The sequence below is a fragment of the Methylocystis sp. Uni0008 genome (assembly GCF_056838045.1).
In genome coordinates this window covers 1434256-1545658 of sequence record NZ_CM166370.1, presented here as the reverse complement: position 1 = coordinate 1545658, position 111403 = coordinate 1434256, and the positions used below count along the sequence as shown (strand labels likewise).

111 protein-coding genes, 2 tRNA genes and 4 pseudogenes (2 of these 117 running past the window's edge) are annotated in these 111403 nt (G+C 62.8%); 45 read left to right on the top strand and 72 right to left on the bottom strand.

The annotated features are described in order from the left end of the window. The 3 genes in view from AC0X69_RS07575 to AC0X69_RS07565 are tightly spaced (at most 38 nt apart) and all read left to right on the top strand, a layout consistent with a single transcriptional unit that may run on beyond the window. On the top strand, positions 1–289 hold the final stretch of the coding sequence (locus AC0X69_RS07575; protein WP_482612857.1) for a sigma-54-dependent transcriptional regulator. 1211 nt of this gene lie to the left of the window's left edge; the window shows 289 of its 1500 coding nt (coding positions 1212–1500); its start codon lies off the left edge, out of view; the stop codon is at positions 287–289. A gap of 38 nt (positions 290–327) precedes the next feature. Next, positions 328–804 carry a glutathione peroxidase gene (locus tag AC0X69_RS07570; RefSeq protein WP_482612855.1) on the top strand — a complete coding sequence of 159 codons (477 nt, stop codon included), beginning with the start codon at positions 328–330 and terminating at the stop codon, positions 802–804. Beyond that, a complete protein-coding gene (locus AC0X69_RS07565) occupies positions 801–1082 on the top strand; it encodes a hypothetical protein (RefSeq protein ID WP_482612853.1) in 282 nt (93 codons plus the stop codon). The genes AC0X69_RS07570 and AC0X69_RS07565 overlap by 4 nt, the downstream gene beginning before the upstream one ends. A 179-nt stretch (positions 1083–1261) precedes the next feature. Here AC0X69_RS07565 and AC0X69_RS07560 read toward each other — a convergent pair whose 3' ends face one another. Further along, complete coding sequence (locus AC0X69_RS07560) at positions 1262–3457, bottom strand: carbohydrate porin (RefSeq protein ID WP_482612851.1); 2196 nt, start codon at positions 3455–3457, stop codon at positions 1262–1264. 217 nt (positions 3458–3674) lie between these two features. On the opposite strand from AC0X69_RS07560, the gene AC0X69_RS07555 reads away from it, so the two are divergent. The 3 genes from AC0X69_RS07555 to AC0X69_RS07545 all read left to right on the top strand — a co-directional run bounded on the left by AC0X69_RS07555 (position 3675) and on the right by AC0X69_RS07545 (position 6996). Continuing rightward, positions 3675–5135: a circularly permuted type 2 ATP-grasp protein gene (locus tag AC0X69_RS07555; RefSeq protein WP_482612849.1), complete on the top strand. Its 1461-nt coding sequence runs from the start codon at positions 3675–3677 to the stop codon at positions 5133–5135. A gap of 66 nt (positions 5136–5201) precedes the next feature. After that, positions 5202–6149 (top strand): alpha-E domain-containing protein, encoded by a 948-nt coding sequence (locus tag AC0X69_RS07550; RefSeq protein WP_482612847.1) that lies wholly within the window; start codon positions 5202–5204, stop codon positions 6147–6149. Between the two features lie 10 nt (positions 6150–6159). Further along, on the top strand, positions 6160–6996 hold the full coding sequence (locus tag AC0X69_RS07545; RefSeq protein ID WP_482612845.1) for a transglutaminase family protein: 837 nt from the start codon (positions 6160–6162) through the stop codon (positions 6994–6996). Between the two features lie 6 nt (positions 6997–7002). Here AC0X69_RS07545 and AC0X69_RS07540 read toward each other — a convergent pair whose 3' ends face one another. Continuing rightward, positions 7003–7461, bottom strand: a complete 459-nt coding sequence (locus AC0X69_RS07540) for a transposase (RefSeq protein ID WP_482612843.1) — start codon at positions 7459–7461, stop codon at positions 7003–7005. A gap of 180 nt (positions 7462–7641) precedes the next feature. Here AC0X69_RS07540 and AC0X69_RS07535 point away from each other — a divergent pair. Next, positions 7642–7716, top strand: a tRNA-Thr gene (locus tag AC0X69_RS07535). Between the two features lie 184 nt (positions 7717–7900). On the opposite strand, the gene AC0X69_RS07530 is transcribed toward AC0X69_RS07535, so the two are convergent. Next, on the bottom strand, positions 7901–8152 hold the full coding sequence (locus tag AC0X69_RS07530) for a CsbD family protein (RefSeq protein ID WP_482612841.1): 252 nt from the start codon (positions 8150–8152) through the stop codon (positions 7901–7903). 555 nt (positions 8153–8707) lie between these two features. Then, on the bottom strand, positions 8708–8929 hold the full coding sequence (locus tag AC0X69_RS07525; protein ID WP_482612839.1) for a hypothetical protein: 222 nt from the start codon (positions 8927–8929) through the stop codon (positions 8708–8710). A 192-nt stretch (positions 8930–9121) separates the two neighbouring features. Between AC0X69_RS07525 and AC0X69_RS07520 the strand changes: the two genes are divergently transcribed. Next, complete coding sequence (locus AC0X69_RS07520) at positions 9122–9379, top strand: hypothetical protein (protein ID WP_482612837.1); 258 nt, start codon at positions 9122–9124, stop codon at positions 9377–9379. Positions 9380–9757: 378 nt separating this feature from the next. Here the strand turns inward: AC0X69_RS07520 and AC0X69_RS07515 are convergent, their stop codons facing one another. Continuing rightward, a complete protein-coding gene (locus tag AC0X69_RS07515; RefSeq protein WP_482612835.1) occupies positions 9758–10048 on the bottom strand; it encodes a YMGG-like glycine zipper-containing protein in 291 nt (96 codons plus the stop codon). 342 nt (positions 10049–10390) lie between these two features. Here AC0X69_RS07515 and AC0X69_RS07510 point away from each other — a divergent pair, with 342 nt between their 5' ends. From AC0X69_RS07510 to AC0X69_RS07490, 5 genes are all read left to right on the top strand, one after another. Further along, positions 10391–11323 carry a polyprenyl synthetase family protein gene (locus AC0X69_RS07510; protein ID WP_482612833.1) on the top strand — a complete coding sequence of 311 codons (933 nt, stop codon included), beginning with the start codon at positions 10391–10393 and terminating at the stop codon, positions 11321–11323. Between the two features lie 11 nt (positions 11324–11334). Further along, complete coding sequence (locus AC0X69_RS07505; RefSeq protein WP_482612831.1) at positions 11335–12051, top strand: DUF1345 domain-containing protein; 717 nt, start codon at positions 11335–11337, stop codon at positions 12049–12051. Between the two features lie 7 nt (positions 12052–12058). After that, positions 12059–13357, top strand: coding sequence for an MFS transporter (locus AC0X69_RS07500; protein ID WP_482612829.1), 1299 nt, complete (start codon positions 12059–12061; stop codon positions 13355–13357). A gap of 81 nt (positions 13358–13438) precedes the next feature. Next, positions 13439–14893, top strand: a complete 1455-nt coding sequence (locus AC0X69_RS07495) for a S8 family serine peptidase (RefSeq protein ID WP_482612827.1) — start codon at positions 13439–13441, stop codon at positions 14891–14893. Positions 14894–14897: 4 nt separating this feature from the next. Next, positions 14898–15113: a hypothetical protein gene (locus tag AC0X69_RS07490; RefSeq protein WP_482612825.1), complete on the top strand. Its 216-nt coding sequence runs from the start codon at positions 14898–14900 to the stop codon at positions 15111–15113. 4 nt (positions 15114–15117) lie between these two features. Here AC0X69_RS07490 and rpoD read toward each other — a convergent pair whose 3' ends face one another. From rpoD to nikR, 6 genes are all read right to left on the bottom strand, one after another. Beyond that, entirely contained in the window at positions 15118–17133 is a 2016-nt protein-coding gene (rpoD, locus tag AC0X69_RS07485; RefSeq protein WP_482612823.1) for an RNA polymerase sigma factor RpoD, read from the bottom strand. A gap of 207 nt (positions 17134–17340) precedes the next feature. Next, a complete protein-coding gene (gene dnaG, locus AC0X69_RS07480) occupies positions 17341–19245 on the bottom strand; it encodes a DNA primase (protein ID WP_482612821.1) in 1905 nt (634 codons plus the stop codon). Between the two features lie 98 nt (positions 19246–19343). Beyond that, positions 19344–19895 carry an RES family NAD+ phosphorylase gene (locus tag AC0X69_RS07475; protein WP_482612819.1) on the bottom strand — a complete coding sequence of 184 codons (552 nt, stop codon included), beginning with the start codon at positions 19893–19895 and terminating at the stop codon, positions 19344–19346. Next, positions 19896–20234, bottom strand: a complete 339-nt coding sequence (locus AC0X69_RS07470) for a hypothetical protein (RefSeq protein WP_482612817.1) — start codon at positions 20232–20234, stop codon at positions 19896–19898. A 105-nt stretch (positions 20235–20339) separates the two neighbouring features. Further along, positions 20340–22763: a TonB-dependent receptor gene (locus AC0X69_RS07465; RefSeq protein ID WP_482612815.1), complete on the bottom strand. Its 2424-nt coding sequence runs from the start codon at positions 22761–22763 to the stop codon at positions 20340–20342. 122 nt (positions 22764–22885) lie between these two features. Next, positions 22886–23353, bottom strand: coding sequence for a nickel-responsive transcriptional regulator NikR (gene nikR / locus AC0X69_RS07460; protein ID WP_482612813.1), 468 nt, complete (start codon positions 23351–23353; stop codon positions 22886–22888). 505 nt (positions 23354–23858) lie between these two features. Here nikR and AC0X69_RS07455 point away from each other — a divergent pair. The 4 genes from AC0X69_RS07455 (at position 23859) to AC0X69_RS07440 (ending at position 26691) form a co-directional block, all read left to right on the top strand. Then, positions 23859–24521 carry a methyltransferase domain-containing protein gene (locus AC0X69_RS07455; protein WP_482612811.1) on the top strand — a complete coding sequence of 221 codons (663 nt, stop codon included), beginning with the start codon at positions 23859–23861 and terminating at the stop codon, positions 24519–24521. Positions 24522–24636: 115 nt separating this feature from the next. After that, a complete protein-coding gene (locus AC0X69_RS07450; protein WP_482612809.1) occupies positions 24637–25773 on the top strand; it encodes an NAD(P)/FAD-dependent oxidoreductase in 1137 nt (378 codons plus the stop codon). A gap of 207 nt (positions 25774–25980) precedes the next feature. Further along, positions 25981–26346: a hypothetical protein gene (locus tag AC0X69_RS07445; protein ID WP_482612807.1), complete on the top strand. Its 366-nt coding sequence runs from the start codon at positions 25981–25983 to the stop codon at positions 26344–26346. Positions 26347–26373: 27 nt separating this feature from the next. After that, positions 26374–26691, top strand: a complete 318-nt coding sequence (locus tag AC0X69_RS07440; RefSeq protein ID WP_482612805.1) for a hypothetical protein — start codon at positions 26374–26376, stop codon at positions 26689–26691. Positions 26692–26751: 60 nt separating this feature from the next. Here the strand turns inward: AC0X69_RS07440 and AC0X69_RS07435 are convergent, their stop codons facing one another. Continuing rightward, positions 26752–28800 (bottom strand): heavy metal translocating P-type ATPase, encoded by a 2049-nt coding sequence (locus tag AC0X69_RS07435; protein WP_482612803.1) that lies wholly within the window; start codon positions 28798–28800, stop codon positions 26752–26754. A 235-nt stretch (positions 28801–29035) separates the two neighbouring features. Continuing rightward, positions 29036–30076, bottom strand: coding sequence for a substrate-binding domain-containing protein (locus AC0X69_RS07430; protein WP_482612801.1), 1041 nt, complete (start codon positions 30074–30076; stop codon positions 29036–29038). Positions 30077–30150: 74 nt separating this feature from the next. Between AC0X69_RS07430 and modA the strand changes: the two genes are divergently transcribed. From modA to AC0X69_RS07390, 8 genes are all read left to right on the top strand, one after another. After that, positions 30151–30957, top strand: a complete 807-nt coding sequence (modA, locus tag AC0X69_RS07425) for a molybdate ABC transporter substrate-binding protein (protein WP_482612799.1) — start codon at positions 30151–30153, stop codon at positions 30955–30957. A 298-nt stretch (positions 30958–31255) separates the two neighbouring features. Then, positions 31256–33799 (top strand): alginate export family protein, encoded by a 2544-nt coding sequence (locus tag AC0X69_RS07420; RefSeq protein WP_482612797.1) that lies wholly within the window; start codon positions 31256–31258, stop codon positions 33797–33799. A gap of 307 nt (positions 33800–34106) precedes the next feature. After that, entirely contained in the window at positions 34107–34313 is a 207-nt protein-coding gene (locus tag AC0X69_RS07415) for a TOBE domain-containing protein (RefSeq protein ID WP_482612795.1), read from the top strand. 288 nt (positions 34314–34601) lie between these two features. Next, positions 34602–35321: a molybdate ABC transporter permease subunit gene (modB, locus tag AC0X69_RS07410; protein ID WP_482612793.1), complete on the top strand. Its 720-nt coding sequence runs from the start codon at positions 34602–34604 to the stop codon at positions 35319–35321. Next, positions 35318–36421, top strand: a complete 1104-nt coding sequence (modC, locus tag AC0X69_RS07405) for a molybdenum ABC transporter ATP-binding protein (protein ID WP_482612791.1) — start codon at positions 35318–35320, stop codon at positions 36419–36421. Before modB ends, modC begins: the two co-directional genes overlap by 4 nt. Before the next feature lie 179 nt (positions 36422–36600). Then, positions 36601–37470: a xanthine dehydrogenase gene (locus tag AC0X69_RS07400; RefSeq protein WP_482612789.1), complete on the top strand. Its 870-nt coding sequence runs from the start codon at positions 36601–36603 to the stop codon at positions 37468–37470. A 17-nt stretch (positions 37471–37487) separates the two neighbouring features. Next, complete coding sequence (locus AC0X69_RS07395) at positions 37488–38024, top strand: DUF2478 domain-containing protein (RefSeq protein WP_482612787.1); 537 nt, start codon at positions 37488–37490, stop codon at positions 38022–38024. 48 nt (positions 38025–38072) lie between these two features. After that, positions 38073–38807 carry a YkgJ family cysteine cluster protein gene (locus AC0X69_RS07390; protein ID WP_482612785.1) on the top strand — a complete coding sequence of 245 codons (735 nt, stop codon included), beginning with the start codon at positions 38073–38075 and terminating at the stop codon, positions 38805–38807. A 201-nt stretch (positions 38808–39008) separates the two neighbouring features. Here AC0X69_RS07390 and AC0X69_RS07385 read toward each other — a convergent pair whose 3' ends face one another. From AC0X69_RS07385 to AC0X69_RS07350, 8 genes are all read right to left on the bottom strand, one after another. Beyond that, positions 39009–40760 (bottom strand): porin, encoded by a 1752-nt coding sequence (locus AC0X69_RS07385; RefSeq protein WP_482612783.1) that lies wholly within the window; start codon positions 40758–40760, stop codon positions 39009–39011. A gap of 251 nt (positions 40761–41011) precedes the next feature. Next, positions 41012–41527, bottom strand: coding sequence for an NADH-quinone oxidoreductase subunit B family protein (locus tag AC0X69_RS07380; RefSeq protein ID WP_482612781.1), 516 nt, complete (start codon positions 41525–41527; stop codon positions 41012–41014). Positions 41528–41535: 8 nt separating this feature from the next. Continuing rightward, positions 41536–43053 carry a hydrogenase large subunit gene (locus AC0X69_RS07375; protein ID WP_482612779.1) on the bottom strand — a complete coding sequence of 506 codons (1518 nt, stop codon included), beginning with the start codon at positions 43051–43053 and terminating at the stop codon, positions 41536–41538. Positions 43054–43070: 17 nt separating this feature from the next. Next, the gene (locus AC0X69_RS07370) at positions 43071–44519 is read right to left on the bottom strand and encodes a hydrogenase 4 subunit F (protein WP_482612777.1); all 1449 of its coding nucleotides are present in this window, start codon (positions 44517–44519) and stop codon (positions 43071–43073) included. Next, complete coding sequence (locus tag AC0X69_RS07365) at positions 44519–45178, bottom strand: hydrogenase-4 component E (protein WP_482612775.1); 660 nt, start codon at positions 45176–45178, stop codon at positions 44519–44521. The genes AC0X69_RS07370 and AC0X69_RS07365 overlap by 1 nt, the downstream gene beginning before the upstream one ends. After that, positions 45178–46131, bottom strand: coding sequence for a respiratory chain complex I subunit 1 family protein (locus tag AC0X69_RS07360; protein WP_482612773.1), 954 nt, complete (start codon positions 46129–46131; stop codon positions 45178–45180). The genes AC0X69_RS07365 and AC0X69_RS07360 overlap by 1 nt, the downstream gene beginning before the upstream one ends. Beyond that, positions 46128–48125, bottom strand: a complete 1998-nt coding sequence (hyfB, locus tag AC0X69_RS07355; protein WP_482612771.1) for a hydrogenase 4 subunit B — start codon at positions 48123–48125, stop codon at positions 46128–46130. Before hyfB ends, AC0X69_RS07360 begins: the two co-directional genes overlap by 4 nt. Before the next feature lie 60 nt (positions 48126–48185). After that, positions 48186–49847, bottom strand: a complete 1662-nt coding sequence (locus tag AC0X69_RS07350; RefSeq protein ID WP_482612769.1) for a SulP family inorganic anion transporter — start codon at positions 49845–49847, stop codon at positions 48186–48188. Positions 49848–50301: 454 nt separating this feature from the next. Between AC0X69_RS07350 and AC0X69_RS07345 the strand changes: the two genes are divergently transcribed. Both AC0X69_RS07345 and AC0X69_RS07340 read left to right on the top strand, forming a co-directional pair. Further along, positions 50302–51021 carry a response regulator gene (locus AC0X69_RS07345; protein ID WP_482612767.1) on the top strand — a complete coding sequence of 240 codons (720 nt, stop codon included), beginning with the start codon at positions 50302–50304 and terminating at the stop codon, positions 51019–51021. Continuing rightward, positions 51018–52454: an ATP-binding protein gene (locus AC0X69_RS07340; protein ID WP_482612765.1), complete on the top strand. Its 1437-nt coding sequence runs from the start codon at positions 51018–51020 to the stop codon at positions 52452–52454. Before AC0X69_RS07345 ends, AC0X69_RS07340 begins: the two co-directional genes overlap by 4 nt. Before the next feature lie 105 nt (positions 52455–52559). Here the strand turns inward: AC0X69_RS07340 and AC0X69_RS07335 are convergent, their stop codons facing one another. Continuing rightward, positions 52560–53108, bottom strand: a complete 549-nt coding sequence (locus AC0X69_RS07335; RefSeq protein ID WP_482612763.1) for a sensor histidine kinase — start codon at positions 53106–53108, stop codon at positions 52560–52562. Between the two features lie 510 nt (positions 53109–53618). Then, positions 53619–54746 carry an IS630 family transposase gene (locus tag AC0X69_RS07330; RefSeq protein WP_482607591.1) on the bottom strand — a complete coding sequence of 376 codons (1128 nt, stop codon included), beginning with the start codon at positions 54744–54746 and terminating at the stop codon, positions 53619–53621. A 116-nt stretch (positions 54747–54862) separates the two neighbouring features. On the opposite strand from AC0X69_RS07330, the gene AC0X69_RS07325 reads away from it, so the two are divergent. From AC0X69_RS07325 to AC0X69_RS07305, 5 genes are read left to right on the top strand one after another with little or no spacing between them, the layout of a single operon-like run. Further along, the gene (locus AC0X69_RS07325) at positions 54863–56665 is read left to right on the top strand and encodes a hypothetical protein (RefSeq protein WP_482612761.1); all 1803 of its coding nucleotides are present in this window, start codon (positions 54863–54865) and stop codon (positions 56663–56665) included. Between the two features lie 12 nt (positions 56666–56677). Then, the gene (locus AC0X69_RS07320; protein ID WP_482612759.1) at positions 56678–57970 is read left to right on the top strand and encodes an ABC transporter permease; all 1293 of its coding nucleotides are present in this window, start codon (positions 56678–56680) and stop codon (positions 57968–57970) included. A 6-nt stretch (positions 57971–57976) separates the two neighbouring features. Continuing rightward, the gene (locus AC0X69_RS07315; RefSeq protein WP_482612757.1) at positions 57977–58639 is read left to right on the top strand and encodes an ABC transporter ATP-binding protein; all 663 of its coding nucleotides are present in this window, start codon (positions 57977–57979) and stop codon (positions 58637–58639) included. Continuing rightward, positions 58639–59229 (top strand): hypothetical protein, encoded by a 591-nt coding sequence (locus AC0X69_RS07310; RefSeq protein WP_482612755.1) that lies wholly within the window; start codon positions 58639–58641, stop codon positions 59227–59229. The genes AC0X69_RS07315 and AC0X69_RS07310 overlap by 1 nt, the downstream gene beginning before the upstream one ends. After that, the gene (locus tag AC0X69_RS07305) at positions 59196–59486 is read left to right on the top strand and encodes a hypothetical protein (protein WP_482612753.1); all 291 of its coding nucleotides are present in this window, start codon (positions 59196–59198) and stop codon (positions 59484–59486) included. The genes AC0X69_RS07310 and AC0X69_RS07305 overlap by 34 nt, the downstream gene beginning before the upstream one ends. A 214-nt stretch (positions 59487–59700) precedes the next feature. Here AC0X69_RS07305 and AC0X69_RS07300 read toward each other — a convergent pair whose 3' ends face one another. Beyond that, the gene (locus tag AC0X69_RS07300; RefSeq protein ID WP_482612751.1) at positions 59701–59865 is read right to left on the bottom strand and encodes a hypothetical protein; all 165 of its coding nucleotides are present in this window, start codon (positions 59863–59865) and stop codon (positions 59701–59703) included. Positions 59866–60314: 449 nt separating this feature from the next. On the opposite strand from AC0X69_RS07300, the gene AC0X69_RS07295 reads away from it, so the two are divergent. From AC0X69_RS07295 to AC0X69_RS07285, 3 genes are all read left to right on the top strand, one after another. Next, on the top strand, positions 60315–61175 hold the full coding sequence (locus AC0X69_RS07295; RefSeq protein ID WP_482612749.1) for a universal stress protein: 861 nt from the start codon (positions 60315–60317) through the stop codon (positions 61173–61175). 84 nt (positions 61176–61259) lie between these two features. Continuing rightward, positions 61260–63566 carry a nitric-oxide reductase large subunit gene (locus AC0X69_RS07290; protein WP_482612747.1) on the top strand — a complete coding sequence of 769 codons (2307 nt, stop codon included), beginning with the start codon at positions 61260–61262 and terminating at the stop codon, positions 63564–63566. 12 nt (positions 63567–63578) lie between these two features. Beyond that, complete coding sequence (locus tag AC0X69_RS07285) at positions 63579–63977, top strand: SirB2 family protein (RefSeq protein WP_482612745.1); 399 nt, start codon at positions 63579–63581, stop codon at positions 63975–63977. 41 nt (positions 63978–64018) lie between these two features. Here the strand turns inward: AC0X69_RS07285 and AC0X69_RS07280 are convergent, their stop codons facing one another. The 5 genes from AC0X69_RS07280 to AC0X69_RS07260 all read right to left on the bottom strand — a co-directional run bounded on the left by AC0X69_RS07280 (position 64019) and on the right by AC0X69_RS07260 (position 71830). Beyond that, a complete protein-coding gene (locus AC0X69_RS07280) occupies positions 64019–65227 on the bottom strand; it encodes an NnrS family protein (protein WP_482612743.1) in 1209 nt (402 codons plus the stop codon). Between the two features lie 351 nt (positions 65228–65578). Then, on the bottom strand, positions 65579–67231 hold the full coding sequence (locus AC0X69_RS07275; protein ID WP_482612741.1) for an adenylate/guanylate cyclase domain-containing protein: 1653 nt from the start codon (positions 67229–67231) through the stop codon (positions 65579–65581). Positions 67232–67391: 160 nt separating this feature from the next. Further along, positions 67392–67763, bottom strand: a complete 372-nt coding sequence (locus AC0X69_RS07270; RefSeq protein ID WP_175094698.1) for a response regulator — start codon at positions 67761–67763, stop codon at positions 67392–67394. A 17-nt stretch (positions 67764–67780) separates the two neighbouring features. Then, positions 67781–70549, bottom strand: coding sequence for a response regulator (locus tag AC0X69_RS07265; protein ID WP_482612739.1), 2769 nt, complete (start codon positions 70547–70549; stop codon positions 67781–67783). A gap of 3 nt (positions 70550–70552) precedes the next feature. Further along, positions 70553–71830, bottom strand: coding sequence for an urea ABC transporter substrate-binding protein (locus tag AC0X69_RS07260; RefSeq protein WP_482612737.1), 1278 nt, complete (start codon positions 71828–71830; stop codon positions 70553–70555). Positions 71831–72237: 407 nt separating this feature from the next. Between AC0X69_RS07260 and AC0X69_RS07255 the strand changes: the two genes are divergently transcribed. Next, complete coding sequence (locus AC0X69_RS07255) at positions 72238–72450, top strand: hypothetical protein (RefSeq protein WP_482612735.1); 213 nt, start codon at positions 72238–72240, stop codon at positions 72448–72450. Here the strand turns inward: AC0X69_RS07255 and AC0X69_RS07250 are convergent. The 3 genes from AC0X69_RS07250 to AC0X69_RS07240 form a co-directional block, all read right to left on the bottom strand. Then, on the bottom strand, positions 72437–72634 hold the full coding sequence (locus AC0X69_RS07250; RefSeq protein ID WP_482612733.1) for a hypothetical protein: 198 nt from the start codon (positions 72632–72634) through the stop codon (positions 72437–72439). The two genes, AC0X69_RS07255 and AC0X69_RS07250, sit on opposite strands and share 14 nt — an antisense overlap. A 373-nt stretch (positions 72635–73007) precedes the next feature. Continuing rightward, positions 73008–73083: transfer RNA gene (locus AC0X69_RS07245), tRNA-Lys, on the bottom strand. Between the two features lie 111 nt (positions 73084–73194). After that, complete coding sequence (locus AC0X69_RS07240; protein WP_482612731.1) at positions 73195–73740, bottom strand: hypothetical protein; 546 nt, start codon at positions 73738–73740, stop codon at positions 73195–73197. A 241-nt stretch (positions 73741–73981) separates the two neighbouring features. Between AC0X69_RS07240 and mdh the strand changes: the two genes are divergently transcribed. Both mdh and AC0X69_RS07230 read left to right on the top strand, forming a co-directional pair. Further along, a complete protein-coding gene (gene mdh / locus AC0X69_RS07235; protein WP_482612729.1) occupies positions 73982–74944 on the top strand; it encodes a malate dehydrogenase in 963 nt (320 codons plus the stop codon). 172 nt (positions 74945–75116) lie between these two features. Beyond that, positions 75117–75242 carry a hypothetical protein gene (locus tag AC0X69_RS07230; RefSeq protein WP_482612727.1) on the top strand — a complete coding sequence of 42 codons (126 nt, stop codon included), beginning with the start codon at positions 75117–75119 and terminating at the stop codon, positions 75240–75242. A gap of 75 nt (positions 75243–75317) precedes the next feature. On the opposite strand, the gene AC0X69_RS07225 is transcribed toward AC0X69_RS07230, so the two are convergent. The 6 genes from AC0X69_RS07225 to AC0X69_RS07200 all read right to left on the bottom strand — a co-directional run bounded on the left by AC0X69_RS07225 (position 75318) and on the right by AC0X69_RS07200 (position 80763). After that, positions 75318–76859, bottom strand: a complete 1542-nt coding sequence (locus tag AC0X69_RS07225) for a peptidoglycan L,D-endopeptidase MepK (protein ID WP_482612725.1) — start codon at positions 76857–76859, stop codon at positions 75318–75320. A gap of 253 nt (positions 76860–77112) precedes the next feature. Further along, positions 77113–77880 (bottom strand): hypothetical protein, encoded by a 768-nt coding sequence (locus AC0X69_RS07220; RefSeq protein ID WP_482612723.1) that lies wholly within the window; start codon positions 77878–77880, stop codon positions 77113–77115. Positions 77881–77964: 84 nt separating this feature from the next. Then, positions 77965–78993, bottom strand: a complete 1029-nt coding sequence (locus AC0X69_RS07215; RefSeq protein WP_482612721.1) for an NUDIX hydrolase — start codon at positions 78991–78993, stop codon at positions 77965–77967. Beyond that, the gene (locus AC0X69_RS07210) at positions 78953–79477 is read right to left on the bottom strand and encodes a tyrosine phosphatase family protein (RefSeq protein WP_482612719.1); all 525 of its coding nucleotides are present in this window, start codon (positions 79475–79477) and stop codon (positions 78953–78955) included. The genes AC0X69_RS07215 and AC0X69_RS07210 overlap by 41 nt, the downstream gene beginning before the upstream one ends. Positions 79478–79499: 22 nt before the next feature. Next, positions 79500–80132: an HD domain-containing protein gene (locus tag AC0X69_RS07205; RefSeq protein WP_482612717.1), complete on the bottom strand. Its 633-nt coding sequence runs from the start codon at positions 80130–80132 to the stop codon at positions 79500–79502. A gap of 4 nt (positions 80133–80136) precedes the next feature. Then, positions 80137–80763 carry a DNA-3-methyladenine glycosylase I gene (locus AC0X69_RS07200; RefSeq protein ID WP_482612715.1) on the bottom strand — a complete coding sequence of 209 codons (627 nt, stop codon included), beginning with the start codon at positions 80761–80763 and terminating at the stop codon, positions 80137–80139. A gap of 185 nt (positions 80764–80948) precedes the next feature. On the opposite strand from AC0X69_RS07200, the gene AC0X69_RS07195 reads away from it, so the two are divergent. Then, the gene (locus AC0X69_RS07195; protein ID WP_482612713.1) at positions 80949–81476 is read left to right on the top strand and encodes a hypothetical protein; all 528 of its coding nucleotides are present in this window, start codon (positions 80949–80951) and stop codon (positions 81474–81476) included. A 119-nt stretch (positions 81477–81595) separates the two neighbouring features. Further along, positions 81596–81991 carry a DUF3126 family protein gene (locus AC0X69_RS07190; RefSeq protein ID WP_482612711.1) on the top strand — a complete coding sequence of 132 codons (396 nt, stop codon included), beginning with the start codon at positions 81596–81598 and terminating at the stop codon, positions 81989–81991. Positions 81992–82049: 58 nt separating this feature from the next. Here AC0X69_RS07190 and AC0X69_RS07185 read toward each other — a convergent pair whose 3' ends face one another. The 28 genes and pseudogenes from AC0X69_RS07185 to AC0X69_RS07050 all read right to left on the bottom strand — a co-directional run bounded on the left by AC0X69_RS07185 (position 82050) and on the right by AC0X69_RS07050 (position 102332). Then, entirely contained in the window at positions 82050–83438 is a 1389-nt protein-coding gene (locus tag AC0X69_RS07185) for an ATP-binding protein (RefSeq protein ID WP_482612709.1), read from the bottom strand. A gap of 4 nt (positions 83439–83442) precedes the next feature. Beyond that, positions 83443–84126 (bottom strand): response regulator transcription factor, encoded by a 684-nt coding sequence (locus AC0X69_RS07180; RefSeq protein ID WP_482612707.1) that lies wholly within the window; start codon positions 84124–84126, stop codon positions 83443–83445. 24 nt (positions 84127–84150) lie between these two features. Further along, the gene (locus AC0X69_RS07175; protein ID WP_482612705.1) at positions 84151–84519 is read right to left on the bottom strand and encodes a PepSY domain-containing protein; all 369 of its coding nucleotides are present in this window, start codon (positions 84517–84519) and stop codon (positions 84151–84153) included. Positions 84520–84595: 76 nt separating this feature from the next. Next, on the bottom strand, positions 84596–84811 hold the full coding sequence (locus tag AC0X69_RS07170) for a hypothetical protein (RefSeq protein WP_482612703.1): 216 nt from the start codon (positions 84809–84811) through the stop codon (positions 84596–84598). After that, positions 84777–84998, bottom strand: a complete 222-nt coding sequence (locus tag AC0X69_RS07165; RefSeq protein ID WP_482612701.1) for a hypothetical protein — start codon at positions 84996–84998, stop codon at positions 84777–84779. Before AC0X69_RS07165 ends, AC0X69_RS07170 begins: the two co-directional genes overlap by 35 nt. A gap of 1 nt (position 84999) precedes the next feature. Then, positions 85000–85176: a hypothetical protein gene (locus AC0X69_RS07160; RefSeq protein ID WP_482612699.1), complete on the bottom strand. Its 177-nt coding sequence runs from the start codon at positions 85174–85176 to the stop codon at positions 85000–85002. A gap of 41 nt (positions 85177–85217) precedes the next feature. After that, a complete protein-coding gene (locus tag AC0X69_RS07155; protein ID WP_482612697.1) occupies positions 85218–85829 on the bottom strand; it encodes an N-acetylmuramoyl-L-alanine amidase in 612 nt (203 codons plus the stop codon). Between the two features lie 112 nt (positions 85830–85941). After that, positions 85942–87531, bottom strand: a complete 1590-nt coding sequence (locus AC0X69_RS07150) for a DUF2793 domain-containing protein (protein ID WP_482612695.1) — start codon at positions 87529–87531, stop codon at positions 85942–85944. 8 nt (positions 87532–87539) lie between these two features. Then, the gene (locus AC0X69_RS07145) at positions 87540–91418 is read right to left on the bottom strand and encodes a baseplate multidomain protein megatron (RefSeq protein WP_482612693.1); all 3879 of its coding nucleotides are present in this window, start codon (positions 91416–91418) and stop codon (positions 87540–87542) included. A 142-nt stretch (positions 91419–91560) separates the two neighbouring features. After that, positions 91561–91990, bottom strand: a pseudogene (locus AC0X69_RS07140) (NlpC/P60 family protein). Continuing rightward, a complete protein-coding gene (locus tag AC0X69_RS07135; RefSeq protein ID WP_482612691.1) occupies positions 91987–92877 on the bottom strand; it encodes a phage/gene transfer agent baseplate hub protein in 891 nt (296 codons plus the stop codon). Before AC0X69_RS07135 ends, AC0X69_RS07140 begins: the two are co-directional and overlap by 4 nt. A 60-nt stretch (positions 92878–92937) precedes the next feature. Beyond that, positions 92938–93576: a phage distal tail protein, Rcc01695 family gene (locus tag AC0X69_RS07130; RefSeq protein ID WP_482612689.1), complete on the bottom strand. Its 639-nt coding sequence runs from the start codon at positions 93574–93576 to the stop codon at positions 92938–92940. A 15-nt stretch (positions 93577–93591) separates the two neighbouring features. Next, positions 93592–94185, bottom strand: a complete 594-nt coding sequence (locus AC0X69_RS07125; RefSeq protein WP_482612687.1) for a phage tail tape measure protein — start codon at positions 94183–94185, stop codon at positions 93592–93594. Beyond that, entirely contained in the window at positions 94182–94355 is a 174-nt protein-coding gene (locus tag AC0X69_RS07120) for a rcc01693 family protein (RefSeq protein WP_482612685.1), read from the bottom strand. The genes AC0X69_RS07125 and AC0X69_RS07120 overlap by 4 nt, the downstream gene beginning before the upstream one ends. A gap of 62 nt (positions 94356–94417) precedes the next feature. Beyond that, entirely contained in the window at positions 94418–94774 is a 357-nt protein-coding gene (locus tag AC0X69_RS07115) for a gene transfer agent family protein (RefSeq protein ID WP_482612683.1), read from the bottom strand. A 160-nt stretch (positions 94775–94934) separates the two neighbouring features. Beyond that, complete coding sequence (locus AC0X69_RS07110) at positions 94935–95342, bottom strand: phage major tail protein, TP901-1 family (RefSeq protein ID WP_482612681.1); 408 nt, start codon at positions 95340–95342, stop codon at positions 94935–94937. 11 nt (positions 95343–95353) lie between these two features. Continuing rightward, positions 95354–95761 carry a DUF3168 domain-containing protein gene (locus AC0X69_RS07105; protein ID WP_482612679.1) on the bottom strand — a complete coding sequence of 136 codons (408 nt, stop codon included), beginning with the start codon at positions 95759–95761 and terminating at the stop codon, positions 95354–95356. 10 nt (positions 95762–95771) lie between these two features. Beyond that, the gene (locus AC0X69_RS07100; protein WP_482612677.1) at positions 95772–96101 is read right to left on the bottom strand and encodes a phage head closure protein; all 330 of its coding nucleotides are present in this window, start codon (positions 96099–96101) and stop codon (positions 95772–95774) included. Further along, complete coding sequence (locus AC0X69_RS07095; RefSeq protein WP_482612675.1) at positions 96098–96673, bottom strand: head-tail connector protein; 576 nt, start codon at positions 96671–96673, stop codon at positions 96098–96100. Before AC0X69_RS07095 ends, AC0X69_RS07100 begins: the two co-directional genes overlap by 4 nt. Positions 96674–96735: 62 nt before the next feature. Then, on the bottom strand, positions 96736–97962 hold the full coding sequence (locus AC0X69_RS07090; RefSeq protein WP_482612673.1) for a phage major capsid protein: 1227 nt from the start codon (positions 97960–97962) through the stop codon (positions 96736–96738). Positions 97963–98104: 142 nt separating this feature from the next. Continuing rightward, a complete protein-coding gene (locus AC0X69_RS07085; RefSeq protein ID WP_482612671.1) occupies positions 98105–98704 on the bottom strand; it encodes an HK97 family phage prohead protease in 600 nt (199 codons plus the stop codon). Further along, entirely contained in the window at positions 98704–98880 is a 177-nt protein-coding gene (locus AC0X69_RS07080) for a histidine kinase (RefSeq protein ID WP_482612669.1), read from the bottom strand. The genes AC0X69_RS07085 and AC0X69_RS07080 overlap by 1 nt, the downstream gene beginning before the upstream one ends. Then, positions 98877–99065 (bottom strand): hypothetical protein, encoded by a 189-nt coding sequence (locus AC0X69_RS07075; RefSeq protein WP_482612667.1) that lies wholly within the window; start codon positions 99063–99065, stop codon positions 98877–98879. The genes AC0X69_RS07080 and AC0X69_RS07075 overlap by 4 nt, the downstream gene beginning before the upstream one ends. A gap of 67 nt (positions 99066–99132) precedes the next feature. Further along, positions 99133–99427: pseudogene (locus AC0X69_RS07070) on the bottom strand (phage portal protein); the annotation flags it as partial. A 2-nt stretch (positions 99428–99429) separates the two neighbouring features. Beyond that, positions 99430–99723, bottom strand: a complete 294-nt coding sequence (locus AC0X69_RS07065) for a hypothetical protein (protein WP_482612665.1) — start codon at positions 99721–99723, stop codon at positions 99430–99432. A gap of 19 nt (positions 99724–99742) precedes the next feature. Beyond that, on the bottom strand, positions 99743–100291 hold the full coding sequence (locus tag AC0X69_RS07060) for a phage portal protein (RefSeq protein ID WP_482612663.1): 549 nt from the start codon (positions 100289–100291) through the stop codon (positions 99743–99745). 225 nt (positions 100292–100516) lie between these two features. Then, entirely contained in the window at positions 100517–101788 is a 1272-nt protein-coding gene (locus AC0X69_RS07055; protein ID WP_482613322.1) for a DNA-packaging protein, read from the bottom strand. A gap of 13 nt (positions 101789–101801) precedes the next feature. Further along, positions 101802–102332, bottom strand: a complete 531-nt coding sequence (locus AC0X69_RS07050; RefSeq protein WP_482612661.1) for a hypothetical protein — start codon at positions 102330–102332, stop codon at positions 101802–101804. A gap of 358 nt (positions 102333–102690) precedes the next feature. On the opposite strand from AC0X69_RS07050, the pseudogene AC0X69_RS07045 reads away from it, so the two are divergent. Next, a pseudogene (locus AC0X69_RS07045) lies at positions 102691–102983 on the top strand (GIY-YIG nuclease family protein). A gap of 877 nt (positions 102984–103860) precedes the next feature. Here the strand turns inward: AC0X69_RS07045 and AC0X69_RS07040 are convergent. Then, complete coding sequence (locus AC0X69_RS07040) at positions 103861–104367, bottom strand: YcgN family cysteine cluster protein (RefSeq protein WP_482612659.1); 507 nt, start codon at positions 104365–104367, stop codon at positions 103861–103863. Between the two features lie 141 nt (positions 104368–104508). Here AC0X69_RS07040 and AC0X69_RS07035 point away from each other — a divergent pair, with 141 nt between their 5' ends. The 3 genes from AC0X69_RS07035 to AC0X69_RS07025 are packed head-to-tail and all read left to right on the top strand — an operon-like array spanning position 104509 to position 107946. Next, positions 104509–106746 (top strand): transglycosylase domain-containing protein, encoded by a 2238-nt coding sequence (locus AC0X69_RS07035; protein ID WP_482612657.1) that lies wholly within the window; start codon positions 104509–104511, stop codon positions 106744–106746. 16 nt (positions 106747–106762) lie between these two features. Then, positions 106763–107353 carry a DUF1214 domain-containing protein gene (locus AC0X69_RS07030; protein ID WP_482612655.1) on the top strand — a complete coding sequence of 197 codons (591 nt, stop codon included), beginning with the start codon at positions 106763–106765 and terminating at the stop codon, positions 107351–107353. After that, entirely contained in the window at positions 107344–107946 is a 603-nt protein-coding gene (locus AC0X69_RS07025; protein WP_482612653.1) for a DUF1254 domain-containing protein, read from the top strand. Before AC0X69_RS07030 ends, AC0X69_RS07025 begins: the two co-directional genes overlap by 10 nt. 361 nt (positions 107947–108307) lie before the next feature. Here the strand turns inward: AC0X69_RS07025 and AC0X69_RS07020 are convergent, their stop codons facing one another. The 5 genes and pseudogenes from AC0X69_RS07020 to AC0X69_RS07000 all read right to left on the bottom strand — a co-directional run bounded on the left by AC0X69_RS07020 (position 108308) and on the right by AC0X69_RS07000 (position 110955). Next, positions 108308–108661 (bottom strand): hypothetical protein, encoded by a 354-nt coding sequence (locus AC0X69_RS07020; protein WP_482612651.1) that lies wholly within the window; start codon positions 108659–108661, stop codon positions 108308–108310. A gap of 406 nt (positions 108662–109067) precedes the next feature. Next, positions 109068–109439, bottom strand: a pseudogene (locus AC0X69_RS07015) (NAD(P)/FAD-dependent oxidoreductase); the annotation flags it as partial. Between the two features lie 44 nt (positions 109440–109483). Beyond that, entirely contained in the window at positions 109484–109897 is a 414-nt protein-coding gene (locus tag AC0X69_RS07010; protein ID WP_482612649.1) for a DUF1178 family protein, read from the bottom strand. Continuing rightward, a complete protein-coding gene (gene grxC / locus AC0X69_RS07005; protein WP_482612647.1) occupies positions 109894–110166 on the bottom strand; it encodes a glutaredoxin 3 in 273 nt (90 codons plus the stop codon). Before grxC ends, AC0X69_RS07010 begins: the two co-directional genes overlap by 4 nt. A gap of 21 nt (positions 110167–110187) precedes the next feature. Next, on the bottom strand, positions 110188–110955 hold the full coding sequence (locus tag AC0X69_RS07000) for a ComF family protein (RefSeq protein WP_482612645.1): 768 nt from the start codon (positions 110953–110955) through the stop codon (positions 110188–110190). 162 nt (positions 110956–111117) lie between these two features. Between AC0X69_RS07000 and AC0X69_RS06995 the strand changes: the two genes are divergently transcribed. Beyond that, a protein-coding gene (locus tag AC0X69_RS06995) for a cation:proton antiporter (RefSeq protein WP_482612643.1) crosses the window boundary here: on the top strand, positions 111118–111403 show its 5' portion. Its footprint extends 1031 nt past the window's final position; 286 of the gene's 1317 nt are visible here — the first part of the coding sequence; the start codon lies at positions 111118–111120; its stop codon lies off the right edge, out of view.

The window sequence follows — 111403 nt, the reverse complement described above, 5'->3', positions numbered from 1 at the left end:
CGCGCCGGGCGCCGCCGGAGCCGCGCCGCGCGATCGCGAGATCGTGCGGGTTGAAATCCGCGATCCCAATGTGATGCCGCTGCTCGCGGCGAACGGCGAAATGCGCACGCTGGAAGACCTCGAGGCCGCGACGATCCGCTTCGCCCTGACGCATTACCGCGGCCAAATGTCGGAGATCGCGCGTCGGCTCGGGATCGGCCGCTCGACGCTTTATCGCAAGATGAAGGAATACGGGCTCGAGGAAGAGTCCGAGAGCGAACCTGAGCCTTCCGGAACGCTGGTCGCTTAGCGGGGAGCTAACGCGCCTCTATCCTGTGCGAGGGCTTCATGACTTTGTTCGACATTGAAGCGACGACGATCGACGGCGCCAAGAAGAAGATCGGCGATTACGCCGGCAACGTCATGTTGATCGTCAATGTCGCCAGCCGATGCGGCTTCACGCCGCAATATGCTGGTCTCGAAGCGCTCCATCGCAGATTCGCCGATCGAAATTTCGTCGTTCTGGGGTTTCCCTGCAATCAGTTCGGCGCGCAGGAGCCGGGCTCCGAGAAGGAGATCGCCGCCTTCTGTTCAGCGAATTACGGCGTCACCTTTCCGATGTTCGCCAAGATCGACGTCAATGGCGAGAACGCGCATCCGCTCTATCGCCTGCTCAAGCGGGAGGCGCCCGGAATCCTCGGATCTGAAGCGATCAAGTGGAATTTCACCAAGTTCCTCGTCGACCGCGAGGGACATGTCGTGAAGCGCTATGCGCCGACCGACACGCCGGATGAGATCGGCAAAGACGTCGAGGCGCTGTTGTGACCGCCATCGATGTGCGCAGGATCGACGACGGCGATCCGCTCGTCTTCAAAGTGACGGTGCGCGATCAGGGAAGCGAGACGCAGCATCGCGTCACGCTCTCACGAAAGGATCTACAGCGCCTCAGCGGCGGCGTTGACTCTGAAAGCTTAATCGATGCGGCCTTTCGCTTTCTTCTCGAGCGCGAACCGAAGGAGAGCATTCTCGCGCGCTTCGACGTCAGCGTCATCACCCGCTATTTTCCCGATTTCGAGCGGAAGCTGCCGCGCTATCTCTCGTGAAGGGCGCAATGTCATTCCCCACAGGCGAAAGGCCTGATCGGGAATCCAGAGCAACAGCACGCATGCAGAATTGCCGCTAGTAGATTCCCCATCGCTTCGCTTTAGGCGAAGCGTCGGGAATGACAGTTGGTGCGAACTCCGCCCTTCGTGCGCGTCGTGAATAAGGGGGAAAGCTTTACTCAGAACGCGGCGCGGAGTCTCAGGCCGAAGACGTTGATCGGCCCGCGGGCGCTGTTATGCGCGGGATTGACCAGCAGCTGATAGTCGAACGTCGCGTCAATATTCTTGCCGAAACCGATCTTGTAATAGGCTTCCATATTCTTCTCGCCGGCATAGGACAGCGCGCCGTCGCCGATGTAGACGCTGGTTCCGCCGAGTCCGAAATAGCGCACGCGGTCGCCATGCAGGCCGCTCAAGGCGCCGGCGAGTCCGATCTCGTCGTCGTCGCGTCCCCACCAGGCTCCGCCGGCGACGACGCCCATCGAAAGCTGCCGATCGATGTCCGTGTAATCGACGGTTTCATAGCGTCCGTCGGCCATGCTGGCGCGCAGGAAGAAGCCGAGATGCGGCGCAAGCTGCTGCCGGATGTTTATGCCGCCGCCTGTCTTCACGGCGCGACCCCGCGCAGTATCGACGCGCGGCGGGAATTCGCCGCTGAGATAGGCGCAACGGATCACGTCGTCGATCTTGCTAATGCGACCATTATCGCCATAAGCGAGGAATTTGACCGCGCCAGGCTGATCGAAGAGATCATAGCGCGCCTCAAATTCGGCGACGCTCATGAACTGGCGAAACAGCTGCGGTTCGATTTCGAGACCATTCGGAACCGTGGAGAGCTGAAACACGCCGCCGCGCGCCGTCCACCAGTCCTGCTTCCACTCGACGGCAAGTCCGTAGGTATAGCCCCAGGCGTCCGCCGCATAGTCGAAGGCGCCCATGTCGTTGAAGGCGAAATTGAGAAAGCCGGTGGTCGGATCATGCGCATAGACGTTGTCGTCAAAGACGTCGGGCACGGCGAATTTTCCCAGCGTAATGACGACGCGGTCCTTGTCGACCCTGCCTGAAATCTGATTTTGCGTCGATTCCAGCACCTCGCTGCGAGAGCCAATGTCAGGATCTCCCCGTCGCTCGCCGCCGTTCAAACCGATGATCTGGCGCAGGAAGTAACGCTGGAAGCGCATATAGGGGGCCGTCCGGCCAACTTTGGCGACGGCGGCGTTCACATAAGCGCCGGCGCCGACGGAATTGGCGAGTCCATAGCCGGCGTCGATCTCGGGGTTGAGATAGACGGCGCCTCCCTCCCATAAGCGCAGGCCTAGAAAAAAATCCGTGGTGGAGCCGACATTAGCCTTGCTGCCGGACGGAAAGCTGTTCGCCCCGTTATAGAGCGCGCGAAACCGCGGATAGGCCTGAACGACATTGGTCGTCTGCGCGTGAACGCTGTAGCGTTCAGGCGCATCATGCGCGCCATTGTTTGCGTGATTTGCGGAATTCTGGCCATTGCCATGCGAATGCTGGCCATAGTGCAATTCGCCGGGAATTTCGTTCATCTCGCCAAAATGATAGTTCAAGCCAAAGCGTATGAGATGGTTCTCGTTGCGTGTGCGCGACGCATAAAGAAAGCCCGCGCCATTATCGAAAGCCTGAGTGTTCAGCGATTGATTGAGAAAGAGATATTCCGCCTTCGCCGACCAATTGTCGGCGAAGGCGTATTCGAAGCCCGCGCCGATCGCGTATTTCATTCGCGAGGATTGCGACCAGGGCGCATAGAAAATCGCGTTGGGTCCGCCGACGCCGAGCGTCAGAGTCGCCGGACCCCTTGCGCCGCCTGCCGCGACGCCGCCCGTCAGGTAGAAAAGCGCGCGCGCCCATGCGTAGCCGACGCGCCCGCGAATGCTCGCGAAGAAATTGGCGCTCGAATTCGACACAAGCGCAAAGACTGGCGGCGCCGGATAGGCGGGCGAAGCCAGATAGGCGCCCGTCGGTCCGCGCCTTCCGTCGAGAAGACTCAGGTCCGTCTCGAACCCCCAGACCCACGGCCCTTTTTGCCAATTGTAGCCGGCCTGCATGCCGACCGTGACGCCTGGGCGCGTCACGCCATTGGGATAAAGATCGAAGGCGGGCGAACCAAAGCCGCTCGTCGCTTGAAGCCGTTCGCCGGGGTGCAGCGGCATGCCGCCGCCGAGACTCGCGCCCAGATACAAGCCGGCCCAGTTGAACATCGGCGGCGACGCGTCCTCCGCCGCCCCGGTCGACGTCAGCGCGCAGAAGGCGAAGCCAAGAAGGAAGACGGAATAAGCGCGTGCGCCGCCGACCGTCGGCGCGCTATGACGGGCGGCGACGCTCGAACGCGGGCAGGATCGAGGCCTCTGCATGCGCGCACTCAGAACCTCGTGGCTGCGTTTCCGTTGAATAGACGATAGGCTTCGCCAAAACATCTCATAGGCCGCGCGAATCAACGCACGGCCAATAGTAAAACTCTGTGACAGATTTTCGCAGCGCTATTGGCGCAGTCCTTGCTACGAACTGGGAAAAAAGGGGCCGGCAGCCGCGGAAAACAAGCGGCGGCGCCGCTAAGAGGGAGTTCTCGCAATGGACTCACGCATGACGCAGTTCGATGAACTGGCTGGAGCGGACGGCCGCACCCGCGCCCCTTATCGAAAGCTTTCCCAATGGCTCGCGGAAACGCCGCCCGAACTCCTGGCCTCTCGGCGAGAGCAGGCGGAGCTGCTGTTTCGGCGCATCGGCATCACTTTCGCGGTCTACGGCGCGCAGGAGGCGACCGAGCGGCTGATTCCCTTTGACATCCTGCCGCGCATACTCGCGCGCAGCGAATGGGCCACGCTCGAAAGGGGGCTGATTCAGCGCGTCGCTGCGCTCAACGCCTTTCTTGCCGACATCTACGGCGCCGGCGAGATCTTGAAGGCCGGAGTCGTTCCCGCCGATCTCGTCTATCACAACCCCGCCTATTGCCCCGATATGGCCGGGCGGCGCGTGCCCTACGACATCTTCGTGCATATCGCCGGCGTTGATATCGTGCGCACCGACGATCAGGGCTTCTTCGTTCTCGAAGACAATGCGCGCACGCCCTCCGGCGTCTCCTATATGCTCGAAAACCGCGAAGTGATGATGCGGCTTTTCCCGGAACTGTTCGCGCTGCATCGCGTCGCGCCGATCGAGAACTATCCCGACGAACTGCTTGCGACCTTGCGCTCCGTCGCGCCGCCGCGCGCCAATGGCGATCCGACGATCGTCTTGATGACGCCCGGCCAGTATAATTCGGCCTTCTATGAACACTCGTTCCTCGCAGACAAGCTCGGCGTCGAACTCGTCGAAGGGCGCGATCTCTTCGTGCGCGACGACGTCGTATATATGCGCACGACCGAAGGCCCGCGCCGGGTCGACGTGATCTATCGGCGCATCGACGACGACTTCCTCGATCCGCTGTGCTTCCGGCCGGATTCGGCGCTTGGCGTCGCCGGACTGATGGGCGCCTATCATGCAGGCAATGTGACGCTGGCGAATGCAGTGGGCGCGGGCGCCGCCGACGACAAGGCGATGTATACCTACATGCCTGAGATCATTCAGTTTTACCTCGGAGAAGCGCCGATCTTGCAGAATGTTCCGACCTTCCGCTGCCGCGAGCAGGACGCGCTTGCCTATGTCCTCGATCGCCTCGAGGACCTGGTCGTCAAGGAAGTGAATGGCTCCGGCGGCTACGGCATGCTCGTCGGACCGCATGCGAGCAAAGCGCAGATCGAGGAATTTCGCGCGAAGCTCAAGGCGCACCCGCAAAACTTCATCGCTCAGCCGACGCTGGCGCTCTCGACATGCCCGATCGCCCTCGCGAGCGGCGTCGCGCCTCGCCACGTCGATCTGCGGCCCTTCGTGCTGCAAGGCGCGAATGGCGCGCGCGTCGTGCCGGGCGGCCTGACCCGTGTCGCCATGACCGAGAAATCGCTCGTCGTGAATTCGAGCCAGGGCGGCGGCACCAAGGACACCTGGGTGATCGACGACGCGTGGGGCGCCGAAGAGGCGATGGGGCAAGCGTGACAAGACGCTCGCAAACGCCGCGATGAACATCGATGATCCCCAAGCGAATTATAAACGGACGTGCTGATGCTTTCGCGCACCGCCGACAATCTGTACTGGCTCGCCCGCTACATGGAGCGCGCCGATTTCCTGGCGCGCGCCATTCAGGCGTCCCGGCGACTCGCCGCGCTGCCGAAAGCCTATGGCGGCGACGAAACCGAGTGGGAAAGCGTGCTGCTGTCGTCGGGCGCGGCGCTCGCCTTCGAAAACTCCCGACGGCCGGTCGATGAAGCCAATGTCATCGAATTCCTCACCTTCGCCCCGGAGAACCCGGGATCGATCCGCAACTGCCTCGAACAGGCCCGCGCCAATGCGCGCGCCGTCCGCACGGCGCTGACCATCGAAATGTGGGAGTCGATCAACGACGCCTATCTTGAGATGCGCGCGCTCGAGTCGCGCGGCGTCGTTCCCTGCGCGCAGGAATTGGCGCGCTTTCTCGAAGTCATCAAGCTGACCTCGCTGACCTATGACGGCGGCGCCTATCGCACCATGCTGCGCAATGACGCCTATTGGTTCTCGCGCGTCGGACTTTTCATCGAACGCGCCGACAACACGGCGCGCCTGCTCGACGTCAAATACCACGTGCTGCTGCCGGAAAAGGAAGTGGTTGGCGGTTCTCTCGATTATTTCCAGTGGTCGGCCATTCTGCGCGCGGTATCGGCGCATACCGCCTATCACTGGGTTTATCGCACCAGCATGAAGCCCTGGCTCGTCGCCGATCTGTTGATCCTCAGGCCGGAAATGCCGCGATCGCTCATTTCCTGCTACGAATCGATCGTGCGCAACCTCGACAATCTCGCCCGTGCGCATGGGCGTCAGGGCGCGGCGCAGCGCCACGCCCGCGGCGTTTACGGCAAACTCGAAAAGCTGAATATGGAGAGCGTCTTCCAGGGCGGACTGCACGAATTCGTGCAGGGCTTCATCGCCGAGAACAACCGGTTGGGCGCGCTCATTTCCGAGCAATATCTCTTCTGAGCGGAAACTGATGCGCATTCGCATACGGCATGAGACGACCTATCGCTATGCGGAGCCGGCGCGAACCGCCGTGCAGCATCTTCGCCTGACGCCGCGCAATCACGACGGGCAGCATGTCGTCAGCTGGCGCATCGACGTCGATCGCGATTGCCGGCTGGTTCAGTCGGAAGACGCCTTCGGCAATATGCTGCACCGCTTTTCGGTCGATGGGCCGATCGAGTCCATCTCGACGGTGGTCGAGGGGGAGGTCACGACCTTCGACATGTCCGGAGTCGTGTCAGGCGCCGTCGAGCGCTTTCCGCCGCTCCTCTACATGCGCGAGACGCCGCTGACGGCGCCGAGCGCCGCGATCCGCGCTTTCGCCCGCGAAACCACGTCGAAGGACAGCGGGACGCTCGCCAGGCTCCACGCGCTTCTTGGCGCGCTCTACGAGTCCTTCACATTCGACGCCGACGCCACCCATGCGGCGACGACGGCGGCGGAATGTTTCGAGCAGCGCAGGGGCGTGTGCCAGGATTTCGCGCATCTCTTCATCGCCTGCGCGCGCGAAATCGGGGCGCCGGCGCGCTATGTGAGCGGCTATTTCCTGCGCAACGACAGCGACGATCAGGTCGCCGGACATGCGTGGGCCGAGGCCTATGTCGAGGACCTCGGCTGGGTGGGCTTCGATCCCACGCATGGCGTCGCGCCGCACGAAAATCATGTGCGCGTCGCCGTGGCGCTCGACTATCTGGGCGCGGCGCCGATCCGTGGCGCGCACTCGGGCGGCTCGGGCGAAACGCTGGAGGTCAAAGTGCGCGTCGCGCAGGCGGCGGCTTTCAGCCAGTCGCAATCGCAGTCGCAATAATTGACCTCAAAGGCCGATCGATTGACCAAGCGCCGCGCTTTCGCGCGCATCGACATCGCTTCGCGCGCGCTCTCGTAAGCCCGTTCCGTCGCACGGCGCGAAGCGCAACCCGGATTGATCGTATTGGAAATCGCACTCGCCGTTCTGACCGAGCGCGGCGATGACGTTTTCCCAGACGCCTTTCCTGTCCCAGCGATGATAGCGGGTATAGGCGGTGTACCATTTGCCGAACTGAGGCGGCAGACTGCGCCAGGGCGAACCGGTGCGGATGACCCAGAACACCGCTTCGAGAAAGAGCCGATTGTCCCGCCCGCTGCAGCCGGGGTCGCCGGCTTTTCCGGGAAGAACCGGAGCGACGGCCTGCCAATGTTCTTCGGAAAGGTACTGCTCAATCAATTGATCCTCCGTCGCGGCGCGCGCGACGCCGACCCGGTCGCAGGCGCCTTTGACGTGAAAGGCCGACAAATGACTCTACCTCAGGTTGTAAATTATGGCAATACAACCTAGCTGGAGCGCGAGCCGCGGCCATGCGATATGTTGGACCCGGGTGGTTGCGAAACGCGCGCGCTTGCGACTTGCGCGCCCCTGTGGCACACAGTCGCCGAACGCGCCGTCGCCGCTTCTAGGCGTTTCGGGCGATCAAGCGCTGCAGTAGCTCAGTGGTAGAGCACTCCCTTGGTAAGGGAGAGGTCGAGAGTTCAATCCTCTCTTGCAGCACCATTGAATCTCATCGAGGCGTGGCGCGCGCGAAGCGGTCAATGTAAGGCCGGCGCCGAAGCCATCAACCTCAAACAATCTCTATTCAGCGCTCACGCCTTGCGCCGCGCGAGCCTACGCTCGTCTCACAGAAAACATGTATTGTAGAGAGGGCGCTCCCCCTCTCGACGAGGGGGAGCGAAATCTCTTATTCGGTCGCGCGGTGAATGGCGTCCTTGGCGTTCTTGGCGAGTTCCTTCGCCTTGTCGGCGCCGGCCTCCAGCACGTCGGAAATCGCTTCCTTGGCTTCGCCGAGCGCGGTCTGGCCTTTGCCCTTCAGCTCCTGCAACACGCCTTCGCCTTCGAGTTCCGGAGAGTCGACCGCCTTTCCGGCGACCTGCTTCGCGGAGCCTACCGTCTCATTGACGGCGCCACGGACCTTGTCATTGATCGAACCCATGAGAAACTCCTCCATCTGCTATCGATTGCCACGGTCAAGACCATCCAATAACTGCCGTGCCGTAGATATGTTCCGAGCAGCAGAAAGAACTGTTGCGCCTTTTGCGCCGTGCGCTTTCGCCGCTGCGCGCGCACGAATCCCCGATCGGCGCGAGCGGGACGCCGCGCCTAAATGGCCGCGCAGGATTGCTGTGTTGGGGACGCAGGCGCCGACGGCAGGCGAGAGGCCGTAAAAAGCAAATGTCTGACGACCGTCAGAGCACCGCGCTTAGCTCGGCGCGATCATCGCAAGTCGCAATTGCAGCGGATGCGGCGTCTACCGAACGCGGCGGCCTTCGCGCCGCCGAAACGCCCCGCCGGTGGTCGGATGGCGACAGCGCTGACGCTGGCGTAACTCGCTGCAGCAGGTCTCTAACGCCGCTGCAGCGGGCTACGCTCGATGGAGATCTGCGCCAGTATGCAGCGCGGCGGCGATCGTCTTCACTGCTCCAGCCGACATCGCGACGAGAGTGCGTTCGTTCTGTTGCGGGCGGAAAAGGCTGGTCCGCCGATGTCTTTAGGAGAGGATCGCGCTCAAGCGAGAGAAGGCCTTGGCGCTGTAATTGCCGTAGGGGAGGCTCTCAAAAAAGGCCTCCGTGCCTTGTCGATTCTGGCCCCAGGCGATCAGCAAGCCCGCCACGGCCAAAAACAGAAGCGAAAGCAATGTGGACAAGAGGCCGCTGAGAACGCCAACCGCCAGAACGACTCCGATTTTAGTGCTGTTGCTGATCGCCATCATCGACTCTCCTGATCGCGCCGCGTCAGCATTCAGGTAGATCAACAGAGTTAACCAACTGTTATCATCGTTCCCGCCTCACGCTGCGGCTGGCTTTTCTAACAGGGCGTCCCGGCGGAAGGCGCGCGGCGTTTGGATCGAACGACCTCTCATGGTATTTTTCTCAGTTGAGTTTTCATAAGAGAGGTTGCCCAAATGACATTGTCTTCCACGCCCTCGCTTCCGTCCCAGGAAGCGCTGAACGACTTGAAGAAAGCCCTGCGGCCGAACGCCACGATCATCGGCGCGATAACGCTTTCCTGCGAGCCTCAGACCGTGCGAGCCGACGCCGGATCGCCGTGTGTCCTCGTCATTTGGACTGGCGATGATCACGTCATCTATAAAACGGAGATGTGTGAAACCGGCCCTGGCCAATATGAACTCGGGCCAGATATTCCCGTTGGCACATGGTAAATAGGCTGAATCCTTGGCGACGCAGCAGTCGCCAAGGCCTTTGCGTCTTAATTTGCACGTCGCAATCTGTTGCGGCCCGTACGCTCGTGCAGCAACTTCGGCTTCATGCCGGGCCAGCTAACGCCAGGTTAGCGGCTTAGCCGCCGTAATAGCCGACGATCGCCGCGCCGAAAAAGAATCCGAGCGTCGCCAGAATCATCAGTCGCGTTAAGCCTTCCGGCATGATGTCTCTCCAATCTTTGCCGCGTGCTTCAAATTAGCGGTCCGGCTTCGAAGATCAAGACGCATTCCGGCCCGCAGAAAAATGCCGCAGTTGTGCGAAGGCGCTAAAAAACCGCAGGCGAGGGCCTGCGGTTTCAATCGTCGCGAGCTCAGCGCTCAGTAGTTGTAGAAAGCGACGCAGACCCGATTGCCGTAATAGTCCCAGCCCCACTTCGCGCAGCGCTGCGGCGGAGCGGTCGCTGCGCCGACGACGGCGCCGCTCGCGGCGCCGATCGCCGCGCCGGCCAGCGTGCCGCCCGCGCGTCCGCCGGAAGCAAGCGCGCCGATGCCCGCGCCGCCGAGGCCGCCGATCACGGCGCCGCCTGCGGCGCGTTCGCCGGGGGTGTAGCACGCCGTAAGCGGCGCGGCCGCCGCAAGGACGGTCGTCAGCAGCAGAACTTTCTTCATGCGTTTCTCCTTTTAAGGGTGACGCTGGATCGTCCGCATCCAGGCGAAGCGGCGCCTGACCTATCCGTGCATATGCGCGCCGCGAGATTCTGTACGACGCCGCGGCCGGCGACCGCTTGGGTAAGCCGCAAGCCGCATTGGCGTCGCCGAAAGCTTAATAAAAGCTGTCGGCGATGGCTGTCGCAAAAATACAACATCGTGCGACATTCAGGCGTCGGCCAATGAGGAAAAGACCAGAAGTCGACGATTTTTCGCCATCAATGGCGGGTCCGGGCGGGCCTTGGGGTCGGACCGTAAATTTGCTAGCAGCCACTGTCGTTTGCTTTGGAGGATATCGCTCTCATGGATGCAGCCGCCCGCGCCGAGGAATTTCGCCGCCGTCTCGACGCCGCCGCCGACGCGACCGAGGCTGCGCTCGACGCGCTGCTTGCGCCTGCGCCGCTTCGGGGCGAGATCGCCCGTCCTGCGCGGCTTCTCGAAGCGATGCGCTATTCGTCGCTCGGCGGCGGCAAGCGGCTGCGGCCCTTTCTGGTCATCGAATCCGCGCGACTCTTCGGCGTCGTCGGCGAAGCCGCGCTGCGCACCGCCTGCGCGCTCGAAATGATTCATTGCTATTCCCTGGCGCATGACGATTTGCCGGCGATGGACGACGATGATCTGCGGCGCGGTCGCCCGACGACTCATAAGGCGTTCGACGAAGCGACCGCGATCCTCGCCGGCGACGGGCTGTTGACCTACGCTTTCGACGTCGTCGCCGATCCGCAGACGCATCCCGACGCCGGCGTGCGCGCGGCGCTGACGCTGGCTCTGGCGCGCGCCGCTGGGCTTGGCGGCATGGTCGGCGGACAGGCGCTCGATCTTGCCGCTGAAACCGCGGCGACGCCGCTCACGCTCGAGGAAACCTTGCAGATGCAGGCGATGAAGACGGGCGCTCTGTTGCGTTTCGCGGTCGACGCCGGGGGCATTCTCGGCGCCGCGTCGGAGTCGCAGGCGCGCGCCTTGACGCGCTACGGCGAAGCGCTCGGCGCCGCCTTTCAGATCGCCGACGACATTCTCGACGCGGAAGGCGATAGCGCCGCGCTCGGCAAACGCGCCGGCAAGGACGCCGAACGCGGCAAGGCGACTCTCGTCGGTCTTCTCGGCCTCGACGCCGCGCGCGAGAGGCGCGACTCGCTCGTCGCCGAAGCAACGGCGGCGCTGCGCGCGACCGGGCTGGGCGAGGGGACCGACATTCTCGCGGAGGCCGCACGTTTCGTCGCGGCGCGGCGCAACTAGGGATCGCGCCGATGGGCCGACAAGGACCAGCCAGGACCCCCCGGCGCGCATCGGCGCTCCTGGCGCCGTTCCGTGTTATCCGCGCGCGCCCTCAACTCTTCGTCAGTCTGGCTCTCGGCGTCATCGTCGGATTGCTTCTGCCTCGGGCGATGCAGCCGGTCGCACGCGCGCTCGTCGCATGGAACGTGGTCGCGCTATGCTATTTCGCGCTCGTTTACCTGCTCATCGCCGGCGCCACTCATGACACCATCCGTGAGCGCGCCCAGATTCTCGATGAGGGCCGCTTCGTGATGCTGTTGTTGACGACGGCGATCGCCACCGCGTCTTTCGGCGCCGTGGTCATCGAGCTTGGTTCGGTGAAGTCGATGGAAGGCTGGGAAAAGGGCGCGGCGGTGGCGCTCACCATCATCACGGTGCTGAACTCGTGGCTGTTCCTGCACCTGACCTTCGCCTTTCACTATGCGCATGAATTCTATTTTGAGGAAGAGCACGACTCGCAGGAGCCGCCGGCGGCGAGGGGCGGGCTGCATTTCCCCAACACCAGGATGCCGCAGTACGTCGACTTTCTCTATTTTTCCTATGTCATTGGCGTCGCCTTTCAGACGGCTGACATCGAAACCTGTTCATCGCCGATGAGACTGCTGGTCGCGATCCATGGCATCGTCGCCTTCTTCTACAACACGACGATCCTCGCGCTGATGGTGAACGTCGCCAGTCAATTGGTCTGAAGAAAACATGCATGACGCGGCGACCGATCTTAAAGGCGAAGCGGCGCGACTACGGGCGATATTGATCGGCTCCGTCGGCAATCTCGTCGAATGGTATGACTTTTATGTCTATTCCGCCTTTTCGCTTTATTTCGCCGACTCGTTCTTTCCTGGCGAGGACGCGATCGCGCAGATCATGTCGGCCTCCGGCGTTTTCGCGCTCGGCTTTTTCATGCGGCCGATCGGCGCCTATGTGTTTGGGCGCATCGGCGACGGGCGCGGCCGACGCGTGGCGCTGATGATTTCGGTGCTGCTGATGTGTCTGGGTTCGCTACTCATCGCGCTCACGCCCACCTATGCGACGATCGGCGTGGGCGCGCCGGCGACGCTGCTCTTCGCGCGCCTGGTTCAGGGCGTCAGCCTCGGCGGCGAATATGGATCGAGCGCGACCTATCTCGCCGAGATGGCGCATCCCGAGCGGCGCGGCTTCTATTCCAGCTTTCAATATGTGACGATGATCGCCGGCCAGCTGCTCGCGCTCTGCGTGCTGCTCATCCTGCAGAATGTCGCGCTGGACGCTCAGGCGCTGCGCGACTGGGGCTGGCGCATCCCTTTCGCCTTCGGCGCGCTGCTCGCGATCGTGGCGCTCTATATGCGCCGCGATCTTGCCGAAACGCCCGCCTTCAAGGCGTCGCGCGCCGAGCGGCGGCGCGGATCGCTCAGCGCGCTCCTCGCGCATAAGCGTGAGACGGCGACGGTCGTTGGACTGACGCTCGGCGGCACCATCGCCTTCTATGTCTATACGACCTACATGCAGAAATTCTTGAAACTCTCCGCCGGATTGAGCGATGCGGAGACGACGTGGATTTCCGCAGGCTCGCTTCTCTTCGCGCTCTGTCTGCAACCGATCTACGGCGCCGTGTCGGACCGCATCGGCCGGCGACCGATGCTCATCGCCTTCGGCGTGCTGGGTACGATCTTCACCGCGCCGCTATTGTCAGCCATTCAGACGATGCGCGATCCATGGACAGTCTTTATTCTTATTTGCTGCGCTTGGTTGATCGTCGCGCTTTACACCTCGATCAACGCCGTGGTGAAGGCGGAGCTTTTTCCCGCCGCCATTCGCGTCACCGGCGTCGCTTTGCCTTATGCGGCGACGGTGTCGCTCTTTGGCGGCTCGGCGGAATATGTGGCGCTCTGGTTCAAGGCGCAGGGCCATGAGAGCTGGTTCTTCTACTATGCGAGCGCCGCTATTTTCATCTCGCTCATCGTCTACGCGACGATGCCGGATACGAAGAAAAATTCGCGAATCGAGGTTGGAGACTAGTCATTCGACAGATCGTGAAGACGCATTTGGAGACCAGAAATGGCGACCGAAAGATTTATCATCCTTCCAAGACGGGGTGTCATGGGCTCGCTTGGAGCCCAATCCGATGTGCTCGGACGATTTCCGCGAGTCCGCAGCACGCAAAGACCAGTCTCGTTTCAACTGGACATGTTTGGCGACGCGACTGCGACGGTCGTGGATACGGTCGCGGATAATGGTCCCAAGCTCGTCGACCTCGAACCAGACGCCGTCGCCAGAATCAACGCGTCGGAATCGCCGGTACGGGCGTTCAAGGAGGTCTTTTATCCTTTGCCCCAGCCGACGGATGCTTCGGCCGGCTTCCTAAATTTCGCGGGAGGCGGAGTTCCTCAATTTGGTTTCGAGGTCACGGTCGCCGATGCTGCGACCGGCCGCGCAATAGTTGGCTGCCAGGTTGCGGCCTATTGGGATTTCCTGAACAGGTTTGGAGTCGAGGGCGTCACGGACGCGAGCGGGCGCGTACGATTGTCGTCGCCCGCGCCGATGATCGAGCGCATTACGGCGACGCCGACGCCAGGCTCGGGATATTGGAGCGGCTATCGCGTCAATGTTCCCGCGAGTGGCGTCATACAGATCGTCGCGCCGCCGCTCGCGCTCCCGTATGTCGATAGCGTCCGCTATTATTTTGGGAGCACGAATTTCAAGAGCGAAACGGGCGTCACGGTAGGCGTGATCGATACAGGATGCGGTCCGCATGCGGACCTAAACCTCATTGGAGGGAGCAACACCGTCACAGGCGAACCGGCGACGGCGCTAACCGACAGCGCCTATCATGGCACGCACGTTGCCGGACTGATTGGCGCGAGCGGCGCAACATTTCAGGGCGTTCGGGGCCTCGCGCCGCGGGTCAAATTGAACGCGTATCGCGTGTATGGCGCCGGCTCAACTCGAGCGAGCAATTACGCCTTGCTGAAGGCGATGATTATAGCTGCGAACGACCGCTGCGACATCATCAATTTGAGCCTGGGCGGCGGGCCGCACGACGAGATCGTCAGTGAAGCAATCCTGGACGCCCGCAATCAAGGCATGCTCATCGTCGTCGCCGCAGGCAATGCCTACCGAAGCAGCGTCAATTATCCTGCGGCTTACGCGGGCGCGACCCCTGTCTCCGCCATGGGGCGTAAGGGAACCTTTCCGCCTGGCTCCAGCGAAGAATTGCAGATTGTCTCGCCGCCTTATTCCACAGTGGATCCATCCGAATTCATCGCGCATTTCTCGAATGTCGGGCCTCAGATCGCGCTGACCGCTCCCGGCGTCGGAGCCATCTCGACGCTGCCCAACAACAAGGTCGGTCCACTCAGCGGAACGTCCATGGCCGCGCCGGTAGTCGCCGGCGCGGCGGCGTGCCTTTTATCGCAATCTCCCGAAGTGTGGCGCATGCCGCGCGATCGCGCCCGCTCCGATGCGATCGAACGTCTTCTGCAAACCAATTGCGCGCGCCGTGGATTCGGGTTGAACTTCGAAGGCTATGGAATGCCGCAATCACCTACGGTCTGAAGCGATGAGCCGCTTCGTCCTATTCTTTAAAGGCGACGCGCCTCCAGCAGGCGATCTCAGCAGGATCTCTGCAACGAGCGGCGTTCATGTCATCGATCATGAAATAGCGCAGGCGGTGCTCGTCGAAGCGGACGACATCGCAATAGAGAAGTTGAAAAAACAACTTCCCGATTGGATTATCTCCGCCGAGACAACCTTTTCCAAACCAGAACCGCAATAGACGATCAATTATCCAAGAAGCTCCGCAGCTTCCGGCTCCGGCTCGGATGCTTCAGCTTCCTCAGCGCCTTCGCCTCGATCTGGCGGATGCGCTCGCGCGTCACTGAGAACTGCTGGCCGACTTCTTCGAGCGTGTGGTCGGTGTTCATGCCGATGCCGAAGCGCATGCGCAGCACGCGCTCCTCGCGCGGCGTCAGCGAAGAGAGCACACGCGTCGTCGTCTCGCGAAGATTGGACTGGATCGCCGCCTCGATCGGCAGCACCGCGTTCTTGTCTTCGATGAAATCGCCGAGGTGCGAATCCTCCTCGTCGCCGATCGGCGTTTCGAGCGAGATCGGCTCCTTGGCGATCTTGAGAACCTTGCGCACCTTCTCGAGCGGCATGGCGAGCTTTTCGGAAAGCTCTTCCGGAGTCGGCTCGCGTCCGATCTCGTGCAGCATCTGGCGCGAGGTGCGGACGATCTTGTTGATCGTCTCGATCATATGCACGGGAATGCGGATGGTGCGCGCCTGATCGGCGATCGAGCGGGTGATCGCCTGGCGAATCCACCAGGTGGCGTAGGTCGAGAATTTGTAGCCGCGGCGATATTCAAATTTGTCGACCGCCTTCATCAGGCCGATGTTTCCTTCCTGGATCAGGTCGAGAAACTGCAGGCCGCGATTGGTGTATTTCTTGGCGATCGAGATCACGAGACGCAGATTCGCCTCAACCATTTCCTTTTTCGCCTGCCGGGCTTCGCGCTCGCCCTTCTGCACCATATGCACGATCTTGCGGAACTCGGAGATCTCCAGCCCCGTTTCAGTCGCCAGCGCATGAATGTCGCCGCGCAGATCCTTGATCCGCTCCTTGTCGTTGGCGACGAATTCCTTCCAGCCCTTCGAGCCGAGCTTCGCGACGCGCATCACCCATTTCGGGTCGAGCTCCGAGCCGTGGAACTTGTCGATGAAGTCTTCGCGCATGACTCCGTGGCTGTCGGCGAGGCGTAGGAGCTTCGTCTCATAACCGATGAGCCGCTTGTTGATGTCGTAAAGTTGCTCGACCAGCGCTTCGATGCGGTTCTGGTTCAAGGAGAGCGATTTGACGTCGGCGACGATCTCTTTCTTGAGCGTCTTGTATTTGCGCTCCTGCGCGGGCGTCAGCGTCTCATTCTTGAGCTTGTTCTCGACGTTCTGATCCTGAAGCCGGCGCAATTTCTTGTACGCGTCCGCGATGCGCGCGAAAGTTTCGAGAACTTTCGGCTTCAGTTCTAATTCCATCGCCGAGAGCGACACGGAATTTTCCATGTCGTCTTCTTCCTCGAAACTCTCTTCCGCTGGCGGGGCTTCCTCGCCCAGTCCGGCAGGCGGCGTGCGCGGCGCCGTCGCCGGCGCCATGTCCCCCGTAGCGGGGGCCTCGGCCGTCTTCGTCGCCTTGCCCTCGGGCCCGGCGTAGGTCGCCTCAAGATCGATGATGTCGCGCAGCAGGACCTTTCCGGCTTCCAGTTCCTCGCGCCAGATGATGATCGCCTGGAAGGTGAGCGGACTCTCGCAGAGCCCGGCGATCATCGCCTCGCGTCCCGCCTCGATACGCTTGGCGATGGCGATTTCGCCCTCTCGCGACAGGAGTTCGACCGAGCCCATCTCGCGCAGATACATGCGCACGGGGTCGTCGGTGCGATCGGCGGGCTCCGAGGTTCGCGTCGCCACGGCGGTCGCCCGCGGGCTTTCGACGAGTTCGCCGCCTTCCGATTCTTCCTCGTCGGCGCTCTGTTCTTCAGCCTCGACGTCGTCCGGGTCGTCGCCCTCCGAGACGGTGATGCCCATTTCCGAGAGCATCGCGTAGACGTCCTCGATCTGATCCGACGAGACTTCCTCGGACGGCAGCACCGCGTTCAGCTCGGCATAGGTGACAAAGCCGCGTTTTTTCGCGAGCTTGATCATCCGCTTGACGGCGGCGTCGTTGAGATCGAGAAGCGGCCCGTCGGAGGCTTCCGTCGCCGCCGCAGTTTCGTTCTCGACCTTGTCTTCGTCTTTCTTCGCCATCCAGAAGCTCCAAGCGCCTCGGCCCGGATCGGCTCCTCCGACCCAGGCAAGGCGCAAGTTTCCTAAATAAGCCAGAGAGGCCGCCCCTCTCCAAGCTAGAGCGCGGCAGGTGGGCGCAAAGCCCGGCCGACCGCAAATAATCCTCGCGCCGCCGCCGCATGGCGCGAATCCCGTCCCCTCTTCGCGGTGGCGCTAACCCACGCGAATCTACAAATTGCGCGAAGGTCGGCCGGAAAGCGATCCATATCCTTCCACCGCTGCTTCTGCGCCATCTAGCGCTGACAACTGGGTTTGAATATCCTTCAGCCGCGCATAATCCCGCTCGTTGGGGTTGTCGGCGAGCATAGCTTGCACCGCGCGCAACTGTCTATTTAACGCCAATGATCTGCGATGCAAGACGAAAGCCTGTCGCAGGCTTTCGCCGGCGTCGGCGGCCGCCGCCTCGGGGCGCACGCTCCATAGCGTCGCATGGGCGGCCATCGCCTCGAGGCGGGCGACGGTCCTTTCCAGTCCAAGCGACGCCAGGAACTCTCGGAGCTCGGATTTGTCGGAGTCGCCCCGCTCGGCGAAGCGCAGGAGAGCGTCCCGAAGGGCGCTGGCGTCGCGGGAGTCGAGGTCAAGCGTGGCCAGATCCTCCGCGTGGGCGTCGATCAGATCTGGATGATTGATCAAAATCAGCAAGATAAGCGCTTCGCGAGGGGCGATGCCGGCCTTGACGCCGCGAAACAGCGGCGAGTTCGCCAGCGCCGGGCCAATGGTCACAGGCGCAGCGTCTGCGGAACGCCTGCGTCCGTCGGACTTGCGCGGCGCAAAGTCGGCGCGCCGAAATCGTCGCTGTTGACCTCGGCCGAAGAGGCGGTCGAGCCGCTGCGCCAGCTCCTGGAGGTAATGACGCCGCAGGTCGTCGTCTCTGATCTCGCCGACGATTTCGCGGATTCGCCGCTCAAGCGCGGCGCGACGCTCGGGCGTGTCGAGCGCAGCCGCGTCGGTCTCGCGCATCCAAAGAAGATCGACGAGCGGCAGCGGCCGGCCCAGAGCTTCGCCGAGAGCCTCGGGGCCGCTCGAGCGCAGCAGTTCGTCGGGATCCTGGCCGTCGGGCAGGAGGACGAATCGCAGCGAACGGCCGGGGCCAATCAGCGGCAGCGCCGTATCGACCGCCCGGAAAGCCGCTTTCAATCCCGCCTTGTCGCCGTCGAAGCAGAGAATCGGCTCCTCGGCCAGGCGCCAGAGCAGGGCGCATTGCTCGGGGGTCAAAGCCGTGCCGAGCGGGGCGACGGCGTTGGGGAATCCGGCGGCGGTCAGCGCGATGACGTCGACATAGCCTTCGACGGCGATCACCGCGCCGGTCTCATGCGCGGACTTGCGGGCGTTGTGCAGATTGTAGAGCGTCGCCCCCTTGTGAAAGAGCGGCGTCTCCGGGGAATTGAGATACTTCGCCTGTGCATCCGCCTCCAGGGCGCGCCCGCCGAAGGCGATGACCCGACCGGCGCGATCGCAGATCGGAAACATGACCCGGTTGCGAAACCGATCATAGGGAACGGCGATATCCTCGCCATGGACGAGCAGGCCAGCCTCGATCATCGTCTCCACGCTTGCGCCCTTGGCGGCGAGATGATCGCGCAGCGCATGGCGTTCGGGCGGCGCAAAGCCGACGCGGAACTTTTCGCGAGAGGCTTGGGAAATCTGTCGGCGGTCGAGATAGGCGCGCGCCTCGCGCCCAGCTGAGCCCGCGAGCTGCTTTTCGAAAAAGACCGCCGCCTCCTCGAGCGCCTCGCTCAGCGTCGCCCGTCGCCGATCCTGTTCCTGCTGCTCTTTGGTCTCGACGGGGAGCGCGAGCCCGGCGAGCGCCGCAAGCCTCTCGACCGCCTCCGGGAAGGAGAGCCCTTCGGTCTCCATGACAAAATCGAAGATGTTGCCGTTCTTTCCGGCCGAGAAGTCGAACCAGCGCATCTTCTGGTCGTTGACGTAAAATGAAGGGGTTTTCTCGGCGTTGAAGGGCGACAGCCCGCGCCACTCCTTGCCTTCCTTGCGCAGCTTCACCTTCTGGCGCACGACCTCCGAGACGGGCACGCGCGCCCGGATCTCATCGAGGAAGGAAGGTGAAAAGCGCATCGTGGTTGCGGACCTCTGAAAGAAGCATGCATCTTAGCGCAATGCGCACGGGAGACCGCGTATTTGCCCCGCTATCCACTTCGGATAGCCGTTCGCGATCACTTTCGGTTCATACGCCTCCAGGCGCCCCAATCGATACATTCGCCCTCAGTTTCGCTAAGCGTGATCGCGCCGGGCGCAATGCGGTCGGTGAAAAGCGCCGCGGTGAGGCAGTCCCAGCGCGCGCTCGGCGCGACGAGCCCGTCGAAACCCAGGAAACAGGCTGCGTCTGCGATCGCCTGTGTCTTCGTGTAGTGGCGTTCGCGATACCTCTCAATCTCGACGCCGAGACTGGCCAGAGTGGGCAGATCAGCCAGCCGCAGCGCAGCTTTAGCGTCGATCGCCAATCGGTGGACAAAGGAGCGGATTCTCGACGGAAAGACGGGTTGCGAGCTCAACAGCGCTTGGATTTCCGCCAGCGCCCCGTCACGATCGAGCGATGTGTAAAGAACGTCGAAAGTTCCATTGCACCAGCGACTGTTCGTCGAAGCGCCCAGCGTCGGATCTCGACCTTCTCGCGACACGCGCCAAACAGGCTGCGCAAAGGGTTCCCGCTTGAACGCGTCGATCGCATCTAGAAGCTGAAGGTCGCGGGCGCGGCGATCGGTCAATTACGTATATGCGCCGGAATCCAGCGCCTCGATGGCGGCGAGCACCTCCTCGGTGCGGCCGGCGTTGATGAGATCGATGGCCCGTTCGCCCTTGAGCAAGGGATGACTCGCATGCAGCCACAGCCGGGTCTCCTCCGGCGAATAGAAGTCGGCGAGCCGGTCAACCACATAGCGCAATTCTGCGATCACCGTCTGCGTGCGCAAGTCCGGCGTCGCCTTGCCGCTCGACCAGCGCGAGACCGTCGCCGGCGAGACGGCGACGATGTTGGCGATATCCTTGCCCTGAAGGCCGCCGTCTTCGCGCAGATGATCGATGATCCGCGCGACCGCAGTCGCCATGTCATTCTCCCTGTGGTTGGGAGAATGATTGCATATCAATTTCATAAATTCAATCTATGAAACTGCTCTGCTGCTGCGGCTGTGGTGGGCATTTTTCCGAATTCATCAGTCCGGCACGACGCGCAGGGGCGCGGAAAAGTCGGGGAGCGATTCAAAACTGATCGGGCCGCCGATCGTGAAACGCACCGCCGGCGGCTCGACCGGCTTGAAGTGGCGATCCATAACGCCCGTCCCGCAAACCGCGCCGGGAGCGACGCCGGCGACGCATTGCTGATAGAGCAGGTCCGTCGGCAGCAGCGACCCGTAGGCGTAGGTGATCTGATCGGAGCGCGAATTGAAGATGTTGAAGGCGTCGATCTGAATGCGCCAGCCGTCCGCCCAGCGATAGCCGAGCCGCGCGTTGAAGGTGCCGGTGGCCGGTGAGGTGAAGTAGCCGTCGGGCGTTAGCGGGCGCGTGCCGAAATAGCGGTATTTCATGCCGCCGAACCAGCCCGTGGCCTCGCCGATTTCAAGCCCGCCCATCGCGACGATCGCCGGCGCGTTGAAGAGATAGTTGCCGGGGGCGTTGCCGAGAAACGTGCCGTAAGGCAGCGTTTCGGGGGTCGTCAGTTCGGCGTAGCCGAGCCAGGCGAACTGATCGACGCCGCGGAAGCGTGTGTTCACCAGAGCCACATTGCCGTCGAAGCTGATCCAGGAGACGGGGTGATAGTGGTTGGCGAATTCGATGCCGTAGCGGCGGCTCGGGCGGCCGAATTCGGTGGTGCCGGCGTCGCCGACATATTGGTTTTCGGAATCGAGATTGAGCCAGAAAAGGCTGAGGCTCGAATCGAGCCCCTCGATGAATTTCGTGCGCCAGCCGATTTCCGCGCCGCGCGATTTCACGAGCAGCGGAATGCGCGCCGTGACCGAAAAGCTGTCAAGGTCGAACCCGTCGATGCCGCCGATTTCCGCGCTCGCGAAATTCTGGACGGTGCCGCGCGCGTCGGTCGAATGGAATCCTTCGCCGAAATTCAGGAACATCTCGGTCGCATACCAGGGACCGAGAATGATCGACGCCTTCGGACTGAAGATCGCGGCGTCCTTCTGACCGCCATTAAACGGACCCGTCCACAGGAAAACCGGCAGCCCTTGGCTGTTAAGGACTTTGGGGGCGTCCGCCAGAGTCTGGATCGATTTGACGGCCGCCGAATAGAGGTCGACGCGCGCGCCCGCGACCGTGCGCAGCCACGGCGTCCAGCTCACCGTCGTATCGGTCCAGATGCCGATGCTGCCCTCGCCGACGTAATCGTTGCGGATCGCATCGTACATGTTGCGGCGGAAGCTTTCCTGCAGGCCTAGGCGAATGTCGTCATAGCGGCCCTGCAGCCCGAAGCGCGTCTGCACGGGAAGACCAAAGGAATTCCAGGCGATGCCGTGCTGGGCGTTGACGCCCACGATCGTGCGCCGGTCGAATTGGCGGAACTGGTCGCCGATATCCGGATGCGCGAGGTAGTAGGTGAAGTTGTTGTAGAGCTCCAGCGTGGAGCGGATCGCATAGGCTTCGACGCGCGAGTAGTGATTGCCTTCTGTCTGGCTCCAGCGGCCGGAGAGCGAGAAACGCGTCGTGTCGCCGCCGTCGGTCGGATCGAGCGTGCCCCAGAGCGACAGCAGGCCGGAGTTGACGGCGCGCATGGGAATTTGGTCGGTCGCATACCAGCGGTTGGCGTAAGCCATCGCGGTGAGCGACAGGCCGTCGCTCTGCGTGCCGCGGGTCCAGCGCAACACGCTGTTGATCTTCCGGATCTGGTCGCTTCGCTCCCAGGGACCGTTGTAGACGTTCATCTCGACGGCGCCATAGGCGTCGCCGCCGTAGATGTTGTTGTAGGGCTGGATCGCGAATCCGCGGCCGTAGCCGAAGCTGCCGCCTGTGCCAGAGAAATAGCCCTTGTCGATCTTGTCGATGTATTGGATGTAGATGGAGCCGGCCGACGAGAAGTCGCCATCCTCGGCTGCGTATGGGCCCTTGTGCACCAGGATCGACGATAACAACTCGGGCATCAGGAAATTAGTGTCGGCGTAGCCCTGCCCATGGCCATGCGTGCGCATGTTGAGCGGCATGCCGTCGAGATAGAACGCGAGATCCGTTCCGTGATCGAGGTTGAAGCCGCGCAGGAAATATTGGTTCGCCTTGCCCTCGCCTGAGTGCTGGGAAACGATCAAGCCCGGCACGATTTCGAGCGATTCGCTTGGCCGCGAATAGGGATAGGCGGTCACCTCTTCGCCGGTGAAGAACTTGTCGCTGGAGGCCGTGAGCGGCGGCGGCTTCTGGGCCACCGATACCGTAGGGTCCTGGATGACTGGCGCGGGACGAACCGGTCCGCGCGTCGCCTGGCCGCTCGAGCGCGAGGGCCTCGCCGCGGTGCTGGCCGCCGGGCGGTGACCGCCGACATTGATTGTGGGCAGCGAGGTGAATTGCGCCTGCGCCTCAGCGCCGATCAGCGAAATGGCGATAGCGACGGCGGATACGGAGGCGGCGTTTCTGCGATTCATTTGGACTTACCAGCGTGCGCGTCATTGTGATTTTTTTTAAAAATTGTCTTACGCGGCGCGCGAGGTCAATCGCCTGGAAACGATTTGCCGTAAGCGTTGCCGATTTGCAACAGACGATGTCTCTAGCTGGAATGTGCGTGACGACTCGTCGGAAGGCCATGGACATGGGGCGCCGCTTCGCCCTGTTCGACGCCCGCAGGCAGCACGACGAGTTGCCCGTATCGCACGCCGCGCTCTCCAATCACATGGCCCGCGAAATGTTCGACGTCCGACTTCTGGCCCTTGAGTAGCGACACTTCGAGGCAGGTCGCCTCATCCATGTGCACGTGCAGCGTGGCGATCGACATGTCGGCGTGGGAGTGATGATCGTGCATCAGCCTTTTCGACAGCTGCCGAGTCTCATGATCATAGACATAGACGAGCGCGGCCACGCAGGAGCGCGCGGGTTCGTCCACTTCGGGCGTTTTTAAAAGCCCGGCGCGGACAAGATCGCGCACGGCCTCCGAACGGTTTCGGTGCCCTCCCGTCTCCATATATTGATCGAGCGCGCTCATCAGCTCTTCGTCTATGGTTATCGTCACGCGCTGCATATATCCGCTCCGCTCTGCGCGCCTCCGCCAAGCGGGCCAATCGCCGGAAAAGGCCGGCAGGCGCGACCGCCATTTATTACGCTAACCCGTATCGGCGGCCAACCGCCGGCGATCGCGCCGACAGCCTCCGCGGCGCGCTGGGTCAGGAACTGCCGCGCCCTTCTTGATGACCGCCCGATGCTCCGTCTGAGGCTCGGCCGGGCGAGAAGGCCAGCCAAAAGACCCGCCCTGATGCAACCATTCTCGGGCTGGAACGTTGTCGGAAGGATGTTGCATCGCATCATGCCGGCGGCTCAAAATTTGCTCGGTCCGGGAATCCGTAGCGGCCAATAGCGGACCTTCAAATATACGCGCCTTAGGAGATTGTCGTTTCTTGATTAGCAAATCTCGAATTGAACGCCGCGATTTTAGTGGTGCGATAAAAGGCAGGAGCAATATGGCTGGGCTGGCTCGCGCAGTATATCCGGAACTTTTGGATTCAATTCCGGGCGACGACGCCCTGGCAATGCAGTCGCGTCGCGACATTCAACGCCTCAACGCGTGGATGTTGCAGAGTAAGATTATGGCGACGCTGCTGCTGCGCCATTTTGACAGGCCGCCGCAGACGATGCTTGATCTCGGCTCCGGCGACGGGACATTGATGCTCGGCGTCGCAAAGCGTCTGGCGCCGAAGTGGCCGGGCGTGACCGCGCGCCTGCTCGACCAGCAGGACATTGTCACGGACGAAACTCGCCAAGCCTTTGAAGCGGTCGGATGGCGCGCGGAGAGCGTCACCGCCGACGTCTTCGACTATCTTTCGCACGATACTTCGACGACCGATATCATCTCCGCCAATCTCTTCCTGCATCATTTCAAAAACCCGGACCTCGCCCGGCTGCTCACAATGGCGTCGGCGCGCACGACGCTGTTCGCGGCGTGCGAACCGCGGCGCGACCGCTTTTCGCTTTTGGCCAGCAGCCTCGTCTGGGTGATCGGCTGCAACGACGTTACGCAATGGGATGCGAAGGCCAGCGTTCGCGCGGGCTTCAACGACTGCGATCTGTCCAGGCTGTGGCCGGATCAGAACGGATGGGTTCTCGAGGAGACGCCCGCAATGCCCTTCACGCATTGCTTCGCGGCGCGGCGCTTGCTCAACGGCGGAAGCGCGCCTCAGGGCGACTTTCTGTAATGGACGTGACTCTGCACGCGGCGGCGACGGTCGTCGAGAAGGGTAAAGGACTGCGCCGAGCCCCTTAAGAGCCAATCGCCCCGGAAGCGCTTCGCCAGAGAGGTGAATGGGTCGAATGACGGAAGCAAACGTGATCATCGGCGGCGGCGTCGCGGGAGCAACGGCCGCTCTTGCCCTGGCTCGTGCGGGCCGGGACGTCGATCTCTATGAACGCTCATCGTCGGCGAGCCATAAGATTTGTGGCGAGTTCCTGAGTCGGGAGGTCAGCGCGAATTTGCGCGCGCTCGGGGTGGATCCGGTCGACTTCGGCGCGAGGCCGATCACGCGTGTGCGCTTGGTTCGCGGCGCGCACAGCGTCGACGAGCCGCTGCCGTTCCCGGCCCTGGCTTTATCGAGAAAGACTCTGGACGAAGCTTTGCTCGAGCGCGTGGCGGCTTCCGGCGCCAACGTCATTCGCGGCAAGACGGCCCGGAGCATAGAGCGATCGGATGACGGCGGCTTCGTCGTCTCCTTCGGCGGTGAAGACCATGCGGCGGCTCGAACGATTTTTCTCGCGACCGGCAAGCACGATTTGCGCGGCGCGAAGCGTGTGGCGACAGGGCGTCAAAGCGATTATCTCGCCTTGAAAATGCACTTCCGTTTCGACAGGAGAAAAACCGAGCATCTGCGGTCGGTGGTCGAACTCATCCTTCTGAAGGAATGCTATCTCGGCGTGATGCTCGTCGAGGACGATCACGTCAACTTCTGTCCGACGATCAGCGAAAGGCGATTCAATGACGCAGGGCGAAGCTGGGATGGTCTGCTCAAGCAACTCTGCAGGGAGTCGGACTATGTCGCCGACTACCTGCAGGGCGCGGAACCATTATTCGATCGCCCGCTCGCGATCAGCCGCATTCCCTATGGCTTCGTCCACAACTCGTCCCCAAGCGATGCGACGGATCTTTGGCGGCTCGGCGATCAGATCGCGGTGATCCCTTCTTTCACCGGCGACGGCATGGGCATGGCGAGCTGCAGCGCGCGGTTGGCGGCCAACATGTTTCTGGAGGGCGCGACGTCGCATGAGTTTCATCGACGCTTCAGCGGCATTGTCAAAAGGCAGATGCGCGTCGCGAAGCCGCTGAACAGCCTGTTCTTCAGACATTCGGCCGGCCAGAACGCCATCATGTGGCTGGCCTCTGCGTTCCCCTCCGGGCTGCGCTCGATCGCCTGCCTCACAAGGGTTCCCGAAGAGGCGATAGCTCAGATCGATTGAGCCATGCTCCAAGCCGCGCGGCGCGTCGCGAGGTCAGATGAGCCGAAGCTCTCCGGATGAACGCCTACGGCTTCGCCCTTGAGCGTGGCCTCGACGCGGACTTCCGAACCCTGGCGGTCCTACCGCGATTTTCCTGATGCTGCGTTTGCCCGCGCTATTCGCCCTTCTACCTCTCTCCGGTCCGATGGTTTGGACTTGGAGGACGCAATGAAGGGTTTCGTGAAATTGGTCGTCATCTCGCTGGCGCTTGCCGCGGGCGTTTCGATCGCGAGCGCGCAAGGCGGCGGAGCTGGCGGCGGATCGGCAGGCGGCGCCGCTGGCGGCTCCGGAACGGGTGGCGCGGGGACGGGAACAGGCTCAGGCGGCATGGGGTCCGGCGGCGCTGGAACGGGCGGCATGGGGACGGGCGGCATGGGGACGGGCGGCATGGGGACGGGCGGCATGGGGACGGGGAGCATTGGAACGGGCTCGCAGCCCGGCGCTACCGGCTCCCAGCACAACATGGGGGGCGCCGGCCAACAAGGGACACGCGGTTCGGCGGGATCCGCAACGGGCTCGGGAACGGGGCGTTAGCGCAGGCGCGGCAGGCGACGCTGATTGATGACCGATCCCCGCCGGCTGTCGCCGCTCATTCCCGTCGGGCGATTGAATGACCCGCCTGGCGGGAGTTCGCCGGCTTGTTTGACCTTACGCGGCGCCGAGATGAACGAGACGAAGAAGAAGACGCCGACAACCGATCAGCTTCGCATCCGGATCGACAGGGGCGAGGCGGGCGACAAGGTCGCGGCCTCCGATCCTGCAGCGGCGCCCTTGGGAACCGATGCGGAAGCGGGCGGATTTCCGCCGACCGAGCAGGAACGCGCGCTCGCCGCCCGGATGCCTGCCGACAAATCGCCGGCGCCGCGCAAGAAGCGCTGACGGCGCAAGTTCACGGCGCGTCGTGCGGAGCCTCGTGCGAGCGCATCTCAATCGCGCAGGTTATTTTTGCGCGAGCGGATTGTTGGCGCGTGCGCTAAGCAACGCGCGCAACAAGACGCCAATTGTCGTCCCGTTATGCAGCGTAGCTGCGGCGATCGGAGAAAGGCGCCCCAACGCCGCTGCGGCCAGAATCGCTGAATTCACCCCCACCGCGATCTGAAAATTCGAATGGATGAGGCGCATCGCCTGCTGAGCGACGCCAAGCATCGTCGCGACGGAATCGAGTCTGTCTTCCAGCAAAACGATGTCCGCCGTGGCTCGGGCGATATCCGCCGCGCGCGGCATGGAGATGCCCACATCCGCCGCCATCAAGGCTGGACCGTCGTTCACGCCGTCGCCGATATAGGCGACGCGGCGCCCCTCCTGTTTGAGCGCTGCGATGATGGTCGCCTTGTCCTCCGGATGCTGCTCGTAATGCACCGCATCGATTCCGAGCGTCTGCGCGAAAGCCAGCGCAGGAGCGCGATAATCGCCCGTGATCATGACCAGGCGTTTGACGCCCAGCTCGCGTAATCGTGCGAGCGTGCCAGCGCTTTCCGGGCGCAATCGGTCGCGCAAGGCGAAGACCGCCAGCGGGCGCTCGTCCGCCGCGACGTAGAGCAGGGACTTGCCTTGCTCTTGCAACGCTCTCACCATCTTGCGTGAGTCGGCGAATGAAATGTGCTCGTCGTCTTCGAGATAATGCCGGCTGCCGAACCGAATGCAGCGTCCGTCGACCTGCGCCTCGACGCCATGGCCGACGATGAAATTCACTTCCTCGTGCGGAATGTGAGCTAGGCGCCGCTCCTGCGCGAGGCGCACGATGGCGCGCGCGATGGGGTGCGTCGTATGTTCGCCGAGCGAGGCGACCATCGCCGCCGCCCGCTCTTCGTCGATGGCGGGGTCCAGCGGACAGATGTCCGTGACCTCGAGCGTGTTGTGCGTCAGCGTGCCTGTCTTGTCGAAGACGATCGTATCGACCCCGGCGAGGGTTTCGACCGCCGCGCCGCTCTTGACCAGACAGCCTTCCTGCGCGGCGCGATACATCGCTGATTTTATGGCGATGGGCGTGCCGAGCTTTACGGCGCAGGAATAGTCGACCATGAAGACGGATTCGATCCGGCGCCAGTCGCGCGTGAGCGCGAACACGCCCGCGGCCGTGGCCAGCGTGATGCCGACTCGCCGATCGGCGAAGACGCTGGAGACCGTCTGGATGTCGGCCGGACGGTCGAGCGCTTCCTGGATATAGCGCGTGATGCGTCCCGTCGTGGTGGCCGCGCCCACGCGCTCCGCCTGGATCACGAGTCGACCGACGGTCAGAACGCCGCCGGCAAGCGCGTCGTCTCCGACGACGCGCGGCATTGGAAGACTTTCGCCCGTCACCATCGAATGATCGACATAGGCGGCGCCGGCGACGACCTGGCCGTCGATCGGAATGGTCTCGCCCGCGCCGACCGCGACGCGCTCGCCCCCTTTAAGCTGCGCGAATGGCGTGCGCGCGAGTTCGCCGTCAGAACGCTCCACCCAGACGTCGCCAGGCGCCTGTCGAAGGAGCGAACGCAGCAGTTCATCGGACTGCTGGACGGTGGACGCCTCGATATATTCGGCCAAGGCGAGCAGAAAACGCGTCACATTGGCGGTCGCAAATTCCCCGCGCACAGCCGGCAGACCAAGGGCGAGCGCGTCGAGAACGTCGGTCTTCAGCTTGGCCTGCGAGGCCGCGAGAACGCCGCGCGCGAGAATGCCCGCGACGTTCAGCCAGGTGATCGCCGTGGCGAGCGGCGCGGGGAGGACGAGAGCGGCGGCGATCGCGCCGGCTGCAAGCATCACGCGTCTGGGGCCGACGGGCGGCGGAGGTCGCCACGAGTCCGTCGCTGTCGACGTTGCGCGACCGGCGGTCGCGAGAATGGACGCTCGGACCTCCGGCCGTCCATCATAACGCAACGTCAACGATGAGCAGGCGCGATTGGCGCGCACGTCCGCGACGCCGGGAAGCTGGCGAAGCGCCACCTCGGTCTGCGCGAAATTGTCTGGATCGGGCAATAGCCGCAGCCGCAGACGCTTGTCCATCTCATGGACAATTTCCACACACGCCATGGGTTTCTGCACAGCCCATGGTCCGCCGAGGAGTCTCTGCGCCGTCTGGAGCGCTGCGCAATGCGGCTGAGCGCAGCCTTCGTCTTGGCTTGAACGTAGAGGCTAACTTTCGCTCCTAGCTTAGTTTTGCGCCCCCGTCCATAAATCCTCTCCGGCGAGCGCCGAACGCCGACGCATCATCATTCCTTTGAGAAGTTTCCTTGGGATCTCATCCCTCGCCATTGAAATGAACGACGCCGAGTTCGGCGCAATCATAGCCGCCGAAGGCTTTGGCGCGCTCTTGGAATTGCGCGCTCGCACAGAATCGAACCAGTCTCTGGAATGGCGGATCGAAGAACGCCTTGCGCCAAACGAGCAAATCAAAGCGTTCAACGACCAACGGCGTGAACTCGAGTTGAAATTGGCGAGCCGCCGCCTCGATCCCCAGTCCTACGTCCGCCCGTCCAGCCGCGATCGCCATGGCGAGATCGGTTTCCGAACGCTCGATCGCATCGACGCAGTTCAGATCGGATTTACGCAGTCCCTCCTTGGACAACAGCGCCGCCAGCACCAGTTCGCTGCCAGCCTCCGGCTGGCGAGACTGAAATCGCAGTTCGCCGGCCGCCGCGAGGCTCTTGATCGGACGCTTCAACTTCGACGAGTACATCAATCCGCGCGTGCGTTTCGCCCACGCAATCAGCACGACGGGCTGCTTGTCGAAGGATTTCCTGACGGCCGGAATATTCCACTCTTCCAACTTTGTCGTGGGGATGTGCAGGCCGGCCGCGATACAGGCGTTTTCCTGCATGCGCGCCAACCCGTCGAGGGCGCCGTCCAGCAAGGCGGCGATCCCCGAGCGCGACTCTCGCAGCGCCCACTCGAGCAGAGGGTCATGTCCGCCGGCCATCACCAGCGGATAATCTGTCGCCGCCGCTCGTTGGGATGACGGGTCCCTATCCGGACCGCTGGCCGCGATCCAATCCTCTATCTCCTTCTTCGGAAAGAGGAGCTTTCCCGTCACGCGTCGGAAAGGCAGCGCTTCTTCCGAGACCAGGTCATAGACCTTTCGCTGCTTCACCCTCAGCAGGGCCGCCAATTCGCGGGTCGTGAGAAAATCCGTCATCCACTCTGTCCTGAACACGCGTACAAATAACCTAAAAAAACATGATCCGGAATGGCGCGAGAAGCTCCCCGCACCCCGATTATTGGTGATTATTGCCTCATCTGGGCGTGCCGCTTTTAATGTCGAACTTGCACGAAATTTCCGCAAGACTCAGCTTTTCGAAAAAAATACACTAAAAAGATCGTCGCCGTCCGGCTGCGTTCTGCCCAGAAGGAGCGCTCATGGTTAATCTTCGAAGCTGCGTTTTAGCGCTCTCGATTGTCTTGTGCGCCACTCAGGTCCGCGCCGAGGCTCCGGCCGCATCGACGTCCCCGAAGGGTTCGGCTCCGCCGCCCTCCGTTACGATTTTTGCCGCGGCGAGCCTCAAAAACGCTCTTGATGCGGTTGTCGCCGCCTATAAGAGCAAGACTGGCGGCGACGCGACGATCAGCTATGCGGGGTCGCTCGCGCTCGCCAAGCAGATCGAATCGGGAGCGGCTGCGGAAATATTCTTTTCCGCGGACGCCGCCTCGATGGATTATCTCGCCGAAAAAAACCTTATCCAGCCGAAGACGCGCTTCAATCTCCTCGGCAACACGCTCGTGCTGATCGCGCCGCGGACATCGAAGCTGGAGAAAGTCGCCCTCACCAAAGAGGCCTTCGCCGCGGCGATCGGCTCAGGCAAAATCGTGACCGGCGACGTCGCCTCGGTTCCCGTCGGCAAATACGCAAAGGCGGCGCTCGAGAAGCTCGGTCTCTGGAGCGTCGCCGAGCCTCATTTCGCTTTCACCGATAATGTTCGTTCCGCGCTGATGTTTGTCGCGCGCGAGGAAGCGCCGCTTGGGATTGTCTATCTCACCGACGCCAAATCCGAGCCCAAAGTCAAAGTCGTGGCGACCTTTCCTGCGTCTTCGCATCCGGCGATCGTCTATCCCGTCGCGCTTACCGCGACCGCCAAAGGCGACGCGCCGGCGAAGTTTCTTAATTTCCTCAAAAGTTCCGACGCAAAGGCGGTCTTCGTGGAGCAGGGATTTCTGGCGCTACACTGACAAAAGCCAAGGGGCGTCGTTGAACGCCCGCGGGTCGGCGCAATAAGACTAGTCAGCCCCGGAGGCGGTGAGCCTGCGGGGCGAAGGCTTGTCGTCAACGCGAGAGAATTGAGAATGCGTTTTACTGCGGCTATTTTGCAACAGTTCAGCTAAAAAAACTTCAGTCGGGACATCTGCTCAAATTGTGACGTTTAAGTTCGCTGGAACGATATGTATTGATGCTACATTGCGCTCGCCGAGCGGTCCCTAACCGTTCGGGACAAGCGCCGATCGTTGAACGCTCTGCGGAGAGAAGGGGATGTCGACAGGCCACGACAACAAAGCGCTGACGGCCGCCATGCTCAGCGCATGTCTCGGCGCATTCCTTGGTTCGCCGGATCTAGCGCTCGCCGAAGACAAAGAGCCGTCCGGCGCGATCTCGGCGAAGTCAGGCCTGCCAGGCGGCGCAGAGAATGCGGATGCGTCGCGAAAGGCGTCGGTGAAGCCGAAGATCGACTCAAAGGTCGTGGGGCCGGCGGCGCTTCCCCCGCCGCCGCAAAAGAAGAGCTATTACGTGCCGACGCGCGGCTACCGTCTGGAGCCGCAGCCCGATATCCCGCCCTATGTCCGCAATCTCGGCAAGACCTACAAGGAGTTCGAAGGCGTCGACTGGCTTAACGTGGGCCTCGAATCGCGCGTGCGCTTCGAATACCGCAAGAACGACTATCGGCCCTGGACCGACGACACCGTCAATCCCCCGGTATCTCAGCGGCGGTATTTCCCGAACTCGCTATGGCTATCGCGAACGCGCGCCTATCTCGGCGTCCAGAACATCCTCGATCCGTTTCGTTTCGTCGTCGAATTTCAGGATTCGCGCGCCTACAACAGCCTCTATCAATTGCAGGGACAGGAGATCAATCAGACCGAACTGATCTCCGCCTATGGCGAACTCTTCTTCAAGGACGCGTTCGGCAAGGACGATCTCGGCAATGACCGGCCGCTGACGCTACGCGCCGGACGCTTTCATTTGGAGTTGCTCGATAGAAGACTGATTGCGGAAAACGAGTTCCGCAATACGACGAACACGTTCGAGGGCTTCCGCGTCAAGATCGGCAAGAAGGACAACGACTGGGATGTCGACAGCTTCCTGATGCGGCCGGTCGTGCGCTATGCCTATGAGTTCGACAGGCCCGAATGGGGAAACTGGATATATGGCACGGTGTTGAGCATCCGCCGGTGGTCGGAATATGCGACGATCCAGCCTTATTTCCTCGGCCGCAAGCAATATGCGGATCTCCTCAACACTTCGAATGCGTTAAAGCTTCACAGAAGCACCTATGCGCCGGGCTTGCGCGTCTACGGCGTGCTCGGCGACTTTGACTACGACGCCGACGTCAATAAGCAGATGGGCGAGACCGGCGAATTTCGCGGATTCGGCGCCGTTCAAAACGCCATACAGACGACGGTCCAGCATGACGCCATCGCCTATTCGGTCGAACTCGGCTACACCATCTCGGACCTTTCCTGGAAGCCGCGCATTAGCGCCGATTATATCTACGGAACCGGCAACAAGAGCCCGTTCGACAGCGTCAATCAGACCTTGGACATTTTCTACGGCTTCAATCAGCCGTTCTCCCGCAATGACTACATTGCATGGAACAACATAAAGGCGGCGAAGGCGCGACTCGAATTCTCGCCCTTCAAGAATCTCCAGGTCGACACCGCCTTCAGCGCCTATTGGCTAGCGAGCGCCGCCGCCGCCTGGGACCGCGCCAATCTCTTCGCGCCGCTCGGCAACAGAGGCACATTCATCGGCACCGAATATGATCTGCGCATTCGCTACAAGCTGAATGCGTTCATCAATCTGACGGCAAGCTATTCAAGGTTCTGGCCGGGCTCATTCACCTCCAGCTTCGCGTCGCCGGTCGCATGGCAGCCTTACTTCCCGCAATCCTTTCCGGGACAGACGACGACGACGAATGGTCTGACGGCGCGCCCGACCGACTTCTTCTATCTCGAAGTCTCGGCCAACGCCTTTGGCGACGGCAACCCGATCACCAAGCCGCCGGGATCGGATTTTCTCGCGCTCTTCGCCCCGAACGCGCCGCCTTCCCCGCCTGCGCCGCCGCCGAGCTGGTCGGATGTTTACGTCGGGCTGAACGGGGGCGGGTCCTGGTCGAATCCGCGCTCGATCGTGCAGCCATGGCCCTTCGGCCCGGCGGCCGCAAGTCCGGCGATCGCCGCGAGCGCGACGCCGATCAACCAGACGAACCATCTCGCCGGCTTCATCGGCGGCCTGCAGATCGGCGCCAATTGGAAGTTCGCCGACAGCTTCCTCGTCGGGGCGGAAGCGGATCTTCACGGCATTTCAGGCAATACCGACACGAAATGGCAAGCCTCTCTCGCCCAGGGCGGCGGCAATAGCTTCGCCACCTATGCGCAACGCACGGCGACGCTCAACTATCTCGGCACGATCCGCGGCCGGTTGGGCTATCTCGTCACGCCGACGCTCGCCGTTTATGGCACGGGCGGCATGGCCTATGGCGGCGTCACCGCCAACGCCGCGCTGTTCACCCGCCGCATCGGCGGAACCAACCAGACCCTGGTCAATCCGGTCTATCAGGACAGTCTCATCGGCTGGACGGCGGGCGGCGGCGCCGAGTGGATGTTTACGCCGAATTGGAGCGTGAAGGTCGACTACCTACGCTACAATCTCGGAACCGCTCAGGCGTCGACGTTCTTTGTCCAGCCGAACGGTTTCTATGCCTATGGCGCGACGAGCTCGACGCGCTTCAATGGCAATCTGATCCATGCCGGCGTCAACCGTCACTTCGATCTCATCAGCCTCGCCGAAGTGAAGTGAGTTCGACGGGGCGGCCCTTCCTGACCAGATAGCGGCTCGCAGTCGGGTTTTCTCGGTGGTGCGCGCAGCAGCTTACTGGCGAGATTATGCAATATCGTGCCTTCTTTACGCCGGTAGCGCTTCACGTCGAAGTGGTGGGCGTGGAGAGACGTTCCGGGGCGCCCGAAACGAAAGAAATACTGTGTTTTCGCATATTGCAAGAGATATGCGCTTCACACTACCTCATATCAGCGGACGACGTCTCAATAGATTTGCGGGACCAATGTCCGCTGAATAAAGCTTCTTGAGTTTAATGTGGGAGATAGCAATGAAGATCTCAGCTCGAAATGTGATCGATGGCGTCGTCAAGGAAGTCAAGAAGGGCGTCACCACCGCCCATGTGCTGATCGACGTCAGCGGCGCGACGCTCACCGCCTCCATCACCAATGAATCAGTGGATGAGCTCGGCCTGAAGGCAGGCGTAAAGGTGAAGGCCGTCATCAAGTCTTCTGACGTCATGATCGCCGTGAGCTGACTCGCCCGAGTCGCCAGGGGAGCCCTGGCGACCTGCTTTTCTTTTGCTTCAGGCTCTCGTCAATATTTTTAAATTGGCATTGATCCCACGGATTCGATCAATCAGGGAGTAGCCAAGCCCTCTCTGTTCCGTCAATATATAGCGACATCCTTAAGTCTGTCGCCCGCTAGTGAGCGTCGCGCGCCTTGCGCCTATCGTCGCTCACTTGCCGACCGCGAACCAGGCTGAAGGCGTACGACAGGCGATGCGCCTCAGTCCGTAAGAATCCGAAGTCGCCAAAGGATCGCATTGCAAGACTTCCCTTCCCTCGCTTTTTTTGAACTCTCGCCCGCGGAATGGACCGCGATACGGCTGTCCTTGCGGATCGCCAGCGTGGCGACTCTCGCCAGCCTTCCCTTCGGGATAATCACGGCCTATGCGCTCGCGCGTCGCCAATTCCCCGGCAAGACTCTTATCAATGGCGTCGTTCACTTGCCGCTGGTGCTGCCGCCGGTCGTCACAGGCTTCGTGCTGCTCATGCTGCTCGGACGCAAGGGGGTATTCGGTCCGTCCCTCGCAGAGCTCGGCATCGTCTTCTCGTTTCGCTGGACGGGCGCCGCCGTCGCCTGCGCCGTCATGGGGTTTCCCTTGATGGTGCGCGCGATGCGGTTATCCTTCGAGTCGATCGATCGTCGCCTGGAGTCGGCGTCCGAGACGCTGGGCGCGAACAGGATATGGACCTTCTTCCTGGTGAACCTGCCGCTCGCGGTCCCCGGCATTATCGTTGGAGCCATTCTCGCTTTTGCGAAGGCGTTGGGAGAATTCGGGGCGACCATCACCTTTGTGTCGAACATTCCTGGTGAGACGCAGACGATTTCGGCCGCGATTTACACCTACACACAGATTCCGGGCGGCGATGCGAGCGCAATGCGGTTGACGGTCGTCGCGGTCGTCATCGCGCTTTTGGCGCTCGTGGCGTCCGAGATCATTCAATGGCGAGCCGAGAAGCGTCTCGGGAACGCCGAATGATCGAGGTCGATGTAAGGCTAAAGGTCGGGACGTTCTCGCTCGACGTCGCCTTCGCGAATGGCGGGGGCGTAACGGCGCTCTTCGGCCAGTCCGGATCCGGCAAGTCGCTGACGCTCGGCATCATCGCCGGATTGACGAAGCCGGACGCGGGTTACGTCAGGCTGGACGGCCGTACGCTCGTCAATGTTGAAAAACGCGTCTTCGTTCCCGTATGGCGGCGCCGCATCGGTCTCGTCTTCCAGGATTCCAACCTTTTTCCTCACCTGAGCGTAAAGCAGAATTTGCTCTACGGGCGCTGGTTCGCGCCGCGCGGCGAGCGGCGGATCGATTTCGACGCCGTTGTCGACACTCTGGGGATTACGCAACTGATTTCGCGTCCGCCGGCGCGTCTGTCGGGCGGCGAAAAGCAGCGGGTGGCGATCGGACGCGCGTTGCTGTCCTGCCCGAAGCTGCTCCTCCTGGATGAACCGCTGGCGGCGCTCGACATGCAGCGCAAGCTCGAGATCCTGCCGCTGATCGAGCGCATCAGGGACGAGTTCGACGTCCCGATCGTCTATGTCTCCCATGCTGTCGAAGAGGTGGTGCGCCTAGCCTCCAGCGTCGTCATGATCGAATCCGGGCGCGTGAAGTTCTTTGGCGATCCCGCGGAAGCCTTCAATCGCCTCGCCTATGCGCCTGCCGCGAATCGCTTCGATCGTTCCTCCGTCCTGACGGCGACGGTCGGCGAAACGTTGGTCGCCCATGGGCTGACGGAGCTGAAACATCCCGCCGGCACAATCTGGGTCGCGGGCGGGGCGGGCGCGCGTGGAAGCGCGGCGCATGTGATCGTCAAAGCGACCGACGTGATCTTGTCGCTCGTTCCGCCGCATGAGATCAGCGCCCGCAGCTTTCTGTCGGGCGAGGTCGCGAACATACAATTCGACGGCCCGATCGCAACGATCGCCATTGCGCTGAAGGGCGATGGCCAGCTACTCGCGACAGTTACGAGAGGCGCTTTCGAAGCTCTTGGCCTGGAGGCTGGCTCCAAGGTTTATGCGCTGTTCAAGACGGCCGCCCTCGACGAGCGCTCCGTGGGCATGGCGAGCGCCCAGTTCGAGTGAGTTGCTGTGGCTTAATTGTTCATTCGTCGGGCTGGATCTGAGGGCGATTCTCGGCGCAAACTGTATGCTTTGCTACAAATGTCGGACGGCGAACGTTCGGCTCATCGCCTGACGCTATATATAATGATATTATAGCGCTGGCCCGGTCTTTGCTCGGAGACTCCCAAAGGAGTTTTCTCATGACCGCAGAGGCCGGGCGAGGTTTCCTAGCGAGCAGAGCCGATCATTTCGCGATTGTGCTCGGAACGAACGAGATCGCCTCAGCCATCGCCGTCCGGCTGTGCTGGGAGCGCTTCCGGGTCGTGATGAGCCATGACCCTTTCCCGCCTGTCATCCGACGCGGCATGGCCTTCCATGACGCGCTCTATGACGATCGCGCCGAGGTGGACGGAATCGTCGCGCAACGTGGGGAGACGGCGATGGAGATCGTCGAGGCGCTCGCCGAGCCCGGGAAAGTCGTTGTCACGCACCGGCAGCTGACGGATATAATCACGCTGAAATCGCCGGCGGTCGTCGTCGACGCCCGCATGCAGAAGAACCGGACCACGCCGGATCTGCGCGGCCTCGCTCGGCTGACCATCGGCGTCGGCCCGAGATTCGCGATCAATGAGAACTGCGACGTCGCGATCGAAACGCATCCGGCCAGCACGGGCGCGCTCGTGGAACATGGCGAAACGCGGCCCGGCGACGGCGTCCCGCGGATGCTGGGCGGCGTCGGGAGGGAGCGTTTCGTCTATTCGACATGCGATGGCGTGTGGCGGACTCCGCTCGACGTCGGCGCCCTGGTCTTTCGCGGCTTTGTGCTCGGCTATCAAGAACGCGTCGCCGTGTGCGCGCCGTTGGACGGCTATCTGAGAGGCGTCGTGCGGGACGGCGTCCACGCGCCGGCCGGCGTGAAACTCGTCGAAATCGATCCCAGAGGCCGCTCGGCGCGTTGGACAGGCAGTGACGAGCGCGGGCGCAGGATCGCCGAAGCCGTCGTCGCGGCGATGGAAAAAACGCCGTCGCGAACGCGCGTGTTGCGACGGGAGCTCTCGATACTCCACTAGCGAGACCGGAGGCGTCGATGGATCGGCCAGCAAAACGCATCGCCGCGCTTTACGGCGCGACGAGTCGCGAGCTCCAGGGCGCGCTTGCGGCTTTTGCGCGAGAGCTCCAGTCCCAAGGCTTCCGGGTCGCCGGCGTTATCGAAGAGTCGGTCTGCGGCGCGAGGGGCGCCTGCAAGAGCCTCAGCGTGAAGGATATCGCCTCGGGTGAAACGATTCCGATTTCGCAGAAGCTCGGCGCCGGGTCCGAGGCGTGCAATCTCGATCCCGGCGGACTGGCGTTGGCATGCGGACTCGTGGAAGAAGCGATCGAACGCGGCGCCGATGTGGTCGTGCTGAGCAAATTTGGCAAGCTGGAAGCCTCGCGAAGCGGCCTGTGCGACGCCTTCAAAGCCGCGATCCTCGCCGACATCCCCGTCATAACGGCCGTATCGCCGCCTGTCGCGCAGGATTGGGTTTGCTTTGCGGGCGGGTTGGCGGAATATGTCGCGCCCGACATCGCAGCCTTGGCGGCTTGGTGGCGCGCAAGTCATGGCGGCCCAGCGAATGCGCCCTAGCGGGGCGCTTCGCCATTGGCGTTTACCGGCGTATGGCGGAACAGGACAGTGAACCAAGACACGAGCCCTTCTGACTTCTTCAGAGCCGCCTCTAACGCCTTCAGCGAAACGATCGGCTCGCGCCGTGCGCGTCCGGAACTGGTCGCGCTGCTCTGCGCGCAAGCCTTCGACGGCTTTGCGCAAAATGTCGCAATTCAGTCGGAGGGCGAACCGGCGCTCGCCTGCCATGGAGAATGCGCCGCCTGCTGCCGCCTCCGCGTCGCCGCTACGGCTCCGGAGATTTTTCTGCTCGCGCGCTTCGTCTCGGTTAACGCCGCCGCCTTCGCTGAACGTGGCGTAATGCTCCTCAAGCGCATCGCCGACGCCGATCAGGCCATTGGCGGGCTGTCCGAAGCCCAGCGAATGTCGATCCAATACGCCTGTCCGCTTATCGAAGGCGAATTATGCCTCGCCTATAAAGTGCGTCCGCTCGCTTGCCGCGGCCACGCGGCGTTTGACAAGGCCTCATGCGTCGCCGCCGCGGGGGGCGAGGCCGTCGAAACGCCGGTGTCGGCCGCGCATCTCTTTGTCCGCAGCGTCGTGCAGAACGCCATGATGGCGGCGCTCCGGCGTTCCGGGCTGGCCTGGGGACTTTATGAGGTCAGCGGCGCTCTCAATTGCGCGCTCTCATCGCCGAACGCGCTCGAACAATGGATCTCAGGGCAAGATCCCCTGGCGCGGGCGCGCATTGCGGACTTCGATCCCATCGAAGCCGGCGCCCTTTTCGACGCTGTCGGCGTTTAGACGCAAAGCGGGTTGAGCAAGGGCCGGATCATCGCGATCTCCGGCGGCGGCGAAGAGGCGCCGGCGACAGCGCGCAGACCGCGGTAAGAATTTTGGCGACGTTTGAAGTTCAATTGCCCTCATAGGAAGCTTCGGTTTCATTCGACGATCTGACGACGTCCTGGAACGCATACTGAGGCGCTCCGCGATGAAATTTGCGTATCACCAATACACCTGCGCGCGCGCCTCGAAGAGATCAGGATGCGCGCCGTTGAAATAGGGGCCCTGCCGCAGAGGAACGCCGGTGGCGAAGAGCGCATAGTCGTTGAGCGGCGCAGAAGCCTGCAGCACATGAACCCAGTTGAACTGAAAGTGGAATCCATTTTCGGGATACCAGTTGATTCCCAAGGTGACGTTTTGCTGGCGGCCGCCGACGACGCCAGCGTTGGCGATGTAGGAGGTCGCAAAAGGATTAGGCGCGATGAGCGTCGTATAGGAAAGCATGTTGTATAGGCCCGAGCCGGAAAAAGGCCCGCTGTTGAGATTGAGCGCGCTGTAGCGCGCCGCGATCCCAACGGCGCCAAAGCCGCCTGCGCTCATCGGATGCTTGATCGTGATCTGGTTGAAATTCGCGCCCAGTTTGTTGGTCACGTCATATGCGGCCGCGCGCTCCTCGCCGGTCAGATACCATTGCGCGTAGGCATAGAAGCCGCTGAAATAATGCGAGGCGCCGCCGGGCGCGAAGGCGCCTGCCAGGCGCGCGAGCATGATCTTGGTCGGGTCGCGGTTGACCTGCTGCGCCAGATATTCAGCTTGCAGCGAGAACGGTCCATGCGCCGCGGTCAGCTCCACGCCAAAGGACTGCACGTTGTTGACGCAGTGCGCGGCGGCCGCCGCCGTCCATCCTGGCAGAGCGAGGCTTCCACAGGAGAGATCCGGCGTGCCAAGCAGCCCTTGATTGAGGATATAGGCTTCAGAGCGAATACGGTTGCCGAGCCGCAGGACGCGATCGTCCGACAGTCCCGTGGCGCTGTTGGGCTGGTGATAGCGGCCGGAAACGCCGATGTGCAGGAGATCGTGCTCGGTCATGATCGGCGCATAAGTCGCGCGGCCGGTCAGTTCGAAGTACTGACCGCCGCCCGTTGGGAACCAGCCGGCGCGCGGCGGAATGCCGATCAGCGGCGGCGCGCCGACGGCGGGGTTGGTGTTCAGATCTTCGAAGCTCGTCGTGAAAATTCCGCCCTTCGCGGTCCAATTGTCCCCATAGGCGCCGACCGCCGCGCCGAGGTGACGGCTCGGCGCGATGGCCTCGACCGCCATGGCGCGTTCGATGAAGTCGCGGAACCGCGAAGAGGCCGTGAACTCGAGACTGAAGGGTTCGAAATAGCTGCCGATATGAATGAACGCCGGCTCCTTCGTGAAGGGCAGCGCGAGCAGGGGATGTTGCAGGCCGAGATAGAAATCACGGATGCCGCCTTGCACGGGCGCATTAAAGGGCGTGCCGTATTGCGAGCCGGCGAAATCATACTGGAGTTTGTAAAACCAGTATTTCGCCGCCTTGCCTTCGACCTCCAGCCGCACCTGGCGAACGCCGGCCTGGTTTGACCAGCCGTTCAGAGGTTGCGTGGCACCGCCGCCGTCGAACTGCATGCGGCCGCCGATCTTGAAATTATATGCCTTGTCTGCGCTTTCGACGAACAGCCCGTTCTTGAACGCGACGAAGACCGGCGGCATGAGTGGCGTCGCGGTTTGCGCCGCCTCGGCCTTCGCGGAGCTTCTCTGAGCGGCGTCAGCAGCCCGCTGCGAGTCTGCCTTGGCCTGCCGCGCCTCTCGCCGCAGTTTCGCGATCTCCGCTTCCAGCGTGCGCAGCCTTGCTTCGATGGCCTCGCTCGACGCCGCATGCGCGGCGGTTGACGAAAGAACGGCGACGATTCCGCTTGCAGCGACGCCAAACTTGCAGCGGTAGAACTCCATCAGCAGCCTCGCTCGCATCTCGTTCGCAGTGAACGACGCCAGGCCCTGCGCGGGGGCCGGACCACTGCGGCGACGAACGCGCAAGTCACGGCAAAGCGCTCAAGGGACGCTTCGTTCTAGCTGCGTTTTTGCGATGAGGTTTTTCTGGAATCTATCTGTCGGCGTGCAAATGTTGCTCGCCGATTACGCAACGGCGGCTTCGGCATGTCGAGACGTGCGGCGCCGCTTTTCACAAGAGTTAGTGAACCATATCATTGCATATTTTCAACGAAGGCGATCAACCCTTTGAGCAGCGTCGTCGGATCGGGCGGACAGCCGCGAATGTGCAGATCAACGGGAAGGACCCTGGCGACGCCTCCCACGCATGCGTAGCTGTCGCAATAGACGCCGCCGTCAAAGGCGCAGTCGCCGACGGCGATCACCCATTTCGGATCAGGGGTGGCCGCATAGGTTCGTTCGAGCGCTTCGCGCATGTTCTTCGTGACCGGACCGGTGACGAGCAGGACGTCGGCGTGACGCGGCGACGCCACGAAGCGCATGCCGAACCTTTCAAGATCGTAGTAGGCGTTGTTGAGGGCGTGAATTTCGAGTTCGCAGCCGTTGCAGGAGCCGGCGTCGACTTCGCGGATCGAGAGGCTTCGCCCGAGTTTCTGGCGCGCCGTGCGCCCCAGCGTGTAGCCAAGTTCGGCGATCGCAGACGCATCCGGAACGGGCGCACGTTCGGTCAGCGCGCGGCGGAGCAAACCCTGAAGCATGAATTTCTGCATCGCGCCGCCTAGAGATCGTGCCCCGAGTAGGAGCAGTTGAAGGATTTGTTGCAGAGCGGAAAGTCGGCGACGATGTTGTCCTTGATCGCCGCTTCGAGCAGCGGCCACTGGAACCACGAGGGATCGCGCAGATGGCAGCGCTGCACCACGCCGTCAGCGCGGATGCGCAGCCAGACGAAAATGTCGCCGCGAAATCCCTCAACCAGCGCGACGCCTTCGCGCATCCAATCGTCTGGAAGAGTCCAGGCGGCGATGATCGAGCCCTGGGGCGCTTCGTCGAGAATCTGTCTGACGATTCGCAGTGAGGCTCTGATTTCGTCGAAACGGACCCAGACGCGGGCGTCGACGTCGCCGTCCTTTGAACCGCCGACCTCGAACGCCAACTGCGGGTAGGGAGCGTATCCGATCGCCTTTCGCGCATCGAAGTCACGTCCGGAGGCGCGCCCCACATAGCCGCCGCAGGCATATTGCTTGGCGAGCGCTTCGCTGACGTATCCTGTCCCGACGGTCCGATCCTGCAGCGAGGTCGTGTCGCCAAACAGCGCCATGAGCCGCGGGGTCATGAGCTCGATCCACTCGACCAGCACATAAAGCGCGCGGATCTTCTCTGGCTCCAGATCAACGAGCACGCCGCCGGGGGCGATGCGATCCATCATCAGCCGGTGTCCGAAGCAGTTCGTGGCTTCCCGCAGGATCCGTTCGCGCACAATGCCGCATTGCGCATACATCAATGCGAAGGCCGCGTCGTTGCAGACGGCGCCGACGTCGCCGAAATGATTGGCGAGGCGTTCGAGTTCAGCCATCAGGGCGCGCAGATATGTCGCACGTGGCGGAACGTTCACGTCGAACGCCGCCTCCACCGCCTGCGCGAAGGCGAGGCTGTAGGCGACCGTGCTGTCGCCGGACACGCGCGCCGCAAGACGCGCCGCACGTTCGATCGACGCGCCGGCCATCAGTTGATCGACGCCCTTGTGCACAAAGCCCAGCCGCTCCTCGAGCCGCACGACGGTCTCGCCATTCGCCGAGAAGCGGAAATGGCCCGGTTCGATAATGCCGGCATGCACGGGCCCGACGGGGATCTGGTGCAGCGGTTCGCCTTCGGCGGGAAGGAAGTGGTAGCGGTCGCTGGTGGTCTCGATCATTTCAGGCGCGCCGCAGGGATGACGCAGTCCCCAGCGGCCATGATCGAGCCAGGCGCGCTCGTCCGGCGCGCCCTCCGGCTTCAGGCCAAAAAGATCGCGGATCGCGCGTTCGAGCCTTATCGCCGGCGGGTGCAGTCGCCCGATGGACGGGAACATTCCTTCACGGCACTCCAGCGTGATGATGCGCAGACGCGGCTCCCGCTCTTCGAGCACCGCCATGTGAACGCTTGAACTCTCGGCCCAGAGGCTCAGAAGCTCGCGCTCGCCCCTCGCAAGACTTTCGGCGAAAGCGACCCATCCTGTTTTATCGACGATCTCACGCGGCCATGGCAGGCACGTCGGCGGCGTTGATTGGGTCGCCGTCTGTTTGCTGGCGAAGTTCATCTTTGCATCCTTAGAGCTCAACCCAAGAGCCGCGCGACGTTCTGAAACCAGGCCACGAGATGAGAGGGAAGATAGATTCCTGCGAGCAGGACAAGCGACAGATGCGCATAGACAGGCAACATCGACGCCTTGACTTCGCCCTCGCTCCGGCTCGGCTCGCCGAACGCCATGCCGATAAGACGCAGCAGCAAGGCGCCAAAGGCGAGAAGAAGTCCGAACACGAGCGGCACGGCGAGGAGCGGCTGGCGCGCGAAGGTCGAACTCACCACGAGAAATTCGCTCATGAAAATGCCGAGCGGCGGCAGCCCGATGATCGCCACGACGCCCGCGACGAGCGACCAGCCGAGCGCCGGCTGGCTCTGGGTCAATCCTCTGATATCGGCGATTCTCTGTGTTCCCTTGACCTGCGCAATGTGGCCGACCGAGAAAAAGATCGCCGACTTCGTCAGGCTGTGCATCGTCATGTGCAGCAGGCCGGCGAAATTGGCGAGCGGGCCGCCCATGCCGAAGGCGAAGGCGATTATGCCCATGTGCTCGATGGAAGAGTAAGCGAACAGCCGCTTGATGTCGCCGCGGCGGTAGAGCATGAAAGCGGCCATGATGAGAGACGCAAGGCCGAGCGTGATCATCAGCGGGCCTGGCGTGATCGCCGCCGCGTTGGCGGTCAGCAGCATCTTGAATCGCAGCACAGCATAGAGCGCGACATTTAGAAGAAGGCCGGACAGGACCGCCGAGATCGGCGTCGGACCTTCCGCATGCGCATCCGGAAGCCAGGCGTGCATCGGCGCCAGGCCCACCTTGGTGCCGTAGCCGAGCATCAGGAACACGAAGGCGACGTTGAGCATCCGGGCGTTGAATTGCGGCGCCTGCTGCATCAGCGTCTTCCAGACCATGGCGTCGTAGCCCTGTCCCAAAACGGGCTGGGCCGCCATGTAGATCAGGATCGTTCCGAAGAGCGCCAGCGCAATGCCGACGCTGCCGAGGATGAAATATTTCCAGGCGGCCTCGAGAGAGTGCGGCGTGCGGTAGATCCCGACCATCAGCACAGTGGTCAATGTGGCGACCTCGATGGCGACCCACATCAGTCCGATGTTGCTCGCCAGCAGCGCCAAGTTCATCGCGCACATCAGGGATTGGTACATCGCGTGATAGAAGCGGACGTTCGTCGGCGTCAGCCGGCCAGTCTCGATCTCATGATCGATATAGCTTGCACTGTAGACGCTTGTCGTGAAGCCGATGAACGTCGAGAGCACGACGAAGACGATGTTGAGATCGTCGACAAAGAGATAGCCGCCGCTCTCGGGCTCGACGATCAGAAGAACGAGCGCGAAAAGAAATGTCGCGCCCGAGGCGCAGACATTGAGGATTGCCGAGCGCCGGTATTCCGGTTCGAGCGCCACCGCAACGGCCGCCACAGCAGGAATGCCCACAAGCGCGTTTGAGACCAGGAATAGATCGGAGCTCATCAACGTCCTCCACGCACCCGATCGAGCTCCAAGAGATCGACGTTGTCGAATCGTTCGCGAATGCGAAACAGAAAGATCCCGATCACGATGAAGGCGATCAGGATCGAGAAGGCGACGCTGATTTCAACGACGAGCGGCATGCCGTCTGCGCCCGCCGCGGCGAGAATCAAGCCGTTTTCGAGCGACATGAAGCCGATGATCTGGCTGACGGCGTTGCGTCGCGTCACCATCATCAAGAGTCCGAGCAGCACGATGGCGAGGGCGAAGGCGATGTCCTCCCGCGCCAGCGGATCGGCGGAGGCCGTCGCCGGCAGCATGACGACGAGAGACAGCGCCATCAGAAATATGCCGATGAGCATGGTTATCCCGACGCCGCCAACGACTTCCACCGTGCGGTGGATTCCCAGGCGCCGGATGATGCGGCGGAGACTGAAGGGAATGATCAGCGCCTTGAAGATCGCCGCGACGCCGGCCGTTACATAAAGATGGGGCGCGCCCTGGTAGTAGGCCTGCCAGGCGACCGACAGCGACAGAATGACGGCATGAAGCGTATAGATGTTGATCAGACCCGAGAGCCGATCCTGGTAGAGCAGCATGAAGCTCGCCAGCACGAGAGCGCCCGCGAGGACATGGGCGATGTCAACCGTCAGAAGCTCCATCAAAGGCTCCGTGTCACAAAAACGAGCAATGTCGCGAGGAGTCCAAGCATCAGCCCCGCCCCGAGGAAGTCTGGCACGCGGAAGACGCGCATCTTGGCTGTGGACGTTTCGAAGAGCGCGAGCGCGGCGCCGCCGATCGCGAGCTTCAGGATGAAGGCGCCAAGTCCAATCATCATCGCCTTGAGACCCGCATCATGTGTGGCAAGACCGACGGGGAAGAAGATGCAGGCGATGAGCGAGACGTAAAGGAGCAGCTTGAGCGCGGAAGCGAGCTCGATGAGTGCGAGATATCGCCCCGAATATTCGAGGACCATCGCCTCATGCACCATCGTCAGCTCCAGATGGGTCGCTGGATTGTCGACGGGAACGCGTCCATTTTCAGCAATGGCGACGATGAGAAGAGCGACGAGCGCCATGCCGACCGAGGCCCGCAATTCAAGATTGGCTGCCATATAGGATGCGATTTCGGAGAGCTGGGTGGTTCCGGCGACGAAGGACACGGTGAAGACGATCATGATCGTCGCCGGCTCCGCCAGCGAGCCGAACATCGCCTCGCGGCTCGAGCCAATTCCGCCGAAACTCGTTCCGATGTCCATGCCGGCGAGCGCGAGAAAAAATCGCGCGCTGCCGAGCAGGGCGATGACGGCGATAAAATCGGCCGACCAGCTGAACATCAGTCCCGTGGCGAATGTCGGCACGAGCGATGCGGCGACCCAGGTCATCGCGAAAATAAGATAGGGCGCCGAGCGGTAAAGCCAGGATGCGTTTTCGGCGACAACGACCTCCTTGCGCAGCAGCCGAATGAGATCGCGCCAGGGCTGGATGATCGGCGGTCCTTTTCGACGCAAGAGGCGCGCCTTCAGCTTTCTTACAAAGCCGATGAGCAGCGGCGCGAGCGCAAGCGCCAAAAGCATTTCAAAGCCCTGCGCGATAAGGTTCAGGAGCAGAGTCATATTGCGATCAACATCAGCAGGAAAACGAGCGCGGCAAAAACCAGCGCGAGATATTGTTGAATCGTCAGCAGACTGAGGATGTTCAGTCCGGACGCGCAGGTTTCAACCGCTCGCGTGAGCGGCGCGTAAAGATAGTCGAAGATGCGATCCGTGATTTCGACGCTCAGCCGAGCCGCCCGCGTATCGCCGGGCACCGGCATGTCCAGGCGCTCCCGCGCCGAAAAGGCGATGACCCCAAGGGTGCGTCGGATGGGCTGCGCGAAGCTGCTGGCGGTATATTGCGCTGCGGGGCTCGTTTCGATGTAGCCGCAGTCCCATGCCGGCGCGCGTCGCGACCGCGCCGAACCAAATCTATGAATGACCCATCGCGCGGCATAGGCGGAGAAGAGAATGAAGACGAAGACCAGAAGGCCGTTGTAGGAGCTTCGGCTTTGCGCAATCGGCGCGATCGAGAGCCAGGAGAGTTCCGACTGGGCGGGCATCCGGGCGCCGACAAAATCCCTCGCGGCTGGCGAAATCGTGTCGATGAGAAGACTCGGCAAAAGACCAGCCATCAGGCAGAGCGTGAGCAAAATGGCCATCGTTCCGAGCGACCATCGATCAGGGTCTTGCGCACAGCGCGCGGCTTCGCTGCGCGGACGCCCGAGAAAAGCGACGCCATAGGCGCGGATGTAACAGGCTGCGCCGAGCGCCGCGCTCAGCGCCAGCGCCACGCCAACCGCGGGCACAAGAAGCTTCACTGTCCACTGCGGCAACGACGGACTGAGCAGCACCGCCTGAAACACCAGCCATTCCGACACGAAGCCGTTCAGCGGCGGCAGGGCGGAAATGGCGACGCAGCCGCCGAGAAAAAGGAACGCGGTTTTCGGCATGGAGTGGATGAGGCCGCCGAGCCGCTCGATGCTTCGCTCGCCGCTCGCATTCAACACGGCGCCCGCGCCGAAGAACAGGAGGCTTTTGAACAGCGAATGGTTGAAAACGTGAAACAGCGCCGCGGTAAAGGCAAGCGCGGCGGGCAATGCGAGACCGTTGGCTTTGAACGCCAGGGCGAGTCCCAGCGCGATGAAAATGATTCCGATATTTTCAATCGTGCTGTAGGCGAGCAGTTTCTTCAAATCGCTCTGTACGGTCGCGAAGAGCACGCCGATGAGGGCGCTTGCCGCGCCAAAGCTCATCGGCTCGACCGCCCACCAGAACGAAGGCGGTCCGAGCAAGTCGAAAACGACGCGAATGAAGCCGTAGACCGCGACCTTCGTCATGACGCCGCTCATCAGCGCCGAGACATGGCTTGGCGCCGCGGGGTGCGCGAGCGGCAGCCAGATATGCAAAGGCGCGAGGCCCGCCTTGGAGCCCATGCCGACCATGGCGAGCGCCAGAACCAGTCCCGCTTTCCAGGCTTCCTTGTTTGCTTCCCTGATCGCCGCGAAGTCGTAGGCGCCTCCCACGCCTCCGAGCAGTCCGAACGCCATCAGCAAAGCGAAGCCGCCGAAAGTCGCCATCAGCAAGTAGACGAAACCGGCGCGCCTGTTTTCCTCGTCATGATGATGCGTCAGCACAAGCGCCCACGACGCGAGCGACATGAACTCCCAAGCGACGAGAAAGGTGAAGGCGTCATCAGCCAGCACGACGACATTCATGCCGGCGAGAAAGGCCGGATAGAATGGCAGCACGCGCATGGGATCCTTCTCATGCGCGCCATAGCCGACCGCATAAGCGCTCGCCGCCGCGCCGCCCAGATTGACGACGGCAAGAAAGAAAGCGCTCAAGACGTCGAGGCGAAAATGCATGCCGATCCACGGCAGACCGAGTGGCAAAGCGCACGATACGACATTCGCGCCTCTTGGCATGACCGCCGCGAGGAAGAGAGCGCCGCAGAGGCCGATACAAAGACTGTAGACGTTACGGCCGATGTCGTGATTCTGCCTGCCAGCGATGGCGTAGACGCTGACGGCGAGCAGCGCGCCGACAGAGGCCAGCGCGAGGTAGAGCGGCATTGCTTATCACCTTCGGATCGACGCGGGGTCGCGAAATACGCCTTACGCGAAGCTTATGAACTAGGCGCTGCGCTTGCGGGGCGCGAGAGGATGCTTGGAGGTCGCGACGTGATGATCCAATCCGCGAATCTCCGCGCACCCGCCGTTTGCTTCGTAGTCCTCGCAGAAGTGATGGAGGTTCTCCATCACCGTATGATCGACGCACCAGGACTCCGAGAGATCGCAGATGACCGTCTTGCCGCGGGGAAGTTTCGCGAGATCGCCCTTGAGCGCGAGGTAATTGGCGAAGAAGGCGGCGCCGCCGATTCTGACGTGGTAGACGCCGGGTTCAATCTCCACCACCTCGCGGCGCAACTTGAACACCTGTCCCCAATTGACGCTGCGCCACACATGGAAAAGGAGCTCGGCGGCGATCCCGATCGCGACGCCGATCAGGAGATCGGTCGCGAGCACGCCGGCGATCGTGATCACGAAAACGGCGAGCTGATCCCAGCCGATCGCCAGCGTCTTTTTGAACTCGAGCGGCGAGGCGAGTCGATAGCCGGTGAACACCAGCAGCGCCGCGAGCGAGGCAAGCGGAATCTCGTGAATGACCCTCGGGAATAGCGCGACGAAGATGAGCAGGAAGAGTCCATGGAAGAAGTTCGCCCAGCCGGTTCGCGCGCCATTGTTCACATTTGCGGAGCTGCGGACGATTTCCGCTATCATCGGGAGGCCGCCGATCAGGCCGCAGATGATGTTGCCGAAGCCGACCGCCGCGACGTCGCGATTGAGGTCCGAGGTTCGCTTAAAGGGATCGAGCTTATCGACCGCCGCCGCGCTGAGCAGGCTCTCCAGGCTTCCAACGAGACAGATGGCGAAGACCTGCTGCCAGAACATGCTGGAGCCGATCAGAGAAAAATCCGGGAAGGCGAAGCCCGAGAGAAAGTTCTGCGGGATCGAGACCAAAAATTTCGGGCCGATGGTGTATTCGTGATGCGGCAGAAAGGGATAGTCGGGAAGGAAGAGATAGATATGCTCGTCGTCGAGATCGAAATACTGCGCTAGCGCCATGCCGACAATCACGACGACCAGCGGCGCAGGGATCATTTTCAGCCGGCGATTCTTTACGAGCGACCAGGCGACCAGGATCAGAAGTCCGAGCCCGCCGATAATCGCGACCTCCGGATTCATGTCGCGAAGGCTCGCGGGGATCGCGCCGATCGTCGCGAACAGCGTCTGCGCATCCGGCTTCACGCCGAGCATGACGTGAATCTGCTTGGCCATGATGATGATGCCGATCGCCGCCAACATGCCGTGGACGGCCGACGCCGGGAAAAAGGCGCTCATCTTTCCCGCCTTCATGACGCCCATCAGCATCTGGATGACGCTGGCGCATACGATCGCCGCCAGGGTGTAGTGGTAGCCAGCTTTGGCGTCGCCGCCGCCAAGCGCCTGCACCGAGTCCAGGATGACGACGATGAGGCCTGCCGCCGGTCCGGTGATGGTGACGAAAGATCCGTTGATGCGCGAAACGAGGAGACCGCCGACGATGGCGGTGATGATGCCCGCCTGCGGCGGAAATCCGGAGGCCATCGAAATGCCGAGGCAGAGTGGCAGGGCGATAAGGAAGACGAGGAAGCCGGAGAGGGCGTCGGCGCGCCAGTTTTCCACGAGTCCGGCGAGCCCGGTTTTCGGCAGGCGGCGGGAATAGGTCGCCTTGTTCAAATCTGGCTGATACACTGTCTTCGCGTCGCGGCTCTCGTTTTCACCGAAGGTTGATGCTTCCAGAGCTTGGGCGGAATCGTCAACGCGAGAAGCGCGCCGTTGCCCCTGCGCAGGGTCGAGGCTTGAGGATCCAGTAGCGTGACCCAATGAGCCTCCCAAGCCATCTGGGAGAGCCTGAGCCTTGCTCTTCATTCTGGGTCCTCGCAACAGTCAGGTAAGGGGAAACTTAAGCGCTGTGTGACGAGCGCGGTTGCACCATAGGACCTGCGGGCGCACTGGGTGTGTCTCCACTTTTTCGCAGCGCAGCGATTGTTTCTGGTTCCTTTCTGAATTGGGACCCCTCTGGGTCATGAGACCAGAGGGGAGGCTGAAACGCCGCACGACGAAGTCGATTTCTCTATGGAAACACTCTAGAAACATTGCATTATTAGTTTCCGCGCTCCCTCAACGAAAGCGATCGCGTAAGCTCTTGCCCTCTCCCATCTCCATTCTGATCGTCGAGGATGACGCCGAAATCGGCGAATTCATCTCGCTTTACCTCGCGGGCCACGACATCCAGACGAAGGTCGCCGCCAACGCCCAGGAAATGGACGCTGCGTTCAGCGCCGGGGCCTACGACCTGCTGATCCTCGATCTCAATCTTCCCGGGGAAGACGGATTCTCGATTTGCCGGCGTGTGCGGGCCGAGAGACGCATTCCCATCATCATACTGACCGCGCAATCCGAGGATATCGACAAGATACTGGGGCTGGAGCTGGGCGCCGACGACTACATTGTTAAGCCCTTCAATTCCCGCGAACTCTTAGCGCGAATTCGCGCGGTGTTGAGACGAACGGAAACGCCGAACGCCGTCGAGGGTCGCGTCGTGCGGCAAGCATATCTGTTCTCGGGCTGGCGCGTCGACGTGCTCGCGCGAGAAGTCGTCGCGCCCTGCGGCATAAAAGTCGCCATGACGGGCGCCGAATTCGATCTGCTGCACGCTTTGTGCGAAAATCCCAATCGGGTGCTGACGCGCGAGCAACTGATCAACATGACGCATGGCCCGACGACGGGGCCGTTCGAGCGCAGCATCGACGTGCTGATCAGCCGGCTTCGGCAGAAGATCGAAACGGATCCGAAGAAGCCCGGTTTCATCCAGACGGTTCGGTCCGAAGGCTATATCTTTTCTACGCAGGTAACGCGCGCATGAACTCGACGAGCGCTCCATGGCGATTCCGGCCCAACAAGCTGGCGGTGCAGATCACGCTGCTCATGCTTGTGTCGATCGTCGCCTTCCAAACGATCGTGATCGGCATGTTCCATGTGTTCGGCAGACGGCACATTGTCGATCAGGGCGATTTCATTGCGAGCATCATCCTGGCTCTGGACGTCGCGCCGAATGCGGAGCGCGCGAAGATCGTTTCAGAGCTTTCTCTCGCCGTTCCCTACGCCAATATCGAGATCCAGGAGACTCGCCCGCCGGCGGCGGACGCTTCTTCGGCAAGCGATGTGGCCTTCGATAACGAAATCCGCCACATCGACTTGCTCTTGTGGAAGGGCGTGGACGTGTACAAGGTCGCGGGATCGGCGCCAGGCGATTACGGCGTCCTCGCGGTCGAATTGCGCAAGGGAGGTTACGCGACGATCTCGATCGCGCAGCATCAGAAGTCGCCTGGCTCGATCTGGCGCTGGCTCTGGCAGCACGCGGAAGATGAACCGATCATTGTGACTCCGGGGGCGCGAACGGCGCTGTCTTTTATCATTTTCACCGCGATCTTCGTATTCTGGGCGCTGAACGCAATCATGGCGCCGCTGCAGCGACTCGCGAAATACGCCGAGCAGATTCCCAACGACATTGATGCGAAGACTCCGCTTCCCGAACGCGGTCCCCACGAGGTGCGCGAATTGACGCGTTCGCTCAATCGCATGCAGGCGCGCATCAGCAAGATGATCGCCGCGCGCGCTCATGTGCTCGCCGCCGTCAGCCACGACCTGCGAACGATTATCACCCGCCTGAAGCTGAAAACCGAGTTCGTGCCAGATCAGAACCTTCAGCAGCGCATGATGCGCGACGTCGATCTCATGGATGCGATGCTGTTCAAGAATCTTCAGTATCTGCGCGCCGAAGGAGACGACACATACGACTGTTCTCTGGTCGATCTCGATAGCGTTCTGCAGACGGTCGCGGACGAGTTTTGCGACCTCGGGCATCACGTGACCTACCACGGCGGCGGCCGCCAAATGGTGTTCGGATCGCTCTGCGACGTGCAGCGCATTTTCACCAATCTCGTCGAAAACGCGACCCATCACGCTGAGAACGTGGACATCTATATGACGGAACATTCCGAGGAGCTGATCGAGGTCGACGTCGTCGACGATGGGCCGGGAATGTCAGCGGAACGCAAGGAGACTGCGTTTGAGCCCTTCGTTCGCGGTCAGCCGGGACGAACGCTTGACCAGCGCAGCGGATTTGGACTCGGCCTGTCGATTGTGCGCTCGCTCGTGGACAATCACGGTGGATCTGTGTCGCTGCTCGATCGAGAACCCCATGGACTGATCGCGCGCGTGGTCTTGCCGCGCGCCAAAGAAGGAGAAGAAAAGCTGACCTCGCCCAAATCCAAATCGACGCACGCGCTCTCTTGAGAGCCGGTTGACGAGCCCTCGTGGGTTCGGATCCTCTTCGAGGCAGACAGGCGCGGGCGACGCCGTTGGCGTTTTTGTTGACGAAGACAGCGGTTCTCACTTCAATCACAGCGGTGGAACGAGTGGAAAAGTCAGCCGCACGGCGGTTCCCATGGCGCTTGGCGCAATCACCAGCGCGCCGCCGAGCTGCTTGGCGATTTCGGTCATGAGCTTGAGACCCTTTCCCGAAACTCCGGTCGTCTGAGACAATGCGGATAAGGGGAAGGGCTCTCCATCGTTTTCAATGACGAGTTCGATCTCCTTTTCCGAACGCCGGATGCGCGTCTCGATCCGCCCGCTTCCTTGACCGGGAAGGCCATATTTGAGCGCGTTGATCGTCGCTTCGACGATAACGAGCCCGATGCACTTGGCGCGCGCGCAGTCGATCTCGAAATCGCCGTCTACTGTCACGATGCTCTCGAACCGATCTTCAAAAGCCGAATGCAGGGTGTCGGCGAGAAGCCTGACGAAAGAGCCAAGACGGCAGATCTCGCGCTCATTTGTATCAAGGACGCTGTGGAGCGCCGCAGTGGCGCAGATGCGTGAAATGCAGACGTCGCAATGTTCCGGATGGCCGCACTGTCTCCGCTGCGCAGCGAAGAGCGCGGAGAACACCTGCAGTTCGTTCTTGATCCGATGACAGACCTCGTCCTACCGCTGCTGCGCTGCCGCCAGCTGCGCCTTTATCGAGGCATTCTCCTGCCGCAGTCGCGAAATCTCTTCAGACTCAACACTCACGAAAAAAGCCTTCAACTACACTCGAGCAGACGCTTCCAACACTAGGTTACAGTCTATGGCCGAACAGCCTCGCGAACAAGCTGAACAAGTCGTGGCGAAAAGAATGCTCGTGGGCAAGCGACGTCGACCGGCGACGCTGCATCGCAGGGACGAAAGTCGCACCATTCGAAGTTATGAGGGCGTGCTTCTAAGTGAGCGGCGTGCGTCGCCACCCTCGACGATCGACCTCCTGCTATCGCGGCTCGCTCTCCGAATCCAACTTGTCCATTGGGCTCAGAGCGGCGCGACTTGCTCAAGAGCTTGTTTGATGTTGATATTTCAACATGGCTGACTCTGTAATGCGCGCGCGAACGCTGAACGTCAGCTAGTGTCCTGATTCAGAAGTTTCTATCCAGCTTTGGCTTGGAGGTCGAGGGTGCGACGGCAGAAGCGTTCGATGGAGGCCAGAATGTCGTCGGCTGACTTGGTCCAGCGCAGCGGCTTCGGATCAGCGTTCTGTTGGGCGAGGAAAGCCTTGATGGCGGCGATGAGGTCTTTGACGGACTTGTGCGCGCCTCGCTTGATCTGCTTTTCGGCCAGCAGCGCGAAGAAGCGTTCGACCTGATTGATCCACGACGACGATGTCGGCGTGAAATGCATGTGCCAGTGGGGCCGCTTGGCGAACCAGTTGCGGATCACTTGCGTCTTATGGCTCGAAGCGTTGTCCATCACGACGTGAATGTCGAGGCCGGCGGGAACGTTGCTCTCCACTTCGTCGAGAAACTTGCGGAACTCCTGCGCGCGATGGCGCGGCATGCATGTGCCGATCACACTGCCAGCCTTCACGGTCGTCTCAGCCGTGACAGCAGCGATGAAGCCGGCAAAGAGCGTCGTAGTGCCGTGGCGGTCGTAGTCGTGCGTGCGCCGCTCGACTTGTCCAGGGCGCATCGGCAGCAGCGGCTGCGTTCGATCAAGCGCTTGTATTTGGCTCTTTTCATCCACGCATATCACCAGCGCCTTGTCGGGCGGATCGAGATAGAGGCCAACGATGTCGCGCACTTTCTCGACGAACTGCGGGTCGGTCGAGAGCTTGAAAGTCTCGGTGCGATGCGGCTGTAGGGAGAATGCACGCCAAATGCGATGAACCGACGAAGTCGACACGCCCGATGCTTTCGCCATGCCGCGCGTGCTCCAGTGCGTCGCGTTCTTGGGCTGCGTTTCGAGTGTCCTGGTCACGATCTCCTCAACGCGGTCGTCGCCGATCTTGCGTGGCGCGCCACAGCGCGGCTCATCGTCGAGACCATCGAGACGGTGCTTGGCGAAACGCTCGCGCCATGTGCGCACGGTCTGCCGCGTTACACCGACCGCAGCCGCGATCTCGCAGTTGTTGAGCCCGTCAGCGGCCCGCAACACGATCTCCGCGCGTTGCGCATGCCCACGCGCCACCTTGCGTCGCCGGACGAGCCTTTTGAGGTATTCCCGTTCGTTCTCGCTGAGCTCAATCTTGCTCGCTTTGGTCGCTCCGTCCCTCGCCATGCCGCCCTCCCGAATCCCGCCTGGGCCGAAGGAATCACAATCGCGAAAACGTGGCTAGTAATTTCTGGGACAGGACACTAGCCTACGTTTTCTGTCTGGCCAAGGATTTGTAGTCGATGTCGATACAACCGCAAGATGAATCGCTGCCGTCTGATGAGTCGCAAATCGCTGCGAACGAGCGACGTCCGACCGATAAGATCTCTTCGGGCGACGGCGCCGCCGAATTTTACCTTCGTCGCCGGGAGGAAGTCCTTGAGGAAGATCGGCAGATCTTCAATGAGTTTCTCGAGAAGAATGCCGAGCGACAGGCCTCCGGCGGGGCGGCGCCGACGTTCGCGGACCAGAATGCGATCAATCGTCGTTCACTGCTGAAGGCGGGCGCGGGCGTGGCCGCCGCGGGCGGCGCCGCGACCGTCGGCGCGATGTCGTTGCAACGCGCCGCTGCCGCGCCGCAAACGACGGCGTCAGGAGCAGCGGTGCTGCAAAGCCAGGCCATACAGCGCGTGATGACCGATTCGCGCGCCGAGCTAGGCGGGCGCGGGCTCGGCAAATGGATCGCGTTGCTGCCCACCAAAATGGGCGGCGGCACCTACGCGCTTGACCTGAACTCCAATCGTGTTCTGGCGTCGATCTGGTATTGGAATTACGGCGACTTCAATCCAATTTCGCATCATTTGTGCGCCTTCCCGAGCGCCGATCCCTATCATTCCTTCGAATTCATCAACAGCACCCAGGGCGGCAAGAATGGAATGATTTACGGCATACCGACCCGGATCAAAACGCCGGCGCCGGGATTCAACATCTATCGTGTGCGCTATGATGGCGCGCAAATGGAGCTGCTCGAAAACGTCTCCGAGACGACGGGGCTGGGTCTTGGCGTGCATGTCTGCGTCAATCCGAAGGATGCGCAGTCCTATTTCGTCACCGACGGACAGAAGGATATCGCCGCTTGTTTCGATCGCACGACGTCGAAGGTGAAGGCGGCGCTCAAATACGACTGGAGTTCGAATGTCTCCGGTCTCGCCGATTGCTGGAAGGCGGGTGGCACGCTGAAGATTTCGAGGATCTATCCCGACAAGGCCACCGGCAAATTCGACTATGAAGGCGTTAAGGGCCAGAAGATCGAATGGGAAATGGTGCCGATGGGCGAGCTTTTCGTCGAGGAGGGAACCATTCCCGGCGATTCGCCGCATACGCTCGCCGGCGCGGACGGCACGATCTGGCATCCGAGCGGACGCTGGGCGGCGACTGTCGTGCGTCTGTGCGGCGGCTGCGCAGTGCTCGACGCGGAAAGAAATTTCGAGCCTGTGGCCTTTGTGCAGTTCAACAAGGACTCGCCGTCGCAATATCCGGTCGTCAGAATCGACGATGATCACTGGGAAGTGAAGTTCGACAAGATCTTCTCGCCCGGTCACGAAATCGGCTTTTCACCAGACGGCCGCTTCTTCTGCATGATGAACAACCTGCGGGAGAACAATTGCGGCGTCGTCGATTCCAGCGATCCCGACCCGCGCAAGTGGAAGAAGATCGCGCATATCGAGGATCCGCTGTGGGTCGGCAAATATCCGAACCCCTTCCACATGGTGTTCTCGCTCGATTCCAAGAAACTCTATCTAAGCGTGCTGCATCCGTCGCCCGCCTCGAGCGGGATCATGGTCGTCGATACGACGACCTGGACCATCATGAAAGAAATTCAGGGTCTGGGTCCGGATTTGCAGACTCCCGCGATCACATATGACGGCAAATTCGTTCTTTGCCCGTTCAGCGGCTTCCAGCGCCAGCAAAGCGGCATCGCTGTGATCGACGCGGCCACCGACGAACTCGCCGGCATTCTGCCGAGCACAGGCGGACATCACGACTGTGTGATCGTTCCGACCGAAATGGAGCATATGAAGCACACGCGCTCCTGCACGCTATGATCGCGTGCGGGAATGGACAACGGGAGCCGCGACCGTTCAAAGGTCGCGGCTCCGATTGGCCGCAAGAAAGCTGAAATATTGGGGCGACTGCGAAATCTCGGGCTTTTCCTGCGGCTCGCGATCCAGAATCTCGGGCAGCGTAAAGCGCGGGCTTCCCTGCTCGTGCTTGCCGTCGCGATCTCATGCGGCGCGGTGTTCCTCGGCGCCGTTCTGATGCTCGGAATTCGCCATAGCATGGAGGTCGGCTTTACGCGCCTTGGAGCCGATCTTCTCGTTGTGCCGCAAGGGACGCTGACCAATATCACGGCGGCGCTGTTGACGGCTGAACCCACTGACCAGACGCTTGATCGTTCGGTGATCGACGAACTGGCCAAGGTGAAGGGCGTGCAGCGCGTCGCCCCGCAGTTGATCGTGCGGACGCATGTTCCGGAGATTGGCGGACATCATGGCGTGACCGATCTCGTGGCCTTCGACCCCGCGCGCGATATTTCGGTCACGCCCTGGCTCGCCGAAAAAACCGAAAGGCCTTTCCGTAAAGGCGACGTGATCGTCGGCGGTCGCCGCGAGGAAAGGATCGGCGATCGCCTTCTGCTTTTCGGGCAGCCCTTCACCGTCTACGGCAGGCTGGAGCGCACCGGCGTCGGGCCGCACGAGAATGGGATCTTCATGTCCTTCGAGACCTTCGACTCCTTGCGCGAAGCCATTCGTGGCTCAGAGGCGTCGGCTACGCTCGATGGGGACAAAATCTCAGGCGCGTTGATCGAACTGACGCCCGGCGCTTCCGCGAAACAGGCGCGCTTCGCCATGCTCGCCAAGTTTCCCGGACTGAAGGTCATCGTCGGCGAGTCCATGCTGACCTCGATCCGGCAGGGGCTTGAGGCGCTGCTCAACGGCGTTATAACGCTTTTGCTGATTATGTTCATCAGCAGCGCGCTCATGATTGGTCTGCTGTTCTCGGCCATTGTCGGTGAGCGAAAACGCGAAATCGGCCTGTTGATGGCCGTTGGCTTTAGATCGGGCAATCTCACCGCCCTTTTGCTGGCGGAAGCCGCCATCGCCACCGCGATGGGTGGGGTTCTCGGATGCGTGCTGGGCGCAATGCTCATGCGGGTATATGAGCATTCGCTCGTCTATCACCTTAAGACATTGGGCGTGCCTTTTGTCTGGCTCGGAGCGCCCGAAATCGTTGCGATCGCTTTGGGCTGCCTGGCGCTGACCACCTTAGTGGGGATTATTGGCGCCTTGGCGCCCGCGCTGTATGTCAGCCGGCGCGAGCCATACGAACTGATCCGCGCCGAAGGATAACGCCGCATGCTGTCATGCCGCAAACTATCGAAGACCTACGAGACGGAGCGCGGAACTCTTCGCGCTGTCGAGCAGGTCGATCTCGACATCGCAATGAAGGAATATGCGGTGATCGTCGGTCGCTCCGGATCGGGAAAATCGTCTTTGATGGCGATGATCGGCGGACTGAGCCGGCCGAGCGCCGGCACTGTCGAGATCGGCGGAACCAACATTTGGACGCTCGGCGAGTTCGCGCTTGCAGCCTTCCGCAATACCAGGATTGGCTTCGTTTTTCAGTTTTCGAGCCTGCTCGGCACGCTGCGCTTGGTCGATAATGTCGCCTTGCCAGCCGTGATCGGCGGAAGGCCGATGGAGACGGCCTATCGACGCGCAGGAAAATTGTTATGCGACGTCGGTCTCGGCGCCTATCTCGACGCCTATCCCGGCGAGATTTCGTCGGGCGAACAACGTCGCGCCGCGATCGCGCGCGCCCTGATCAATCGTCCCGATCTCATCTTGGCGGATGAGCCGACGTCTGATCTTGACGAGGAGACAGAGCAGGAAATCATGGCGCTGTTTCGCGACCTTAATCGTGAACTCGGCGCAACGCTGGTCTTGATCACACATAATCTCGCGCTAGCCGAAGGCGCGGATCGGGTCTTCCATGTCGCTAACGGAAAGATCGTCTGATGGACGTCAAGCGTCAGGAGCCCGACTATCGCAAACTGTCGGCAGCGGAGAAGGATCGGCTGATCGCCGCGCTGCTGAAGGAGCGCGACGAGTTGCTGATCCGACTTGCCGGCAATTCGCCATCTTCCGAACAATCGACCGGCCGCCACGCGCTGCTGAAGCGCTTGCGCGAACGCGGCGCATCGAAGAAGGATCGGAGCCCCGACGCCGACATCACGAGCATCAAACTCGGACGTCTGCGATTCCTGCGATCGCGGACGCTGAGAATTGCGGGAATCGGCTTTGCCGTGCTGCTGCTTGTCGATCAAAGCGTCGGGAAATATCGGGCGCTGCGGATCGAACAACAGAGGCAGGCCGATCTCATTCTAGAGAACAAGGCCTTCTCGGGCATTTACTCGGAACTTGTCAGAGTCGAACTCGAACCCGACAGGAAGTCCTTTCGCCTGACCACAGCGATTCAAAGCGTGGATCCTTCGCCGCCGCTTTATGCGATGATTGAACCCACGCGGGTTTTCGAACAAGCGGGTTCGCTTGGAAAGAAGTGCCTGCAAAGGCGATGGAGCGGGACTCTACTGGCGTCGTCAAGCTGACCGGGCGACACGAATTCCAGACAATTTTCACGCCAAATGTCGAGGACTGGGCGGAGCTGATGCCGGGCTATATGCATATTCGGTTCGAGAGCGAGTTGCTCGTCAGCCTGCGCGCGGAGCCGGAGGAAGACATAAAGGCCCGCAAAGATCGCTATTACGTCTATTTGAAAAGAACGGACGCTAGCGACCAGGAAATCAAGGAAAAGATGAACTATAAAAGCGACCCGCCATTATTCATTCCGATGCCGCCACATTGATCTGCATTCAGAGAATTTCAAGGTGCGCGCAATAGCCTTCGCTCCCACACGCCGAGCGTTGGGGCGCAGACAATCCCGCACGGCGCAGAGTCTGTCTATCCGCGCGAAGTCGAGGAAGGTTGTGGGGCAGGGGCGGATTCGGCCAGAACGATAAAAGTTGGCGGACGGCGGCGTTCAGGGCGGATCGGATACCCGAAGCGCCGCCGCACACGCTTTACTGAATCATGCGCGCTGTCGAGCCGGTGCCGCCGGTGATGTTGGCGGTGTCGGGCGAAATCAGCATGGGCCCCCAAGCCAGACCGACGACGACAAAGGCGACAAAGCCGGCGATGTAGAGCATTATTTTTCCGATTGAGCCGTTGTGAACGTTGACAGCCATTTCTTCCTCCCTTTGGTCAAACCTCCAACATGCTTGCTTGCGCCAGCAGAGAGCGACGGCCGTGGCCGCATCGGCCTCAGAGCGGCTCGGCCATCGCTCGTCAACAAGGCAACAGGGGTAAGCACGTCTTATTGACCGCCTCACGTTGGGCGAAGCGCGCGCTAAGCAAAAGGACCACAGAAGAGCAAACGTATGGGACGTCTATTTGGTATCATTAAATTTATACTGCCTGGCTCCAAGAACGACCTGAGCAGGGGAGGCCGATCGGCAGACAACTCGACATCATACTGTCCGGCGACAACTTTAGCCCCAGCTTGCCGGCGATTTCCCGCCGTTCGAACGGTCTCATCGATTTTTCTCTTGCTGGTCCTTTAGGATGATTTTCCCCGGCACTACTGCATCTCTAGGAAGAAGAATCCCGTGTGCCGCTCCCACGAGGAGAGTCTTAAATGTCAGCCAAGGACTTCAAGATTCGCAGCATTCTCTATGCAACCGATTTTACCTCCGGAAGCATCGTTTCATTTTGTCACGCCTTGCGCATCGCCGTCGCCAACAGGAGTTCGCTACATCTGTTGCATGTCGAAGTTCCCGGCAGACGTCGCGACGATGCGCATTTTCCGCGGGTTCGCGAGTTAGCCGCTGAATGGAAAATGGCTCCATCGGGAGTTCAGCCGGATGAATTCGAGAAGCTTACGGGCGTCTCGACGAAAAAGACTGTCTTGATTTCTTCGGACGCAGCCGACGGCATATCGTCATACGCGGGCGAGCATAGCTGCGATCTGCTGGTGATGACGACGCATGGCAAATCAGGGCTTCGTCGCTTGTTCGGCGGTTCGGTGAGCGAGGCGGCGGCGCGAGCGACGCGCGCGCCTACCTTGTTTCTGCGCGAGAGCCATGGCGGTTTTGTGAATCGAAACACCGGAGAGGCGTCACTCACGCGTATCTTGCTGCCGGTAGACGGAAGAACCCCTGTCAGCCGCGCTTTGGAGCTGTCAACACATTTGGCGCGGTCTCTGGGGAGCGAACCACAAATCACCTCTTTGCACGTTGGGCGAGAGCGCCCGACGCAGGATGCGAATTATCCCAATCTCAAGATCCGTGACGGTGAGCTCGTTGAGACGATCGTTGCTTGTGCGGGAGAAATGCGCGCTGACCTGATCGTTATGCAGACCGATGGTCACGATAGCGCTTTGGACTCCATCATCGGGAGCACAACCGAGCGCGTCATACACGAAGCGCCTTGTCCTGTATTGGCGATTCCGAGAAGCTCCCTAGATGACGTGAACCGAGAGCGCCTGTTTGGAAGATAGCGGCGACTCTCGAACTCGCACTGGGCGCTTTCCTTTAGGATGCGCCGCACCGGCCGTTTCGCTGTTGAGTTCTAGGAGGGCGTCGTGGAAAGCGCGCGTAAACTCTGGATCTCGCTCGTCGCCCTGTTGGCGCTTTCCTTCACCGTGCTTTTGCTCATTGGCCGCGAAATCAGCGTCAAGGCGCCGCCATTGCCGGAGCGCGTCGTTACGGAAAGCGGCCGCACGGTCTATACAATCGACGACATCCAGCGCGGCCGGCAGGTATGGCAGTCGATCGGCGGCATGCAACTCGGCTCCGTCTGGGGCCATGGCGGCTACGTCGCGCCGGACTGGACCGCCGACTGGCAGCACCGGGAACTCGTCGCCATCCTGGACGCCTGGGCGCGCCGCGAGTTCGCGGCCGGCCGCTACGCTGATCTCAGCGAGGAGCAGCAGAGTTCTCTGCGGGGACGGCTGCGCCCGATGATGAGGCGAAACACGTTCGATCCGAAAACTGGGACAATCACTGTGTCTGAGGAGCGGGCTCAGGCGATCGTCCTCGTCTCTAGCCACTATGAGAGCCTATTCGGCGACGATCCGCGCAGCGCGGAGCTTCGCGAGAACTACGCAATGAAGAACGGCACTGTCGCCGACGCCGCTAATCGGCGGGCGCTAGGCGCTTTCTTCTGGTGGACAGCTTGGGCCGCGACCACGGAGCGGCCGGGAAGCCACGTCACCTACACCAACAACTGGCCGAGCGAGCCGTTGGTCGACAACCGCCCGCCTGCAACCACCTTCATCTGGTCTGCGTTCAGCGTGGTTTTTCTGCTTGCCGGCATCGGGCTTCTCGGCTGGCACCGCGCCGTCAGTCATGCGCGCGGCGGCGAGACGTGTGACGTGCCCCCGCGTGATCCGCTGCGTAATGTAACGGTCACGCCATCGATGCGCGCGACCGCGAAATATTTCTGGGTGCTTCTTGCCCTGTTTCTCGTCCAGATCCTGTTTGGCGCCATAAGCGCCCATTACCAGGTCGAGGGGCAGCTGTTTTACGGCTACCCGATGGCGGAGATCCTCCCCTATTCGATTACCCGCACCTGGCACACGCAATTGGCCGTCCTGTGGATCGCCACCGCCTGGCTGGGCACTGGGCTCTACATGGCGCCGGCGATTTCCGGCTACGAGCCGAAGTTCCAGGCGCTCGGGGTGAATGTGCTCTGGATCTGCTTGCTGATCATCGTCGTCGGCGCCTTCGCGGGCCAATGGCTCGCGGTCATGCAACGGCTGGGACTGGAACACAATTTCTGGTTCGGGCATCAGGGCTGGGAGTATGCCGATATCGGGCGTTTCTGGCAGTGGTTCCTCTTTATTGGATTGCTGCTGTGGCTCATCCTCGTCGGCCGCGCATTGTGGCCGGCGCTGCTGGTACGAAATGAGTCACGCTCCATCGTCGCTCTTTTCTTCCTCTCGACCGTTGCAATCGGCCTGTTCTACGGCGCGGGGCTGATGTGGAACGAGCATACGCATCTGTCGATGGTCGAGTATTGGCGGTGGTGGCTGGTTCACTTGTGGGTCGAAGGGTTCTTCGAGGTGTTCGCCACCGCCGTCGTCGCCTTCCTGTTCACCCGCCTTGGCCTGATCGCAGTCAAGCCGGCAACTTCGGCGGTGCTGTTCGCGACCATCGTCTTTATGGCCGGCGGCGTGATCGGCACACTGCATCATCTCTATTTCGCCGGCACTCCGACGTCGGTGCTGGCGCTTGGCGCCAGTTTCTCCGCGCTCGAAGTCGTGCCGCTCGCCTACATCGGCTTCGAGGCCTATGAGCATTGGCGGTTCTGCGGCGCCACGCCGTGGATGCAGCGCTATAAGTGGCCCGTGCTGTTCTTCATCGCGGTCTCCTTCTGGAATCTTGTGGGAGCCGGTCTGTTCGGCTTCCTGATCAACCCGCCGCTCTCGCTCTATTACATGCAGGGGCTCAACCTGACCCCGCTGCACGGCCACACAGCGCTGTTCGGCGTCTATGGGATGCTCGGCATCGGCCTCGTGTTGTTCTGCCTGCGCGGCATGATGCCCGAACTAGTCTGGAACGAGAAGATCCTCTGCATCAGCTTCTGGTGCTTCAACGTGGGGCTGGCGATGATGGCGTTGTTCACGCTCCTGCCGCTCGGCACGCTGCAACTCCTTGCCGCGATCAATGAAGGTTATTGGTACGCCCGCTCTGAGCAGTTCATGCAGCAGCCGATCGTCGATCTTTTGGTATGGATGCGCGTGCCGGGCGACACGGTCTTCTCGATAGGCGCATTGGCCTTCGCCTGGTTCGTTGTCAGCCTGTGGCTCCGGCCGCGCCGCCAGCCTCATGAAGTGGAGCAGGAGGACAGGGAACTGGAGGCGGGACCGGCGAAGCGTGCGGCGTGATCCGCCACTTGCATGGAAGCCTATTACTTCGAGATTCGCGCTGTCCACATCGCGGCGGCGCTCGCGAGCGGCGGCTTCTACCTTATGCGCGCGCTCGCTTTAAACTTGCTCGCCGCGTCATGGCCGCTGTCGATAGTCGCGCGGCTTGCCTCCTACTCGATTGATACCGTGCTCTTTACGGCTGCCCTCATGCTGACGGCCGTCACGCGTCAATACCCGTTTGTTGACGCGTGGCTGACCATGAAGGTCGTGGTCATGCTGCCGCTCTATATTTTTCTCGGTTACTGGGCGCTCCGAGCCAAGGCGTTCAAGTTGCGGTTGGCGGCGATGGCCGGCGCGATCGCAGCTTTTCTTTTTATTTATAGCATCGCACGCACGCATAGCCCGCTTGGGGTATTTGCGCTTGGGTGACAAACGTCGTCAGCTTGGTCGGCCTTGCCTCAAACCCGCCTTTACGTCGTTGGATGCAAGCGCTTCGTCGTCAACATCCCGAAATAGAGCACTACGAAGAGGCCGTACGCCAGGCTCCACATCCCGCCTGCGACCGCGAGGGCTGTGAAGTAGTGCTCGCCCGTGAAAGGCGCGCCGATGCGCAGGATGGCCGCCAATGTTATGGCGGCGTAGATCGCGGCCGTCCACCGATCTGCGACGAGCGGGCGACCGGTGTGGCCGCGCGTTGCGCGGGTCATCACCGCGAGCGTCATTGTTCCGATGGCGCCCACGGTGAGCGCATGTAGAGGCGCTGCAGGAGCGGTGGCCCCCAATAGTTCGTTGCCGCCCATGAGCAGGAAGGCCAACGGAACCCAGCCATAGCCCAGATGCAGCACGAAAAGCATCGGTTCCGCCCGCGTGCTGACGCCGCGCCAGCGAATAAGACGTAGAAAGAGCGCCGCGCCGGCGACAATGAGCGGAACCGCCGTAAATCCGGCGTCGGGGAACGCGACCCAGGCGATTAGCGCGACGAGCGTCGCCGCCAGCGCGAAACGATCAAGCCCGCCGAAGGAGGCTGGCTCGACTCCAGCCGGCGAATTCTTGACCAGCCAGTTGCGGGTGAAGCTCGGCGTGATGCGCCCGCCGATGAGGGCGATGAGCATGACGAGCGTCGCGACGCCGACGCGCGCCCCGATGGCGCCCGTTGCGGCAAGGTCCATCGCTTCGAGATGCGTAAGCAAGTTCCCGGTGAAGAGAAGCGCAAGAGCCGCAACCATGGGCAAGTTGCGCCAGTTCCGCCCCGTGGCGATCTCGCGCGCGACAACGAAGATAAATACCGCCGGAAACGCGAGGTCGAGCGCCGCCGAGACAAGCGCAGGCTCGCTTTTCGAAGCCAGGACGGCGATGCGGCCGAGGATCCAGAGGGCGACGAGGCCGGCGAGCGGGGCGCCTTGCAGGGGCATCCGACCAGTCCAGTTTGGAATCGCCGTCAGCAAAAAGCCCGCGACGACTGCGCCGCCAAAACCGAAGGCCATTTCATGCGCGTGCCACAGAGAGGGCGGGAAACGTGTTGGCAGTTCGGCCGCCGCCTCCAGATAGGCGATTGAGAGCGGCAGCCCGACGGCGGCCCAAAGTGCCGCAAAAAGGAAGAAGGGGCGGAAACCGGCTGAAAGAAAGATCGCCAAAGCGTTTTGACTTGCCTGAGGGCGATATCGCGGAATTGGAGGCATCGTTGACTTCTCCGGAATGGAACGCTCCGCGCGCCAATCGTTCGTGAGCTTAGATTGAATCTGGCTTTGGTCGATGCGCCGGGTGCGATGGCGCACGTCGGACACCGTTACGATATGGGGCGCCGGGGGGAGGCGCCCGAAAAAGATTTAGCGCAATTGGTTGGCGACCGTAGGGCCGCCAAGCCGAACTGCGAGCCGATGTGACCGAGCAGTCCTGCGCGCTCACGGCGCAGTGGAAGTCAAAAAAGTGCGGCGTCGCCGCAATTCTCAAGAAGCATATTCATGCGACGCCCAACTCGAACGAGTGAGCGGCACAAGCTCAACCTCAAGCCGATTGCGCCCCGGACGAACTTATTTGTCCGACCGGGAAGCTGCGCTCTCTTTTCTCCCGGTCAGAAAAAAGGCTTCCATGGCGCCCTTGCCCTTGATTTCGAGGCCGTCGCGCGGCGTCAAAACGAAGTCCATGGAAAGATGCTCATAGGTCGACCGTGAAACCTGGATGCGGCCTGGCATGCTGTTCGACTCCAGCCGGCTCGCGATATTCACCGCGTCGCCCCAGATATCGTAAATGAACTTGTGCGCGCCGATGACGCCCGCGACGACGTCGCCGGAATTTATGCCCATCCTGATCTCGAGCGGCGCAGGCAATGTATCGTTGAGCGTTTCCAGAGTTTCGGCCATCGCCAGCGCCATGTCCGCGACCGCGTGCGCGTGATCGTCGCGATTGCCGAAGAGGCCACAGGCGACCATGTAGGCGTCGCCAATCGTCTTGATCTTCTCGACGCCGAACTTGAGCGCGAGGCTGTCGAAGGCCGAAAAAACCCGTCCCAATACGCCGACCAGATCGGGAGCCGGCAGCCTGGAAGAGAGTTCGGTGAAGCCGACAAAATCCGCAAACAGAATGGTGACGTCGCTGACATGATCGGCGATCACCGTTTCGCCGCTCTTCAGGCGTCCGACGATCGGCGCCGGAAGAATATTGAGGAGAAGCTGCTCGGAGCGCTCTTTTTCGATGCGCAGCGCTTCGAGCGCCTCGCGCTCTCGGTCACGTAGATGCTTTTTCTCCAGCGACGATCCGATGCGCGCGCGAAGAAGCACCGGATCGAAAGGTTTCGCGAGATAATCCTCGGCCCCCGCTTCGATGCATCTGACGATGGAGTCGATCTCGTTCAAGGCGGATATCACGATGACTGGGATGTCTCTCAAGGCAGGATCAGACTTGAGGATCGAAAGCACATCGAAGCCGCTGATATCCGGCATCAGCAGATCGAGCAAAATGAGATCAAAAGGCGCCTGCCTTAGCATCTCCAGCGAGCCAGACCCGTTTTCCGCCAGCGCGACAGAGTGGCCCTGTCGTTCCAGACGGCGTTTCAGGAGCTCGCGATTGGACGCGTTGTCGTCCACCACGAGAATCCGGCTCGGCAGTCCGGCGACACCTTCGGCTTCGCCTTCGGAAATCGGCTGGACGGACGAGACGAAGCGATGTGCGACCATGGCGGAGACGGGAACAGCGCCGACCTCGGCGCTCTTTTCCGGCGCCTCGGCTTCGGGAAGCGAAAAGCTCACAAGGCTGTCGATGCGCTCAAGGAAGCGCGACGCCTCCTCTAGAAGCCGATTGAGATCCGAGACAAGCGCCCGCGCATCGTCGACGCCCTCTGCGTCTTCGCGCAGCATCTCGCCATATCCTTTGATGGCGTTGATCGGCGTGCGCAGATTGTGCCGCAAGAGGCGGCGGGAGTCCTCGGAATCCTCGCTTGACTCTCGCGCCGGCGCGCGGGACCCGCTCACGAGCGACGCGATGAAATCAATCAGCGAATGGCTGGCGGCGCGGATTTTCTCAAGGTCGTCACGAAATTCGCCGTGACCATTCCTCTCGGCCTCGTCCAGCAAAATTTCGGCATAGCCCGCAATCGCCTCGGCGGGCGCGCTCAGCTCCTGCTGCAAATAGGCAAGCAGGGCGCGATCGCTCCTGTCGGCGGGCGGCTGGACGCCATGCGGCGTCATCTTGTTCTTCCTGAAAGCCGGACCGCGCCCGCGTTCGCCGCCCAAGATGCGTGAGTCGTGTTTCTCATGAGCGTTTCAGCCGGTGGAGTCGTCGCTCTGCGCGAAGCAAGCGGCCTCGCATCGATAAGACGACGTCGAGACAACGATTGAGCAGACGGCGCTAAGCGCCGGATTCAATCAGCGCCGTGATCTTACCCAGAAGACGCGTGATCTCGACAGGTTTCGTGTCATAGTCGTCGCAGCCCGCTTCGATCGCCTTCTCCCGGTCCCCTGCCATTGCATGGGCTGTGAGGGCGATCACCGGAATCTTGCGCGTCGCTTCGTTTTCTCTGACCCGGCGCGCGGCCTCCCAGCCATCGATGACCGGCAGGCTCATGTCCATCAGGATGAGATCTGGCGATTCGGCTGCGGCCATCTCGACGCCCTGCTGGCCATCTATGGCGATCACGACTTCATAGCCATTGCGCCTGAGGCGCCGCGACAGCATATCCCGGTTCATCTCATTATCCTCGACAAGCAAAATCTTCACCACCGACACTGTCTCCGATGTCAATGCGCTTGGACGGCGTCCGCGCTGGGATTGAGGCACTGACGCATAATCGTCAGCAGCTCCTCAAGATATTCGTGGTCCTTGGTGATGACGTCAGCACGGAATTCTTTCAGCTTGCGAATATCCTCGTCGCTGAGATCTTTCGCGGTGACGATGATGACCGGCAAATGGTCATAGGCGCGGCGCCTGCGCAATTCTCTCAAGAAACCGAATCCGTCGAGATTTGGCATCATCAGGTCGAGAAGGATAAGGTCCGGCGCCGGATTTTCATCGATCCAGTCGAGCCCATCACGCCCGTTCGTGGCGGCTTCGACCTTGTAGCCGGCGCCCGAAACGCAGCGGCAAAGAAGCTCGCGCGTCGCGGGGTCGTCCTCTATGACGAGCACCGTATTCTCGCTCGAGGCCCCGCAATAATGCGTTATCAGGGACGTCAGGCGCTGACGGTCGACGGGCTTCGTCAAAAGCTCCGCCGCGCCGAGCGGAATCGCCAGCGCGCGCTCATTGAGAATCGTCACCATGATGACGGGTATGTTCCGCAGCTCGTCATCCTCCTTGAGCTGCCTGAGCACGCCCCAGCCGTCGAGCTGCGGCATCATCACATCGAGCGTGATGGCTTGTGGCTTGTGCTGTCTCGCCAGAGCCAGCGCCTCGAGCCCGTGACGCGCGGCGATTACGCGATAACCCTTGTTCTCCAAGGTTCGTGTGAGCAGGTCGCGCGCTGTCGCGTCGTCGTCGACGACGAGTATCGTCACCAGAGGCGGGGACGAAGTCGGCTCGGCCCGTTCTTTGGTCCCCAGCGACTCTTGCCGGTCCGGCAGCCTCATCGTGAAGGTCGAGCCTGCGCCCGGCGCGCTCTCGACGGAGATGTCGCCTCCGAGCGCCCTGCAGAAATGCCTGGTGATCGCGAGCCCGAGCCCAGTCCCGCCAAAGCGCTTCGTGGTCGAGGCGTCCGCTTGGGTGAAGGCCTGGAACAGCCGGGATAGTTGCTCCCCCGTCATGCCGAGCCCGGTGTCCGACACGCGGAAAACCACGGAAGCGTCGGCGCCCCGCTCGACGGTCAGGGCGACCTTTCCTTGGCTCGTGAACTTGTTTGCGTTGCTCATGAGATTGAGCAGGCACTGCTTGACCTTCGTTTCGTCGGACAGAAAGCCTCCCACATCCTCAGGGCAGCAGAGCTCAATCATATTGCCGTTCTTGTCGGCGAGGGGCTGAACGATTGAAACGACTTCACTCACGAGCGGGTTGATCTCCACCCTCTCGATGAAGACGTCCATCTTTCCGGCTTCAATCTTGGAAAGATCGAGAATATCGTTGATCAGGCCGAGCAGGTGCCGGCCCGCGCTCTCGATCCTTTTGAGATCCTCGATCGGCTCTGAGTCGCCGTTATCGAGCGCATTCTCCTGAAGCATCTCGCTATAGCCGATGATGGCGTTGAGTGGCGTGCGCAGCTCATGACTCATGTTTGCGAGAAAGGCGCTCTTCGTCTTGCTGGCTTCCTCGGCCGTCACGCGCGCCATCGACAATTCCTCGTTGGCGAGCTGAAGTTCGCGCGTGCGCGCTCGTATCTTGTCCTCCATGGAGCCGTAAAGCTCGCGGAGTTCCCCGGTCATGGAGCGGATCGCCGTCAGCAGGTGCCCCGTTTCATCGCGGCTGCCGATCTCGAACTTTGCGTCGAGGTCTCCTGCCGCGACTTTCTCGGCGACGCCCACAGCGGTCTTGATGGGCTTGGTGATCGTGCGCGCGACGCCCATGGCCAGAGCGATGATCGGCGGAATCATGAAAAAGAGCAGCCAGAGCGTCGCCTCCTTTTGCGCACGCGTGAGCGCGAAGGCCTCCGTCGTGCTCTGCTGCACGACCATGCCCCATCGAAAGGAGGGAACGTAGGTCCATGAGGCGACGACGGGCCGGTTCTCGAGATCATCGAAAAGACCCGAGCCATGGACGCCGGCGAGCGCCCTGGCGAGCGCAGGAAAAGCGCCGCCCTCAAGCGGCGCCCTGATGCTGAAAGCCTTGGAAGCGTCGTGCCGCAGCGGGTTGACGACGACCATTTGGCCCTGATCGACGCGGGCGGCGACCAGCACCTCTCCCGTCTCGCCGAGACCCGTATAGTCATTGATGAGGCCGTATAGCTCTTGGTTATCGAGCTGGAAGACGATGACGGCGATCACGACGCCGCTGTCCAGAATTGGCCCCGCGATGAAGGCGGCAGGTTCTTTCAGTCCCGGATAGATCTCAAAGGCAGAGATTTCCGCCTGCAGCAATGTGCGCGCCCGATCGATCGTGTCCGAAAGCTCTGTTTCCTTGAATGGTCCATCGAGCAAATTCGCCTTGGAAAGCGCCGTGTCCGATTGCGCGAAAAGCGTGAAGCCTTCGGGCGAGACAATCGCGCAGTCGACATAGTTGAACGTGTCGGAGAAGCGTTTGAGAGTCGGGCTGTGTTTCGCGACAGCCTGCCGATAGGACTCCGAGTCTTTCCCGCCGGTCCTTATGGCTTCAGAAAGTTCCCGGGTGGCCTCGGCAATCGAGGCGCTGTGCATCAGAGACTCGACGCTTCTGATTTTTTCAAGCGTCAGAGTCTCCAGCTGCTCCACTTTCTTCTTGGCGACAACCTGCAACGACGTTTGAATCGTCTGCTCGAGAGACTCTCGCGAAATGTCATAGGTTCTCCAGGCGAGGAGGGCGCAGGAGACGATATTGATCGCAAGGAACCAGAAGATGATCTTGGCGCCGATCGAGCTTCGGAGAAAATCGAGGCTGGAGAACTTCATGGATCAGTCCGCCTCTATCGGATTCGCCCATCTACCGCCCCATCTGTTGTACAAGGCGGTCAGAAATTCCTCCCATTCAGCTTTCGTGCGGGTCGGCGGATAGGGCACGGGACGGATCGGACGATCGATCGTCCAGACGAGTTCGATCCGGCCATCAGTTCGAATCTTCCCGACAGAGAAAGACCGCCACGTATGCTGCGTGTAAGGATCGACAGACACCAGACCTTCGGGCGCGTCGAGGGTTTCGGTCAGCATGGTGCGTTTCACCCTCTGAACGTCGAAGGACTGCGCCTCCTCAACCGCCTTCGCCCATAAGATGACGCTAAAGTAAGAGGTCGCAATAACGTCGCTCGTCACGCGGTTGGCGCCATATCTTTGACGAAAGGCGCGTATGAACCGCTCGTTCGCCGGCTTGTCGATCGCCTCGAAATAGCTCCAGGCGCTGTAATGGCCTTGGAGGCTGTCAATCGGCAGGCTGCGAAGCTCCTCTTCGCCGATGCTCACGGAGACGACCGGCAACTTCTTGGCCGATAGTCCGTTGTCTGTCAGCGCCTGGTAGAACGCCTTGTTGGAATCGCCTACGACCGAACTGAGAACGACGTCCGGCTGCGCCAGCTTGATCTTTTCGACCGCCCTGGAGACGTTGGCGCTTCCGAAGAAAATATAGTCCTCGCCCACAAGCTCCGCGCCAAGCGCGCGGATCGTGTCCTTCATGATTTCGTTGATGCTGTGCGGCCACACATAGTCCGAGCCGATCAGATAGATTCTCTTGCCAATGTGATCGAGGCTCCATTTGATCGCGGGAATGACCTGCTGATTGGGCGCCGCCCCGGTGTAGATGATGTTCGGAGACTGTTCGAGTCCCTCATAGGCCATCGGATAGACCAGGAGCTGACCGTATTTTTCGATAATCGGCGCGACCGTCTTACGGCTCGCGGAAGTCCAGCATCCAAAGATCACGGATACATTTTCCTCCGTAATCAGGCGCTCGGCCTCCTTCGCGAAGGTCGGCCAATCGGATTTGCCGTCGGCGATGATGGGCTGAATCTTGCGTCCCAATACGCCGCTTCTCGCATTGATTTCCTCAATTGCAAGCAGCTCCGCATCGACCATTGAATTCTCGCTGATCGCCATCGGCCCCGAGCGCGAATGCAGGATTCCGACCTTGATCGGCGCGCTTTCGGCTGTGTAAAGGAACGTCGCGGCGGTGAACGCCGTCGCGGCGGCGATAGCGACCGCGACTAATCCTTTCCACGCGCTGCGAGGAATCTCGAAGGCCATTGGCCGTGTCCTGCTTCCGTGTTTGTCATGATCGGAATAGAGCGTCGTTTTATTTGATCGTCGCTTTGATGGCAAAACCCGGGGTGACCTCTTCTCGATCAGAGGAGAAGGGGCTTTCCTCCTAAAGGGCTGGCCAATGCCGACATCTCGGCATTGGCATGGTTGGGCCAGCGACATCCGCATGGCCGCAACGCGCCGAGCGGTTCCTTTTGGCCGCCTCGCGTCCTTCTCGTGGGCCATTCCTCTGGCGTGGTCCTCAGGACTCTTTACGCGAAGGCGCATCCAGAGAAGATCTCAGACCTCGTCTGATCGGGCCGCCGTATCAAACGCCGAGCGCGATGACGACCAGGCGCTCGTCTAATAGCTAAAGACGTCCATCGAACGCAGGCCAGAGGAGAAAAGCAAAAATGCGTAGAGTCATCTTCGCCATGTTGGGCCTGTTGGCCGGGTATGCCGCTGGAGCAGCCCTCGGAGCAGCCCTCGTCTCGTTTTTCTCTGGCAACATGCACGATAAGGATCTTGAGATCGTGATGACATCCGCCTTCGTCACGGGGCCGACAGGAGCCTTGATCGGGTTGTTGGTCGGACTGTTCATGTCACGCCGCGTCAAAAGGAGGTAAGCCAAGAAAGAAAGGCGAGCCCCGATAAAATGAATGCGATGATCGCCAGCGCGCGCACGAAACTCCCGATCTTGTGCAAGCGTTCGTTGCGCATGGAGCGGCCGAGGAAATAAAGGCAGATTGAGACGATCAGGAGCTTGAACCAGATCGGGTTATCGCCAAAGGAAAAGATCGGCACGACCATCTGTGGCGGTATCCGGCTGAAGAGTTCCGTCGGGATGGCGCGACGACTAGGTGCGACGATCAGCCCACGAAAACCGATGAATCGTCTCAGACGACGCGCGCATGGCGTCGCTTCAGAATTAACACTGAGGCGTAGCAGGATGAGCGGCAGCGAGCCCCTCGCGGGCGTTTAAAAGCCTCGCAGGACCACTCTCCACCTTCGTGAAGGAACCTGCGGGCGGTTCTCTACGCCGCCGGCGCCTGATTTCTCATAGCGGGGGCTTGCGCCTTCAAACGCGGCCGCGCCAGGCGTTCAGACGCGTACCTCGGCGCCCACCCGCTGCATAAGCCGCTCACAGAAGGGGCGGCAAAATTTCTCGTCACACTTGATTTATTGGTGGGCGCACAAGGGCTCGAACCTTGGACCCGCTGATTAAGAGTCAGCTGCTCTACCAACTGAGCTATGCGCCCGTTCGCAGAGCGCGCGCGAACGCGACGCTTCTTCGAACGAGCCGTGCGAATAACAAAACCGCTCGCCGCTGTCCAGCGCCACGCGCGGGCGCCGGCGCTTTCTTGCTGACGCTAGGGCGAGGGCGCCGCCGGCCATCCGTGGATCAGCCGCGATTTCGTCACGAGTTCGGACCAGGGGCCCTTATAGGCGTTGCCCGCCGCCGGCGTCGGCGCGTTCTGCTTGCCGGCGCACACCGCTTTGGCCGCCTCGGATTTCGGCCCCTGCACGTAGAAGTAAACGACGTTCATCTTGAGCTGCGACGCCAGCTGGTTGAGAACCGTGCCTCTTTTCAGCACATTGACGCCCCAGTGGCGGTCACGTGGCCCGCCCGGCTTGAAGCCGTAGCCATAGTCGCCGTCGCCCTTGATGAGATCGAAGCGGATGTAGCAGAGTTCGCCTTGAGGGGCGGGCTGCGCCACCATCTCGCGGGTGACGATCACGTCCTGATTGTTGTAGCGCACCGTATAGTCGACGGGAAAATGCCAGACGTCGACTTTTTCAAAATGGTTGAGCAGCTCGGCCTCGTCCGGGTCCGCCGCCTGCGCGGCGGCTGAACCATAAACAATCGCGCCGGCCGCAATGACCGCCGCCCAGACCCGCTTCGAAATCTTCCTCATCTGCCAGCCTTCCCGCGCGCCGGATTGGCGCACATCCCTCGAGCTTCGCAGGTAAGCAGCGCCGCGACGGGCCGCAATCCCTGCGACATTAACGCGCGCGGGGGCGGCCGCCCGGCTTGATATTGCGCGCAAAGACGCTCTCGCCAGAGGTTGGACTCCGCCTGGAACGGGCGCGGAGCAGTCTTCCCACCGCCGCAAAAGCGCGGTAGCAGTTCATGAGAAGCAAAGAACGAGTTTGATTATGTCGAGAAGAAAAATCGCTTTGATCGGCGCCGGCAATATCGGCGGCACGCTTGCCCATCTCGCCGGCCTCAAGGAATTAGGCGACATCGTTCTCTTCGACATCGTGGACGGCGTCCCCCAGGGGAAGGCGCTGGACATCGCCCAATCCTCCCCCGTCGCGAGCTTCGACGCCAAACTCTCCGGCGGCTCCGACTATTCGGCGATCGAGGGCGCGGACGTCGTCATCGTTACGGCCGGCGTGCCGCGTCAGCCGGGCATGAGCCGCGACGATCTGCTGTCCGTAAACCTCGGCGTCATGGGCAAGGTCGGCGCGGGCATTAAACAGTATGCGCCGAACGCCTTCGTCATCTGCATCACCAATCCGCTCGACGTCATGGTTTGGGCGCTGCAAAGGGCGTCAGGCTTGCCGACGAACCGCATTGTCGGCATGGCGGGCATGCTGGATTCTTCCCGCTTCCGGTATTTCCTGGCCGAGGAGCTCAATGTTTCGGTCGAGGACGTGAGCGCCTTCGTTCTGGGCGGCCATGGCGACGACATGGTGCCGTCGGTGCGCTATTCGACCGTGGCGGGCGTGCCCCTGCCGGATATCGTCGCCATGGGGTGGACCACGCAGGAGCGCATCGACGCCATCGTCGAGCGCACGCGCAAGGGCGGCGGCGAGATCGTCAGCCTTCTCAAGACCGGCTCCGCCTATTATGCGCCGGCGACCGCGGCGATCGCCATGGCCGAGAGCTATCTCAAGGACAAGCGCAGGGTGATGCCCTGCGCCGCCTATCTCACCGGCCAATATGGCGTCGACGGACTCTATGTCGGCGTCCCCGTCGTGATCGGGGCGAATGGCGTCGAGAAGGTGATGGAGATTCGGCTCGACGACGCTGAACGCGCGATGTTTGAAAAATCGGTCGCGTCGGTCCGGTCGCTGATCGAGGCCGCCAAGTCGCTCGACGCCGCTTTCGCCTGAACCCTTCGCAGCAAGACTTCTCGTCGGCGCGTTTTACAGCGCCAGGGATGGCTTCCTGGGGGCCGTTTCGCTTGGGCTGGGCAACGGAACATTCTTTGCAAGTTGGGGTTAGTCTGTCTGAAAGACTGAATCCGCCCGTGTGGTTCAGACTTGCTGGAATGGATTTTGAGCCATGTTTGACCCTGAAGGTTATGGCTTCATCAAAATGCTTGCTATTGCCGGCACCCTTTACTTCGCCGCGCGCGCAGCCATCCTTATCGGCGTCGCCGCGGCAAACGCCGTTGCTCTCCTGCCGTAGGTTATTTTCGAATAAATCTTGCGCGCAGGCACCCGCAATTCGAGCGCGACTATGGAGACTGTGAACGGTTAGCGCTCACTCAGTGCGCGCCTGACCCGCTTCCTTGGTAGTTTTGCCGCTTCCGCGGGAGCGCGCGGCCGAACGAAGCCCCGTGGATGATCCCAAAAGAGTGGCTGCGCCTCGGGCGGCCGGCTCCTCGGCGGCCGCATTGGCGGTGTTTCTCGCGTTCTGGTCGGTTGCTCGCGCGGGCTCCGAGGGTTCAGGCGCATAGGCGAGCGACTCATGAGCCGCCGACTTCGACTTTTTTTCGTTCTTCGGCGAGTCCACCAGCCGCGCGATGGCGCTTGTCGCTTTGGCGGTGGGGCGCGAGGGTCGGCTTGGGGGAAGGGGCGCGGACGAGAGCTTGGATCTGCGCGCGGGCGTATCCATCGCGCTCGCGCGCGAATTCCGGTCGCCGGCCTTGGCTTGCTGAAACTCGACCGAGCTACGCAGCTCGCCTGGACGCCGCGACTCTGCGTCAGCGGCTGATTCTCCAGGCGCCGCTTCCCGCGCCAGACGGGCGGCAAGCGAGTTCGGGCGATGCGGCGGCAGCGGCGCTCGAACCGTGGGAAGCTTGGCGGAAAGCTCCTGCTCGGCAGACTCGGGCGGCGCCGAGACGGCCGTTTCGCCCCGCGGCAGATCCGCTTGCGCGCGCGCCATCTCCTCCGCTCCGTAGCGATAGCCGCCGGTTTCGGCGACGGCGCTCTGCTCGTCGGTTTCTCCGCGCGTCGGCCGCGGCGCGAGCGACGCCCACTGCTTGCGGGTGCTCGGCGCCGGCGCGGTAATTTCTGCGTCGTCTTCTTCGGCGCCCGAGCCGCCGCCAAACAGCATGGCGAAGAAATTGCCCACAGAGCGGCGTGGCGCGACGACATAGGCCCCGTTGCCGCGGGCCTCGATTTCCGCGCGCGCCTCTTCATAGCGCGCCAGCGGCTGGTTGTTCGTCGGCAAATGCACGGTCTTTCCGTCAGGGAAAAGCCGCGCCAGTTCGTCGTAGGTCATCCGCGGCCAGTGGCGCACATTGCCCACGTCGAGATGGACGAAGGGCGTGCCGGCGTTGGGGTAATAGCCGACGCCGCCGCGCTGCATGCGCATGCCGATCTCCCGGATCTGCGACATCGGCATTCCCGGCATCGTGGTGTCCATCGCCTTGCCGAGCATGTGCTGGGAATATTTGGCCACGGCGCGCGAACGGGCGCGCAGCATGGCGTTGGTCTCGGGAGAGCGATAGGCGGAGACGACGTTCACGACCTGATCGCCGGCGCCCGCGTGGCGATAGGCCTCCCACACAACGTCGAACAGGCGCGGGTCCATATTGGTCGGCTCGTCGCGGCGCCAGTCGCGCAGGAACCAGTTCAGCTGCTGCAGAACGTTGGTGTCATACTGGCCGTTGACGAGGTAAGTCGCCGAAATCGATTCATGCGTATGGGCGTGATAAAGATGAATCGTCCTCGTGTCGCCGTTTGCGACCGCCGTTTCGGTCATTTTCGGGACGAGCGTCGCCAGACAAAAGGCGACGAGGCCAGCGACCGTCGAAAGCGGAAAGGAACTCAGGCGCACGTTGCAGCGAGGCGTCGTCAATGGGTCGCTTCCCGTCTCGCTTGAAGCGCGTCTTAGTCGACGTCGCCCCAGAAACTAACAAAACCTTCAGACTTTTGTCCGCAAGGCGAGCCCGCGACGCCGGACAGCGTGAGGGGCGACGGCGAAAAATCACATGCAGAATGCGCGCTTGGACGCGCTTTGCCCCTTAGGCGATAACTACCGCCCTGATTCCCCACCATTTCCGACGCTAGGGCAACATCGTGGCGAAAAATTGCTCAAGCTTCGCCGCATCTCAGTTCGAGGCCACCGTGCGCACAAACTGCGGAGCCAGTATCGGCTGCGCCCCGCTGATGAGTTGCAGGTAGCCCGGAGAGAGCGGTCGCGCGTCTTGCGCGAAGGCCTCCGACGGCGGTCTGTGCGGCGGCAAGGGCGCGGGTTCGGGAAGCATCGTCGCCTCTTCGGCGCCGCGGGCGAAACTCGTCAGCTGCTGTCGATCGGCGACCGCGACGCGGATCGGAGCGGCCGGCTGGCCGCCCGCGCCGGAGAACGCAGTGGCGACGGCCGACTGCACCTTGTTCGCGATATCGCCGAAGGAGGCGAGGCTCGCGCCGGATTGACCGGCGGGACCGGCGGAGGCGACAGCCATTGCTGGCGCTCTCTGCCGACGGCTGGCGATCATGGTCGGGCCGCTCTCGCAATTGCGCATGCCGAGGGCGATCAGCTCCGTCCCCGACAGCACCCGATATTCCCGGGTCAGATAGCCGAGCCGCGCCTGAACCGCGGCGGGGTAGGACGCGAAAAGCCGCGACGAGACGCCGAGGTCGACCTCGCGATTGATGGCGTTATAGGCTTGGTGGAATTTGACCTTCGCGTCCGGATAGACGCAGACGTTCGGCAGGCTGAGCGCCAGCGTGCAGGCCGACCGGCATTCATGCAGCCTGACCTCGCGGTTCTCGCGGCGATAGCGTTCGGTTATCGCCTCGTAATCGCTGACGAGGCCGCCCACGTCCTTATAGACGACGACCGGCGCCGGCATGGGAGGCGGCGACAAATAGCCCAAGACGCACCTCTACTCTACGCGTTGCGGCTTTCGTTTCAGCAAGCATTCACCCTATCGCGGTGAACTTCCCGTTAAGACGCGACATCAGCCGCGGATGCCGACGCGAAGCCCTGGCGCCGGCCTTTCTTGCAGAACATTGCGGCGAAAATGAAATAGAGCGGCAGGCCTCCCGCCTGTCTTCAAGGACATCTCGCCGGTGGGCTCGACAATGGCGGTCGATTCGACGAGACGGCGGAAGTTTTGCTTGTGAAGATGTCGGCCAGCGATGGCTTCTACTGTGCGCTGCAGTTCGGTGAGCGTGAACTCGGGCGCCATCAACTCGAAGATCACCGGGCGATATTTCATTTTGGCGCGCAGTCTCCCCATGGCTGTGGCCAGAATGCGGCGATGATCGTGGCGCATGGGCGTCCCGAGCGGCGCGAGCGGCGCCCTTTTCTGCGCAGACTCGCGGCCGTCCCGCAGCGCCTCTTCGAGAAGTCCGGCCTCGTAAAGCAGCTCGTAGCGCTCAAGGACGTTCTCTTCGTTGAACGAACGCCCCTTTCCGCCGAAGAGCAGATTGACCCGCACCCGGCGCGAAACCCCCGAGAAGGAAACGGCGTCGGGCGCCTCGGCGACCCAGTTCGTCAAACCGGGCGTGATCGTCTCCTCGATAATTTCCGGCGGCCCTTTGCGCCAATCCTCCCAGGGAAAGAAATCGTGCCAACTCCGCCAGACCCCCGCTCGCGGATCCTCGTCGTCGCGGATGCGGGTCAACGCGAGATAGCCGACTGAGACGACATGAGGGTCGCGATCGCCGGCGCGCGCATGCCGGCCGCGGTCGCCGAAGGTGTAGAGCTGTTCGACATAGCCGAGCGGCGCGCCGGTCTGCTCCGCGACCCATTCGCGCAGCCCGATTTCGAAGGTGCGATGGCGGATGGGATCGAAAGGACCGGAGGGAAGGGCGGCGACGCCCGCCGGTCCGTCGGCGCGCGTCGTCAGGATCAACGGCTCGTCGCCTCGAACGGCGACGATTGCTGCGGTAAGGCCGATCTCGACGGGCGGGGATATGGCCGCGAGCTCTTCGGCGGCCCGGTTAGGCGTCGGCGAATTCCAGGGCGAAAGGCGCTCCCTCATAGCAGTCGGCCCCGCGTCCGATGGCGGCGATGGCGGCGGACATTCTGCCGCCGCGGCCGAGCCTTTCGTCGGCGAGCGCGACCAGCCGTCTGTTCGGGGTCGCGGTCGGCGAGGCGCGGCGCAGGTCGCGCGCGATCTCCAATTCGCAGCGATGCGGCGCCAATGCGCAGGCCGCGACATAGGCCGCCGCGGGTGAACGGCTCACCCCGGCGTAGCAGTGAATGACGAGCGGCGCGGAGCGGTCCCATTCCTCAAGGAAAGCCAATAGCCGATCGATATGTTCCTCGCCGGGGAGAACATGCCCCTCCCGCGGCGCGTCGATATCAGAGACAGCGATGCGCAAATGGCGCTCGCGGGCGATTTCGCAAGGCCGAACAAGCGACGCCCCGGCGGTAAGGATGGTCACCAGCGAGCGCGCGCCGCTTTCGCGCACCGTGTCCACGACCTTGGTCAGGGAACAGACGTACAAGCGCCCATACGGCATTTCTCTCCCCGACGTTCTTCTTTCAACTTTCGTCGATCGCCCGGAACCGAGCGAGAAAACGCGCCTTCGTCTCCTCGATGGGAGTTGGCGCGAGTTCGTCCATGAAGGGCTGCGGCGGGATCGCCGGGCGGCCGAAGATGCGCTCGGCTTCGCTCCGTGTAAAGCCCGCCAGCTTCACCGATTCGAAAAAAGCTGCTGCGCGATCCGCTTCTTTGCATAGGCGCCGCAGTGCGGGGGAAGGCGCGGGCGGCAGCGAGAAACGCAGCAGAATGGCGCCGAGGATGCGATCCTCCACAGTTCTGTAGGCACCGCCGATCACCGCCTTGAAGGGCGAGATCATGTCGCCGATCACATATTCGGGCGCGTCATGCAGCAGCATGAAGAGCCGCTCCGTTCGGCCGATGGCGGGATCAATCGCGCTCGCGATCCTTTCCACAAGCAGGCTGTGCTGCGCGACCGAAAAAATGTGCGGACCGACGGTTTGGCCGTTCCACCTTGCGACCCGCGCGAGCCCATGCGCGATGTCCTCGATTTCAACGTCGAGCGGCGAAGGATCGAGCAAATCGAGGCGGCGCCCCGACAACATGCGCTGCCAGGCGCGGGGCGCTTGATCGGGAGAGGAGCGCCCGCGCTTTGTCGATACAGGGGAGCGCATCGCGTCAGCCGCCGCATCCTGAGTGGCGATGGCAGCCGACCAGATGATCGTCCACCATGCCCACGGCCTGCATGAAGGCGTAGACGATCGTCGGTCCGCAGAATTTGAAGCCGCGCGCCTTGAGGTCCTTGGAGAGGCGTTCGGAGAGCGGCGTTTGCGTCGGCACGTCGCTCATACGGGTCCAGTGATTGACGATCGGCCGCCCGTCGACGAAGGCCCACAGATAATCCGAAAAGCCCGTCGCCGCTTCGATCTCCAGCCACGCCTGCGCTGAAAGCACGGTGCCTTCGATTTTTGCTCGATTGCGCACGATTGCATCATTGCGCATCAGCGCTGCGATCTGCTTCTGATCAAATCTCGCGACGCGCGCCGGATCGAAGCCCGCGAAAGCTGCGCGAAAAGCCTCGCGCTTGCGCAAGATGGTGATCCACGAAAGTCCGGCCTGAAAACCGTCGAGCGTCAGCTTCTCGAAGAGCGCCCGACCATCCCGCTCGGGCCGGCCCCATTCATCGTCATGATAGGCGAGATAAAGCGGATCGACGCCGGGCCAAGGGCATCGCTTGAGCCCGTCTTCATGGGAGGCGACGCCGAGGTCGCGCCAACTTGCCGGCTGTTCCCGAACGCTTGCCAAGACTCACCTTCGCGATGCGGACGAGAAGCGCCGCATCCTGAGGCTTTATCGCGCGTTCGGATTGCGTTCACAACCAAGTTGGGACTATCGTCGCCCACGGCGGACGCAGATGGCGCGCGTCCTGCTTCATTGCGCCGTCGCAAGCACTGCGGCTCAGTTCGCGCCGTCCATCAATGGAGATTTATATGGGGATCCGTATCGCTGTTTCTAATGCTGCGGCCGGCGCTCTGGCCGTGGCCGTCGCCATGGCCGCGGGTTCGGGGGCCGCGTTTGCGCAGGCCAATGTTTTGAAGGAATGCGGATCGCAATATCAGGCCGCCAAGGCCGCCAACGAACTCGGCGGGCAGAGCTGGCAGGAATTTCTGAAGGCCTGCCGCGCGCGGTTGGCTGAGCAGGCGAAGCCGGCCGAATCAAAACCCGCCGAGGCGCCGCCGCCCGCCGCAGAGTCGAAGCCGACGCCGCCGCCGGCGACCGAGGCCAAGCCAGCCGAGCCGACTCCTCCGCCCGCCACCGAAGCAAAGCCCGTCGAGCCGCCAGCGGCGACCACGCCGCCCGCCAAACCCGACACGAAATCGACGATGCGCGAGCGCGAGAAGAAATGCGGCGCGGAATGGAAGTCGACAAGTCGCGAACTGAAGAAGACCAATCCCAAGATCACTTGGCCTAAGTTCTGGAGCGAGTGCAACAAGCGCCTCAAGGCGGCCGGCGAATAGGACGTAAGCGCTTCGAGATCATGCCCGGCGGCTTGCCGCCGGGCTTTTTCATGCGTACTTGCTCGGCGACGAGCGTCATGGCAGAGGAGTGACGCCAACCGAAGACCGAGGGCGGGCGCTTGGACAAGACCGAATTACGAAAATTGCAGTCCTTCTTGCGCCGTTCGCTTGGCAACGACGGCATTCGCGTCACCGCGGATCCGAAAAATCCGGACGACGCGGCCGTCCATCTTGGCGAGCGAAGGATCGCGTCGATCTCAGTTGATGACGAGGACGGCGATCGCTCTTTCGCTTTCGAGATGAAAGTTCCCGTGGGTCGCGAAGTGCTGCAGTCCTATTTGCGCAAGCTGTTCGAAAACGATCGCCTGTCGATCGCGGCGCGCGGACGCAAGACCGACTCAGTCGAACTCAATTCCGACGGCGAATTCCTAGGCGTCATCTCGGCTGACGATCCGAAGCTTTCGAGCTTCACGCTGCAGGTCGCCATTCTCGATTTCGATCTTGAGGAAGAATGAAGCGCAAGGCGAGAAGCCTCGGTCAATGATCAGGCGCAGCGTTCGCCAACGCCGCGCTTCAAAATCCCGGCAGCCGAAGTTCGGCGCGCAAACCTCCGCTGGGACTGTCGTTGAGTTGCAGCGTGCCGCCATAGGCGGCGGCAAGATCGACGACGATCGAGAGGCCGAGACCTGACCCAGGCTTGGTTTCGTCGAGACGGCGCCCGCGCTGTGTCGCCGCTGCGCGAAGATGCGACGCGAGTCCCAGTCCGTCGTCGTCGATGGTGACGCGCAGCGCCGGTCGCGACGCGCCGTCGCCGCTGGCTTCGACGGAGACCTCGATCGTGACGCGGCTTTTGGCCCATTTGCCGGCGTTGTCCAGCAGATTGCCGATCATCTCCTCGAGATCCTGGCGCTCGCCGAGAAAGCGCAGACGCGGATCGGCGCCTCCGGCGAAGATAACGCCCTTCTCGCCGTAGATTTTGCTGAAGGCGCGCAGCAAAGCCTCGATCGAGGGCGCAATCTGCGTCGCCGCGCCAAGCGCGCCCCCGCGCGCGGCGGCGCGGGCGCGGTCGAGATAAAAGGAAATCTGGTCGCGCATGATCTGCGCCTGTTCCTGAACTTTCCCCGCGAGTTGCCCGGGCGCGGCATCGGCTTCGTTGACGATGACGGAGAGCGGCGTCTTCAACGCATGGGCGAGATTGCCGACTTGCGTTCGCGCGCGTTCGAGGATGTCGCGATTGGCGCTGATGAGCAGATTGAGCTCGTCGGCAAGCGGCGCGACTTCGCTCGGGTAGCCGCCCATGATGCGCTCCCGTTCGCCGCGGCGGATCGACGCCAGTTCGCGCTGCAATTGCCTCAAGGGCCGCAGGCCGAAATGGACCTGAAAGGCGGCGCCGATGGCGAGCGCGATGGCGAGCGCCGCGAAGGCGACGATCAGCGCGAAGCGAAAACGCGCGATCTGCTCTTCCATTTCTTCGCCGCTGCCCGCGACCTGCACGAGATAGATGCCGACGTCGCCGACATCGATGACGCGCTCGACGATGCGCAGCCTGCGCCCGTCGGGGCCGTATCCGTAGCCGCGGCGAAAGCCGCCGACCTCGGCCGGCACGCCAAGATCGGAAAGCTTCGGCAGCATGCCGGCGAAGAGCGAGCGGGACGCCTTGATCTCATGCGACTTGTCGTCGAGCCGCGTGATCTGCCAGTACCAGCCCGAGCCCGGCAATTCGAATTGCGGATCGCCGAGCTGGCCGGGCCCTGTGCGTCCCTCCTGTCCGGACTCCGAGACGTCCGCCACGATGGCGCGAAGGTAAACGTCGAGGCGTCGCTCGAACACTTCTTCCGCTTCGCTCCGGTAGTAGGCCGTGAGAAGAACGCTGGCGACGAGCAGCACGACCGAACTCATCGCCGCCGCGGTCAAGAACAGCCGCGCGGCGATGGAGCGGATGGCGGCGAAGGGCAGGCGCATGCGCCTAGCGTTTATCGCCGGCGTCCTTAGCCGGCGCGGCCGCCATGTAGCCAAGTCCGCGCACGGTCTGGATCAAATCGACGCCAAGCTTTTTGCGCAGCCTGCCTACGAAGACTTCGACCGTGTTCGAGTCGCGATCGAAATCCTGATCGTAGAGATGTTCGATGATCTCGCTGCGGGAAACGACGCGTCCGCTGTGATGCATCAAATAGGCGAGCAGCCGGTATTCGTGCGAAGTGAGCTTCACTGGCGCGCCGTCGACGACGACACGACCGGCCTTGGTGTCGAGCCGCACAGCGCCGCAGACGATCTCGTTGGTCGCATGGCCGGTCGCCCGCCGCAGCAGCGCGCGGATGCGCGCCAGCACTTCCTCCATGTGGAAGGGCTTGGCGACATAATCGTCGGCGCCTGCGTCGAAGCCCTGCACCTTGTCGCTCCAGCGATCGCGCGCTGTCAGGATCAGCACCGGCATGTCGCGTCCGGCGGCGCGCCATTCTTCCAGGATCGTGACGCCGTCTTTCTTGGGAAGGCCGATGTCGAGGACGACGGCGTCATAGGGCTCGGTTTCGCCAAGGTGGTATCCTTCCTCGCCATCGAAGGCGCGGTCCACCGCGTACCCCGACTGTTCTAGCGCACGAACGATCTGACGGTTCAGGTCCTTGTCGTCTTCAACGACGAGCAGCCGCAATGCGTCCTCCCTGCCTGCTTCGATTCATTTGGCTATAGGAGCAGCGTCAATCGAGCCAGATTGAGGCCGGCCGCTGAACGCGTCGACAAGTATTTTGACGATATGGCCGTCCCGGCGCAGCAGACTGATCTCATAGATAAGTCCCTCGCTCAACTGGCATAGCCGCGCGCCGAGCGGCTCGCCCTGCAGCCGATGGGCCGTCTCCCGCATGCACTGGAAGGGATCGGCGAGTTTGTTCGCTTCCATTTTGACGCGCGCCTGCGCCATGGTGAAGCATTGCAGGCGCGGCTGGGCCTCCTCGGCTCGGGCGCCGCTGGGACGCGCGAAAGCGGCCGTCGCCGCAAGGGCGGCGACGGTGAGCGCCCGTCTCCAACAACCTCTGGCGGCCAGCATGCGCCTCTCCCCGGCGCATACTCGGCCGAAAGCCATGAATGCGCAATGAATAGTCACAAACTGCGGCTCGCGCGCCTCAGCTTCCCGAGGCGCGGCAGGCGTCGCGCATTTTCCTGTAATCCACGATCATGGCGGCGAGAGGCGCGTTTTTGGGCAAGGCGCGCAACTGCTTCGCCGCAATTTTCTGCTCTTCGAGCGAGTAGGCGACGAGCGGCGGACAGCCGCCGCCCGTCGACTGGCACGCCGCGAGCACAAGGCTAAAAGCGCCCGTGATCGAGATCTTGCGCAACATCTTCGACGCTCCTGCGCTCAACCATGATTTCGGCCTGACGCCTGGCGGCGCGCAGCGCGTCTTCAGCGCGGCGCGCCTTCTCCCGATCGCCGCCGCCGGCGACAAGACGCGCCAGCGTCGCGCGTCCCAGCGCATAGGCGACGACGCCGGCGGCGGCGACGAAGCACAGCGCGATGAGCTTGAACACGTCACGCGGTTCCGGGCGGCGTCGAGGTGATGCTGCGCATGATCGCCATCAACGCCGCCGAACCGATCGCCACGGCGCCCGCCTTCGGATCGTTGAGAAAAGCGATCCAGTCTGTCGACGCGAGCGCGCCGAAGAGCGCGACGAGCCCCGCTGCGACATAGGTGCGATAACCCTGCATGGAGTTTCCCTTTCGTGATGCCGGAAAGCCGCCGGCGCGGTTCACTTGCGGCCAAGGACGCGTGAGACAAATGAGTCCATGGCGAAGGCGGGTCCGGGATCGCGCTTGCGCGTCGGCGCAATATCGTCGTGACCGGCGATCTCGCTGATGCCGTAGGTCTGGCAAAGCGCCTTCGCGATTTCGACGGCGGCGGCGATCTGAGCGGCGGGATAGATCATCCAGGGCTTTTCCGCGCCCCTATCGAGTTTGTGCGCGAGCATCGCCACCTGGCTCGCGGGCACGCTTCTCCCGTATGCGTCGGCGAATTTGCCGTTGGCGAGCTTCGTCAGAGGGCCGGCGTTGGTCAGCTCGACGCCGATCGAGAAGGCGTTGCAGTTGGCGCGTCGCTTCCAGACGCTCTTGCCTGCGTGCCACGCGACCCGGTTGAAAGGCGCGAGCTGGGTCACCGCGCCGTCGAGATCGATGACGAGATGCGCCGACGCCTTCGCGTTCGGATTGCACAGCCAGGAAACCGCGCCCTTGGCCGATTGCGATGCGGTGTAATGCATGATCAACAGCGACGGCTTCAAAACGCCGCCGATGTTGGGCGTTGGCTTTTGAGCGACAGGCTTGTCGCCGAAATACAGGACGTGATTCTTCACGGCGAAGGCCATGAGCCGACTCCTTCAGCTTGATCGAAAAGATTCGTGATGCGTAGGGCGGCGCGCGCGAGCATCGGCGCTCGCGAACGCTTGGGCGTGAAAGTGCGCAGGCGGGTTGCGCCGATCAGAAAAACTCGCAGATGACGGCGTAGCCGTCGCCGCCCTTGCCGCCCGCGCCGGAATTCGCGCCGTTCTGAACGGCGCCTCCGCCTCCGCCGCCTCCGCCCGCGAGACCGCCGGCGCCGCCTGCGCCAGGCGCCGTGAGGTTAGAGGCCCCGCCGCCCCCGCCGCCGCCCGCTTGTTCAAGCGGACCAGAGCCGGCGAGCCAAGAGCCGCCCACGCCGCCATTGACGGCGCCGCCGGCTACTCCCGCCGCCCCGGCCACGGGAGTTCCCGCGACGTAAACGATGCCGCCCGCGCCGCCGTTGGTCGTGGCGTTGGCCGAGGTCAATCCGCCGCCGGCGCCGCCGCCCGACGGTCCGTTGTAGAAGCATGAGCCCCCGGTCGCCGCCGTCGACCCCGCGGCGTTGCATCCGCCGCCGCCGCTGCCGCCAAAGAAGTGCGAACCAGAACCGCCGGCGGCGCCCGAACCGCCCGAGCCAACGCCGAAAGAACCGCCGCCCCCTGTTCCGCCGGAGCCGGAAAAGCCGGACGAGGCTTGACTGCCGGCGCCGCCGCCACCCGACGCGCTGCCGATCTGGCCGCCCGCGCCGCCGCCGCCGCCGCCCGCATGCAGCAGCGTTCCGAAGGTCGTCGCGCCGCCGGGAGAGCCGACGATGCCGTTTGTGGAGTTCGTCGTCTGCGGCGCGCCGCCAGATCCGCCGGCGCCGATCGTCACAGGTTTCGAGGCGCCGATCTGGGGCGCGGTGAATCGCGCGCGCGCCAGCCCGCCGCCGCCGGCGCCGCCGGACGCCGCCGCGCCCGCGGCGGTTCTCGCCCCCGAGCCGCCGCCGCCGCCCGCGCCAAAGAGCAGCGCTTCGGCGAAGCGCAGTCCTGGCGTCGGCGTGTAGGTTCCGCTCGCTGCAAAGAGACGGATCTTCGTCGGCCCGCCGCTCGGAAAAGCGACTTCGCCGGTGGCGCTGTCGACGACGATCGACTCTTTCCATGCCGAGCCGTCGGGCGACACTTTGACGTGGAAATTATCGTCGCCGGTTAGTCCGGTTTCGGCGCGCGCGGAATAATTCGACTGGTAGAGCTGCGACACGGTCTTCGGCGCGCTCTCCTTGTTGAGCGCGAAGCGCAGATCGCCGGAGCCGCCTTCGCCGAGGCTCTTCGCGGTGAAGAGGGACGCATTAAGTTTGGCGAGAAGCGGATTGGCGCCATCCGCCGTCGCGCCGACCCCCAGCAGCGCAAGATTTTGCAGCTGTCGCACAGCGAGGCCGCAGTCGACCCAGGCGGCGCCGTCGTAGAGCAGCAAAAGCGATTCCGCTTCGACGTAAGCGCGCCAGCCGGCTTGCGGCGCGAGGAAACTCCAGCCGCCTGCGAGAAATGTCGCGATCTGATCGACCTTATCCGCGAAGTCGTCCGTCGCGCCGGCGCCGACCAGCACGCGGTCGCCCTCGGCTGGCGTCGCTGGCGGCGATGTAACGTTTCGCGCCGCCACGGAAAGCTGCGCCAGCGCGTCGATCAGCGCCAGAGCTTCATTATGGGTGACGTGCTTTTGCGCTTGCGCCGCGTCGATGAAGGGCAGCGCAAGATGCGTCGTTTGCGTCATTGCTTTTCCTATTGGACGGTGAGAGTCGTCGTCATGGGAAAGCCGCGTCCGACCGTCGCGCTCAATTGGCAGATCGTGAGCGTCAGTTCGCTTTGCGGCGCGCCGAAATCGGCGAGTTCTTCGGCGGCTGGATAGAGAAGCAAAGTTGTCGCGGCGGTGAGCGTGCGTTTTCCGCTCATCGGCAACGAGATGTCGGCTTCATAGCGTTCGTTCGCCTCGCCGAGCGGAATGTCGAGCGCTTCCCAGGCGTCGGAATCGAGACGTCCGCGCCGCACGAAGTCAATGACGATTCCTTCCGGCGTGCGCCGCGCGCGCGCCTTGGTTGGCGCGTAGGGGCGCAACGCCTTGTTTGTCGCGGCGACCGTCGGCTGAACGAAGATCGGCTCCGCATAGTCGCGATCCGCGGGACCAATGCGATAGGTAATTGGGGCGCTGATCTCGGAGACCTTGCGCGCAAGCGGCGTGATCGCGTCATTGAGCAGCACGACGATTGAACCACTCGGCGCCTCGCGTCGCGCAAGATGCTCTTCGCCGCCAAGGCCGCGAATGAGCCGTGACAGTCGATAGGTCCTGTCGCCGATCAGCTCCGCATGCGCGAAAGCGAAGATCTCCCAGTCGCCGTCGACGCCAATCGCCATCGCCGAACGTCCGCCGAGCGCCGCGAGATCGCCGACCGATGAAAGCTGCCCGGCGCCGATCCTGACCGTGACGCTGTTTCCATTGTCAAAGCGCCCGACGGGACCGGCAGGCAATACATCAAGCGTCTCGCCGATGGTCGCGCGCTTGTCGATGATGGCGATCTGTTCATAGCCGCCTTGAAATGCCATTTTCCAGATCGCGAGCGGCCCCGGCCAGGGATCGGCAAAGGCCGCGACAAAGGAGAGCGCCTCTTCGCCGCGCGCGATCGCGAGATCGAGTATCTCCACCCGCGCCGGGCCGGCCATTTTCGGCGAAACGACGTTGGCGCGACCAAGCAGCGGCGCCGCAGCATCATAGACGGACGCGTCCGCCGCTCGAGCGCTTATATGTCGCGCTTCTCCGTCAGTGATCCGCTGAATTTGAAACAGCCGACCGCCGCCCGCCGCGCCGAGGCGCACCAGATCTCCGGGCTGCAGAGCAATGAGCCGAGGCCGGAGTGCAAATTCCGCGGTTTCGCGTCCAATCCACAGATCCTGCAGCCAGCTCTCTGCAAGCCACTGCGCATTGGCGCGATGCGTCATCACCGCCGCCTGCGCCTCGCTTTGGCGCGCCGAACGGCCTTCGAGTCTGCGGGACAGGACTCGCGCCATCTGAAAGTCGTTTTCGGAATCGCAGAAGGAGAGGGCGATCTCCTGCGGCAGTTCGCTTTCCTGCGCGCGCGTCAGGGTCACCAGCGATGCGGTCTTGTCGGCGACGAGATCGTTTTCGTCAATGTCGCGCACCGACTTTCCGCGCCTGTCGACGAAGCGTAAGGCGCCGCCGCTCGCAACCGCGTCGAAGCCAAAGAGCGCGGCGAGCAGATCGATCGCCTCGCGCGGCGACATCGGCCGCTCCAGCACATAGCCGTCGAGAAAGCCGCTGAGGTCTGGCCGCTGCGCGGCGATGTCAGGCGCGTAAACGGCGGCAGCGAGCGCCGGCAGCAGGCGGTCGAGGGGCGCGCCTTCGAGGCGGCCGTTCAGCCAATGGCCGGTCTCCCAATTGGCGGCGTCGCTCCATGCGTCGGACTGCGTCGGAAAGGCCAGAAAGGGGCGAGCGTCCCAGCACCAGATGTGCAGCCGCGCCGGATCGACCATTGGTCCGTCATAGACGCTCGACGTTGGATTGCGCGCGGCGCCGCCGGGCGACGCCGGATCGAAATGCGCGATCATCGCTTCGATGAAGCGCGCCTGCATGAGATCGTCGCGGCCGTTGCGCGAGAAATAGGGCAGCCCGCCTTCGCTCGAACGCGGGTCCGGAAAGACATTCGGCGCATTGGCGCCGCGGTCGACGGCGGGGCATCCCGTCTCGACGATCCAGACCGGCTTCGACTGCGGAACCCATGCCGTCGGCGCCGCAAGCTCCGCGCCGCCGAGACGTTCGTAATGCGGCTGCGACCACCATGAGAGAATGTCCTTCTGGCGAAAGACCCAGGGCTTGCCGAGTCCGTCGCTGATCGGCGTGCGATTCTGCGCGGCGCGCGCTTCTGCGTCGGCATAGTGCCAATCATAGGCCTCGCCCAAGACGACGCGCGATGTGAGAAAGGCGAGATCATAGATGCTCGCGGCTTCCTGCGCGTCGAGATGCGCGTCGCCGTCGCGCCAGTCTGAGAGCGGCCAATAGACGTCGACGCCGACGAAATCGACGGCGCTCGACGCCCAGAGCGGATCGAGCGGAAACCGCACTTCTCCGATTGCCGGAACATGCGCGCCATATTCGGTCCAGTCGGCGGCGTAAGAGACCTTCGTTTGCGCGCCGAGGATCGCCTTTGCGTCCTCCGCGAGCGTGGTCAGCCCCCCAACCGCCGGATAGTCGCCTGGTGCGGAGCGCACGCGCGTCAGTCCGATCAACTCGGAGCCGACGAGAAAGGCGTCGACGCCGCCCGCCGCGACGCAAAGATTGGCGTAATGCAGAATGAAGGCGCGGTATCGTGCGAAAAAAGCGTCGAGCTGGGCCGCCGCCGTCGCGGTCGCATCGGGCGAACCTTCCCGCCCTGGCGCGGGATCGCATGTGATGCGGCCACGCCAGGGAAACGCCGGCTGCCCGATCTCTCCAGTGTAAGGATCAGGCAGTGAATTGTCCGGCGGCACGTCCATCATCACGAAAGGATAGAAGGTCACGGCAAGGCCGCGCGCCGTCAGGTCGGCGATCGCGGCGACCACGGAAGCGTCGCTCGGCGTGCCGCCATAGGCCGAACGTCCCTCGATCTGCGACACGAGCCGCGCGGTCGAACGCGTGAGCCCCGCGACCGACCAATCCGGCGGCCAGAAACCGCCGACAATGAAGTTGAACTGCCCGATCGTCTTGAACGTCGCGTCGACGCGCGGCGCGATCGTGCAATGTTCGGCGCGAAGGTCGTCGCCGAACCAGGCGACCACCAGCGCGACGCTCTCGAGGTTGGGGCAGAGCGCCTGCAGCGCGTCGATCGACGCGGCCCAGTCCGTCGCCGCCGTGAGCTGGTGGCGGTTTTCCGCCGCCGTCGCGCCCGGCGAGTAGAAATTCAGCTTGAGGGCAGGGTGATAGCCTGCTTCCGTCGCTCCCGGAATGAGATCGACGGCCCGGATCATCGCGCCGACGCCTTCGACGGGCTTCACCACCTCGAAGGTGAACTGCGGAATGCGATTGCCGAAGGGCGCGAGCGCCAGATCTTCGAACACGATATAGACGAGGCCGCGATAGGCGGGCGCGTTCTCCGCTCCCTCTTTTGCCACGATCAGCGGTTCGGGCTCCTGGTCTTCTGTTCCAAGATAGATGCGGATCGGCAGCGTCGTCATGTCGAGTTCGGAGCCGTCGGCCCAGATGCGCCGCACGAAGGCGACGGGCCCTTCGCAAAGGCCGATCGCGAAATTCGCCGAGTAGGAATAATTGAAGCGAATGTTCTGTCCGCCGCCCCCGCCGCCTTTGCCCTGGCGCTGGTTCTGCTCGAAAGAGACGTTGACGCGTTCGAGGAATCTCGTCGCCCAGATCATCTGGCCGCCGATGCGTGCCCGACCATAGATGCGCGGAACGCCGGCGCCTTCCGTCGAGGTGATCCCATCCATGGATTTGAGGCGCGGGCCGACGGAATAGCGCGGCGATGCGTGCGGCTGAAGCGCGGCGTCGACGAAGGAGCCGCCGAACCCGCCGAGCAGCCGGCCGATGGAGGAGCCCACAGGCCCGCCGATGGCGCCGCCGGCGACGGAGCCGATCGTCTGCAGAACAAGAGTGGCCATCAGAGTCCCTTACGGAATCGTGGGCTGTCATTCCCGACGCGCGTAGCGCGATCTGGAATCCAGAAAAGTTGAAGGACTTGCTGTGGGACTCTGGATTCCCGATCAGACCTTCGGTCTGTCGGGAATGACAAATTGGAAGCATTCAATCAGCTACACCCGGAAAGGCGAAGGCGGCGACGAGCTTCCTGCGCCAGTGCGGTCCGATCGCGACTTCTGCGACGCAGGCGCCGGCGTGCGCGTGAACCATGTGGGTCGTCGATGTCGCGACGCCGAGATGTTTCGCCGGCAGATGCTCGCGAAAGCGAAACAGAAGCAGATCGCCTTCGCGAAAGTCACTCAAAGGGAGTGAACGGAAATGCCGATGCGCCGCGTCGAGCAGTGTCTCCGCCCCCAAGGCTTCCGACCAATCCGGCGTGTAGGGCGGCGCCGCTTCAGGCTCATCGCCGACGACTTCGCGCCAGACGCCGCGCACCAGACCGAGACAGTCGCAGCCGACATGAATGAGCGAGGCCTGGCGCGTAAGGCGTGCCGATCCAGCGCCGGGCCGCTGCGACAATGTCCGCGCGAGTCATCGAAAGAAGCTTCCGCCGTCCATGGCTGGCGCGAGCGCGCTCGGATAGGCGATGACGCGATCATTGCCCGGCATGTGCGGGAACCCGCGAAAGTTGGCGATATTGCCGAATTTCATGCGACAGGTCGTCGGCGACTTGTCGCATCCGGCCGTCATCAGAACGGCGTCGCCGGAGGAAATGGCGCCGCCCGGCGGCGTCCACGTCGTGACGATCGCGCGCAAATTTACCTGCCGATGCGATTTGATCGCGAAGCGCGCGTTCTCATTCGCGCCGCTGGTGAAAGTCAGCGCGCCGCCAGCGAAAAAGCCGCTGTCGAAACTTTCCGAAAGATCGACGTCGATTACGCCGCCGGCAAAGCCAACTATGACGCCCGTCGCGTGGAGGTCGGGCGCCATGAGATCGAGGCCGCAGCGCGCGTCGCCGAGATCGGCCGAGCAGCTGCGCTGGAAGGCGCGGCCCTGCTGCTGATCGAAGACATGCGCGCTTGAGCGCAGCTCCGCGGAGAAGGCCGTTTCGCCGCGCCGAACTTCTCCGATCGTGGCGATATCCAACAAAACTCTGTCAGCTACGTCGCTCCAGTCCACAAGCCATGTCTCGACGGACGCTCCATCATAAAGCCCGTTCGACAGATCGGTCTCGGTGAGACTCTCGTCGCTCAAGGCGCCGGCGGCTTCGCCCGTTCCGGGCGCAAAGCCGACGTTCGCTTCGAGCTGCGAAGCAGAGAGGCCGGTGTTGGCGCGAAAGGCGACGTCGTTGAAGCTCAGGTCGCGATCGTGATCGGTGAAGCCCATCACGGTGGCGTCGCCACGCGACACGCGCCAGCAATGGCAGAAGGTCGTGGCGCGCTGATCGAGCTTTGCCTGCATCGAAGGAGAGAGCGACAGCATGGATGAATTCCAGTCCGTTGATTCCTTTCCGCGTCGTGCGAGTAAGCAACGCGGGAAGGGCTAGGGCACGATTTCGATGATGGGAATGCTCGGGATGGCGCCGGCCTCGAAGGCTTGCATGTCGATTTCGAGAAAATCCGTATCGAACCGCGTCGGCACGTCGAACAGAAAGCCGGCGGTGACGACGGCGCCTTCCGAAGGAATGGCGCCCGGCGCGAAAGTCACGACTCCCGTCGCGGAGTCGACGCTCACATCCGGCGCAGTCTTTTCGACGCCGTCGATCGCGACGCGCACCGTTCCCGCGACGGGCTTTGCAATCTCGCGCGTATAGGGAGAAAAGGCGCCGCCGTAAGTTTTCACGAGTTGGAATGCGGCGCGCACGCCATCGCCCGCGCCAAGCGTCTGATCCATCGGACTCGGCGTCGCGCCCGGCGCGCAGGAGGCGAAGTCGGCGCGATCGCGCCAGCGAAAGCCGTAGAGCCTGCCGCGCCGCTCCTCAAAAAACTCGATGATCTGCGAAAGCTGAGCGAGACTTTTCACGCCATAGCCCGCTTCATAGCGGCGCCGCGAATGCGCCCAGCGGGCGTTGCGCGACTCGCGATTGGAGCCGAGCGTCACGATCTCCGTGCGCCGCTCCGGACCGCCGCGCCCGTCCAGCGACACGTTGAGCGGGAAGCGAATCTCGTGAAAGTCGCTCATGCTGGCCGTGACCGCTTAGAGATTGCGCTGGCCGCGCGCCACCGTGCGGGCGAGCGCGCTCGTAATCTGCGCTTCGGATCGCCGGAAGCTTTCGACGTCCTGCGCAGCGATGTTGACGGTGACCGACACCGGACGCGCCGCGGCGCCCTGCGCGACGACGCCAAGCCGGCCGTCGGGGCCACGCGCAAGCGGCATGATCGCTTCGGCGCCGCGCTCGCCCATCAGGCCCATCGCGCCGCCGCTCGCGAAATAGGTTGGACTCGCAACCACGCCGCCTTGAGCGAAGGGGGCGACAGTTCCGGCGCCGCCAAAGGCGCCGGAGAGCGCGCCGCTCAAACCGCTGACTAATCCTTCAGCGAGCGCCTTGGTTCCCGTGCGCAGAGCCATGCGCGCCAGCGACTGCGTGATCGTCGAGAGCACGTCATTAAAGTTTCGGCCGCTCGCCGCCGCGGAGCCGAAGCCCAGTTGCAGCGTCTTCGCGACGTTTCCGGCGGAGACGTTGATCTGATCGAGCAACAGTTTCGTCGTGTGCAAGTCAGGCGTCGCGAAGCGCTCGTTGGCGCCCGCTTCGTTGAACGGGTCTGGATAAGAATCAAAACGCGTGGTCATGTAGATTCTCCGGAATCGGGAAAGCGGCGCATCAATTCTTCAAGCGCCGCGCGCGGCGGCGCGTCAGGCGTAGCGCCATAGACGCCTTCGACCGCGCAGAAGAGTTCGCGCGGCGTCATCGACCAGAAGTCGCGCGATGAGAGCCGCAGGACGCCGAGCCCGAAGGTCATGGCCCGCGCGAAGGGAAAGGGCGCGCGAGGGGAGGAATCGCGCGCCGTCTCATTCGTTTGCGTTAGGCGTCCTGCGGCGTCGGAGGGTTTGCGCTCGCGCTCTGCTCCGGCGGATCGCCGAAGGTCGCGGCGAGGAGATCGGCCGCGATGCGCACATAGTCCGCAAGACCCCCCGAAACTTTCATTCCAGCCACCTCGTCGTCGCTGACGTCGTGTCCCGCGCCCCGCAGTCCGCAGCCGATGATGCGCAGGATGTCGCGCGCGGAAAGCCGTCGTTCCTCGAAGCGGCTGGCGAGCGCGACGAGATCGCTTGCGCCGAAGCCGCTTTCGAGTTCGGCGAGCGCGCCGAGCGTCAGGCAGAGCCTGTAGGTCTTGCCGTCGAGCGTCGCATCGATTTCCCCGCGCTTTGCGTTGGCCATTCCGTCCTCATATGAAATGCGCCGATCGATCCTGAATTGTCATTCCCGGCAGGCCGCAGGCCTGACCGGGAATCCAGAGTCGCAACAAGCATGTTTGATTTTGCCCCTGGATCCCCGTCGCGCTTCGCGCGTCTGGAATGACAGTTGAGCCGTTCAGAACTCACAGCGCCGCGAAGGCCAGCGCGCCCGCCGATTCCAGCGAAAGGTCGAACGTGACTTCCGCGGCATATTCGCCCCGATAGTCGAGATTGGCGATCTGGAAGAGACCGGAGAGAACGCCGAAATCTGGGATGACGATCTGCCATTCGCGCAGCAGCCCGTCGAAAAATGTCTGCCGCAAAAGTGCGTCGGACGACTGATCCTTGAACACGCCTGTTCCCGATACGCTCGCGCGCTTCAGTCCCCCGCCGTCAAGCAATTCGCGCCAGCGCCCGCTCGACTCGGCGTCTGTCACATCGACGGTGTCGGCGTTGAGCGCCAGGCGGCGCGTGCGCAGTCCGCCGACCGTGACAAAACCCGCGCCGTCATGGACTTTCAACAGCAGATCCTTGCCTTTCTGGGCGGCCATATCAGTCTCCGTTAAAGATATTCGGTCGTCGCGCGAAAGCGCAGATTGACCCGCGCGACACGCCCGTTCTGATCGCGCCGCGTTTCCATCGAGAGGAACCGCAGATCGATAAGCCGATGGTCCTGCAGAATGAGCGGCGCCTCGTCGAGAAGATCGGCGATGCGCTGCGACAGTTCGAGCGCTTCGGAGAGCCCTCGAACTGTCGACGTGACGCCGATGGTGAGGAATTGCTCCGCGCCCTGCGAGAGATCAGCGGACCAGTCGCGCAGCTGTGCGTCGGCGAATAGCGCATAGGGGGGTTCGGCCCCGCGCGGCGCTTCGTCGTAAAGCTTCTCGCCGAGCGCCGCAGCGAAGCCTGCATCCGCAAGCAGATAGGCGCGAATCGCCTTGCGCAGCGCGAGGATTGGTGAAGCGCTCATGGCCGATCCTTCAAGAGATCTCTTCGCATTGACAGACGAGGAATCGTCGCCGCTCGTGGGGATCGAAAGCCGATTGGATGCGAAGCTTTCGGCCGCGATGAACGAAGCGCATGTCCTTCGTCACGTCGTCGCGCCAGCGGATCGTCACGACATGGCTCGTGGCCTGTTCGGCGCGCTGCTCGACAAAGTCCTCGCGCGCGCCAGATGGCGCGATGCGCGCCCAGAGATTTGCGATCGGCGTGAAGCTGCGCGCAAATCCGCCGGCGCCGTCGGGTGCGTCGACCGGAGCCTCCAGCGTAACGCGATGGCGCAGTTCGCCGATCAGCGAAAGAGCGTTCACAGCAGCCGCCCCCGGCGAAATGGCGCGGCGAGCTGTGCGACCGCCTTTGGCAAAGCGTCGTCGGCGCCATCCCCGCGATGTTCGCGCCAATGCGCCACGAGCGTCAGAATGGCCTGGCGCAGCGGCCGCGGAACGTCGCTCGCGAGCGCGCCATAGCCGACGCTGAAGTCGACTTCGATGCCATCCGTCGCGCGTCCCGGCGGCGGCGGCGCCGGAGCGAAGATGACCCGGCCGCCTTCCGTCGATCCGGGCGCGCGATAGGTCGCGGCCGAGAGCGTCTGCGCGACGTCGCTCGAGTCAAAGACGCGAATCGCCGTGACCGACTGAAATGGCGCGAAAGGAATGTGGAGCATCGCGCCGGAAGCAACCGAAGCAGGCCAGCAGTCGAACGCGAGACGCCAGCTCTGCGTCACGAAGAAGCGCCGCGTAAAGGCCTCGAGCGTCATGCGCGCGGCGACGATCAGCGCCTGGATGAGTTCGTCTTCCTGCGCGCCGTCTTCGCGCAGCCATGATTTTGCGTCGGCGAGCGAGACGGGCTCGATCGCCGGCGCGCCGATGAGCATCGGTCGCATCGCGCTTCCTGTCGTGGAGAGAGAAGGCCGTGCGCTTACGTCGCGGCCTTGAGGCGGCGAGATTAGGACGCCGCGAATTTCAACAGCTTGATCGCTTCGAAATTCTGCACGCCGCCGCCGACGCGCTTCGTCGTGTAGAAGAGCACATAGGGCTTGGCGGAATAGGGGTCGCGCAGCACTCGGATGCCGACGCGATCGACGACCACATAGCCGCGCTCGAAATCGCCGAAGGCGATCGAGAGCGAACCCGCGGCAGGGTCGGGCATGTCCTCGGCTTCGACGACGGGGAAGTTCATCAGCGAGGCGGCGCCGTCGGCGGTCGCGGGCGGCGCCCAGATATAATCGCCCGTCGTCATCTTGAACAGGCGCACGAGCGATTGCGCGCGGCGGCCCATGACAAATTTGCCATTCTGTCGAAAACCTGCGCGCAGCGCATAAACCAGATTGACGAGCGCGTCGGAGGGGTCCGTCGCCGCGAATGCGCCGGCGGCGCCGGTCAGCACATGGCCGATATTGCCCCAGCTCCAACTCGCGTCGGCGACCGTCGTGTAGGAGAGGAAGCCTTTTGGCTTGTTCACGCCGTCGCCGCTGACGAAGGCTGCGCCTTCCTGTTCGGCGAAGGCGGTCTGCACTTCCTCGGCGATCCATTGTTCGATGTCGACGACGGCGTCGTCGAGCAGCGCCTGAGTCGCCGCCGGCATGGCGTAGAGCTCCATCGCCGGGAAGGTCATGTCGGCGAGCTGCTGATTATTGGTCTGCGGACGCGGATCGGCTTCGGCGACCCAGCCTGCCGCAGGTCCCGTCGTGGAGAAGGCGCGGCGCAGCGAGGCGCCGGAGATTTCGCGCACGCTGGAAATGGCGCGAATGGGCGAGAATTTCGCCAGTCGTCGCAGCACCTCGCGCTCCGTCGGCAGCGGCACGAGATAGCCGCCGTCGGGGCCAGAGCCGCGCGATAGCGCCTTGGCTTCGAGCGCCTTGAGGCCGCTCGCTTCGCCCGAGCGCATGTAATGATTGAAGGCGCTCTTGTGTTCGCGGCCGCTCTGGTCGTCGAAGGGTTTGCCGCCGATGCGTGGGCGAGACATTTCGAGCGCCAGGCGGTCAAGCCGGCTCTTCGTGTCGTCGAGCGCCTGATCGATGCGCAAAAGCTTCTCCTCGGTCACGACATCGGCGCCCAGGCGACTCTCGAGCTGCGTCAGACGTTCGTCGTTCGCCTCCTTGAACGCGCTGAAGGCGCGATTGAGATCTACGAGAATGTCGTCGCCGGCGGATTTCGTTTCAACTGCTGACATGTGCAAGAGCCTCGTGTTGATGCGGGTGACAAAAAGCCCGCGCGGCTCAGGCCGGCGGGATAAATTCGCGCGTCAGGGAGCGCCGTCTTCAAAGTCGCTTGCGCCCGACGGCGATGGCGCTGATAGAATTGGCCGGCGCCGTTCAGATGTTCGCGGACATACGCCGCAGGGCATGCGCAAATTCGAGCGCGGCGCGCTGCGCTTTCAGGCGCGAGAGCTTCGCGCCGAGCGCTTCGTAGCTCGGCGCCGGACAGCGATTTTGTTTTACAACCCCGATGCGCGCCTGCGGCAGCATCGGAAAAGTCACGATGGAGATTTCCCAGAGGTCGATCTCATGGAGCCGCCGCACGCCGCTCGATTTTTCCGTCGTGGCGCGCAGCGTGCGAAAGCCGATGGAAAGCCCGTCGATCACGCCCTTGCGCATCAGCGACAGCGCCTCGCGCGCCCGCGCTACGGAAAGATCTAGCCGGCCTTCGACTTTGAGCCCGCGCGCGTCTTCGACGATCGTGGTCCAAAGCCCGATCGGCTCGGCCGCCTGATGCTGCCACAGCATTTTGACGCCCGACGCGCCGCGCTTGATCAGCGAACGCGCGAAGGCGCCGGCCATCACCATGTCGCCGCCGGAATCGACGACGCCAAACAGGCTCGCGTAGCCCGAGAATGCCCCGGCGTCATTCGCCTGCAGCAGCGGCAGTTCGGCACGCTTCACTTTCGGCCCGCCGGTTCTTCGCAGCGCCGCCATCAGCTCTTCTCCGCCTGGGCGTTGATCGGCGCATGGCTCGCCGCACGCGCCTCGGCCCGTAATTTCGCCAGCAGCTGAACGAAGGTCTTGAACACGGCGGCCGGGTCTTCGTGTTGCCGCGCGTTGCGCACGCGCTGACGCCTGGCGAAATGCAGCAGCCAATTTTGCTTGTTCATGAATCGCTCCTGCAGCGTCGGTTGAAACGCGCGAGTTCGCGCACGAAGGCGTCGAGACGCCGCGTCGCTTCGCTGAGTTCGCGCAAGGCGAGATAAGCTTGCGCGGTCGCGGCGCAGGCCCAGAGAAACAGCGCGAGATGCGCGAGATCGCCGCGCTCCAAGATGGCGTTCAGAATGTCGGACATGGGCGCGTTCGATTCCCAGCTCGCGACGTGTCATTCCCGACGCGCGCTTTGCGCACGATCGGGGAACCCAAAACTGCAAGAAGAATGTCGCCAGCGCTTCGAGGCGGTCGGTGCATAGTCGAGGCGGAAAGGTCCGAAGCCCGGCTGCAGCCAGGCCTGAAAACTCTTCTGCGGGCGCGCGACGAGCGGCAGCACTGTCTGGCGTCAGAAGGCGCATTGGTCTCGGCGTAATCGCTGAACGTGTTGTCGCCCGGCAGGCCCAGCAGCAGCGGCGGCGCGCCGAAGGCGAGCGCGATCTCGCGCGCCGCGCCCGCCTTCGACTCGGTAAAATCCATGTCCTTTGGCGAAAGCGACAGAGCTTTCCTTACGAAGAGTCCTCAGCTTTCAGCCTTCGCCATATCTCTTCAAGATAGACTCGGTAGTGTCGTCGATCGACAAAGCCAACGAGTGCGCCGCCACGAAACCAGATGTCTTCCAGTTCCTCGTCGCTTAGGTCGCTTGTCAATGCCTTGCCGAGGAAATCTCTGACTTCTTGCTTTTGCTGCTGATCAATATGGCTGATCGCGTAATCGATGTCGTCTGAGCCTTCCGGGATGTGCTCTTCCAATTCTCGGTCGAACCAAACGCACATATTCCAGAATGATTGAGGAACAATCATCGCAATGTCCTTCGTTCGACTAGTTGCGCGATCGCGGGTTTATCGGAAATGCGGTTAGCACTCTGTAGCCTTTCTCCGCCTTAGAATCCCGGTATATGACCAGCGCGCGATAGATGAAGGCCGCCGGCCAGCCGTTGCGCCCCGCCTCGATGCTCATGCGGTCGGGCCGCAGCGCATAAAGTTCGCGCAGCTCCTCGTCGATCAGAACCGATTCGACATAGGCGTTGCCGTAAAGCAGCAGATTGGCGCAGATCGTCTCGATGAAGGAGGCGCTGGTGTCGAGCGGATTGGGGCGCTCGATGAGAGAGATCAGCGGATGGTCGATCGCCTCCTCGCGGCCCTCATAGACGAGCCACGGAACTGACGCGGCGGCCTCCGCCACCATGCGCACGCAGCGATGACAGACCGCGTTGCGCTCATAGCCTTCGCGCGTCAGCACCGTTGAGTTGCGCGCGCTCCAATGCGGCTGTCCGAGCGCATGCATGGCGAGAAGCTTCGCCGCGCGCGAAGTTTTGATTTCGCGCGCCGGCGCGACCGCGCCGATGAGACGCGAGAGCAGAGAGGGCATCGAACGTCCTTTGAAAGGAATGCGTCTCGTGGCGCTAAACCCCTGAGCCCCTCACCGTACCTCTCCCCGCAAGCGGGGAGAGGAGACGTCAGGCGTTTCGCGAAAAAGTCGCGCGGCCGCTTTGTCGCCCGGGCGCAGCGTTGTCATCCCTTCTCCCCGCTTGCGGGAAGAAGTGAGATGAGGGGCAGGGGGTCTTATCCGAGTGAAACGAGGCGATGAATCCGCTCACACTCTTCGCATGCGCGGCTCGGGCGCTTTCGGCGTCAACGCCAGCGCCGTGATCGCCCAGACCAGTGCGTCGAGCCGATCGGGACTGCGGCCGGACGACAGTCCGTCGGCGGCGAAGTCGCACATTTCGTCTTCGAGCGCCGGAAAGGCGCCGACATGTTTGACGCGCCCCTGCTCGTAAAGCTGCGCGACCGGCGCGGCGCGCAGATATTTGCCGCGCGTCGCGCGCGTCATCGTCACGGGGACGGAAAGGTCGGCTTCGTTCAGCACCGCGCGCACCATTTCGCCGCCCTGATTGACTTCGGCGACAAGCGCGTCGGCGGAAAGCTTGTGATAGAGCGCGATCGCCGCGCGCGCCCATTGCACCGGCCGCGCCGCCGACAATGTCGCGTCGGCGAGAATGTAGAGCGCGCCGGCTTCTTCGATCCCCGCGGCGACGAGGCCGCAATTGTCGGCGCGTTTGCCTGAGCTCGCCGGCGGATCGACGGCGACGACGATGCGCCTCAACGGCGGCGCCTCGTGCACGCGGGCGCCCTCCAGCATGTCGCGCGTCCACAGCGCATCCTTGCGCTCGTCGAGAATCTCGCCGTCGAGTTCCTGACGGCCCAACCGCGTGCCGGCATATTGCGCGACGACGCTTTCCAGAAACGACGGCGCAAGATTGGCGGCGTTCTCGCGCGTTACGGCGCGCGTCACGACGCTCGCCGGATTGGCGATCAGCTCTTTCAGCAGCGGCAAGGGCCGCGGCGTCGTCGTCACGAGCTGACGCGGCCAATCGCCGAGACGCAGGCCGAATTGCAGCATGTCCCATGTCTCCCTGGCGTAGCGCCATTTCGCGAGTTCGTCGCACCAAGCGGCGTGAAACTGGGGTCCGCGCAGGCTCTCCGGATCTTCGGCCGAAAAGGCCTGGGCGACGGCGCCTGTGTCCCAGACGAGCCTTCTGCGTGTCGTCTCCCAGCGCGGCCGCTCGCGCGGCCCATGCACGGCGAGAAGGCCCGAGACGCCTTCGACCATCACTTCGCGCACGTCCGCCGCGGTCTCGCCGACGAGCGCGATGCGGCCGAGCGGGCGCATTGAGAATTGCGCGCGGCCGAGCGCCAGCGCCTTCACCCATTCGGCGCCGGCGCGCGTTTTGCCCGCGCCGCGCCCGCCCAAGATGAGCCATGTGCGCCACGGCGCGTTATTGGCGGCAAGCGGCGGCGGCCATTGATCGCGCCGCGCGACGAATTCCCAATCAGCGAGAAGCCGCGCGAGTTCTCTTGCGCTCAAACCTTCGAGCGCCTCATTCAGCCGTCCCTGCGCCGCGCAATCGTTCAAGCCGTCGAGCAAGCTCCGCGCGGAGTTCGGCCAATTCGCGGGGCGGCGCGTCGCCGCCGCGCTCGCTCGCGGCTTCATCGCTGTCATCTTCGGCGTCGTTCCCGCTATCCTCGTTCTCGCGCCGCATGCGCTTCAGCTCGGCGAGCGTCTTGACGAGACTTGCGAGCGTGCGGGCGCTCGCCTCGATGGTCTTTGGCGCATGTTTGGCGAGCGCCGCCTCTGCGCGGGCGAATTCCTGTTCGACCGCCTCTTCGAGCCGCGCGATCAGACTGCGCGCGTCGCGCGGCTTCTTTGCCGACGCGTCCGTCGTCCTCTTGCGCGGCGCGCAGGCGGAGGCGCGCAGGGGCCAGCCGTGAGTTTCGCGAAAGCGGCGGAACTGACCGACGCTCATGCCGAGCAGTTCGAGAATTTCGCCGATCGGCGTGACGCCCGAGTCGTAAAGGAGTTTCGCCTGCGCGATCTTTTCATCGCAGGGCGGCGCGGATTTGGCTCGCATCTGCGAGTCTCCGGAAGTGAGCGACCGAGTTGAATTGCTGAGAGTGTGATTTGCCAGAATGCCGGCGCGTGTCATTCCCGACAGGCCGCAGGCCTGATCGGGAATCCAGAGCCATAACAAGCATGTTGGATGTCGCCTCTGGATTCCCGATCGCGCTTCGCGCGTCGGGAATGACAGCTGGGGCGCATTGAGGGAGATAGAACTTTCGTGTCGATCGTGAATGTTTCAGTGTCATTCCCGGCGGACCGCAGGTCCGACCGGGAATCCAGAGTCACAACAAGCCTGTTGGAATGGTGCCCCTGGATTCCCGATCGCGCTTCGCGCGTCGGGAATGACAACCCGTTGGAAGCCCGCGAATATGGAGAAAACCTACTTCGTCTACATGCTCGCGAGTCGGCGAAACGGCACTCTTTACATCGGCGTGACCAATGATCTGGCCCGGCGCATTCACGAGCACAAAACCAAACAGGTTCCCGGCTTCACATCGCGATACAGCGTCCACATGCTCGTATGGTACGAAACCTATGGCGATGTGAACGAAGCCATCGCGCGAGAAAAACAGCTCAAGAAGTGGGAGCGGCGCTGGAAACTCGAACTGATCAGACGCTCAATCCTTCTTGGCGAGACCTCTATTTCGACCTCAACAACTGATCGTCGGTCTGTCATTCCCGACAGGCCGAAGGCCTGATCGGGAATCCAGAGTCACAACAAGCATGTTTGATGTCGCCCTCGGATTCCCGCTCGCGCTTCGCGCGTCGGGAATGACAGATGGGCTCATTGAGCGAGACAAGACCTTTGCGCTGGATCGCGAATGTTTCAGTGTCATTCCCGGCGGACCGCAGGTCCGACCGGGAATCCAGAGTCACAACGAGCGTGTTTGATGTCGCCCCTGGATTCCCGCTCGCGCGTCGCGCGTCGGGAATGACAGCCTGGCGCCTGATCGGCGCGCTCCCTTTTTTAAACCCTGCAAAAAGAGATCCCCTCGGCCTCAAGACGCGAGGCGTCAAAAGGCGCGAGGGGACCAGGAGGGCGCGGGGGAACGGGAGGAGAGGACGCCGCGCCGGTAAATTCGTTCGCGCCGCTCAAGCGCAATTTTGGAGCATGGCCCTCTTCTATAGGACCATCGTCCGGCTGTCAAGGAATAAAATCATAACGAGATGGAACGCGGAGTTGCGATCTGTGGACAATCTTGTTCCTGTTTCGTGCTCACGGCTAACAGAAGTAAAATTGGGCAAGCGATTCGGATCATCCCTCGCGACATGATGAGGTGGTATGGCTATGGCTAAGAACGAAAAAACTAGCTCCAAAGTAGGTTCGATTGCGGGGAAGGCGCTTCACAGTCCCTCCTCGGTGACAAAGTCCCAGATCCGAACATTGGCCGCGAGCGCTTTGACTCAGCGCCCCGACCAATCGAAGGGCAAAAAGCCCGCGAAGTGACCTAACGCGTACACCCGACGTCGATACCTGAGCCCCATTTTACTGTTCGTGAGTGGGTTCAGGTGTCGCGGCTTCTCGAGATTCATCGAAGCTAGAATCGCGCCTTTTTCGGCCAGCGCTTCGGCCAGAGCCGGATGAAATCCGGCAGATCGTCGGTCTCGACGTCGTCCTCGCCCGCTTCGATCCGCCCGCGCGCCGACACGCCGGCGCGGTGGACGCTCTCCGGATCGCCGGAGATCAGCGGGTGCCAGGGCGGCAGCGGCTTGCCGTGAAAGCGCAGGACATAGGCGCAGGTCGGCGGCAGCCAGCGAATATCCTTGAGCTTGTCGAGCGTTAGCCGCACGCAGTCGGGCACGTGTCGGCGCCGTCGCGGATAATCGCCGCAGCGGCAGCTGTCCTGATCGAGCAATTTGCAGGCGACGCTGGTGTGATAGATCGCGCCGGTGTCCTCGTCCTCGAGCTTCACCAGGCAGCAGCGGCCGCAGCCGTCGCAGAGCCGCTCCCACTCGGCGCGGGAGAGGTCCGCGAGCGGCTTTTCCCAGAACGGCGTCTCGGCCTGCGCGGCCGGCAGGGCATTTTCGCCTTTTTTTAACGCCATCCTTCTCTTTCGACTTGCGCTTTGCGCGACAGAAACCATAACGCAATGTGGGTCGCGCGGACTGTCGTCAAGATGGTTTAAAAAGTGTTAAAGTCCAAGCAGCGCCGGTAAGTTTTGCCGGCGGCGGGAGGCATTTGAGCGGTGTTCGAGCGTTTCCAGGCCTCTTCTTTCCTAAAGCGCGTCAGGCGCATCCTGCTCGCGGTCGACGCGCTGATCGATTCCGCCATGTTCCAGAGCGGACGGCGCGCCCGCGAACTCTATGAAGATTTCTCGACCTTCATGGAGCGCTTCCACGTCTCGGGCGTCGCCCGGGTCGGGGTGGAGCTGTCCTGTGAGGCGCTGACGCTCGGGCTCGGCGCAGGGATCGTCGCCATGGCGCTCGCGTCCTCGGCCTTCCAGATGACGAGCGACGAGAACTGGCTCAAGCAGACCGATCTCGCCGTCACCTTTCTCGATCGCTACGGCGCCGAGGTCGGACAGCGCGGCATCAAGCATGACGACGCCGTGCCGCTCGAACAATATCCCGATCACCTGATCAAGGCGGTGCTGGCGACCGAGGACCGCCGCTTCTACGAACATTTCGGCATCGACGTGATCGGCACGCTGCGCGCGCTGACCGTCAATGCGCGGTCGTCCGGGGTGGTGCAGGGCGGCTCCTCCATCACCCAGCAGCTCGCCAAGAATCTTTTCCTTTCCAACGAGCGCACGATCACCCGCAAGATCAACGAGGCCTTCCTCGCGCTGTGGCTCGAGCATCATCTGACCAAGCGCGAAATCCTCAAGCTCTATCTCGATCGCGTCTATATGGGCGGCGGCGCCTTCGGCATTCAGGCGGCGGCCGAGTTCTATTTCGGCAAGTCGGTCAAGGACGTGACGCTCTCCGAAGCGGCGATGCTCGCCGGCCTCTTCAAGGCGCCGACGAAATATGCGCCGCACGTCAATCTGCCGGCGGCCCGCGCCCGCGCCAATGACGTGCTCAACAATCTCGTCGCTTCCGGCTTCATGACCGAGACCCAGATCATTCCCGCCCTGCGCAATCCAGCGACGCCGATCGACAGGGCGCGCGAGACGAGTCCCGACTGGTATCTCGATTACGCCTACAGCGAGATCCGCAAGTTCGCGCAGGAAGGCAAGCTCGGCGACAATCGCGTGCTGAGCGTGCGCACCGCGCTCGACTCCAATGTCCAGAAGCGCGCGGAAGAGGTGATCGAAACCAATCTGCGCGAGCAGGGGCGCAGCTTCCGCGCCAAGCAGAGCGCGGCGGTCGTCATGGAGCCCGACGGCGCCGTGCGCGCCATCGTCGGCGGGCGGGATTATGGCGCAAGCCAGTTCAACCGCGCGACCGACGCCGCGCGCCAGCCCGGCTCCTCCTTCAAGCCATACGTCTATCTGACCGCGCTGATGAGCGGCAAATTCAAGCCGACGACGATCGTCACCGACCGGCCGACCTGCATCGGCAATTACTGCGTGCATAATTACAGCGGCGGCTACGCCGGCTCCATGCCGCTCGCCATGGCGCTGGCGAAATCGCTCAACACGATCGCCATCCAGCTGTCGCAGGCGATCGGCGGCGGCGACTCGCGCATCGGCCGCGCCAAGATCATCGACACCTGCCGCCGGCTCGGCATCACCACGCCGCTCGAGGACACGCCGTCGCTGCCGGTCGGTCAGAGCGACGTCATTCCGCTCGAACATTCGGCGGCTTACGCCGCCTTCGTCAACGGCGGCAAGAAGGCGACGCCCTACGCCGCCGTCGAAATCCACAATCGCCAGGGCGATCTGCTCTATCGCCACGACCGCGACGCGCCGCCGCAGAAGCAGGCGGTGCCCTACGACAAGGTCGTCGAACTCGCCGGCATGATGAAGAAGGTCGTCGAGGAAGGCACCGGCAAGCGCGCGCAGCTTGGCGAGGGCATCGACGTCATCGGCAAGACCGGCACCACCAACGGCTACAAGGACGCGTGGTTCTGCGGCTATTCCGGCACGATGGGCGGCTGCGTCTGGTACGGCAATGACGACAACGCGCCGATGAACAACATGACCGGCGGCACGCTGCCGGCGGGCACCTGGCACGACATCATGGCCTATGCGCATCAGGGCGCGACCTTGAAGCCGATCGTCGGCCTGAGGCCGGACCCCAAGGGCGCGACGGCGGCCGCCAACGCCAATGTCGTCAAGCCGCTGGAACTCGGCGCGCCGCAGCGTCCCGCCACCCTGTCGAAGGGCGCGATCCAGGCGCTCGAATCGATCCAGACGAAGATCAAAGCGGTGAGCGGCGACAAGCAGAGCGCTTTGGAGGCGCCCGAGCCGGCGGCGTCCGACGACGTGCGGCGCGAGGCGCAGCGCGCGCGCGGCGCCGTCGACGGCGTCATCCGTTAGCGGCGGGAGCGGCTCCTTGGACCTCAAGCCTTACGCGAATTATCTGCGCGCCGCCTCGGCGATGATCGCCGGGCTCGTGATCGGCCTGCTTGCGACCGTGCTGTCGCTCAACGCCGGCTACGGCTTCAATTCGCTGCGCGCCGGCCCCTGGAAGGCGTGGCCCTATATCGGCGGCGCCGACATCGACCCCTATGCGCGGGCGGTCATCGCGCGGTCGGGCGAAGCGCCGCTCGGCCGCGATCAGGGGCTCGCCTTCATCGCGCGGACCGACTCGGACGGCGCGCCGCTCAGCGCCGATTGCGAATATCGCATCGTCGATCCGCTGCCGACGGCGCGCTTCTGGACGATCGCGCTCGCGAGCCCGGACGGGCGGCTCCTCGCCAATCCGACCGAGCGCTACGGCTATTCCTCGGTGGATGTCCTGCGCAAGGAGACCGGCGCCTTCGAGATCGACGTCGCGCGCGACGCGCGGCCCGGCAACTGGCTGTCGCCGGGCGAGTCGAAAGGCTTCGTCGTCATGCTGCGGCTCTATGATACGCCGCTCGACGCCGAGTCGGTTCCGGATCCAAATTCCTTTCCCAGAATCGTGAAACTCGGATGCGCCTGAATATTCCCGATCGCTATCTCGACCTGTTGCCCTGGTTGCTCGCCACGCTGCTCGTCGCGGGCATCGTGCATATCGTTTCGGTGCTGCTGATGCCGACAGTCGCCCCGCGCGACGCGCTGGCGCGGCTGGCGTCCTATGTGAAGAGCGCCGGTCCGTCCGAAGGCCTCGTGGTGCTGCCGCCGATGGCGCCCGGCGCCGAGACTCTGCCCTTCGAGGATCCGGCCTTCGCCGAGGCGGTCTGCGTCTATGACCTCGCCAAGGGTCCGCTGCGCGTCAAGACCAGCGTCGACGGCGAGGATTTTCTCGGCCTGTCCTTTCACGCCAACGCCGGCCGCATCTTTCACTCGATGACCGACCGCTCGGCGATCAAGGGCAAGATCGACATCGTCATCGGCGACGCCCGCCAGATCGACGCCATGGCGAGCGCGGATGAGGGCGACGCGCCGCCGCCGCAGGAGGTGCGGCTCACCGCGCCGACGAAGCGCGGCTTCGTGCTGATCCGCTCGCTGGCCAAGCGCCTTTCCGATCAGGAGCGCGCACGAGGCCGCCTGAGCGCGATCAGCTGCCAGCGTTTCGATCTGCCGCAGGGGTAATGCCCCGTCCATCATCGGTAAGTGAATGCGAGCTGCAACGGCAGACGGTGCTGGATTGCTTCAGGGCTTGCCGCATTCGCGGCCGCAATAACGATTCAGATTGCGTCATTCCCGGCAGGCCGCAGGCCTGACCAGGAATCCAGAGCAACGCCGCGCATGATTGGTTTTTTTGGATTCCCGATCGCGCTTTGCGCGTCGGGAATGACAGCGTGAAGGCGCCGCGTCGGAAAAAAACGTCGGGCGATATCTCATCGCATCTCAAGGCGCGGCGACGAGCTTCGTCGTAAGGCGTGAAGCGTCCGGCTTTACGCTCCGTCAGCCGCGCGGCGGACGCCGAAAGCCAGCATGGAGCTCGCTTCGCTCACATCCTTACTTTCCGGCGGGACACGTTCGAAATGGGCCAATTAAATGAAGGACAATTGTGATGACGGCGCAGGATGTGCGCCTCATCGCGCGCGCATTCTGGGAAGAACACGACGCTGGCGGCGGCGCGCATGGCGGAAGAGCGCAGCAGCAGATTAAAAGCCGCGTCGCTTTGGAAGTTGTCATAGCTCCAGCGCAGCGTCCGCTTTAAGCGAAAACGCGGATAAGATTTTGGCAGCCATTGCGCCGGGTCCGGTGCGCGGCCGTCGAGAAAATCCGCGATGGCGACGCCGGCGGCGCGCCCATGACGCAGCGCCGTGTGAATGCCGCCGGCGGTGACCGGCGAGACCATGCTGGCGGCGTCGCCGACAAGCAGCGCGCGCGGCGCCGCCAGCGGCGCAACGAGGCCGCCGCAGGGAATGAGCCCCGGCGCGCACATTCGTCGGCGCGCGATCGCGAAAATCCGCGACGGGGGCGATTTTTTCGAGGAACGCCGCCATGGCGCTCTTCGCCTCCGCGGCCGAAGTCGCGCCAAGCCTGCGGGCCAGTCGCACTTGCGTGACGCCGACGCCGGCGATGATCCAGCCGATGTAGCCCGGCGCCAGCCGCTTATCGATGAAGCAATGCAGCCGGTCGCTCGCGTCGAAATCCGCGCCTTCATATTCATGTTCGACGCCGAAGATGAATTGGCGGTTCTCTCCGAGCGCGAGCGTCTTCGCGACATGCGACTTGGGGCCGTCGGCGCCGACCAGATAGCAGGCGTCCGCGCCATCCGGCAGCGCATAGCCATTCGCGTGCGCAGCTGCGCTGGTGAACGGCGCGCCATATTGAATGCGCACGCCGGTCGCCTCGCAGCGCCGCGCGAGCAGGCGCATCAGTTCCGGCGTGTCGGTTGCGAGGAAGTAATAGCCCGGCGCTGAAAGATCGATGCAGCGCATATCGGGCGCATAGAGCCGCACGCCGTCGACGCGCCGCGTGAGGTGATCCGGCAGCGGCCCGAGCCAATCGATCGCATGCGCCGCCTCGCGCACGAGAATGCCGGTCGTATGCGGCTTTTCGCCGGGCTCCGATTTTCGTTCAATGATGGTTGTGGCGACGCCCCGTTCAGCGAGCGCATGAGCGCAGGCCAATCCAGAAAAGCTGGCGCCGACAATGACGACGGGCGCGGGCAAATTCAGTTGCCGTCGCTGGGCAGCCCCGGGATCGGCAGAATTTCGATTCCCTCTTCGAGCAGCGCCTTGGCTTCCTCGAAAGTGGCGCGGCCGCGGATCGCGCGGCGCTCGGTTTCGCCGTCCTCCATGGCGCGCGCTTCCTCTGGGAAGCGCTCGCCGACGTCCTCCGTATGCGCGACGACGGCGTCGTGCAGTTCGCGCAGCTTCACGCGCATTTCGCGCGCCACGTCTTCGCGCGAGGCGTCGTCGCGCGGTTTGGCTACATTCGGCGCCATCACGTCGCGCGCGATCTTTGTCGACTCGCAGAAGGGGCAGGCGATGCGTCCTTCCGCCGCCTGCTTCTCGAAGCCTGCGCTATCGCGAAACCAGCTCTCGAAGCTGTGGCCTGCGTCGCAGATGAGCGAATAGCGGATCATGCCGCCGCTCCGCCGGCGAGCAGCGCGTCGAGTTCGCCCGCGCTTTCGAGCGCATGAAGATCGTCACAGCCGCCGATATGCTTGCCGTCGATGAAGATCTGCGGCACCGTCGAACGGCCGTTGGCACGCTGGCTCATGCGGCGGCGCCCGAGCGGATCCCACGCCACCGAGATTTCTTCGAATTCGGCTCCCTTTTGCGTCAGCAGCAGCTTCGCCGCGAGGCAATAGGGGCAGGTGGGCGTGGTGTAGATTTCGATGCGGGGGGCCATGGCGCGCTTATACGCCGGCCTTCATGCGCTTGTCACGGCCCGCGCGAAGACGAGGAGATCGACGCGCGCCGCGCCTCCCTTGAGCAGGGCGCGGGTCGCGGCGTTGGCGGTCGCGCCCGTGGTCAGCACGTCGTCGACGAGCACGACATGGCGGCCGTCGACGGCGTCGGTCCGCTCCGGCGCGACGCGGAAGGCCCCGGAGAGATTGGCGGCGCGCTGCGCCCGCGTCAGCCCCACCTGCGGCGCCGTCGGCTTGACGCGCTCCAGCGCCATGGTCTCCACCGGCACGGCGCTCACGCGCGAGATCGCCTGCGCAAGCGCCGCCGACTGGTTGAACCGCCGTGCGAGAATCCGCAGCCGGTGCAAGGGGATGGGGACGATGACGTCGGCGTCGGCGAGGAGTTCGGCGCCGGCGCGGGCCATCCAGCGGCCCATCGGTTCGGCGAGCTCCAGCCGGTCGTAATATTTCAGCCGGTGCGCCAGAGCGCGCGCCTTGTCGCTGTCATAGCGGGCGACGGCCCTGGCGCGGCCGAAGGCCGGCGGGTTGGCGGCGGCTTCGAGCGAGATCAGTCCCGGCTGCGCCAGGTCGCGCTCGAAAGGGGTGCCGAGCCGCTCGCAATAGGGGCGCTCGATGAAGGCGATGTCGCGCCAGCACTCGGGGCAGATCGCGCCGTGACACGCGACGGCCCTCCGGCAGACGAGACAGGAAGGCGGATAGACGAGGGCGAGAAGCGCATTCCCAGCCCGCGCGAGAGGCCGAAGCAGACCCATCTCTGCGAGCTGCGTCATCAGGCGAAATCCACTCAGTAAATCTGGGCGCGAAATTCAGGGCTTGAGCGCAGGCGAAAGCCTATCGCATCGTAGGGCTCACGAAAAGAATCATCGGTCGGTCGGGTCTGTCCGCGAAACGCCGTTTCGGCGCGAGCGGGCCCTCAGGAGTTTGACGCCCCCATGAGCGAGTTCCACACGATTTTCGTCATCTCCTGCATCGCCGTGCTCGCGCCGCTGCTCAACAGAGTTCCGGCTTTTGCGCGCGCCCCCATCGTCGCCATCGAACTGCTGCTCGGCATGCTCGTCGGGCCAAGCGGCGCGGGGCTGGTGACGGCCGACGGCGCCGTGAATTTCCTGAAGGAATTCGGGCTGGTTTATCTGTTCTTCCAGGCGGGCTTCGAGTTCAATCAGAAGGAAATCAGCGGAGAGCCGCTGCGACTCGGACTTTTCGCCTGGCTGGTTTCAC

Coding starts and splice junctions, on each gene's coding strand:
- AC0X69_RS07570 (WP_482612855.1), top strand. CDS start 328: ATGACTTTGTTCGACATTGAAGCGACGACGATCGACGGCGCCAAGAAG.
- AC0X69_RS07560 (WP_482612851.1), bottom strand. CDS start 3,457: ATGCAGAGGCCTCGATCCTGCCCGCGTTCGAGCGTCGCCGCCCGTCAT.
- AC0X69_RS07555 (WP_482612849.1), top strand. CDS start 3,675: ATGGACTCACGCATGACGCAGTTCGATGAACTGGCTGGAGCGGACGGC.
- AC0X69_RS07550 (WP_482612847.1), top strand. CDS start 5,202: ATGCTTTCGCGCACCGCCGACAATCTGTACTGGCTCGCCCGCTACATG.
- AC0X69_RS07545 (WP_482612845.1), top strand. CDS start 6,160: ATGCGCATTCGCATACGGCATGAGACGACCTATCGCTATGCGGAGCCG.
- AC0X69_RS07530 (WP_482612841.1), bottom strand. CDS start 8,152: ATGGGTTCGATCAATGACAAGGTCCGTGGCGCCGTCAATGAGACGGTA.
- AC0X69_RS07525 (WP_482612839.1), bottom strand. CDS start 8,929: ATGATGGCGATCAGCAACAGCACTAAAATCGGAGTCGTTCTGGCGGTT.
- AC0X69_RS07520 (WP_482612837.1), top strand. CDS start 9,122: ATGACATTGTCTTCCACGCCCTCGCTTCCGTCCCAGGAAGCGCTGAAC.
- AC0X69_RS07515 (WP_482612835.1), bottom strand. CDS start 10,048: ATGAAGAAAGTTCTGCTGCTGACGACCGTCCTTGCGGCGGCCGCGCCG.
- AC0X69_RS07510 (WP_482612833.1), top strand. CDS start 10,391: ATGGATGCAGCCGCCCGCGCCGAGGAATTTCGCCGCCGTCTCGACGCC.
- AC0X69_RS07505 (WP_482612831.1), top strand. CDS start 11,335: ATGGGCCGACAAGGACCAGCCAGGACCCCCCGGCGCGCATCGGCGCTC.
- AC0X69_RS07500 (WP_482612829.1), top strand. CDS start 12,059: ATGCATGACGCGGCGACCGATCTTAAAGGCGAAGCGGCGCGACTACGG.
- AC0X69_RS07495 (WP_482612827.1), top strand. CDS start 13,439: ATGGGCTCGCTTGGAGCCCAATCCGATGTGCTCGGACGATTTCCGCGA.
- AC0X69_RS07490 (WP_482612825.1), top strand. CDS start 14,898: ATGAGCCGCTTCGTCCTATTCTTTAAAGGCGACGCGCCTCCAGCAGGC.
- rpoD (WP_482612823.1), bottom strand. CDS start 17,133: ATGGCGAAGAAAGACGAAGACAAGGTCGAGAACGAAACTGCGGCGGCG.
- dnaG (WP_482612821.1), bottom strand. CDS start 19,245: ATGCGCTTTTCACCTTCCTTCCTCGATGAGATCCGGGCGCGCGTGCCC.
- AC0X69_RS07470 (WP_482612817.1), bottom strand. CDS start 20,234: ATGGCGACTGCGGTCGCGCGGATCATCGATCATCTGCGCGAAGACGGC.
- AC0X69_RS07465 (WP_482612815.1), bottom strand. CDS start 22,763: ATGAATCGCAGAAACGCCGCCTCCGTATCCGCCGTCGCTATCGCCATT.
- nikR (WP_482612813.1), bottom strand. CDS start 23,353: ATGCAGCGCGTGACGATAACCATAGACGAAGAGCTGATGAGCGCGCTC.
- AC0X69_RS07455 (WP_482612811.1), top strand. CDS start 23,859: ATGCAGTCGCGTCGCGACATTCAACGCCTCAACGCGTGGATGTTGCAG.
- AC0X69_RS07450 (WP_482612809.1), top strand. CDS start 24,637: ATGACGGAAGCAAACGTGATCATCGGCGGCGGCGTCGCGGGAGCAACG.
- AC0X69_RS07445 (WP_482612807.1), top strand. CDS start 25,981: ATGAAGGGTTTCGTGAAATTGGTCGTCATCTCGCTGGCGCTTGCCGCG.
- AC0X69_RS07440 (WP_482612805.1), top strand. CDS start 26,374: ATGACCGATCCCCGCCGGCTGTCGCCGCTCATTCCCGTCGGGCGATTG.
- AC0X69_RS07435 (WP_482612803.1), bottom strand. CDS start 28,800: ATGGACAAGCGTCTGCGGCTGCGGCTATTGCCCGATCCAGACAATTTC.
- modA (WP_482612799.1), top strand. CDS start 30,151: ATGGTTAATCTTCGAAGCTGCGTTTTAGCGCTCTCGATTGTCTTGTGC.
- AC0X69_RS07420 (WP_482612797.1), top strand. CDS start 31,256: ATGTCGACAGGCCACGACAACAAAGCGCTGACGGCCGCCATGCTCAGC.
- AC0X69_RS07415 (WP_482612795.1), top strand. CDS start 34,107: ATGAAGATCTCAGCTCGAAATGTGATCGATGGCGTCGTCAAGGAAGTC.
- modC (WP_482612791.1), top strand. CDS start 35,318: ATGATCGAGGTCGATGTAAGGCTAAAGGTCGGGACGTTCTCGCTCGAC.
- AC0X69_RS07400 (WP_482612789.1), top strand. CDS start 36,601: ATGACCGCAGAGGCCGGGCGAGGTTTCCTAGCGAGCAGAGCCGATCAT.
- AC0X69_RS07395 (WP_482612787.1), top strand. CDS start 37,488: ATGGATCGGCCAGCAAAACGCATCGCCGCGCTTTACGGCGCGACGAGT.
- AC0X69_RS07385 (WP_482612783.1), bottom strand. CDS start 40,760: ATGGAGTTCTACCGCTGCAAGTTTGGCGTCGCTGCAAGCGGAATCGTC.
- AC0X69_RS07380 (WP_482612781.1), bottom strand. CDS start 41,527: ATGCAGAAATTCATGCTTCAGGGTTTGCTCCGCCGCGCGCTGACCGAA.
- AC0X69_RS07375 (WP_482612779.1), bottom strand. CDS start 43,053: ATGAACTTCGCCAGCAAACAGACGGCGACCCAATCAACGCCGCCGACG.
- AC0X69_RS07370 (WP_482612777.1), bottom strand. CDS start 44,519: ATGAGCTCCGATCTATTCCTGGTCTCAAACGCGCTTGTGGGCATTCCT.
- AC0X69_RS07365 (WP_482612775.1), bottom strand. CDS start 45,178: ATGGAGCTTCTGACGGTTGACATCGCCCATGTCCTCGCGGGCGCTCTC.
- AC0X69_RS07360 (WP_482612773.1), bottom strand. CDS start 46,131: ATGACTCTGCTCCTGAACCTTATCGCGCAGGGCTTTGAAATGCTTTTG.
- hyfB (WP_482612771.1), bottom strand. CDS start 48,125: ATGCCGCTCTACCTCGCGCTGGCCTCTGTCGGCGCGCTGCTCGCCGTC.
- AC0X69_RS07340 (WP_482612765.1), top strand. CDS start 51,018: ATGAACTCGACGAGCGCTCCATGGCGATTCCGGCCCAACAAGCTGGCG.
- AC0X69_RS07330 (WP_482607591.1), bottom strand. CDS start 54,746: ATGGCGAGGGACGGAGCGACCAAAGCGAGCAAGATTGAGCTCAGCGAG.
- AC0X69_RS07325 (WP_482612761.1), top strand. CDS start 54,863: ATGTCGATACAACCGCAAGATGAATCGCTGCCGTCTGATGAGTCGCAA.
- AC0X69_RS07320 (WP_482612759.1), top strand. CDS start 56,678: ATGGACAACGGGAGCCGCGACCGTTCAAAGGTCGCGGCTCCGATTGGC.
- AC0X69_RS07315 (WP_482612757.1), top strand. CDS start 57,977: ATGCTGTCATGCCGCAAACTATCGAAGACCTACGAGACGGAGCGCGGA.
- AC0X69_RS07310 (WP_482612755.1), top strand. CDS start 58,639: ATGGACGTCAAGCGTCAGGAGCCCGACTATCGCAAACTGTCGGCAGCG.
- AC0X69_RS07305 (WP_482612753.1), top strand. CDS start 59,196: ATGGAGCGGGACTCTACTGGCGTCGTCAAGCTGACCGGGCGACACGAA.
- AC0X69_RS07300 (WP_482612751.1), bottom strand. CDS start 59,865: ATGGCTGTCAACGTTCACAACGGCTCAATCGGAAAAATAATGCTCTAC.
- AC0X69_RS07295 (WP_482612749.1), top strand. CDS start 60,315: ATGTCAGCCAAGGACTTCAAGATTCGCAGCATTCTCTATGCAACCGAT.
- AC0X69_RS07285 (WP_482612745.1), top strand. CDS start 63,579: ATGGAAGCCTATTACTTCGAGATTCGCGCTGTCCACATCGCGGCGGCG.
- AC0X69_RS07280 (WP_482612743.1), bottom strand. CDS start 65,227: ATGCCTCCAATTCCGCGATATCGCCCTCAGGCAAGTCAAAACGCTTTG.
- AC0X69_RS07275 (WP_482612741.1), bottom strand. CDS start 67,231: ATGACGCCGCATGGCGTCCAGCCGCCCGCCGACAGGAGCGATCGCGCC.
- AC0X69_RS07265 (WP_482612739.1), bottom strand. CDS start 70,549: ATGAAGTTCTCCAGCCTCGATTTTCTCCGAAGCTCGATCGGCGCCAAG.
- AC0X69_RS07260 (WP_482612737.1), bottom strand. CDS start 71,830: ATGGCCTTCGAGATTCCTCGCAGCGCGTGGAAAGGATTAGTCGCGGTC.
- AC0X69_RS07255 (WP_482612735.1), top strand. CDS start 72,238: ATGCGTAGAGTCATCTTCGCCATGTTGGGCCTGTTGGCCGGGTATGCC.
- AC0X69_RS07250 (WP_482612733.1), bottom strand. CDS start 72,634: ATGGTCGTGCCGATCTTTTCCTTTGGCGATAACCCGATCTGGTTCAAG.
- AC0X69_RS07240 (WP_482612731.1), bottom strand. CDS start 73,740: ATGAGGAAGATTTCGAAGCGGGTCTGGGCGGCGGTCATTGCGGCCGGC.
- mdh (WP_482612729.1), top strand. CDS start 73,982: ATGTCGAGAAGAAAAATCGCTTTGATCGGCGCCGGCAATATCGGCGGC.
- AC0X69_RS07230 (WP_482612727.1), top strand. CDS start 75,117: ATGTTTGACCCTGAAGGTTATGGCTTCATCAAAATGCTTGCTATTGCC.
- AC0X69_RS07215 (WP_482612721.1), bottom strand. CDS start 78,993: ATGAGGGAGCGCCTTTCGCCCTGGAATTCGCCGACGCCTAACCGGGCC.
- AC0X69_RS07210 (WP_482612719.1), bottom strand. CDS start 79,477: ATGCCGTATGGGCGCTTGTACGTCTGTTCCCTGACCAAGGTCGTGGAC.
- AC0X69_RS07205 (WP_482612717.1), bottom strand. CDS start 80,132: ATGCGCTCCCCTGTATCGACAAAGCGCGGGCGCTCCTCTCCCGATCAA.
- AC0X69_RS07195 (WP_482612713.1), top strand. CDS start 80,949: ATGGGGATCCGTATCGCTGTTTCTAATGCTGCGGCCGGCGCTCTGGCC.
- AC0X69_RS07185 (WP_482612709.1), bottom strand. CDS start 83,438: ATGCGCCTGCCCTTCGCCGCCATCCGCTCCATCGCCGCGCGGCTGTTC.
- AC0X69_RS07175 (WP_482612705.1), bottom strand. CDS start 84,519: ATGCTGGCCGCCAGAGGTTGTTGGAGACGGGCGCTCACCGTCGCCGCC.
- AC0X69_RS07170 (WP_482612703.1), bottom strand. CDS start 84,811: ATGTTGCGCAAGATCTCGATCACGGGCGCTTTTAGCCTTGTGCTCGCG.
- AC0X69_RS07160 (WP_482612699.1), bottom strand. CDS start 85,176: ATGCAGGGTTATCGCACCTATGTCGCAGCGGGGCTCGTCGCGCTCTTC.
- AC0X69_RS07155 (WP_482612697.1), bottom strand. CDS start 85,829: ATGGCCTTCGCCGTGAAGAATCACGTCCTGTATTTCGGCGACAAGCCT.
- AC0X69_RS07150 (WP_482612695.1), bottom strand. CDS start 87,531: ATGACGCAAACGACGCATCTTGCGCTGCCCTTCATCGACGCGGCGCAA.
- AC0X69_RS07145 (WP_482612693.1), bottom strand. CDS start 91,418: ATGGCCACTCTTGTTCTGCAGACGATCGGCTCCGTCGCCGGCGGCGCC.
- AC0X69_RS07135 (WP_482612691.1), bottom strand. CDS start 92,877: ATGCTGTCGCTCTCTCCTTCGATGCAGGCAAAGCTCGATCAGCGCGCC.
- AC0X69_RS07130 (WP_482612689.1), bottom strand. CDS start 93,576: ATGAGCGACTTTCACGAGATTCGCTTCCCGCTCAACGTGTCGCTGGAC.
- AC0X69_RS07125 (WP_482612687.1), bottom strand. CDS start 94,185: ATGACCACGCGTTTTGATTCTTATCCAGACCCGTTCAACGAAGCGGGC.
- AC0X69_RS07120 (WP_482612685.1), bottom strand. CDS start 94,355: ATGACCTTCGGGCTCGGCGTCCTGCGGCTCTCATCGCGCGACTTCTGG.
- AC0X69_RS07115 (WP_482612683.1), bottom strand. CDS start 94,774: ATGGCCAACGCAAAGCGCGGGGAAATCGATGCGACGCTCGACGGCAAG.
- AC0X69_RS07110 (WP_482612681.1), bottom strand. CDS start 95,342: ATGGCCGCCCAGAAAGGCAAGGATCTGCTGTTGAAAGTCCATGACGGC.
- AC0X69_RS07105 (WP_482612679.1), bottom strand. CDS start 95,761: ATGAGCGCTTCACCAATCCTCGCGCTGCGCAAGGCGATTCGCGCCTAT.
- AC0X69_RS07095 (WP_482612675.1), bottom strand. CDS start 96,673: ATGCGACCGATGCTCATCGGCGCGCCGGCGATCGAGCCCGTCTCGCTC.
- AC0X69_RS07090 (WP_482612673.1), bottom strand. CDS start 97,962: ATGTCAGCAGTTGAAACGAAATCCGCCGGCGACGACATTCTCGTAGAT.
- AC0X69_RS07085 (WP_482612671.1), bottom strand. CDS start 98,704: ATGGCGGCGCTGCGAAGAACCGGCGGGCCGAAAGTGAAGCGTGCCGAA.
- AC0X69_RS07080 (WP_482612669.1), bottom strand. CDS start 98,880: ATGAACAAGCAAAATTGGCTGCTGCATTTCGCCAGGCGTCAGCGCGTG.
- AC0X69_RS07075 (WP_482612667.1), bottom strand. CDS start 99,065: ATGTCCGACATTCTGAACGCCATCTTGGAGCGCGGCGATCTCGCGCAT.
- AC0X69_RS07065 (WP_482612665.1), bottom strand. CDS start 99,723: ATGATTGTTCCTCAATCATTCTGGAATATGTGCGTTTGGTTCGACCGA.
- AC0X69_RS07060 (WP_482612663.1), bottom strand. CDS start 100,291: ATGCCCTCTCTGCTCTCGCGTCTCATCGGCGCGGTCGCGCCGGCGCGC.
- AC0X69_RS07050 (WP_482612661.1), bottom strand. CDS start 102,332: ATGCGAGCCAAATCCGCGCCGCCCTGCGATGAAAAGATCGCGCAGGCG.
- AC0X69_RS07040 (WP_482612659.1), bottom strand. CDS start 104,367: ATGGCGTTAAAAAAAGGCGAAAATGCCCTGCCGGCCGCGCAGGCCGAG.
- AC0X69_RS07025 (WP_482612653.1), top strand. CDS start 107,344: ATGCGCCTGAATATTCCCGATCGCTATCTCGACCTGTTGCCCTGGTTG.
- AC0X69_RS07020 (WP_482612651.1), bottom strand. CDS start 108,661: ATGGTCTCGCCGGTCACCGCCGGCGGCATTCACACGGCGCTGCGTCAT.
- AC0X69_RS07010 (WP_482612649.1), bottom strand. CDS start 109,897: ATGATCCGCTATTCGCTCATCTGCGACGCAGGCCACAGCTTCGAGAGC.
- grxC (WP_482612647.1), bottom strand. CDS start 110,166: ATGGCCCCCCGCATCGAAATCTACACCACGCCCACCTGCCCCTATTGC.
- AC0X69_RS07000 (WP_482612645.1), bottom strand. CDS start 110,955: ATGACGCAGCTCGCAGAGATGGGTCTGCTTCGGCCTCTCGCGCGGGCT.